Annotated in this window: 109 protein-coding genes, 2 tRNA genes, 3 rRNA genes and 1 pseudogene (1 of these 115 running past the window's edge); 89 read left to right on the forward strand and 26 right to left on the reverse strand. The window is 40.7% G+C overall.

Annotated features, from left to right (window positions below):
• The first annotated feature begins 384 nt into the window (after positions 1–384).
• From F994_RS12800 to hisC, 12 genes are all read left to right on the forward strand, one after another.
• Positions 385–1,922: ribosomal RNA gene (locus F994_RS12800) — 16S ribosomal RNA — on the forward strand.
• Between the two features lie 61 nt (positions 1,923–1,983).
• A tRNA-Ile gene (locus F994_RS12805) sits at positions 1,984–2,060 on the forward strand.
• A gap of 71 nt (positions 2,061–2,131) precedes the next feature.
• A tRNA-Ala gene (locus tag F994_RS12810) sits at positions 2,132–2,207 on the forward strand.
• Positions 2,208–2,568: 361 nt separating this feature from the next.
• Positions 2,569–5,466: ribosomal RNA gene (locus tag F994_RS12815) — 23S ribosomal RNA — on the forward strand.
• A gap of 180 nt (positions 5,467–5,646) precedes the next feature.
• Positions 5,647–5,761, forward strand: a 5S ribosomal RNA gene (gene rrf / locus F994_RS12820).
• Together the 16S, 23S and 5S rRNA genes with 2 tRNA genes alongside form the textbook arrangement of a ribosomal RNA operon.
• Positions 5,762–6,206: 445 nt before the next feature.
• The gene (locus F994_RS12825; protein ID WP_004650947.1) at positions 6,207–7,667 is read left to right on the forward strand and encodes an RNA polymerase factor sigma-54; all 1,461 of its coding nucleotides are present in this window, start codon (positions 6,207–6,209) and stop codon (positions 7,665–7,667) included.
• Positions 7,668–7,841: 174 nt separating this feature from the next.
• On the forward strand, positions 7,842–8,174 hold the full coding sequence (gene hpf / locus F994_RS12830) for a ribosome hibernation-promoting factor, HPF/YfiA family (RefSeq protein ID WP_004650948.1): 333 nt from the start codon (positions 7,842–7,844) through the stop codon (positions 8,172–8,174).
• A gap of 136 nt (positions 8,175–8,310) precedes the next feature.
• Complete coding sequence (gene ibaG, locus F994_RS12835; RefSeq protein WP_004650949.1) at positions 8,311–8,562, forward strand: BolA family iron metabolism protein IbaG; 252 nt, start codon at positions 8,311–8,313, stop codon at positions 8,560–8,562.
• A gap of 6 nt (positions 8,563–8,568) precedes the next feature.
• Positions 8,569–9,825, forward strand: a complete 1,257-nt coding sequence (gene murA, locus F994_RS12840; protein ID WP_004650950.1) for a UDP-N-acetylglucosamine 1-carboxyvinyltransferase — start codon at positions 8,569–8,571, stop codon at positions 9,823–9,825.
• Positions 9,825–10,520 (forward strand): ATP phosphoribosyltransferase, encoded by a 696-nt coding sequence (gene hisG / locus F994_RS12845; protein WP_004650951.1) that lies wholly within the window; start codon positions 9,825–9,827, stop codon positions 10,518–10,520. The genes murA and hisG overlap by 1 nt, the downstream gene beginning before the upstream one ends.
• 219 nt (positions 10,521–10,739) lie before the next feature.
• The gene (gene hisD / locus F994_RS12850) at positions 10,740–12,029 is read left to right on the forward strand and encodes a histidinol dehydrogenase (RefSeq protein WP_004650952.1); all 1,290 of its coding nucleotides are present in this window, start codon (positions 10,740–10,742) and stop codon (positions 12,027–12,029) included.
• Positions 12,030–12,104: 75 nt separating this feature from the next.
• Positions 12,105–13,193 carry a histidinol-phosphate transaminase gene (gene hisC / locus F994_RS12855; protein ID WP_004650954.1) on the forward strand — a complete coding sequence of 363 codons (1,089 nt, stop codon included), beginning with the start codon at positions 12,105–12,107 and terminating at the stop codon, positions 13,191–13,193.
• A gap of 4 nt (positions 13,194–13,197) precedes the next feature.
• On the opposite strand, the gene pabB is transcribed toward hisC, so the two are convergent.
• The gene (gene pabB / locus F994_RS12860; RefSeq protein ID WP_004650955.1) at positions 13,198–14,541 is read right to left on the reverse strand and encodes an aminodeoxychorismate synthase component I; all 1,344 of its coding nucleotides are present in this window, start codon (positions 14,539–14,541) and stop codon (positions 13,198–13,200) included.
• Between the two features lie 259 nt (positions 14,542–14,800).
• Here pabB and filA point away from each other — a divergent pair, with 259 nt between their 5' ends.
• The 6 genes from filA (at position 14,801) to filF (ending at position 22,837) form a co-directional block, all read left to right on the forward strand.
• Positions 14,801–15,817: a putative pilus system protein FilA gene (gene filA, locus F994_RS12865; protein WP_004650956.1), complete on the forward strand. Its 1,017-nt coding sequence runs from the start codon at positions 14,801–14,803 to the stop codon at positions 15,815–15,817.
• Positions 15,818–16,014: 197 nt separating this feature from the next.
• The gene (filB, locus tag F994_RS12870) at positions 16,015–16,848 is read left to right on the forward strand and encodes a putative pilus system C39 family peptidase FilB (RefSeq protein ID WP_004650957.1); all 834 of its coding nucleotides are present in this window, start codon (positions 16,015–16,017) and stop codon (positions 16,846–16,848) included.
• Between the two features lie 46 nt (positions 16,849–16,894).
• Positions 16,895–18,010, forward strand: a complete 1,116-nt coding sequence (gene filC / locus F994_RS12875) for a putative pilus system protein FilC (protein WP_004650958.1) — start codon at positions 16,895–16,897, stop codon at positions 18,008–18,010.
• A 12-nt stretch (positions 18,011–18,022) separates the two neighbouring features.
• Complete coding sequence (filD, locus tag F994_RS12880) at positions 18,023–19,687, forward strand: putative pilus system OmpP1/FadL family transporter FilD (RefSeq protein WP_004650959.1); 1,665 nt, start codon at positions 18,023–18,025, stop codon at positions 19,685–19,687.
• 14 nt (positions 19,688–19,701) lie between these two features.
• Positions 19,702–20,868: a putative pilus assembly protein FilE gene (gene filE / locus F994_RS12885; protein ID WP_004650960.1), complete on the forward strand. Its 1,167-nt coding sequence runs from the start codon at positions 19,702–19,704 to the stop codon at positions 20,866–20,868.
• 22 nt (positions 20,869–20,890) lie between these two features.
• Complete coding sequence (filF, locus tag F994_RS12890; RefSeq protein ID WP_004650961.1) at positions 20,891–22,837, forward strand: putative pilus system protein FilF; 1,947 nt, start codon at positions 20,891–20,893, stop codon at positions 22,835–22,837.
• Between the two features lie 65 nt (positions 22,838–22,902).
• Here the strand turns inward: filF and F994_RS12895 are convergent, their stop codons facing one another.
• Positions 22,903–23,451: an NUDIX hydrolase gene (locus F994_RS12895; protein WP_004650962.1), complete on the reverse strand. Its 549-nt coding sequence runs from the start codon at positions 23,449–23,451 to the stop codon at positions 22,903–22,905.
• 125 nt (positions 23,452–23,576) lie between these two features.
• On the opposite strand from F994_RS12895, the gene F994_RS12900 reads away from it, so the two are divergent.
• The 7 genes from F994_RS12900 to fghA all read left to right on the forward strand — a co-directional run bounded on the left by F994_RS12900 (position 23,577) and on the right by fghA (position 29,571).
• Complete coding sequence (locus tag F994_RS12900) at positions 23,577–24,194, forward strand: NUDIX hydrolase (protein ID WP_004650963.1); 618 nt, start codon at positions 23,577–23,579, stop codon at positions 24,192–24,194.
• Positions 24,195–24,211: 17 nt separating this feature from the next.
• On the forward strand, positions 24,212–24,742 hold the full coding sequence (locus tag F994_RS12905) for a gamma carbonic anhydrase family protein (RefSeq protein ID WP_004650965.1): 531 nt from the start codon (positions 24,212–24,214) through the stop codon (positions 24,740–24,742).
• 131 nt (positions 24,743–24,873) lie between these two features.
• Positions 24,874–25,542, forward strand: a complete 669-nt coding sequence (gene tsaB, locus F994_RS12910; RefSeq protein ID WP_004650966.1) for a tRNA (adenosine(37)-N6)-threonylcarbamoyltransferase complex dimerization subunit type 1 TsaB — start codon at positions 24,874–24,876, stop codon at positions 25,540–25,542.
• Between the two features lie 8 nt (positions 25,543–25,550).
• The gene (locus tag F994_RS12915) at positions 25,551–26,372 is read left to right on the forward strand and encodes an undecaprenyl-diphosphate phosphatase (protein ID WP_004650967.1); all 822 of its coding nucleotides are present in this window, start codon (positions 25,551–25,553) and stop codon (positions 26,370–26,372) included.
• Positions 26,372–27,178 (forward strand): class I SAM-dependent methyltransferase, encoded by an 807-nt coding sequence (locus F994_RS12920; protein ID WP_004650968.1) that lies wholly within the window; start codon positions 26,372–26,374, stop codon positions 27,176–27,178. Before F994_RS12915 ends, F994_RS12920 begins: the two co-directional genes overlap by 1 nt.
• 122 nt (positions 27,179–27,300) lie before the next feature.
• The gene (locus tag F994_RS12925) at positions 27,301–28,716 is read left to right on the forward strand and encodes a C13 family peptidase (RefSeq protein ID WP_004650969.1); all 1,416 of its coding nucleotides are present in this window, start codon (positions 27,301–27,303) and stop codon (positions 28,714–28,716) included.
• A gap of 18 nt (positions 28,717–28,734) precedes the next feature.
• Positions 28,735–29,571, forward strand: coding sequence for an S-formylglutathione hydrolase (fghA, locus tag F994_RS12930; protein WP_004650970.1), 837 nt, complete (start codon positions 28,735–28,737; stop codon positions 29,569–29,571).
• Between the two features lie 113 nt (positions 29,572–29,684).
• Here the strand turns inward: fghA and F994_RS12935 are convergent, their stop codons facing one another.
• Positions 29,685–29,960, reverse strand: a complete 276-nt coding sequence (locus tag F994_RS12935) for a DUF2218 domain-containing protein (RefSeq protein ID WP_004650971.1) — start codon at positions 29,958–29,960, stop codon at positions 29,685–29,687.
• 189 nt (positions 29,961–30,149) lie between these two features.
• On the opposite strand from F994_RS12935, the gene rpe reads away from it, so the two are divergent.
• The 7 genes from rpe (at position 30,150) to F994_RS12970 (ending at position 36,340) form a co-directional block, all read left to right on the forward strand.
• A complete protein-coding gene (gene rpe / locus F994_RS12940; RefSeq protein ID WP_004650972.1) occupies positions 30,150–30,836 on the forward strand; it encodes a ribulose-phosphate 3-epimerase in 687 nt (228 codons plus the stop codon).
• Between the two features lie 389 nt (positions 30,837–31,225).
• Entirely contained in the window at positions 31,226–31,681 is a 456-nt protein-coding gene (locus F994_RS12945; RefSeq protein WP_004650973.1) for a hypothetical protein, read from the forward strand.
• Between the two features lie 45 nt (positions 31,682–31,726).
• Positions 31,727–33,646, forward strand: a complete 1,920-nt coding sequence (locus F994_RS12950) for a copper resistance system multicopper oxidase (RefSeq protein ID WP_004650974.1) — start codon at positions 31,727–31,729, stop codon at positions 33,644–33,646.
• Positions 33,633–34,589, forward strand: a complete 957-nt coding sequence (locus tag F994_RS12955; protein ID WP_004650975.1) for a copper resistance protein B — start codon at positions 33,633–33,635, stop codon at positions 34,587–34,589. Before F994_RS12950 ends, F994_RS12955 begins: the two co-directional genes overlap by 14 nt.
• A 217-nt stretch (positions 34,590–34,806) precedes the next feature.
• The gene (sugE, locus tag F994_RS12960) at positions 34,807–35,124 is read left to right on the forward strand and encodes a quaternary ammonium compound efflux SMR transporter SugE (protein WP_004650977.1); all 318 of its coding nucleotides are present in this window, start codon (positions 34,807–34,809) and stop codon (positions 35,122–35,124) included.
• Between the two features lie 35 nt (positions 35,125–35,159).
• Positions 35,160–35,639, forward strand: a complete 480-nt coding sequence (locus F994_RS12965) for a methylated-DNA--[protein]-cysteine S-methyltransferase (protein WP_004650978.1) — start codon at positions 35,160–35,162, stop codon at positions 35,637–35,639.
• Between the two features lie 47 nt (positions 35,640–35,686).
• The gene (locus F994_RS12970; protein ID WP_004650979.1) at positions 35,687–36,340 is read left to right on the forward strand and encodes a nuclease-related domain-containing protein; all 654 of its coding nucleotides are present in this window, start codon (positions 35,687–35,689) and stop codon (positions 36,338–36,340) included.
• Positions 36,341–36,411: 71 nt separating this feature from the next.
• Here the strand turns inward: F994_RS12970 and F994_RS12975 are convergent, their stop codons facing one another.
• A complete protein-coding gene (locus F994_RS12975; RefSeq protein ID WP_034697204.1) occupies positions 36,412–37,350 on the reverse strand; it encodes a tRNA dihydrouridine synthase in 939 nt (312 codons plus the stop codon).
• 239 nt (positions 37,351–37,589) lie between these two features.
• On the opposite strand from F994_RS12975, the gene F994_RS12980 reads away from it, so the two are divergent.
• The gene (locus F994_RS12980; protein WP_004650981.1) at positions 37,590–37,961 is read left to right on the forward strand and encodes a hypothetical protein; all 372 of its coding nucleotides are present in this window, start codon (positions 37,590–37,592) and stop codon (positions 37,959–37,961) included.
• A gap of 196 nt (positions 37,962–38,157) precedes the next feature.
• Here F994_RS12980 and F994_RS12985 read toward each other — a convergent pair whose 3' ends face one another.
• Positions 38,158–38,967 (reverse strand): cytochrome C assembly family protein, encoded by an 810-nt coding sequence (locus F994_RS12985; RefSeq protein WP_004650982.1) that lies wholly within the window; start codon positions 38,965–38,967, stop codon positions 38,158–38,160.
• 138 nt (positions 38,968–39,105) lie between these two features.
• Here F994_RS12985 and ffh point away from each other — a divergent pair, with 138 nt between their 5' ends.
• Entirely contained in the window at positions 39,106–40,515 is a 1,410-nt protein-coding gene (gene ffh / locus F994_RS12990; protein WP_004650983.1) for a signal recognition particle protein, read from the forward strand.
• A 214-nt stretch (positions 40,516–40,729) separates the two neighbouring features.
• Positions 40,730–41,308: an RBBP9/YdeN family alpha/beta hydrolase gene (locus F994_RS12995; protein ID WP_227574737.1), complete on the forward strand. Its 579-nt coding sequence runs from the start codon at positions 40,730–40,732 to the stop codon at positions 41,306–41,308.
• Here F994_RS12995 and F994_RS13000 read toward each other — a convergent pair.
• Both F994_RS13000 and F994_RS13005 read right to left on the reverse strand, forming a co-directional pair.
• Positions 41,284–42,030, reverse strand: coding sequence for a type III pantothenate kinase (locus F994_RS13000; RefSeq protein WP_004650985.1), 747 nt, complete (start codon positions 42,028–42,030; stop codon positions 41,284–41,286). The two genes, F994_RS12995 and F994_RS13000, sit on opposite strands and share 25 nt — an antisense overlap.
• A 9-nt stretch (positions 42,031–42,039) precedes the next feature.
• The gene (locus F994_RS13005) at positions 42,040–42,798 is read right to left on the reverse strand and encodes a biotin--[acetyl-CoA-carboxylase] ligase (protein ID WP_004650986.1); all 759 of its coding nucleotides are present in this window, start codon (positions 42,796–42,798) and stop codon (positions 42,040–42,042) included.
• A 30-nt stretch (positions 42,799–42,828) separates the two neighbouring features.
• Between F994_RS13005 and F994_RS13010 the strand changes: the two genes are divergently transcribed.
• From F994_RS13010 to ligA, 5 genes are all read left to right on the forward strand, one after another.
• On the forward strand, positions 42,829–43,638 hold the full coding sequence (locus tag F994_RS13010) for a sulfite exporter TauE/SafE family protein (protein ID WP_004650987.1): 810 nt from the start codon (positions 42,829–42,831) through the stop codon (positions 43,636–43,638).
• 381 nt (positions 43,639–44,019) lie between these two features.
• On the forward strand, positions 44,020–44,715 hold the full coding sequence (locus tag F994_RS13015) for a GntR family transcriptional regulator (protein ID WP_004650988.1): 696 nt from the start codon (positions 44,020–44,022) through the stop codon (positions 44,713–44,715).
• Positions 44,716–44,725: 10 nt separating this feature from the next.
• Positions 44,726–48,178: a chromosome segregation protein SMC gene (gene smc / locus F994_RS13020; RefSeq protein WP_004650989.1), complete on the forward strand. Its 3,453-nt coding sequence runs from the start codon at positions 44,726–44,728 to the stop codon at positions 48,176–48,178.
• A gap of 1 nt (position 48,179) precedes the next feature.
• Complete coding sequence (locus F994_RS13025) at positions 48,180–49,109, forward strand: cell division protein ZipA C-terminal FtsZ-binding domain-containing protein (RefSeq protein ID WP_004650990.1); 930 nt, start codon at positions 48,180–48,182, stop codon at positions 49,107–49,109.
• Between the two features lie 90 nt (positions 49,110–49,199).
• Positions 49,200–51,233, forward strand: coding sequence for an NAD-dependent DNA ligase LigA (gene ligA / locus F994_RS13030; protein ID WP_004650991.1), 2,034 nt, complete (start codon positions 49,200–49,202; stop codon positions 51,231–51,233).
• Between the two features lie 407 nt (positions 51,234–51,640).
• On the opposite strand, the gene F994_RS13035 is transcribed toward ligA, so the two are convergent.
• The gene (locus F994_RS13035; protein WP_034697334.1) at positions 51,641–52,705 is read right to left on the reverse strand and encodes an SDR family oxidoreductase; all 1,065 of its coding nucleotides are present in this window, start codon (positions 52,703–52,705) and stop codon (positions 51,641–51,643) included.
• 337 nt (positions 52,706–53,042) lie between these two features.
• On the opposite strand from F994_RS13035, the gene ftn reads away from it, so the two are divergent.
• Positions 53,043–53,507, forward strand: a complete 465-nt coding sequence (gene ftn, locus F994_RS13040) for a heteropolymeric bacterioferritin subunit Ftn (RefSeq protein ID WP_004650994.1) — start codon at positions 53,043–53,045, stop codon at positions 53,505–53,507.
• A gap of 145 nt (positions 53,508–53,652) precedes the next feature.
• On the opposite strand, the gene F994_RS13045 is transcribed toward ftn, so the two are convergent.
• Positions 53,653–54,225 carry a peroxiredoxin gene (locus tag F994_RS13045; protein ID WP_004650995.1) on the reverse strand — a complete coding sequence of 191 codons (573 nt, stop codon included), beginning with the start codon at positions 54,223–54,225 and terminating at the stop codon, positions 53,653–53,655.
• Positions 54,226–54,360: 135 nt separating this feature from the next.
• On the opposite strand from F994_RS13045, the gene F994_RS13050 reads away from it, so the two are divergent.
• The 6 genes from F994_RS13050 (at position 54,361) to bioD (ending at position 59,427) form a co-directional block, all read left to right on the forward strand.
• Complete coding sequence (locus F994_RS13050) at positions 54,361–54,684, forward strand: DUF6176 family protein (RefSeq protein WP_004650996.1); 324 nt, start codon at positions 54,361–54,363, stop codon at positions 54,682–54,684.
• A 27-nt stretch (positions 54,685–54,711) separates the two neighbouring features.
• The gene (locus F994_RS13055; RefSeq protein ID WP_004650997.1) at positions 54,712–55,431 is read left to right on the forward strand and encodes an alpha/beta hydrolase family protein; all 720 of its coding nucleotides are present in this window, start codon (positions 54,712–54,714) and stop codon (positions 55,429–55,431) included.
• Between the two features lie 95 nt (positions 55,432–55,526).
• Positions 55,527–56,819 (forward strand): adenosylmethionine--8-amino-7-oxononanoate transaminase, encoded by a 1,293-nt coding sequence (gene bioA, locus F994_RS13060; RefSeq protein WP_004650998.1) that lies wholly within the window; start codon positions 55,527–55,529, stop codon positions 56,817–56,819.
• Complete coding sequence (locus F994_RS13065) at positions 56,816–57,985, forward strand: 8-amino-7-oxononanoate synthase (protein WP_004650999.1); 1,170 nt, start codon at positions 56,816–56,818, stop codon at positions 57,983–57,985. Before bioA ends, F994_RS13065 begins: the two co-directional genes overlap by 4 nt.
• A gap of 24 nt (positions 57,986–58,009) precedes the next feature.
• Complete coding sequence (bioC, locus tag F994_RS13070; RefSeq protein WP_004651000.1) at positions 58,010–58,789, forward strand: malonyl-ACP O-methyltransferase BioC; 780 nt, start codon at positions 58,010–58,012, stop codon at positions 58,787–58,789.
• The gene (gene bioD, locus F994_RS13075; protein WP_004651001.1) at positions 58,786–59,427 is read left to right on the forward strand and encodes a dethiobiotin synthase; all 642 of its coding nucleotides are present in this window, start codon (positions 58,786–58,788) and stop codon (positions 59,425–59,427) included. Before bioC ends, bioD begins: the two co-directional genes overlap by 4 nt.
• A 403-nt stretch (positions 59,428–59,830) precedes the next feature.
• On the opposite strand, the pseudogene rluB reads toward bioD, so the two are convergent.
• The 3 genes and pseudogenes from rluB to F994_RS13090 all read right to left on the reverse strand — a co-directional run.
• A pseudogene (gene rluB, locus F994_RS13080) lies at positions 59,831–60,682 on the reverse strand (23S rRNA pseudouridine(2605) synthase RluB); the annotation flags it as partial.
• Positions 60,683–60,723: 41 nt separating this feature from the next.
• Positions 60,724–61,314, reverse strand: a complete 591-nt coding sequence (scpB, locus tag F994_RS13085; protein WP_004651004.1) for an SMC-Scp complex subunit ScpB — start codon at positions 61,312–61,314, stop codon at positions 60,724–60,726.
• Positions 61,311–62,105 (reverse strand): segregation and condensation protein A, encoded by a 795-nt coding sequence (locus F994_RS13090; protein WP_004651005.1) that lies wholly within the window; start codon positions 62,103–62,105, stop codon positions 61,311–61,313. Before F994_RS13090 ends, scpB begins: the two co-directional genes overlap by 4 nt.
• A 413-nt stretch (positions 62,106–62,518) precedes the next feature.
• On the opposite strand from F994_RS13090, the gene F994_RS13095 reads away from it, so the two are divergent.
• Together F994_RS13095 and F994_RS13100 are read left to right on the forward strand one after the other, a co-directional pair.
• Entirely contained in the window at positions 62,519–63,121 is a 603-nt protein-coding gene (locus F994_RS13095) for a GNAT family N-acetyltransferase (protein ID WP_004651006.1), read from the forward strand.
• A 107-nt stretch (positions 63,122–63,228) separates the two neighbouring features.
• A complete protein-coding gene (locus tag F994_RS13100; protein ID WP_004651007.1) occupies positions 63,229–63,705 on the forward strand; it encodes a hypothetical protein in 477 nt (158 codons plus the stop codon).
• 27 nt (positions 63,706–63,732) lie between these two features.
• Here the strand turns inward: F994_RS13100 and F994_RS13105 are convergent, their stop codons facing one another.
• Both F994_RS13105 and F994_RS13110 read right to left on the reverse strand, forming a co-directional pair.
• Entirely contained in the window at positions 63,733–64,350 is a 618-nt protein-coding gene (locus F994_RS13105) for an L-threonylcarbamoyladenylate synthase (protein ID WP_004651008.1), read from the reverse strand.
• 84 nt (positions 64,351–64,434) lie between these two features.
• Complete coding sequence (locus tag F994_RS13110; RefSeq protein WP_004651009.1) at positions 64,435–65,097, reverse strand: elongation factor P hydroxylase; 663 nt, start codon at positions 65,095–65,097, stop codon at positions 64,435–64,437.
• Positions 65,098–65,194: 97 nt separating this feature from the next.
• Here F994_RS13110 and F994_RS13115 point away from each other — a divergent pair, with 97 nt between their 5' ends.
• The 13 genes from F994_RS13115 (at position 65,195) to F994_RS17250 (ending at position 75,926) form a co-directional block, all read left to right on the forward strand.
• Positions 65,195–65,752 (forward strand): YceD family protein, encoded by a 558-nt coding sequence (locus F994_RS13115; RefSeq protein ID WP_004651010.1) that lies wholly within the window; start codon positions 65,195–65,197, stop codon positions 65,750–65,752.
• Positions 65,753–65,830: 78 nt separating this feature from the next.
• Complete coding sequence (rpmF, locus tag F994_RS13120; RefSeq protein WP_004279227.1) at positions 65,831–66,013, forward strand: 50S ribosomal protein L32; 183 nt, start codon at positions 65,831–65,833, stop codon at positions 66,011–66,013.
• Between the two features lie 158 nt (positions 66,014–66,171).
• A complete protein-coding gene (gene fabD / locus F994_RS13125) occupies positions 66,172–67,158 on the forward strand; it encodes an ACP S-malonyltransferase (RefSeq protein WP_004651011.1) in 987 nt (328 codons plus the stop codon).
• Entirely contained in the window at positions 67,155–67,889 is a 735-nt protein-coding gene (gene fabG, locus F994_RS13130) for a 3-oxoacyl-ACP reductase FabG (RefSeq protein WP_004651012.1), read from the forward strand. Before fabD ends, fabG begins: the two co-directional genes overlap by 4 nt.
• A gap of 83 nt (positions 67,890–67,972) precedes the next feature.
• Entirely contained in the window at positions 67,973–68,209 is a 237-nt protein-coding gene (gene acpP / locus F994_RS13135; RefSeq protein WP_004651013.1) for an acyl carrier protein, read from the forward strand.
• Between the two features lie 666 nt (positions 68,210–68,875).
• On the forward strand, positions 68,876–69,691 hold the full coding sequence (gene rutD, locus F994_RS13140) for a pyrimidine utilization protein D (protein WP_004651014.1): 816 nt from the start codon (positions 68,876–68,878) through the stop codon (positions 69,689–69,691).
• Between the two features lie 371 nt (positions 69,692–70,062).
• On the forward strand, positions 70,063–71,178 hold the full coding sequence (gene rutA / locus F994_RS13145) for a pyrimidine utilization protein A (protein WP_004651016.1): 1,116 nt from the start codon (positions 70,063–70,065) through the stop codon (positions 71,176–71,178).
• Complete coding sequence (gene rutB / locus F994_RS13150; protein WP_004651017.1) at positions 71,175–71,936, forward strand: pyrimidine utilization protein B; 762 nt, start codon at positions 71,175–71,177, stop codon at positions 71,934–71,936. Before rutA ends, rutB begins: the two co-directional genes overlap by 4 nt.
• A 37-nt stretch (positions 71,937–71,973) precedes the next feature.
• Positions 71,974–72,354 carry a pyrimidine utilization protein C gene (gene rutC / locus F994_RS13155; RefSeq protein ID WP_004651018.1) on the forward strand — a complete coding sequence of 127 codons (381 nt, stop codon included), beginning with the start codon at positions 71,974–71,976 and terminating at the stop codon, positions 72,352–72,354.
• 107 nt (positions 72,355–72,461) lie between these two features.
• Entirely contained in the window at positions 72,462–73,037 is a 576-nt protein-coding gene (gene rutF, locus F994_RS13160; protein ID WP_004651019.1) for an NADH-dependent FMN reductase RutF, read from the forward strand.
• Positions 73,038–73,070: 33 nt separating this feature from the next.
• A complete protein-coding gene (gene rutG, locus F994_RS13165; RefSeq protein WP_004651020.1) occupies positions 73,071–74,426 on the forward strand; it encodes a pyrimidine utilization transport protein G in 1,356 nt (451 codons plus the stop codon).
• Between the two features lie 9 nt (positions 74,427–74,435).
• Positions 74,436–75,308, forward strand: coding sequence for an NAD(P)-dependent oxidoreductase (locus F994_RS13170; RefSeq protein WP_081399752.1), 873 nt, complete (start codon positions 74,436–74,438; stop codon positions 75,306–75,308).
• A gap of 204 nt (positions 75,309–75,512) precedes the next feature.
• Entirely contained in the window at positions 75,513–75,926 is a 414-nt protein-coding gene (locus F994_RS17250; protein WP_004651022.1) for a TM2 domain-containing protein, read from the forward strand.
• Positions 75,927–75,980: 54 nt separating this feature from the next.
• Here the strand turns inward: F994_RS17250 and F994_RS13180 are convergent, their stop codons facing one another.
• The 4 genes from F994_RS13180 to F994_RS13190 form a co-directional block, all read right to left on the reverse strand.
• Complete coding sequence (locus F994_RS13180; RefSeq protein ID WP_004651023.1) at positions 75,981–76,589, reverse strand: DUF805 domain-containing protein; 609 nt, start codon at positions 76,587–76,589, stop codon at positions 75,981–75,983.
• A gap of 192 nt (positions 76,590–76,781) precedes the next feature.
• A complete protein-coding gene (locus tag F994_RS13185; RefSeq protein ID WP_004651024.1) occupies positions 76,782–78,065 on the reverse strand; it encodes a ribonucleotide-diphosphate reductase subunit beta in 1,284 nt (427 codons plus the stop codon).
• A gap of 141 nt (positions 78,066–78,206) precedes the next feature.
• On the reverse strand, positions 78,207–78,335 hold the full coding sequence (locus F994_RS17255; RefSeq protein WP_004651025.1) for a preprotein translocase subunit YajC: 129 nt from the start codon (positions 78,333–78,335) through the stop codon (positions 78,207–78,209).
• A 109-nt stretch (positions 78,336–78,444) separates the two neighbouring features.
• A complete protein-coding gene (locus tag F994_RS13190; RefSeq protein WP_004651026.1) occupies positions 78,445–81,279 on the reverse strand; it encodes a ribonucleoside-diphosphate reductase subunit alpha in 2,835 nt (944 codons plus the stop codon).
• A gap of 598 nt (positions 81,280–81,877) precedes the next feature.
• On the opposite strand from F994_RS13190, the gene bfmR reads away from it, so the two are divergent.
• Positions 81,878–82,594, forward strand: coding sequence for a response regulator transcription factor BfmR (bfmR, locus tag F994_RS13195; protein WP_004651027.1), 717 nt, complete (start codon positions 81,878–81,880; stop codon positions 82,592–82,594).
• 30 nt (positions 82,595–82,624) lie between these two features.
• On the forward strand, positions 82,625–84,283 hold the full coding sequence (gene bfmS, locus F994_RS13200; RefSeq protein WP_004651029.1) for a sensor histidine kinase BfmS: 1,659 nt from the start codon (positions 82,625–82,627) through the stop codon (positions 84,281–84,283).
• A 40-nt stretch (positions 84,284–84,323) separates the two neighbouring features.
• Here the strand turns inward: bfmS and F994_RS13205 are convergent, their stop codons facing one another.
• A complete protein-coding gene (locus F994_RS13205) occupies positions 84,324–84,680 on the reverse strand; it encodes a hypothetical protein (RefSeq protein ID WP_004651030.1) in 357 nt (118 codons plus the stop codon).
• 645 nt (positions 84,681–85,325) lie between these two features.
• On the opposite strand from F994_RS13205, the gene ndhC reads away from it, so the two are divergent.
• From ndhC to F994_RS13285, 16 genes are all read left to right on the forward strand, one after another.
• Entirely contained in the window at positions 85,326–85,874 is a 549-nt protein-coding gene (gene ndhC / locus F994_RS13210; protein WP_004651031.1) for an NADH-quinone oxidoreductase subunit A, read from the forward strand.
• Positions 85,875–85,880: 6 nt separating this feature from the next.
• On the forward strand, positions 85,881–86,558 hold the full coding sequence (locus tag F994_RS13215) for a NuoB/complex I 20 kDa subunit family protein (protein WP_004651032.1): 678 nt from the start codon (positions 85,881–85,883) through the stop codon (positions 86,556–86,558).
• An 87-nt stretch (positions 86,559–86,645) separates the two neighbouring features.
• Entirely contained in the window at positions 86,646–88,433 is a 1,788-nt protein-coding gene (gene nuoC, locus F994_RS13220; protein WP_004651033.1) for an NADH-quinone oxidoreductase subunit C/D, read from the forward strand.
• 12 nt (positions 88,434–88,445) lie between these two features.
• Positions 88,446–88,955, forward strand: coding sequence for an NADH-quinone oxidoreductase subunit NuoE (gene nuoE / locus F994_RS13225; protein WP_004651034.1), 510 nt, complete (start codon positions 88,446–88,448; stop codon positions 88,953–88,955).
• On the forward strand, positions 88,952–90,280 hold the full coding sequence (nuoF, locus tag F994_RS13230) for an NADH-quinone oxidoreductase subunit NuoF (protein WP_004651035.1): 1,329 nt from the start codon (positions 88,952–88,954) through the stop codon (positions 90,278–90,280). Before nuoE ends, nuoF begins: the two co-directional genes overlap by 4 nt.
• Before the next feature lie 11 nt (positions 90,281–90,291).
• Entirely contained in the window at positions 90,292–92,976 is a 2,685-nt protein-coding gene (nuoG, locus tag F994_RS13235; RefSeq protein ID WP_004651036.1) for an NADH-quinone oxidoreductase subunit NuoG, read from the forward strand.
• A 3-nt stretch (positions 92,977–92,979) separates the two neighbouring features.
• The gene (nuoH, locus tag F994_RS13240; protein ID WP_004651037.1) at positions 92,980–93,996 is read left to right on the forward strand and encodes an NADH-quinone oxidoreductase subunit NuoH; all 1,017 of its coding nucleotides are present in this window, start codon (positions 92,980–92,982) and stop codon (positions 93,994–93,996) included.
• 18 nt (positions 93,997–94,014) lie between these two features.
• The gene (gene nuoI, locus F994_RS13245; RefSeq protein WP_004651038.1) at positions 94,015–94,557 is read left to right on the forward strand and encodes an NADH-quinone oxidoreductase subunit NuoI; all 543 of its coding nucleotides are present in this window, start codon (positions 94,015–94,017) and stop codon (positions 94,555–94,557) included.
• Entirely contained in the window at positions 94,557–95,075 is a 519-nt protein-coding gene (gene nuoJ, locus F994_RS13250) for an NADH-quinone oxidoreductase subunit J (RefSeq protein ID WP_171065356.1), read from the forward strand. Before nuoI ends, nuoJ begins: the two co-directional genes overlap by 1 nt.
• Positions 95,075–95,383, forward strand: a complete 309-nt coding sequence (nuoK, locus tag F994_RS13255) for an NADH-quinone oxidoreductase subunit NuoK (RefSeq protein WP_004651041.1) — start codon at positions 95,075–95,077, stop codon at positions 95,381–95,383. Before nuoJ ends, nuoK begins: the two co-directional genes overlap by 1 nt.
• The gene (gene nuoL, locus F994_RS13260; protein WP_004651042.1) at positions 95,380–97,275 is read left to right on the forward strand and encodes an NADH-quinone oxidoreductase subunit L; all 1,896 of its coding nucleotides are present in this window, start codon (positions 95,380–95,382) and stop codon (positions 97,273–97,275) included. Before nuoK ends, nuoL begins: the two co-directional genes overlap by 4 nt.
• Before the next feature lie 7 nt (positions 97,276–97,282).
• A complete protein-coding gene (gene nuoM, locus F994_RS13265; protein ID WP_171065357.1) occupies positions 97,283–98,890 on the forward strand; it encodes an NADH-quinone oxidoreductase subunit M in 1,608 nt (535 codons plus the stop codon).
• 2 nt (positions 98,891–98,892) lie between these two features.
• Positions 98,893–100,386, forward strand: a complete 1,494-nt coding sequence (gene nuoN, locus F994_RS13270; RefSeq protein ID WP_004651044.1) for an NADH-quinone oxidoreductase subunit NuoN — start codon at positions 98,893–98,895, stop codon at positions 100,384–100,386.
• A 123-nt stretch (positions 100,387–100,509) separates the two neighbouring features.
• Positions 100,510–101,145: a uracil phosphoribosyltransferase gene (upp, locus tag F994_RS13275; RefSeq protein WP_004651045.1), complete on the forward strand. Its 636-nt coding sequence runs from the start codon at positions 100,510–100,512 to the stop codon at positions 101,143–101,145.
• Positions 101,146–101,229: 84 nt separating this feature from the next.
• Positions 101,230–101,523 (forward strand): cold shock domain-containing protein, encoded by a 294-nt coding sequence (locus F994_RS13280; RefSeq protein ID WP_004651046.1) that lies wholly within the window; start codon positions 101,230–101,232, stop codon positions 101,521–101,523.
• 108 nt (positions 101,524–101,631) lie between these two features.
• Positions 101,632–102,237: a cold shock domain-containing protein gene (locus F994_RS13285; RefSeq protein WP_004651047.1), complete on the forward strand. Its 606-nt coding sequence runs from the start codon at positions 101,632–101,634 to the stop codon at positions 102,235–102,237.
• Positions 102,238–102,278: 41 nt separating this feature from the next.
• Here F994_RS13285 and gigC read toward each other — a convergent pair whose 3' ends face one another.
• Positions 102,279–103,163: a LysR family transcriptional regulator GigC gene (gene gigC, locus F994_RS13290; RefSeq protein ID WP_004651048.1), complete on the reverse strand. Its 885-nt coding sequence runs from the start codon at positions 103,161–103,163 to the stop codon at positions 102,279–102,281.
• An 85-nt stretch (positions 103,164–103,248) separates the two neighbouring features.
• On the opposite strand from gigC, the gene F994_RS13295 reads away from it, so the two are divergent.
• Positions 103,249–104,010 (forward strand): ferredoxin--NADP reductase, encoded by a 762-nt coding sequence (locus F994_RS13295; protein WP_034697212.1) that lies wholly within the window; start codon positions 103,249–103,251, stop codon positions 104,008–104,010.
• A 367-nt stretch (positions 104,011–104,377) separates the two neighbouring features.
• Here F994_RS13295 and F994_RS13300 read toward each other — a convergent pair whose 3' ends face one another.
• Positions 104,378–104,800 (reverse strand): hypothetical protein, encoded by a 423-nt coding sequence (locus tag F994_RS13300; protein ID WP_034697336.1) that lies wholly within the window; start codon positions 104,798–104,800, stop codon positions 104,378–104,380.
• A 307-nt stretch (positions 104,801–105,107) separates the two neighbouring features.
• Between F994_RS13300 and F994_RS13305 the strand changes: the two genes are divergently transcribed.
• The 4 genes from F994_RS13305 to F994_RS17640 all read left to right on the forward strand — a co-directional run bounded on the left by F994_RS13305 (position 105,108) and on the right by F994_RS17640 (position 107,826).
• On the forward strand, positions 105,108–105,347 hold the full coding sequence (locus F994_RS13305) for a hypothetical protein (RefSeq protein WP_004651053.1): 240 nt from the start codon (positions 105,108–105,110) through the stop codon (positions 105,345–105,347).
• Positions 105,348–105,579: 232 nt separating this feature from the next.
• Entirely contained in the window at positions 105,580–107,277 is a 1,698-nt protein-coding gene (locus tag F994_RS13310; protein ID WP_004651054.1) for a mechanosensitive ion channel, read from the forward strand.
• A gap of 75 nt (positions 107,278–107,352) precedes the next feature.
• A complete protein-coding gene (locus F994_RS17635; protein WP_004651055.1) occupies positions 107,353–107,529 on the forward strand; it encodes a hypothetical protein in 177 nt (58 codons plus the stop codon).
• A gap of 141 nt (positions 107,530–107,670) precedes the next feature.
• Positions 107,671–107,826 carry a hypothetical protein gene (locus tag F994_RS17640; RefSeq protein WP_004651056.1) on the forward strand — a complete coding sequence of 52 codons (156 nt, stop codon included), beginning with the start codon at positions 107,671–107,673 and terminating at the stop codon, positions 107,824–107,826.
• Positions 107,827–107,852: 26 nt separating this feature from the next.
• Here the strand turns inward: F994_RS17640 and F994_RS13315 are convergent, their stop codons facing one another.
• Together F994_RS13315 and F994_RS13320 are read right to left on the reverse strand one after the other, a co-directional pair.
• The gene (locus F994_RS13315; protein WP_004651057.1) at positions 107,853–109,052 is read right to left on the reverse strand and encodes a BaiN/RdsA family NAD(P)/FAD-dependent oxidoreductase; all 1,200 of its coding nucleotides are present in this window, start codon (positions 109,050–109,052) and stop codon (positions 107,853–107,855) included.
• 66 nt (positions 109,053–109,118) lie between these two features.
• The gene (locus F994_RS13320; RefSeq protein ID WP_004651059.1) at positions 109,119–109,988 is read right to left on the reverse strand and encodes a 1-aminocyclopropane-1-carboxylate deaminase/D-cysteine desulfhydrase; all 870 of its coding nucleotides are present in this window, start codon (positions 109,986–109,988) and stop codon (positions 109,119–109,121) included.
• A 248-nt stretch (positions 109,989–110,236) separates the two neighbouring features.
• Between F994_RS13320 and F994_RS13325 the strand changes: the two genes are divergently transcribed.
• A complete protein-coding gene (locus tag F994_RS13325) occupies positions 110,237–110,428 on the forward strand; it encodes an NF038215 family lipoprotein (protein WP_004651060.1) in 192 nt (63 codons plus the stop codon).
• A 242-nt stretch (positions 110,429–110,670) separates the two neighbouring features.
• On the opposite strand, the gene F994_RS13330 is transcribed toward F994_RS13325, so the two are convergent.
• Positions 110,671–111,126 (reverse strand): DIP1984 family protein, encoded by a 456-nt coding sequence (locus F994_RS13330; RefSeq protein WP_004651061.1) that lies wholly within the window; start codon positions 111,124–111,126, stop codon positions 110,671–110,673.
• 200 nt (positions 111,127–111,326) lie between these two features.
• Between F994_RS13330 and F994_RS13335 the strand changes: the two genes are divergently transcribed.
• The 3 genes from F994_RS13335 to F994_RS13345 all read left to right on the forward strand — a co-directional run bounded on the left by F994_RS13335 (position 111,327) and on the right by F994_RS13345 (position 113,767).
• Positions 111,327–111,950 (forward strand): LysE family translocator, encoded by a 624-nt coding sequence (locus F994_RS13335; protein WP_004651062.1) that lies wholly within the window; start codon positions 111,327–111,329, stop codon positions 111,948–111,950.
• 393 nt (positions 111,951–112,343) lie between these two features.
• Positions 112,344–112,790, forward strand: coding sequence for an ABZJ_00895 family protein (locus tag F994_RS13340; RefSeq protein WP_034697215.1), 447 nt, complete (start codon positions 112,344–112,346; stop codon positions 112,788–112,790).
• A gap of 68 nt (positions 112,791–112,858) precedes the next feature.
• Positions 112,859–113,767 carry a TIGR01777 family oxidoreductase gene (locus tag F994_RS13345; RefSeq protein WP_004651064.1) on the forward strand — a complete coding sequence of 303 codons (909 nt, stop codon included), beginning with the start codon at positions 112,859–112,861 and terminating at the stop codon, positions 113,765–113,767.
• On the opposite strand, the gene thiO is transcribed toward F994_RS13345, so the two are convergent.
• On the reverse strand, positions 113,764–114,882 hold the full coding sequence (gene thiO, locus F994_RS13350) for a glycine oxidase ThiO (RefSeq protein WP_004651065.1): 1,119 nt from the start codon (positions 114,880–114,882) through the stop codon (positions 113,764–113,766). The genes F994_RS13345 and thiO overlap by 4 nt on opposite strands.
• Before the next feature lie 18 nt (positions 114,883–114,900).
• Positions 114,901–115,343, reverse strand: the final stretch of a protein-coding gene (gene hemB / locus F994_RS13355; protein WP_004651066.1) for a porphobilinogen synthase. The gene runs 571 nt beyond the window's last position; 443 of the gene's 1,014 nt are visible here — the last part of the coding sequence; its start codon lies beyond the right edge, outside the window — the gene reads right to left on this strand; its stop codon occupies positions 114,901–114,903.

Here is a 115,343-nt window from a genome sequence, read left to right on the forward strand (position 1 = left end):
GATGTGAAATGCTGTAGAATGCACATCCATCGGCGGTGATGTTAAATAAAACCTCTGATAAATCAATAAGTTGGTTGGATTGTTAAGATTTCGAATGAGATTTTAAGATTGGATTTAAACTTAGGTTTGTCGGGAAATAATTTAGCAAAACCTGTTGACTTTCTCTGGAAAGAGAGTAGTATAGCCGACCTAGCTTGCTGATGACGAATCAGCAAGAAGATCATTAAGAGATTATGAAGAACAACTTGTGTGGATTTTTACTGGTTGATTGATCGAAATTATTTTCATTGATTGATGGTAGAAATTACTCGAAGTTTATTTGAGAAATATTTGTCAGAAAATTGATGAGCCAAGATTGGTAGCCTTTAAGCTACTACTGATTTTAAACTGAAGAGTTTGATCATGGCTCAGATTGAACGCTGGCGGCAGGCTTAACACATGCAAGTCGAGCGGAGATGAGGTGCTTGCACCTTATCTTAGCGGCGGACGGGTGAGTAATGCTTAGGAATCTGCCTATTAGTGGGGGACAACATTTCGAAAGGAATGCTAATACCGCATACGCCCTACGGGGGAAAGCAGGGGATCTTCGGACCTTGCGCTAATAGATGAGCCTAAGTCGGATTAGCTAGTTGGTGGGGTAAAGGCCTACCAAGGCGACGATCTGTAGCGGGTCTGAGAGGATGATCCGCCACACTGGGACTGAGACACGGCCCAGACTCCTACGGGAGGCAGCAGTGGGGAATATTGGACAATGGGGGGAACCCTGATCCAGCCATGCCGCGTGTGTGAAGAAGGCCTTTTGGTTGTAAAGCACTTTAAGCGAGGAGGAGGAGCTCTAGACTAATACTCTAGATGCTTGGACGTTACTCGCAGAATAAGCACCGGCTAACTCTGTGCCAGCAGCCGCGGTAATACAGAGGGTGCAAGCGTTAATCGGATTTACTGGGCGTAAAGCGTGCGTAGGTGGTCTTTTAAGTCGGATGTGAAATCCCTGAGCTTAACTTAGGAATTGCATTCGATACTGGGAGACTAGAGTATGGGAGAGGATGGTAGAATTCCAGGTGTAGCGGTGAAATGCGTAGAGATCTGGAGGAATACCGATGGCGAAGGCAGCCATCTGGCCTAATACTGACACTGAGGTACGAAAGCATGGGGAGCAAACAGGATTAGATACCCTGGTAGTCCATGCCGTAAACGATGTCTACTAGCCGTTGGGGCCTTTGAGGCTTTAGTGGCGCAGCTAACGCGATAAGTAGACCGCCTGGGGAGTACGGTCGCAAGACTAAAACTCAAATGAATTGACGGGGGCCCGCACAAGCGGTGGAGCATGTGGTTTAATTCGATGCAACGCGAAGAACCTTACCTGGTCTTGACATAGTAAGAACTTTCCAGAGATGGATTGGTGCCTTCGGGAGCTTACATACAGGTGCTGCATGGCTGTCGTCAGCTCGTGTCGTGAGATGTTGGGTTAAGTCCCGCAACGAGCGCAACCCTTTTCCTTATTTGCCAGCGGGTTAAGCCGGGAACTTTAAGGATACTGCCAGTGACAAACTGGAGGAAGGCGGGGACGACGTCAAGTCATCATGGCCCTTACGACCAGGGCTACACACGTGCTACAATGGTCGGTACAAAGGGTTGCTACCTAGCGATAGGATGCTAATCTCAAAAAGCCGATCGTAGTCCGGATTGGAGTCTGCAACTCGACTCCATGAAGTCGGAATCGCTAGTAATCGCGGATCAGAATGCCGCGGTGAATACGTTCCCGGGCCTTGTACACACCGCCCGTCACACCATGGGAGTTTGTTGCACCAGAAGTAGGTAGTCTAACCGTAAGGAGGACGCTTACCACGGTGTGGCCGATGACTGGGGTGAAGTCGTAACAAGGTAGCCGTAGGGGAACCTGCGGCTGGATCACCTCCTTAACGAAAGATTGACGATCGGTAAGAATCCACAACAAGTTGTTCTTCATGAAGATGTATCTGAGGGTCTGTAGCTCAGTTGGTTAGAGCACACGCTTGATAAGCGTGGGGTCACAAGTTCAAATCTTGTCAGACCCACCAATCTAACGAACGAAGATGAAGAAATTCATTGAGAGACAGAGAAGAAGATATATCGAATCTAATGATAAGCTGGGGACTTAGCTTAGTTGGTAGAGCGCCTGCTTTGCACGCAGGAGGTCAACGGTTCGACTCCGTTAGTCTCCACCATATATAAAGCTAGGTGATTACAGAATTTAGTGAATATAAAAACTTAATTAAGTTTTTAGTTTATTAAATTCTGTGATTTATCACAGTTACCTACGATCTGACGAAGACGTAGTTAATCATTAACAGATTATAAATTTGAGTTGAAATAAATTGTTTAAACTCAGAACTGAATTGACATTAATTTGTATCACGCAAGTGTTACGAAGAAATGAAAATAAAGAACTGAGCACTAGCGATTAACTGAATCAAGCGTTTTGGAAAACGAACTAGATTGAAGCTGTACTGTGGTTAAATCCACAAAACTCGAAGCAAGGTCATCAACATTAACTTGTAGTGTTGAAACGACTGTTTGGGGTTGTATAGTCAAGTAATTAAGTGCATGTGGTGGATGCCTTGGCAGTCAGAGGCGATGAAAGACGTAATAGCCTGCGAAAAGCTCCGGGGAGGCGGCAAATATCCTGTGATCCGGAGATTTCTGAATGGGGAAACCCACTTACCATAAGGTAGGTATCGCATGATGAATACATAGTCATGCGAAGCGAACGAGGGGAAGTGAAACATCTCAGTACCCTTAGGAAAAGAAATCAATTGAGATTCCCTTAGTAGCGGCGAGCGAACGGGGAAAAGCCCATTAAGTTATCTAAGTTCTAGTGGAATGCTCTGGGAAGTGCAACCATAGTGGGTGATAGTCCTGTACACGAAAGGGCTTAGATAATGATGTCGAGTAGGGCGAGGCACGTGAAACCTTGTCTGAATATGGGGGGACCATCCTCCAAGGCTAAATACTCCTGACTGACCGATAGTGAACCAGTACCGTGAGGGAAAGGCGAAAAGAACCCCTGTGAGGGGAGTGAAATAGATCCTGAAACCGCATGCATACAAGCAGTGGGAGCCGGCATTGCGTCCGGTGACTGCGTACCTTTTGTATAATGGGTCAGCGACTTATATTCAGTAGCGAGGTTAACCGAATAGGGGAGCCGTAGAGAAATCGAGTCTTAATAGGGCGAATTAGTTGCTGGGTATAGACCCGAAACCAGGTGATCTATCCATGAGCAGGTTGAAGGTTGGGTAACACTAACTGGAGGACCGAACCCACTGTCGTTGAAAAGCCAGGGGATGACTTGTGGATAGGGGTGAAAGGCTAATCAAACTTGGTGATAGCTGGTTCTCCCCGAAAGCTATTTAGGTAGCGCCTCGGACGAATACCATTGGGGGTAGAGCACTGTTTCGGCTAGGGGGTCATCCCGACTTACCAAACCGATGCAAACTCCGAATACCAATGAGTACTATCCGGGAGACAGACTGCGGGTGCTAACGTCCGTAGTCAAGAGGAAAACAATCCAGACCGCCAGCTAAGGCCCCAAAATTATAGTTAAGTGGGAAACGATGTGGGAAGGCATAGACAGCTAGGAGGTTGGCTTAGAAGCAGCCACCCTTTAAAGAAAGCGTAATAGCTCACTAGTCGAGTCGGCCTGCGCGGAAGATGTAACGGGGCTAAAACTATATGCCGAAGCTGCGGATTTGCAATTTATTGCAAGTGGTAGGGGAGCGTTCTGTAAGCCGATGAAGGTGGATTGAGAAGTCTGCTGGAGGTATCAGAAGTGCGAATGCTGACGTGAGTAACGACAATGCGAGTGAAAAACTCGCACGCTGAAAGACCAAGGGTTCCAGTCCAACGTTAATCGGGGCTGGGTGAGTCGACCCCTAAGGCGAGGCCGAGAGGCGTAGTCGATGGGAAATTGGTTAATATTCCAATACTTCTGTGTAATGCGATGAGAGGACGGAGAAGGTTAAGTCAGCCTGGCGTTGGTTGTCCAGGTGAAAGGTTGTAGGCATGTATCTTAGGCAAATCCGGGGTACTCTATGCTGAGAACTGATAGCAAGCTGTACTTGTACAGTGAAGTGGCTGATACCATGCTTCCAGGAAAAGTCTCTAAGCTTCAGTTACACAGGAATCGTACCCGAAACCGACACAGGTGGTCAGGTCGAGTAGACCAAAGCGCTTGAGAGAACTCTGCTGAAGGAACTAGGCAAAATGGTACCGTAACTTCGGGAGAAGGTACGCTGCCGACGGTGATGGGATTTACTCCCTGAGCGGTTGGCAGCCACAGAAACCAGGCCCCTGCAACTGTTTATTAAAAACATAGCACTCTGCAAACACGAAAGTGGACGTATAGGGTGTGATGCCTGCCCGGTGCTGGAAGGTTAATTGATGGGGTTAGCGTAAGCGAAGCTCTTGATCGAAGCCCCAGTAAACGGCGGCCGTAACTATAACGGTCCTAAGGTAGCGAAATTCCTTGTCGGGTAAGTTCCGACCTGCACGAATGGCATAATGATGGGGGCGCTGTCTCCAGCAGAGACTCAGTGAAATCGAATTCGCCGTGAAGATGCGGTGTACCCGCGGCTAGACGGAAAGACCCCGTGAACCTTTACTGCAGCTTGACATTGAACTTTGATCTTACTTGTGTAGGATAGGTGGGAGGCTTTGAAACTCGGACGCTAGTTCGAGTGGAGCCAATCTTGAAATACCACCCTGGTAATATTGAGGTTCTAACTCTGCTCCATTATCTGGAGCGAGGACCATGTCTGGTGGGTAGTTTGACTGGGGCGGTCTCCTCCTAAAGAGTAACGGAGGAGTACGAAGGTGCGCTCAGCGTGGTCGGAAATCACGCGTAGAGTATAAAGGCAAAAGCGCGCTTAACTGCGAGACCCACAAGTCGAGCAGGTACGAAAGTAGGTCTTAGTGATCCGGTGGTTCTGTATGGAAGGGCCATCGCTCAACGGATAAAAGGTACTCTGGGGATAACAGGCTGATACCGCCCAAGAGTTCATATCGACGGCGGTGTTTGGCACCTCGATGTCGGCTCATCTCATCCTGGGGCTGAAGCAGGTCCCAAGGGTATGGCTGTTCGCCATTTAAAGAGGTACGCGAGCTGGGTTTAGAACGTCGTGAGACAGTTCGGTCCCTATCTACCGTGGGCGTTGGAAATTTGAGAGGATCTGCTCCTAGTACGAGAGGACCAGAGTGGACGAACCTCTGGTGTACCGGTTGTGACGCCAGTCGCATCGCCGGGTAGCTATGTTCGGAAGGGATAACCGCTGAAAGCATCTAAGCGGGAAGCCTACCTCAAGATAAGATTTCCCAAGGACTTTATGTCCTCTAAAGAGCCGTTGAAGACTACGACGTTGATAGGTTGGATGTGGAAGTGCAGTGATGCATGAAGCTGACCAATACTAATTGCTCGTGAGGCTTGACTATACAACACCCAAACAGTTGTATTGCTCATCTAATTCGATACAAAATACTTGATTTAGTTTAAAAGCTAGTTACAATACCAACTCAAATTTAGCATAATCTGTTAATAACTCATTTGGTACAAAGTAAGGCATACGAAATAAACAGCGTAAATAAGACCCGAAAAAGTCCATAAACAGTTGTGCTGGCGACAATAGCAAGAGTGAACCACCTGATCCCTTCCCGAACTCAGAAGTGAAACCTCTTCGCGCTGATGGTAGTGTGGGGTTACCCATGTGAGAGTAAGTCATCGCCAGCTCATTATTACTAAAAACACCCCAACCAATCGTTGGGGTGTTTTTTTATGCGTGCGAAATTTAAAAAAATTAAAAATAGACCATGAATTCAAAATAAATGAAACTAAATAGAGCCTTATTATTTTGATACAGAGCTTTTCTCTATTTGGTGAGTTGGCTGTATTTCTGTAAAGCTTTATGTTTAAACTTATGATGATCTTTAGCTGAAAAGGCTTCCTCTTTTCTAGTACTTTCATTATCTATCGTTTTTGGAAATATAAAACAAGTCGGAAGCTAATTTATCATTGCTGTGTGTTTTTATTCATATGCGTATCTATGTGAAAACTTATTAAATTTTTCTTTTAATCTATTTGTTAATTTATATTATTTCTAATAAAACTGTGCTATAAAACCATAAAGCGGCATGAAAATTGCTTATAAGAAATATTGAAAAAGAGTAGAGGTAATATGAAGTTATCGGTTGGATTAAAAGTTGCGAACTCCTTGTCCTTGACACCGCAGTTGCAGCAGGCCATTCGTTTGCTTCAGCTCTCGAGTTTGGAACTTGAGCAAGAGATTCAAATTCAATTGGATAGTAATCCTTTATTGGAAAAAGTAGAAGAGCAGTCGAATATAGAAAGTTTATCTTCTTTGCAGGAGCAAGAAAAAGAACATGACAATAAAGATCTCACCAATGAATTGAATGCCAATACTTTACCTGATGATTTACCGGTTGATACAGATTGGGATGATGTTTATAGCCATCAACCAACGAGTCTCGGTTCACCTGAATATGAGGAGCGTGAGGACAATCGACAAGGGCATTTGGGTTTAAAAGAGCACATGCTTGAACAGATTAATTTATTACATTTTTCACAAGTTGATCGCCTGATTGCACATTGTATTGTTGATTCCTTAGATGAAAAAGGTTTTTTGGATGCGGAAGTCTCCGAAATAACAACCTCAGTTCAGCATTTGCTGGAGTCTATGGATTATGATGATGAAGTTGAAGATGATGAAGTTATTGTTGTTTTAAAGCATATTCAGCATCTTGATCCACCTGGGGTGGCATCGCGTAATTTAGCTGAATGTTTATTGGTACAATTAGAAAGTTTACCCGTACAAACAGCATGTCGTCGTGAAGCAATCATTTTATTAAACCATTATGAGTTATTAATTTCTAATGAATTACCAAAATTGGTAAAACAGACCGGTTTAAATCCAGATCAATTAAAATGTGCTGTTGATTTATTGAAGACATTAAAAGCTTATCCGGGAATGGAGTTTGAAGAAAAAGATTCGGACTATCAAATTCCAGATATTGTGGTGATGAAGAAAAATGCGCATTGGCAAGTACAATTGAATCCAGACATTATGCCGAAATTACGCATCAATTCTTTTTATGCCAATATGATTAAACGTGCAGATCAAAGCAATGATAATCAATATTTACGTAATCAAATGTTAGATGCCAAAAATTTTATTAAAAGTGTGGATGAGCGGCATAAGACCTTATTAAAAGTTGCCACATGTATTGTTGAACATCAAAAGATGTTTTTAGAAATTGGTGCGGAAGGGATGAAGCCTTTGGTGCTTCGTGATGTTGCAGAAGAAGTCGATTTACATGAATCTACGGTATCACGTGTGACAACGAATAAATTTATGCTGACGCCACGTGGTTTATTTGAGCTGAAATATTTTTTCTCCAGTCATGTCGCGACAACGTCAGGTGGAGAAGCTTCCTCAATTGCAATTCGTGCGAAGATTAAAAAACTCATTTCTGAAGAAAATCCGCGTAAACCCTTGTCGGATAATATTATTGCTACTTTATTAAAAGACGATGGGGTTGATGTTGCACGTCGAACCGTTGCTAAATATAGAGAGTCGTTACATATTCCATCATCTTCTGAACGAAAAGTGTTGATCTAAATTTTAAAGTGTGGCTATTCTAGAGATTCATTATGACAAGATAATGAATCTCTTTTTTACTTAAGGAATAGCGAGAATGATTTAATGTTGAATGTGCAGGATTTATTTTTTTGCTGTCATTAGATCGACTTGGCAATTCCTTTATTACCCTAAAAGAAGGTGAGGGATAGAACTATGCAAATAACAATCCGTGGTCATCATTTAACTATCACCCCTGCAATTGAAGAAGATATTCGGCTTAAATTTTCGCAAATGACCAAGCATCTAGATCAAATAAATAGCATGCAGGTGAAACTATCAAAAGATCATCAAATTGATAAACATTCTAAAAAAGGCAGTGACAACCATATTGCTGAAGCGATTATACGTTTACCTGGAATAGAAATGTTTGCTCAAGCCAGTGCGGATGATATGTATACTTCGATTAAGAAATTAACAGAAAAATTAAAACGACAATTGCATAAACATCGGAAAATGCAGATCGAGTATCAGCCTTTACTTGTATAGTTTACTTTTTGAAATAAAAAGAGGTTTTTAATGACCTCTTTTTTTATAGATAAAATGTTATACGTTAATGCTTTATTTTTCATATTTATAGTAAAATGGCAGGTTTACACCGTTGGTCCTATAAGAGGTCTTTGTGATGAATAGTGAACAGCTCACTGAAATTTTAAAAGCTGCTTTTCCAGAGGCTGAAGTTGCGGTTAGTGGGCAAGGCGGTAAGTTTGATCTTCGAATCGTTGATGAGCAATTTGAGGGAAAACGTCCTGTCGCACGTCAACAAACGGTTTATGCTCCGTTAAATTCATATATTGCCAGCGGTGAAGTACACGCGGTAACTATTCGTGCAATGACCAAAGAAGAATGGCGTAAAGCAAGCTTATTCGGAGCTTAGAACTAAATGGATAAATTTTTAATTCAGGGCGGTGTTAAGCTCGAAGGTGAAGTACGCATCTCGGGTGCAAAAAATGCAGCGTTGCCTTTACTTGCAGCCATGATTCTTGCAGATAGTCCGATTACCTTGACTAATGTGCCAAACCTTAAAGATGTCAATACCTTAGTTAAGTTGATTGGCGGTTTAGGTGTGCAGATTTCTTATGAAGGCGACACCGTTAAAGCGGATGTTTCTACATTAGATAATCAGTTTGCACCCTATGAATTGGTGAAAACCATGCGTGCATCAATTTTGGTGCTTGGTCCATTATTAGCGCGTTATGGTAGTGCACAAGTGTCACTTCCAGGCGGTTGCGCGATTGGTTCACGTCCAGTTGATCAGCATTTAAAAGCACTAGAAGCTTTAGGTGCGCATATTGAAGTTGAAAATGGTTATGTACATGCCAAAGTCGATGGCCGCTTAAAAGGTGGCGAAGTTGTCTTTGATATGGTGACTGTCGGTGGTACAGAAAATATTCTAACTGCTGCGGTATTGGCGGATGGTGTAACCACCATTCGTAATGCAGCACGTGAACCTGAAATTACGGATCTTGCGCAAATGTTGATTAAAATGGGCGCAAAAATTGAAGGTTTAGATACAGATACGCTGGTCGTGACGGGCGTGGAAAGTTTACATGGCTGCGAATATGCTGTGGTTGCGGATCGTATTGAAACAGGGTCATATTTAGCTGCTGCCGCAATTACTGGCGGTAAAGTGAAAACCACACATACTGATCCAAATCTTCTGGAAGCTGTGCTCGATAAATTCGAAGAAATGGGCGCAGAAGTGACGCGTGGCGAAGATTGGATTGAGCTTGATATGATGGGCAAACGTCCAAAAGCAGTCAGCTTCCAAACCTTACCTCATCCAGAATTTCCGACAGATATGCAAGCACAGATTATGGCAGTGAATGCCATTGGTCGTGGTTTTGCAACGATTTCTGAAACGATTTTTGAAAACCGTTTTATGCATGTGCCTGAGCTTTCTCGTATGGGAGCAAATATTCAGGTTGAAGGTAATGATGCTGTTGTAACGGGTGTAGACAAACTTTCTGCAGCGCCAGTAATGGCAACCGATTTACGTGCTTCATTCTCTTTAGTTCTGGCTGCCTTGGCGGCGGAAGGGGAAACATTGATTGACCGTATTTATCATATTGATCGCGGTTATGAAGATATTGAAGCAAAGTTACAGGGTTTAGGTGCCCAAATTAAGCGAGTAAGTTAATGAGTGATATGAGAAACGATGATCCAAACTTTGACGTAATGGGCAATTTTGATCATGGTTTAACTTTAGCATTAAGCAAAGGACGTATCTTAAAAGAAACTTTACCGTTGCTTGAAACAGCAGGAATTAACTTACTGGAAGATCCAGATAAATCACGTAAGTTAATTTTTCCAACCACCCATAAACACGTGCGTATTTTAATTTTACGTGCTTCAGATGTACCAACCTATGTGGAAAATGGTGCGGCTGATTTAGGGGTTGCTGGTAAAGATGTGTTGATGGAACATGGCGCACAAAATGTGTATGAGCCACTCGACTTGAAAATTGCCAACTGTAAACTCATGACAGCAGGTAAAGTCGGCATGGTTCGTCCGAAAGGCCGTTTAAAAATTGCCACTAAATATGTAAACCTGACGCGTCAATATTATGCGAGTTTGGGTGAACAGGTTGATGTGATTAAGCTTTATGGTTCGATGGAACTGGCACCATTGGTTGGTTTAGGTGATTACATTGTCGATGTCGTTGACACGGGCAATACACTTCGCGCCAATGGCCTTGAGCCACTTGAAGAAATTTGTACTGTTTCTTCTCGCCTGATTGTGAATAAAGCCAGCTTTAAACGTAAGCAAATGCTGTTAAATCCAATTTTAGCGCAACTTGAAAAAGCAGTTGCAGAGCGTCAAAGCCAAAAATAAGGTTTGATCGTGTTTGGGCTGTAAAAAACCGTCGTGATTCACGACGGTTTTTTTTATGGTTAATGCTTCATTGTTCAAAAATATCGACAAAATTATTTCCTGAATCATTTTAAAAGTTATTTTCCATGAAGCTTGAGCGATAGATGTATGATTGATACCCAAAAATGCAGCGAAACAAGGTAAACTAATCTTTTCTTCATTCACCTTGTAGGTAAATTGATGCGACGTTTATCGACTCAAGATCAAGACTTTCAACAAGTCTTTGCCGATTTATTGGCGTTCGAAACAGTCAACGATCCAGAATTGTTAAAAACAGTAGACCAAATCATTGCAGATGTTCGTGAACATGGCGATGAGCATGTTTTAAAACTAACACAACAATTCGATCGACATCCTGCGCATCAATTCTCAGATTTGGAACTGACACAAGATGCCTTAAAAGCGGCATTTGAAGGCTTAAATAGCCAAGTGCGTGAAGCTTTGGAGCTTGCAGCCAGTCGTATTCGTGAATTTCACCAAGTACAAAAGCAAGATGGCTGGACTTATGTCGATGCGTTAGGAAATACACTCGGTCAAAAAATTACACCACTTGATCGTGTCGGGATTTATGTACCGGGTGGTTTGGCCTCGTATCCGTCTTCAGTGCTGATGAACGCTGTACCTGCACATGTTGCAGGTGTGCCTGAAATTATTATGGTGGTGCCTGCGCCAAATGGTGAGTTAAATCCATTGGTGTTGGCAGCTGCCTATTTAGCAGGTGTAAGCCGTGTCTTTACCATTGGTGGAGCACAAGCAGTTGCGGCTTTGGCCTATGGCACAGAAACCATTCCATCGGTTGATAAAATTACTGGACCGGGAAACCGCTTCGTTGCTGCGGCAAAACGTGCGGTATTCGGTCAGGTTGGTATTGATATGATTGCAGGGCCATCTGAAATTTTGGTCTATGCAGAAGGCGAGAACAATGCTCAATGGTTGGCGATGGATCTGTTGTCACAAGCAGAACATGACACCGTTGCACAAGCCATTTTTATCACACCCGATGAGCAACTTCTAAATGACGTTGCACAAGCCATTGAAGAACATTTAGCGAACTTACCTAAAGCTGAAATTGCACGCACTTCAATTGCTAATCGTGGTGCTTTGGTTTTGGTGAAAGATCGTGCTGAGGCAATTGAGCTAATTAACCAAGTGGCAGCTGAGCATTTAGAGTTATGTTTAGATGAAGCCCAAGAGATGGCGGAAAATATTCGTCATGCTGGTGCGATCTTTATGGGGCGTTATACCCCTGAAGCAATTGGCGATTATTGTGCAGGGCCAAATCATGTGTTACCGACATCGGGTACGGCACGTTTTTCATCGCCATTGGGTGTGTATGATTTCCAAAAACGTTCCAGCTTGATTATGTGCTCACAAGAAGGGGTAAAAACCCTTGCGAAAACCGCTGATATTTTGGCACAAGAAGAAAACCTGGATGCACATGCACGTTCAGCACGTTATCGTTATCAGTAAGCTTTAATTGATATAAAAGGCTGATTGATCAGCCTTTTTTTAAGCCTATAACAGATTTGATTGAGATATTGAAAGATGAACATTACAACAGAACAAATGCGTTTTTGGAGTCCTGAAGTACGTGAATTAGAACCGTATGTACCGGGCGAGCAACCGAAAATCCAAAACTTACTTAAATTAAATACCAATGAAAATCCATATCCACCATCACCGAAAGTAGTTGCAGCGGTACAAGCCGTTTTAGCTGACTCTGCCGATGTATTACGTTTATATCCAGATCCAGAGGCTTCTGCATTAAAGCATGCAATTGCGGCGCAGCAGAATGTTGATGTTGCAAATGTCTTTGTCGGTAATGGTTCGGATGAGGTTTTGGCGCATATTTTTAAAGCATTTTTTGTGCAACAACAGCCTATTCTGTACCCTGATATTACCTATAGTTTCTATCCCGTTTATAGCCAATTTTTTGCAGTCAAAACCAAAGTATTGCCATTAAATGATGATTTTGAAATTGTGGTAGATGATTATAAACAAGCCAATGGCGGCATTATTATTACCAATCCCAATGCACCAACCAGTATTGCATTGGAGGTCTCTGCTATTGAAGAAGTGTTACAAGCCAACCCGAATTCAGTGGTGGTGATTGATGAAGCTTATGTTGACTTTGGTGCACAATCTGCGGTCAGTTTAGTGGAAAAATACGAAAACTTAGTGGTGTGCCAAACCACATCGAAATCGCGATCACTTGCGGGTTTGCGTGTCGGTTTTGCCATTGCACAACCGCATTTAATTGCAGCGCTTGAAGCGGTCAAAAACAGTTTTAATTCTTATCCAATGGATCGTTTTGCAATCGCAGCAGCGGTCGCTTCATTTGAGGATCAAGCTTACTTCGAAGCACAATGCCAAAAAGTGATTGCAAGTCGTGATAAGTTAGTGACTGAATTAGAAAGCATGGGTTTTAAGGTGTTACCATCGAAAGCTAATTTTATTTTTGCATCATTACCGAGTAAAGATGCGGGTGAACTGGCTGCACAATTACGTGAACAAGGTATTATTGTGCGTTATTTCAATAAACCGCGTATCAACCAATTCTTACGTATTACCATTGGTACAGATGAGCAAAATCAACGTCTGGTGGATAGCTTGAAAAATGACATCTTAGCTTAAGTCTTTAAGTTTCAGATGATTTCTGCCATGTGTTGAGTAGCTCAAGCATGGCAGAAACTTTATCAAAACATTCCTGATATTCTGCATCGCAATTTGAAGCGATCGTTACACCACCACCGGCCCATAAAGAGACATCGTCTTGATACTTTTGGATGGAGCGAATCAAAATATTCCAAGAACCTGTCCCATCAAAATTAAAATAACCAAGACTACCGCAATAAGCACCGCGTGGAGCACCCTCTAGTTCATCAATAATTTGCATGGCACGAATTTTGGGTGCACCGGTAATTGAGCCACCCGGTAGCGCAGCCATGAGGACATCAAAGGGATTGCTCTCATCTTTGAGCGTGGCTGTGACTTCGCTGACCATATGGTGAACTTGATTAAACGATTCAATTTCAAAAAGTTGCGGGGTTTTTACCGAACCTGTTTCAGCATAAACACTCAGATCATTGCGGAGTAAATCGACAATCATCACATTTTCAGCTTGATCTTTTTTAGAATCAATCAAGCGTTGTTTTGATTGTTCATCTTGCTTTGGGTCAGCATAACGAGGCATCGTGCCTTTGATGGGGCGAGTCACAATTTTTCGATTTGCTTCAAAATCAATGAAAAGCTCAGGTGAGCAGCTTAACAGTTCAAAATCATCAATTTTTAAATAGCCAGAATAGGGGGCATCGGTAAGTTTCCAGAAATCTTCAGCGATATCGAGTAAGCAACCTTGCGCTTTTGCTGTAAATTCTTGCGTTAAATTAATTTGATAGCAGTCGCCTGCTTTAATATATTCTTGCACTTGCTTAAATGCAGCTTGATATTCATTTTTACTCCAACGTGCACTGCAAGCTTGGGTCAGTTGGAAAGACGGATCTTTTTTGTTGGTTAATGCAGTTTGAATCAATTGGAAAATTTCCTCAGCTTCATCTTCATCACTAAAAAAAGTCCAACCTTGTGGCGTGAGTTTTAGATAACTGCGATAAATACCTAAAAATAAAGCAGGTTGTTTTTTTTCTTGAATAGAGACTTGCTGTTGCGCAGCAGTATCATAACTGATGAAACCAATCAAGCCCCCTTTAAAATCAGCATGATGGGTTTGAGTATTGCCTTTAAAAAAATGATTAAAATGAATAGCTGATGATTTTTCTTGGTATTGATCTAGAGCAACCCGTTTGAAACTTTGAGTGATTTGATCTTGCTTGAGCATATATTCAGAAGCAAAAAAAGCGATCACAGGCTGATTTACATTTTTCAAATAAACCAAATGTGTGAGATGTGATAAAGCAGAGAGTATTTGATCGGGACTAAGCCATTGTTCAGTCAACAATTTTTGAAAAATAACGGAATTATTCATACAGTGTTAAATTATAAAAGGCGATACATAGAAATACTATTCTATAACAATGTTTATGCATAAAAACTGTAAATACCGTTTGTCGGTAACATATAGATTGCGACCAACAGCAGTTGAACAAAAAATGACACAGATATAACTTAACTAGGGCAAACAGACTGCTCAAGGAAAAGATTCACTGTTGTCAAAAAACAAAAAACAATAGGTGATATCGAGTGGTTGACCATCAAAAAAATAATACTCTTGGGAGAGTACAAAGATGAAAAAATTTACTAAACTTGCTTTAGTTTCTTCATTGGCAATTAGTGCAAATGCGATGGCAATGCAAGCAATGGATGATGCTTCATTGGGCGCAACTACTGGTCAAGATGGTATTAACATCGGGATTGGTATTTCAAAAATCGAAATCGAAAAACTTTATATTCATGATAATGATGGTTTAACGGCAGCAGGCGTAGCAGGTGATGCTGGCTTTGGTGGTACTGGTACAGCTGGTGCAATTGTAATCAAGGGGAATGGTACTGGTGTCACAGCTACTAAAGGTATTGTGATTGGTGCAAACTATGACAACAATGGTGCATATTTATTGGCATCACGTAACTTGGCAGATTTGCAAATCGATAGTGATGCGGGTACAGGCGCTAATGGTGCATTTATCAATATTGCTGCTCAAGTGTCTGGCTTAGATATTAATATTGGTGAAATTGGTGTAACGGCATCTGGTGTAGCTGGAGCAGGAACTAATGCGGGTACAATCCGCCGTGGTGGTAAAGATGATGCAGGTGCAGGTCAGAATTACAACGCAATCTTAAGTGGTTTATCGCTTAAAACAGGCCAAATGACTGCCAATATCCAATTGGGTGCAGCGCCTCAAGGTGCAATGATTAAATTGAATACCAAAATGGTCGGTGGTCTTGAAATTAAGAACCTAGGTATTTTGGATAATTCAACTAAACAGGGTACGGGTGATGGTACTGCTACTAACCGTGCTGCTGGTGAAATCTTTGTTGAAAGCATCAAAGTTGCAGATGCAAATTCTACCGATTTAACCATCAAGCAAAGTGTTAGTGTGGTTGGTAAAGAAGGCGCGAGTAATGGTTATATTCGTATGATCAGTAGCTCAGGTCCAATTGATACCTATGTAAAAGGCGTTCATTTAGGTAGTCGTACTGCTGGTTCAATTGGTGATGTAGAGGTGCAAGGTTTGCAAACTTACTTCAGCCCAGCTATGGGTACTTATGTTCCTGGTTCTGTAATTACAATTTCTGGTCGTTAAGCTTAAATAAAAAAAAGCGCGTGATTTCACGCGCTTTTTTTTACAAAAATAATGTGAAATTTTTCAAAAAAGTAAAAAAAAGCTGTTTTTTTTTATAAAAAAAGGTATCTTCATTTTTACATGGATGTAGAGCATTTGCTCTAGAAAAATAATGAACATAGGCACGTCATGCCGATAACTAGAAAAGTTAAAAAGATATGTTAGAGATCGCATTAGGCTCGGCATTGATGTATTACTTTGCCACAGAAGCCTTTGAAATTAAGAAAAAACCAGCGGAAGCGGTTTATTACACAGAAACCTTGGATTCTCGACAAGATTCTTTTAGTCGAATGCATCGTGAGCCTGTTCTCATCAAACCTGCTTTAGAGGATCAGTTTCGTGGCATAGTCCGTCAAGCATATGACTATAGTTGTGGGTCTGCCGCATTAACGACATTGTTAAATGGTTATGTGGGTACACAGTTATCCGAACAACAAACCATGAATGGTCTGTTGAAGTTTGGTGAAACTGAAAAAATTATTGAACGTCGAAGTTTCTCTCTTTTAGATATGAAGCGCTTTGTCGGTGCATTAGGCCTAGAAAGTGGTGGCTATAAAGGTGAGTTTTCAGATTTAGTCACACAGGCTCAGCCTGCTATTGTGCCAATTTCTTATGCAGGATTTAAGCATTTCGTTGTTTTTAAGGCCTATAAGAACGGTCGTGTCTATGTAGCTGATCCAGCATTGGGGAATATCAGTTTTGATGAACAGCGTTTTAAAGATATTTGGGAAAACAATACGCTTTTTTTAATTAATGTCGCTCCTGAACACAGAAAAAAATTCTTAGCACTGCAAGATTCAGATTTACGACATGTAGAGGATGCAACAGTGAATCGCTACGCTTTTGTTGATTTGCAGTATCCACAATTTTACATGGATAAAATTGCAGATAAGGCATCAACAATTCGTTTAGATAAAAATTTAAATGAAGAATCCGAAAATTTTGGTAAACCTACATATAATTTTTTACGTCTTTATTACAAGAGTAAATAAAGTTTAAAAGTGACAGATTAAAAAAATAAAAATGGTGAGATGGAATATGAATCGTAAATGGATGAACAAAACTTTATTGGCTTTGAGTATTCAAGTGGCAATAGGGGGAGCATATGCAGCAGAAGAGCCAGCACTGGGTGGGTATGAGGCTGTCGATGAGTCAGAGGCTGTTGTATCTGCACCCTCACAGCCTTCAGCAAATACAGCAACGCAACCTGTCGATGAACAATCACAGGCTTCTTCAGCATTACAACAGCAAGAAGGTGATGCGAGTAAGGAAACAAGTTTACAAGAAGTTTTTACCTCAAATGAAAGACAGTATTCATTAATCAAAAAAGGTGATATCTCATCTTATTATGATATTGATTATACCTATTATCGTGATACGCAAATTGATGCTGAAATGGCCAAAGGTCAGCTTTATCAATTACGTGTTCAAGAAAATGCCACACATTCAATGACCAATACTTTTACTGCGCAGTATGGTGTTCTCGATAATTTAACCTTTACTGCGTCTTTGCCATTAGTTGCCAAAACAGATTTACTAAAAGATGCCTCTACAGCAGGTTTGGGGGATATTTCTTTTGGTGCACGTTGGGAACCCTTCCCACTAAAAACTGGCCGATTACCGCTGATTTTATTTGGTAATGTATCGACTAAAACAGGTGATAGCCCATATGAAGTCAATGCAGCCGATGACCTAGGAACAGGAAAGGGCTATTACTCGGCGGGTGTTGGTGCCAGTACACGTAAATATATAGACCCTGTTGTACTTTTTGCCTCTGTTTCAGCGAATTATGGCTTTAAAGAAACGGGGCTTAATCAGAAACGTGGTTCACGTATTATTGATGATTTTGAACCGGGGATTAGTGGTGGTTTTGCGTTTGGTTTTGCTTATTCGTTTAACTATGATGTTTCGATGACGATGTCATATCAGCAAAGTTTTAACACTGGATCGGAATTTACCTATAGTTCTGGTGAAAGTTATTCTCCCGCTGACCAGACCAGTTCTACTTTAGCAATTTCATTAGGTGTTCGTGTATCGCCAGAGACCATTGTGAATGGAACTGTGGGTATAGGCTTAACAGAAGATGCACCTGATGTCTCTTTAGGTTTGTCATTCCCGCTTGATATTTTAGGTTTCGGTAAGAAACTACGCTAAGAGGGTGGTCGTATGTATAAGATTCGACTTCGCCCGTTAGCAGCAGCAATTATATTATCGGGCTGTTCAAGTGCAACGTTTGCTCAATTGGGGCAAAACTTGTCTGTTGATATTCGATCACTCAGTATGGGGAATGCCGTAACGGCAGATCCTCCGGGCATTAGTGCCATTCATTTTAACCCTGCTGCTTTGACCAAAATTGAAGGTTTACAAACAGACGTACAGGGTATTCTTGCTAATTTTGATATTCAAAGAGAGTTTTCAGTTCCGGCAGGTTACAACGTATTTGGTTACTCTGATGATCCAATGGTGTGTAATGACGGTCCTGAAGTTTCTTCAGATTTGTGTACCGACTTTAAGGGTACGGTTAATGGTGATGTAGAATACGTCAGCTTATATGTGCCGATATTGAAAAAAATGGTCGATCTGGGTGAAGGAATCCCGATGGCTGCACCTACCGCAGGTATCGCCTATAAACCACCCGGTTCAAAAATGACGTTTGCCACAGCAATGTATGCACCTTTAGTTGCTGGTTTTGGTGCTGAAAATGGTAATCCGGGGAATTATATGGGGCAACAAGTTGCTCTGGAACGGATTACCTATTTATCACCATCAATTGCCTATGAAGTGAATGATGCTTTGTCGATCGGTGCTTCAGTGGGGATGTCTTATCAAGCGATTGGCTTAAAAACAGATTTGCGTTTTCCCAATGAATTGATTGGTATGCTAAGAATGATCGATGAGGTCGTTTGTACCCCTTTCAAGGAAAATCAGGACATTATTACTGATATCTTGCTCCTCGGTATGTGTAATACCGAAGAAGGCATGAATCCTTTTGGCCGTTTTGGACAAATGCAGCTTGCATTGGAGCAGTCACTCAGTCCGAGTTATAACTTGGGTGTCTTGTGGGAACCCACCGAAGACTTTAGTTTTGGGATGGTCTATCAAAGTTCTGCAAAAATGCGCCTAAAAGGTAAATATCATATTGATAATGCTAAAGCGCCACAGGAGCTGATTAAAGGGTTAATGTCTTCGCCAACAGGTCAAATTCTTGCCGCAATTCTCGGTTTCCCGAGTGTGGTGCCTGCAAGTGAGTCAGGTCTTGTTTCAATGGACTTTGAGTATCCTGCACATTTTCAAGCCGGTGTGAAATATAAGGTCTTACCTGATTTACAAGTTAATTTTGATGTTGGATGGACCGATTATAAGGCTTGGGATAAGTTTAAATTTGAATTCGATCGCCAAATTTCAGCATTAAAAATTGCCAAATTACTCTCGGCAAATATCGGAGATACGTCTTTAGCATTGCCGCTAGAATTTACTTCCCCATGGAATTTTGGCATCGGTATGGAATATTCAGCGACAGATCGTTTGAAGTTACGTGCGGGATATGAGCCTCGTACCAGTGCAATTCCTGATAATAAACGCAATACGATGGTTCCGATTAACAATGCACAATTGTTTGGTTTAGGGGTGGGCTACCGTTTTGATGCAGATACGGATGTAGATTTGTCGATTGGTTTTCTACGCAGTAAAGATAAAATTCCAGCAAATTCGAGTAGCTTAGCAAACCAAACAGGTGTCAATAATATTCTATTGAATCCTTATGCAGGTCTAAATGTTAAAACGGATACGAAAGTCACAATTCTAGGATTGAACTATAGAACCCGATGGTAGGTATATTGAAAATAATGAAAAAAAAATTATGGGTGAAATCGATACTGACATTATGCCTTTTAGATGTATCTTTTTCATATGCAGGTGAGTTTTATACCATTATTGGTCCAGATGGTCGACCAATAGTGGTGCAACAAAAAAGCCTGCCGCCGAAAAGCAATGTTGCTGAAGTTTTAATGCAACAGCAACCATCTGCTCCAGAGCAAAAACAAGTGCTTGATATTCAGCCACCAATTGCTGTAGCTGAAATAAAGTCATCAAACGGTTCCAAGTTGTCAGTTGACCATCAAGCATTGGCGAATATGACAACAAAACCTGCTCATGTTGTTGATCAAGCTATAAAACAGAGTGTTGTACAACTAGAGTCCAAACATGAAAAACAAACCAAAGATGTTTTAAAGCCAAAGCCAGAGGTTGAGAGAGTTGTACAGCAGCTGAGCCTCCCGCTTGTTGTAAAACAAGAAGAAACTGAAAATATCGACGCTTTTGTGAGTATTAATGGTGAAAAATATATTAGAAATGAATACTTAGAAGATAAGGAATTTAATCTAGAGGGTAAAAAGCGTTTTTATGCAATGCCTGAAGGGGTCATTGATATTAAGCATGGCGCAACGCGGTTGCAATTGGTAGAAAGAGAAAAAGGTGTAAGTAAATCAATCATACAGTCACTTTTTAACAAGAATCAGAAAAAAGAGAGTGGCCCCATTACACTGTCATCGACCTATTATCGAATTTCACAAGCAGATGTGGTGGATGGTTTAGGACAACAATGTATTAAAGACAAAAGAATTAAAAATGCCAAAACAGTGAGTTTGGGGAAAGAGGTTAATTTATGGCCGCGAGTACCGTTAAAAGATCAATTCGATTTTGAAATTGTCAAGGTATCCAATGCAATTCAAAATATTCAAATTAATTCTTACGCTTCACGTCAACAGGACCCTACGTTTTATTGGCCCTTTGTGGTGTTTTTAGATGCAAATGCTTGTGTCCTAGAAGGTGCTGGTGGTTTTAAAAATCATGATGCAGTGGCATCTTTTACGTCCTATGAAAAAATTGAAGGGGTGATTCATGTCCCACTTAAAAGTCAATATATATTACTCACACCTTTAGCCAGTGCCATCGATTTAGACAACAGAGCACTGACCAATCAAGGTCAATTAAAGTTAATTGCAATTCGTTAAGAATAGAACAAGAGAATTCAGGATGAAAAATAAATATTTACTCCCTTTTGCACTCACAACATTGATGGCTGCTTTGAGTGGCTGTGGGGGGGAAAGCGCCAATATTATTCCCGAGACGTATGATTCCAGTACAGCAAATGGTGCATGTACACCAAAAATGAACGGGTGTGTAGAATTTGCTTTAGATTACCCATTAGATGGACTTAATTTTACCTGTAGCAGTGATACAACCAATAGTTTTATATCAATATTGGATTTGGGGGATGGTGCTGCAACAGGGAGTTGTAGAACAGGTGATAAAGTCACGTTCTTTATTAAAGGTGAAAAAGATAAAAAAATTAATTTAGGTGTGGTCGAGTTAAATAAAGTTGCACGATTAAGTAGCGGACAAGTACCGCGTTTAACTATTTTGGATATGGCGGTTGGTATTACGCAACAAGAAGCTCAAGTCTTAAGCAAAGATGATCCCACAGTCCGTGTAGCGATGAAGTTGGCAAAAATTTTCCAAGCTTTAGCTTTGCAACAGAACAAAATTGATACGCCTACGGATATTCAAGCTTTATATATTACCGATGCAATGCGATTGAAATTAGAACTCATTTTAAGTTCGGTCACTTCTCAACAAATCATCAGTGATGAATATGTAAATATGATTAAACCGTGGGTCGATGTTTCGGTGATTGATGATGATCAAGCATTTGAAGTCGTAAGTAAATTAATGACGATTGCCACTGCGGCAGTCTATCAACCAGAATTTGCGTTATTTTCCACCAGTGGCGTATTGGGAAGTTTAATATCGGGTTCCGATGGTTTGGTTGGGTGCAATAAAGAAGTTTGTGATTTAAAAGACAGTTCAACCAAATATTTGTTTGGACACTTTATGTTAATTACGGATCGACAGGGCTACACTTTTGGTAGTGGCTTGCAATGGAAAGGTACTGCTACGAGTAATTTGGCTGCAATTAGTAGTGTAAATGCCGAATTAATTCGTAAAGTAAAACCAGTACGTATGACTGCACCCGCACAAGCGCATTGGATTAACCCGATTAATAAAAAAATTGATCAAGATTATCAGTTAGATGTCGCAGATATGAATTCGCAGCCATTGATCATTCATCAGGGTAAGCTTTTTAATGATTATATGATGGCGGGTAGAGAACAATTTTATAAAATATTGACCAATAAGACGACAGTTAGCAGTGAAGATTTAAAAGATTTCGGTCGTTGGAAACAAAGCACAACTACAGATGAATTTAAAGGCTCTTTAGATTTATATAAAATATTTCCAATCACTTATTTAGATAAACAGGTTTTTCAATCGGTTAGTAATGTGAAATCTGGAGATAAATATATTTTTCCAATGTATGCAGATTTAACCTTTAAATTTACAAATACTGCAGTCCCTGCCGTTAAGTTAGGAATTGTGATCGACCAAAATGGTGATATCCGTTCTAATATTAAATCAGGTTCTACTGAGACGGATATGTCTACATCTGATAATGCTTGTACTGAAAATTCATTTAATCAGAACACTTTTGTTGATCAGTATGGTGTACAACAATATCGTTTAGGCACAGTTGCCCGGGCGTTTACTGCCAATAAATTACTCTCTATACGTATGATTTTAGGCCATGACAAATTTGTAAAAATTAATGGTGCTTTGGTTGGCATGAACTCTACCCTTAAAACATCATCTAATTCATCGATTCCAAGTGTCGTTGTTGGTGGGGCATTGTTAGACGTAGCAAGTTTATTGGATCCAACTTTAACCAGTGGACAAGCGCGTGTGACATTTACAGATTCAGCTAAGCAACCTGTAAGATGGGGGAATAGTTTAGCGAGTTTTCAACATGTTTATAATTTAGCGAATGACAGTCTAGCAAACAATGAAGATAAAGCACTGGCTACGTTAGCGGGGGGAACACTCGATTTCACTTTAGCTCCATGTTATAGCATTGCGATTAAGTAAAAATTATAACTAGAATTAAAGAAGCCCATCTCTTGATGGGCTTCTTTAATTCTGTTCAAAAAAAATTAGCCCGTATGATCTAAACGAGAACCCAATGTTTCTAAATGCATATTGAATGAATGAGTTTTACGATCTTTAAAATAGTGCTTTAACGTATGTTCTACACTTGGAAAAGCCAACTCAGACCAAGGGATTTCATGTTCTTCAAATAAACGGGATTCAATGGTTTCTTCACCTGCACCGAACATACCATTGATTAAATGGGCTTTGAATAAAACGTAAATTTGACCGATTCGAGGAATGTTATACATACAATAGAGCTGTTCAATTTCAATTTCAGCTTCGGCTTCTTCGCGTGTTTCTCTTGCCGCACCTTGTTCCATGGTTTCAAACAACTCCATATAACCCGCTGGAAGTGTCCATAATCCATAACGTGGCTCAATGGCGCGTCGACAGAGTAAAACTTTATTTTCCCAGAGTACCAGTGCGCCACAAATAACCTTCGGATTGATGTAATGAATATTGCCACAATCTGTACAAACGCGACGTAATTGATGATCGCCGAGTGGGATTTTTTCCGCTGTTTTATGTCCACAAATTACACAGAAATTCATATTCATCGTCAATGATCAAGGTGTGATCAGCATAACTGAAAAATTTAACTTTGGCATCATTTCTATCTTTTAGAATAAAAATTCAGCTATGATGAAATGAAGAAGAAATAAAGAGAGAGTCGGCTATGGATGACCATTCGTTAATTCAATCATTACAGCAAAGATTACGGTTTTCCACACGGGTAAAATCTGCACAAGCTGCTGTATTAATTGCGATTACAAATGAGTCCAATCCCAAGGTTTTACTTACTCGCCGTTCACTTTATTTATCCAATCATGCTGGAGAGGTTTCCTTTCCGGGAGGCAAACGAGATCCACAAGACACCAGTAATATTGTGGTGGCATTACGCGAAGCCTATGAAGAGACCGCATTAAATCCATTTGATGTGCAATTGATTGGTGATTTGCCGATGCAAAAAGCACGTAATGGCATGCTGGTTAAACCTGTGGTTGGATTGATTCCGCCAGAAGTCAATTTGATTGCGCAACCGAGCGAAATTGATCGTATTTTTTTTGCATCACTCGATAGCTTAATTCATGCGCCACCGATCCCTTATGAGGTGCGTTATGCACATCAGTCTTTATATTTTCCCAGTATGCGGGTGGAAAATGAAATCGTTTGGGGGTTGACTGCACGCATGTTGGTTTCATTGTTTCAGTATGGTTTGAATTATCAGAAAGAATGGCCTTTTTTATTAAATTCCCCCGCTTTTTATAGCAATAAGATTCAACGTGGTAAATAGATCAAGGAAGACAAAACATGCTGTATAAATTTAATGGCTATGCACCGCAAGCAACGCATCAACCTTGGGATGGTTGGGTTGCTGAAACTGCAACCGTGCTTGGTCAAGTTGAAATGGGCAAGCAGGTCAGTGTTTGGTTTGGTGCCGTGATTCGTGGCGATAACAGTAAAATTAGCTTGGGTGATTTTACCAACGTGCAGGAAAATGCGGTTTTACATACCGATGCTGGCATTGAAATGTATATTGGCAGTTATGTCACGATTGGACATCAAGCCATGTTACATGGCTGTACCATTGGTGATAACACTTTAATTGGAATTAATTCCGTGATTTTAAATCATGCTGTGATTGGTAAAAACTGCATCATTGGCGCGAATGCTTTAATTCCTGAAGGCAAGATCATTCCTGATAATTCTGTAGTCATGGGTTCGCCGGGGAAAATTGTCAAAACTTTAGACCAAGCTGCTGAAGTTAAACTTAAAATGAGTGCGCTACATTACGTTGAACATTTTAAGCATTTTCAACATTTGGAAGCCGTTGAACTTTAATTGCAATCGATTGATCGAGCCAAGTTGTTACTTGGCTTTTTTGTATCCCTCAGAGGTAACATCTCGCCTAGCGTGCATGAGTGGAGTATGATAGCACTCGTTTTTTATCGCCAAATAAATTAAGGTTACGCATGAAATTGCTGGCATTGGAAACTGCCAATGAGCAGTGTTCCGTCTGTATTGTAGATGAAACCCAAGAATTATTTTTCCAATTCGATGCGCGAGCAAAAGCACAAACGCAAACCATTCTCCCCATGATAGATCAAGCATTTACTCAGCTTGCTCTATCTGCATCAGAATTAACTGCAATTGCATTTAGCCGTGGTCCGGGCTCTTTTAGTGGTGTACGAATCAATGCTGCTGTTACTCAGGCATTGGCATGGGCAAATGATCTGCCTGTTGTTCCTGTCTCTAGCTTACAAGCTTTAGCGCAGGCGGCCTATCGTATTCACGGTTTAACTGCAGTCACTGCGGTACTCGATGCACGTATGAAGGAAGTGTATATCGCGAGTTTTCAGCTGGATCAACAGGGCATTATGCAAGCTGTTGATGCAGAGCAATTGTTAAACTATAGCGATGCCACTGAAATCGTTAAATTTGAATTGGTCGGTTCGGGTTCAGTTTTAATTAAGCCAGAACAAATACAATACCAAGACTTAAATGCGACTGCGCAAGATATTGCGACCATTGCGCGCGCAGAGGTTGAGCAAAATAAATGGGTCAGTGCTGAACAGGCATTGCCCGTGTATTTACGCGATAACGCTTGGAAAAAAATTCCAGAACAAATTAAAGCAACTTAAGGTTAGATATGGATCTTTTATTATTATTTAAAGCGGCCATAATGGGCTTGGTCGAGGGGATTACTGAGTTTTTACCGATTTCCAGTACTGGGCATTTAATCTTAGCAGGTCAACTTTTAGATTTCTGGACGATTGAAAAAAGAGAAATGTTTGCAGTTGCAGTACAGATTGGTGCAATTGCGGCTGTTATTTACGAGTATTGGGGCAAACTTTGGGGCGCTTTAATCGGTGGTCTAAAAGGTCAAGAACAAGGTCGCCGTTTAAGTCTTAACTTAATTATTGCTTCAATTCCAATCGTGATTGTTGGCTTAACGTTTGGCGATATCATTAAGGCTTACTTATTTAATGCGATTACCGTCGCAATTGCGTTAATTGTGGGTGGTTTTATTATTTTGTGGGCCGAACGCCGTCCGCATAGCATTAAAACTCAAGAAGTCGATGATTTAACGTATAAACAAGCGACTTTAATTGGTTTGATTCAATGTTTAGCCTTATTTCCAGGGACTTCGCGTTCAGGCTCAACCATTATTGGGTCTTTATTTTTAGGTGTATCACGTAAAGCCGCAGCAGAATTTTCCTTCTTTTTGGGTATTCCTGTATTAATGGGTGCTGGTTTACTCGATATGTACAAAATGCGTGCTGATTTGCATAGTAATGATATGGCTGTTCTAGCTGTGGGTATTATTGTGGCATTTATTTCTGCACTTATCGTGATTCGTGCATTAATCCGCTATGTATCGAAACATGATTTCACTGCATTTGCGTACTATCGTATAGGCTTTGGTTTGTTTATTTTGGTCACTTGGTGGACAGGTTGGGTTTCTTGGTAATGCATTTGTTTACAGAACCTCAGTTTCAAGCGCAAGCACAGCATTATAAGACTGTGCTTGCGTCACGAGGCGTAGAAATACACATTGAACAAATTGAAAAACTCAATGCTCGCTTTTTACGTTTTCATCCAGAATTGGCGTTGTGTGTAGATGAATTGGGTCTTTGGCTGTGTGCCAATGGCATGAAGATGCAACCCGATTGGAAAGCTGAAGTTCCACGGCTAAAACGAGCTTCACTCAAATCTGAAATGATTGCACGGGCATGTAATTTAGGCGAAAAACCTAAATTGATCGATGCTACAGCAGGCTTGGGTCATGATAGTTTACTGATGGCACATTTAGGTGCTGAAGTCACTTTACTTGAACGACATCCTATTTTATTTACCTTGCTTGAAGACAGTAAAAACAATGCTGAACATGATCCTTTTTTAAGTTTGGTCGTGGCACGGATTGATTTGATTTTTTCTGATTCTGCTGACTATTTAATGCAACAAGCAGAACAGCATCATACGGTAGATGTGGTTTATCTGGATCCAATGTTTCCGCAACGTGATCAAAATCAGCAAGCCATTAAAAAACAAGCTCAAGTCAAAAAACAGATGCAATTGTTACATATGTTATTACCTGAAGATGGTGAAATGGATTTGGGTGATAATTTATTGATTTTGGCACAAAAACTGGCAAAACGCGTGGTGGTAAAGCGTCCACGTCTGGCGGTCTATTTGGCAAATCAAGAACCCAATCATCAATGGCAAGGTGATGCTTGTCGTTTTGATGCTTACTTTCAGTCTCATCTGATAGAGTAGATGGGTAATTGCTTCAATATTGTGCATTAATCTGTTATATAGTTAAAAACAGCATTGATAAAACTCCCATCAAGCATACACTTAGATTGTAAATCAGCGAGCTATAGCCAACCCGAAATCCTATGATCGACTTCAAACCCTCCATCAATTTTTGGCATGATTTTAAAAGTAACCAAACTGCAGGGATGTGGCTTTTTTTGGGGTCGCGCCGGTCTTTACAGATCGTTCGCCCCTCAATTTTGCAATTGATTTTTTGGGGGATTTTAGGCGGCAGTGCCAACAGTCTGTTTAGTTGGTTAAGTTCTGGTGAAGTCGGGGATTTCAATCCTCAGGGTTTGATTAGTTATGCGTTATGGCCTTTTATTGCCTTAATCGTTGGGATTTTCCTGTCACAACGGATTAATAACCCACGTTTAATGCTCGTGCCAGCATTGTTGTGGTTGGTACTCGACACGCATATCGCCTTATTACAAAGTTTCATTCAGTATTTAGGCTATATCGATGTATTGCCTTATATTTTCTATGACTATTTACCCACGATTTTCATGGTGTTGTTTGTTTGGCAAAGTTTGGCCGTGGTTTGGGTATTCTCGCGTGAATTAAAGTGGCCGTGGTGGGAGCGGGCACTGATTGTTGCTGCAACCTTGTTTACCCTTGTGGTTTGGCAAATGTCCGTTAAAAGCCAACCGATTTGGAAAGTCGAAGAAGCACCGCCGACGTTTGCTGAAGATGCCTTTTATGCTCAAAATCAGGTACTGACTAAATCTTTGGAAGCCGTTCAGTATGGTGAGTTTGCACAATCTCATTGGTATTTTTTAGGCGTGGCAGGTGCAGGCTATCAAGACGTGTTTAAGTCGGAAGTTGAACGCATTAAGGAACAGTTTGACACCCGTTTTGGAACTTTTGGGCGTTCACTGGTATTAATTAATAATCCGACAACACGGACTAAAATCCCTATCGCTTCACGCACCAGTATGGACTTGGCGCTGCGTAGAATTGGACAGCAAATGAACCGAGAAAGTGATGTATTATTTTTATACATGACCTCGCATGGTTTGCCGAATCAGTTTGAAATGGAAAATGCCCCAATCGATTTAAATGATGTTGATCCGAAATGGTTAAAAGAGACTTTAGATAAGGCTGGGATTCGCTGGCGTGTGATTGTGATTTCTGCATGTTATTCAGGAAGTTTTGTGCCTGCATTACAAGATGATAATACCTTGATTATTACTGCATCTGCCGCAGATCGTGCCTCTTTTGGTTGTTCAAATGAAGCGGATTATACGTATTTTGGACGTGCTTTTTTTGATCAGGCGATGCGCGAGCAGACTTCTGTCAGTGCCGCATTTGAACAAGCGAAAGCTACGGTGGCGCAGTGGGAGTCGGCTCAAGGTTTTGAAGCGTCTGAACCGCAATGGTCGATTGGTAAGAACATGGAATTTATGTTGCCACAATTGGAACAACGCTTATTTCCAGTTGTAAGCAAGACGGATACAAAAACAGTAGAAACACCTCAATTAAGTGTTCAAACCCAATAAAAGAAAGGAAATACGCACATGGAATTAATTCAACATAATCGATGCTTTGATGGCGAACAGCGCATTTATGCTTTTAATTCTAAAGTGCTTAATGGTGAAGGAAGATTCGGTATTTTTTTGCCACCGCAAGCGTTACTTGGACAAGCCTGTCCGACACTTTTTTATTTGGCAGGTTTAACCTGTACAGAAGACACTTTTGCCATTAAAGCCCATGCTCAACGCTTAGCCGCACAGTTGGGCTTTATTTTGATTAGTCCGGATACCTCACCAAGAGGTGAACATGTTGCGCAAGGTGATTCTTGGGATTTGGGTCAAGGGGCAGGATTTTATATCAATGCAAGCCAAGCGCCGTGGGCTGAACATTATCAAATGGAAAGTTTTATTGTTGATGAACTTTATGAGTTATTAAGCCATAATTTTCCAATTCAAGCGCATAAAATCGGCATCTTTGGGCATTCCATGGGCGGTCATGGTGCCTTGACGCTCGCATTGAAATATCCAGAAAAATTTAAATCGGTTTCTGCCTTTGCACCGATTTGTGCCCCAAGCCAATGCTCATGGGGGGGAAAAGCATTTTCTCATTATTTGGGTGCAGATCAAGCGGAATGGAAAAAACATGATGCGAGTGCTTTAGTTCTAGAAAAAGGTGCTTTATTTAAAGAGATTTTGATTGATCAAGGACGGCAAGATCAATTTTATGCACAATTGAATCCGGCATTATTTCAACAGGCTTGTGCGCAAGTGGGGCAGCATTTAACTTTGCGTGAACATGCAGGCTATGACCACGGTTATTATTTTATTCAAAGTTTTATCGATGAGCATTTACAGTTTCATGCAGTGCAACTTGACGCATAATTTTAAGCTGATATCTAACGCCGTTTAAATGGGCTGAAAATAAAGCTCTTAAACGTTAGAAAAAAGCGTTTAATTCTAAGAATAAAGGGAGAATATAATTCTCCCTTTTTGATTTATTGATGTTGCCATGTCGCAGTAAATTCTTGTTGAGCCATACGGCTTAAATGATCTAAAACCACTTGCTCTAAACGACTGAGGTCTTCGAGCGTGCTGTCAATGGAGACCAATAGCGCATCGGGCTGTGGTATCAGTTGAATGGTCGCATCGGGCATAAAAATAGTGAAATTAGCTTCAGTTTCAGCCACTTCAAATTTATGTTTCCAATGATTGAGTAAACGCTTGGCAATGCGAGCGGCTTCAGCCGTGCTGATTTGAGTATGGCTTTTCATTTGTATTTACCTTGTGATGGTCTGTCAAAGTAACAGATCCAGAAAATTGCTACAGTAAAAAAATAGAACACAATATTGCATATTTAGAACGCTGAATAAATCGAATCGCATCAGGATTGAATCACAGTATTCGGGTTCAATTTGTTATAATGTGAAAAATCAATTTGCATACATAGCCAGGTTTTCCTCATGTCCAAGCCCTATTTAATTGCACCATCAATTTTATCTGCTGATTTTGCTCGCTTAGGTGAAGAAGTCGACAATGTCCTTCTTGCAGGTGCAGATGTTGTGCATTTTGATGTGATGGATAACCATTATGTACCGAATCTGACTTTTGGTGCAGGTATCTGTAAGGCATTGAAAAAATATGGTATTCAAGCACCAATTGATGTGCATCTTATGGTTTCACCGGTCGATCGCATGATTGGTGATTTTCTGGATGCGGGTGCAGACATTATCACTTTCCACCCAGAAGCAACCCACCATATTGACCGCTCTTTGCAGTTGATTAAAGCAGGTGGTGCAAAAGCAGGTTTGGTTTTTAATCCTGCGACACCATTGCACTATCTTGATTATGTTTTGGATAAAGTCGATCAAGTGTTATTGATGAGCGTAAACCCTGGCTTTGGTGGTCAAAAATTCATTCCAATGACTTTAGATAAACTTCGTCAAGCACGTAAAATGATCGATGCCTCAGGTCGCGATATTCGCCTTGAAGTCGATGGTGGTGTTACACCTGCAAATATCCGTGAAATTGCAGAAGCCGGTGCTGATATGTTTGTTGCAGGTTCAGCTATTTTTGGTCAACCTGATTATAAAGTTGTGATTGATGAAATGCGTTCTGAACTGGCAAAAGTGGGTGCTGTGAATATTTAATGAGTTGCGATAAATTGCAGCCATACTGTTGATAGTATTGTGGATAAATGTATGGATATCTATGTAGATAACTATATGGATAACTTGCTTATTTTATAACCGATTAGCGATCAATAGGTTAATAATTAGACATTAAATGTATAAAAAGGACTCAATTGGGTCCTTTTTTACGTTGTTAAAGTACTGCTGGATATGATTGTTTATTAATCTTTACTTGGGAATAAGGCTGTTTAAAAAATAACTTTATGGTTTTAATGTGCATCAAATAGAGTGTGATGTATTATTGAGTGTAAATTTAAAAAATTGTGTATCACGGTATTGTTGGTTATGCTGTGATATAGAACTGGACAATCTCTGAATATTGATCTTTGGCTTAAAAGGAAGCATCTGTGCTGACTCAATTACGCAAACAGGCTTGGTTTGTGTTCCTGATGACTTTTGTGATCGGGTGGAGTAGTGCTGTCTTGGCTTCAGTCAAACCTATGCATCAGCAAATGATGACTGAGTTGAGTGTTCAACAGAGTCACAGCGCAGAAATGTTGGCAATGTCGAATTGTCATGAGGCACAGACTTCACCAGCATCGGTAAAACACGATTCTTCATCGCATGTTCAAATACAGGTTGATCAAGATTGTCATCCTTCAATCAAGGATCAAATGCAGCATGCAAGTTGTAATGATTGCGCGCAGTTGCATTGTCAGAGTTTAAGTACTTGGTTAGATCTACAAACGGTAAAATTATTCCGTGCAGAAGAAATCCAACAGCGACAACAACTCAATTTTGATTATTTGGCCCAGCATTTAAACGGTTTCTGGCAGCAAATTTTACGTCCTCCTAAAGCTTAATCTCGATTTAAAAAACATTTTCATTTTTAAATTACAGGTTAAGTCATGTCTATTCAATTAAGTCAAAGCCTCCTTGTCGGTGTCTGTCTATTTTCATCATCTTGGGTATATGCCGCAGTTAAAGAATATCATCTGAATATTGATGAACAGATGGTCAATATTACAGGCAAGCCATTAAAGCGTATTACCGTGAATGGTCAATTTCCTGCCCCCTTGTTAGAGTTTGAAGAAGGCGATGAAGCCGTTATTCATGTGCATAACAAGCTAAAAAATCAAGATTCTTCTATTCACTGGCACGGTTTATTACTGCCCGGTTTAATGGATGGTGTACCCGGTTTTAACCAATTTAAAGGGATCAAGCCGCAAAGCGATTTTACCTATCGTTTTAAAGTGCGTCAGAACGGCACTTATTGGTATCACGCCCATTCAAAAGGACAGGAACAGGATGGTCTGTATGGTACTTTGGTGATTTATCCGAAAGATAAAAAGCCCGTTGCAACACATGAACAAACTGATCGTGATTATGTGGTGATGCTGTCCGATTTTCATGAATCGAGCAGCGATCAGATTATGAAAAATCTGAAAAAATCAGCAGAGTACTATCAAAACGAGCGCGAAACCGTAGCCGATGTTTTAAAGCAGGTGAAACGCGATGGTTTAAAAAGCACATGGCAGGATCGTTCCATGTGGAATCAAATGCGTATGTTGAAAACGGATTTGTCTGATGTGACCGGCTATACCTTTCTAATGAACGGTAAAACACCTGAACAAAACTGGACAGGTCTGTTTAAATCGAATGAAAAAGTTCGACTGCGTTTTGTGAATGCTTCCGCGATGTCATTTTATGATGTCACTATTCCAAATTTAAAAATGACCGTGGTGAGTGCCGATGGCCAGCCGGTTAAACCCGTTGTGGTTGATGAGTTTCGTATAGGAACTGCGGAAACTTATGATGTTGTGGTGGAGCCAAAGGCCGATCATTATCAAATTGAAGCAGAGTCGATTGACCGCAGTGGATTTGCAATTGGCACATTACAGAATGAAGAAAGCGCACTGACACATGCGATTCATCTGCCCAAGGCACGTCCACGTGCCTTACTAACGATGGAAGATATGGGCCATGGTTCTTCGGGTGATCATGGCAAGATGGATCATAGCCAAATGAATCAAGAAAAAATGGATCACTCCATGATGAAACATGATTCTGCGCTAATGGATCATTCGAAAATGGACCATAGTCAGATGAATCATGAAAAAACGGATCATTCCATGATGAAACATGAGCCTGCGCTAATGGATCATACGAAAATGAACTATGCCGAAGTTACTGATCACTCACAACACCAAGCCAAGTCTGATTCTAAGCCACAGCAGCAGATGGATCATTCAGCACATGCAGCAGCGAAACCAACAGTGGATGATCAGGGACAACCAGTCTATGGCTGGGCCAATGCTTCCACACCCGCAGGTCATAAAGCACTGCAATACAGTGACTTAAAATCTTTAACTCCGCAAAAAGATACCCGTCCAGCAGAACGAGAACTTGAGGTTCGTTTGGGTGGCACGATGGAGCGTTATATTTGGACCATCAATGGTAAGAAATTCACTGAAGTAGAACCTTTGCAGGTGAAATATGGTGAACGCATCCGTTTGAAATTTATCAATGACAGTATGATGGCGCATCCGATGCATTTACATGGCATGTTTATGCAGTTGGAAAATGGGCAAAGTAGCAGTGATATGCCGAACAAACATACCCTGATTGTGCCACCGGGTAAAACCGTGACTGCGTTGTTAACCGCGGATGAGCTAGGCGAGTGGGCAATCCATTGTCATCTGCTTTACCACATGTCATCAGGCATGATGAGCAAAATGATTGTGGCGAATGTAGATGGAAATCAAGCAGCAACGACACCTTCTAGCCCAAGTCCAGCACAGCAAGGAGACACACATGCGCAGCATTAATTTATTTGCGATGAGCACACTGAGTGCATCATTACTGGTGTTGAGCGGACAGAGTTTTGCTCACGAAGACCATCATTCCATGTCGATGTCTGAACCGCAGACTCAGCCCGTAGAAGACATCCCGATGGATCATTCGCAGCATCAAAAAATGTCCACAGCACCTCAAGTTGTTGTTGAGGAAAAATCAGTGCAACCTGTCCAACAGGTGCATTCAAATTTAGATGATTTGGATCAGGATCATAAATTGGATCATCAGTTCGATCATAAAGTTGATCATGCAGCGCATTTAAAAGAACACGGTGGACAGATTTATCAACAGACAACACTGGAAAGTAAATGGTTGCGTAATGACAATGCTCAGGGGGCTTTAAAGTCAAAACTTGAGACCCGAATCGGGACGGATGAAAATAAAATTTTTATCAAAGTGCATGCCGATAAAGCCGAATCACAGCAAACTGAATATGATGCCAAACTGTTGTATAGCCGAAATGTTGCTGATTTTTGGGATGTACAGGCAGGTATCCGTTATCGACTTGATCCAAATCGTGAAATTGATCAAGATCAAGTCGATGCCGTATTGGGTCTTCATGGCATGGTAGCGTATTTTTTTGAAACCGATGCTTATGTATATATTGGGCAAGACCGTCAAGTTTCGTTTAATTTAGAAACTGAACGTGATCTGTTGCTCACGCAAAAACTGATTATTCAGCCTTATTTGGATATGAATATCGTGTTGAGTGATGATTCCAATTATGCCAAAAAGACCGGTTTAAACTCAGTACAGCTGGGTTTGGAAACACGTTATGAAATCAATAAAAAGGTCATGCCTTTTATGGATGTGGCATATGGGTATAACAAAGGCGTTCAAGAAACGGCTTGGCAGAAATCATCGTCTTCTGAAAATGCATGGGTCTATGGTGCAGGGATTCGTTTTAAATTTTAGATAAGTTTTTGGGATCAAGAAAATACGATTGGTCAATGCCAGTCGTATTTTTTAACATAAGCAGTTAAGTCAAAAGATGTAAAAATTGTCCCAATTTAAACTCATCATTTATATAATGATCCATTGTAGGAGGAACGACCTCCCTTGGCATCTTTTTTATTTAGCCAAGACAATTCGTCAGGACGACCTGACTCTAATGAACTGGAGCATAGTCGTCATGGCTTGGATTTTACTGATATTCGCGGGACTTTTTGAAATTGTGTGGGCCTATGCCATGAAACTTTCGGAAGGTTTCACACGTCTCACACCCAGTATTATTACCATCGTTTTTATGATTTTGAGTTTTGCTTTGCTGGCTTATGCAATGCGGACTTTACCGCTCGGCACTGCATACACTATTTGGACAGGCATTGGTGCAGTCGGTTCATTTCTGGTCGGAATTTTTATTTTGGGTGAGCCTGCATCTGCCATGCGTATGTTAGCTGCTGTTTTGATTATTGCTGGATTAGTGTTGATGAAACTGTCATCATCATAAAATCTGGATCATTTATTTCGCCGTAGGAGAAGACAATGAAACTCGCTTTTATGGAAATGCCTTCTCCAGTCGGTATTTTAAAATTAGTGGCAACAGAAAACGCCTTGGTTGCCGTGCTTTGGGAAAATGAAAATCCAAAACGTGTCCGCCTAGCAGAATTGATCGAACAAGTGAATCATCCTATTTTGTTAGAAACACAAAAGCAATTGCGTGAATATTTTGCTGGAACAAGGCAGCAATTTGATTTGCCTTTAGATTTTGAAGGGACTGTGTTTCAAAAGAAAGTGTGGCAAGCTTTACTGGGTATTCCTTTTGGTGAAACTCGAAGTTATCGTGATATTGCTGAGCAAGTGGGAAATATTAAAGCGGTACGTGCTGTGGGTGCAGCCAACGGAAAAAATCCAATTTCAATTATTGCACCGTGCCATCGTGTGGTGGGGGTAAATGGAAAATTGGTCGGCTTTGCCGGTGGTTTAAATAACAAAGAAATTTTACTTGGTTTAGAAAAACAATAATTTAAACAAAATGTTATGCTTCTGTATAAAAGTTAATAAGCTATAAAATGATGGAAACAATATTCGGTCAGTTATTTTCAACCTTTTGGTGGATAATTCTTATTACTGTTGGGCTAGGTATTTTCAAAGCCTTCAAGCCTGTTTTGAAAGGAAAATTTGGCGAGTTTGCTGTAAGCATCCATGCAAAGAAATACTTAACCGAAGATTATATTTTGCTCAACAATTGTACTTTGCCCGATGAACAATCCGGAACTACACAAATTGATCATATTTTACTGAGTCCGTATGGTATTTTTATTATCGAAACCAAGAATTATAAAGGCTGGATTTTTGGTGGTGAACGTCAGAAAATGTGGACACAAAAAATCTTTAAAAACAGTTATAAATTTCAAAACCCACTGCATCAAAACTATAAACATCAAAAGGTTTTAGAAGTGGTGCTGAGTGATATGGTTGCCGCTGAATATTTACATTCTGTGATTGTCTTTATGCCCGATTGCGAATTTAAAACAGCCATGCCTGTGAATGTGTTTAGAGGAAAGACGTGGACTGAATATGTCAAAGGTTTTAAAGATGAGGTGATTCCAGCAATGAAATTGAAACGGATTCAGCTGCGGATTGAAAAAGAAATTTTGGAAAAATCTTGGAAAACCGACCGCTTACATGTCGCTAATCTGCAACAACGCAACGGAAAAAATTGATTGTTGAAGCATTCATCTAGCCTATTCTGAAATCTTTAAATAGGCTTTAAATGATGGCGTCTAGGACTATGTTATTTAGTTGAAGTACTTTGAAGCTTGTTAATAATTTCATTTAGTTGCTTGATACGTTTGACTTCATTCCACAGTATTTTTGCTTCAGGATAATGCTTAGACATCATGCCAAGCCATTGTTTATAGCGTCCCACCATATTAATTTCTTTTTTATAGGGGCCGTGTAAGAAACGAATTTGTAGGGCTAAAAGTTCATCCCAAGTGATGAGCGGTTCATCTAAATTTTGGCGGATACATTGGGTTAAATCAGGGGTGGTGACTGCACCACGACCAATCATTAAATCTTCACAACCTGACTCTAAACGGCATTGTTTGGCATCGCTATTGGTCCAAATTTCACCATTGGCAATCACATTAATTTTAAGTGCTTCACGAATCGGGCTTAATTGATCCCAAAATGCAGGGGGCGTATAACCTTCGGCTTTGGTCCGAGCATGTACGGTGACCCAAGCGGCACCTGCATCTTCAATGGCATGTGCATTTTCTAAAGTAAAGTTTCTGTCCATATAGCCTAAACGCATTTTTGCAGAGACTGGAATATGGCTAGGGATAGCATCCCGAACGGCTTTGACCAGTTGATGCACCACTTCAGGCTCATCTAACAGCACGGAACCACCGCGGTGGCGGTTGACTGTTTTGGCAGGGCAACCAAAGTTCATGTCGATGGCAGGTGCGCCAAGTGCGACAGCACGGACTGCATTGGCTGCCAGCATTTCAGGATCATTACCTAAAAATTGTACATGTACGGGAGTGCCTGCTGCAGTTTTACCTTCAGTCAATAATTCAGGACAATAACTATGATAAACATGGTCTGGTAAGACCGAATTGGTGACACGAATAAACTCAGTGACACACCAGTCAAAGCTGCCGATATGCGTTAGTACATCACGCATAATAGGATCGGTTAAGCCTTCCATGGGTGCAAGAATGAGTTTCACAGCGGTGTCACCAGTCAAATTGAAAAACGGTGTTATACGTTTTTTTAGTGGGGATGTCTAGAAAAAGGTCTTTGAAATATTATAGAGTGGTAGGGGCTTGAGTACTTATATTTCGTATAAGAGTTTTATGCTAAATAAAGTAGATGTCTTAGAATCAATATTTACTTTTTATATTTTTTGTATATAAATAAACTACAGATAAAACATTAAAATTTATTGAATATTTTGGGGAAATAAAAATGCATGAACATAAAGTCTACATCTATGTTTTAGACCAGCAATATCATCCAAAACAAGAACAAAAAGATAAAGCCGTATCTTTTTTTGAGCTAATCGTACCAGAAGCAGAACATTTTCCTTGTGGTTGGGATAATGCTTCTATCACACTTGAGAATGGTTCAAATGTTGAAAGTCCTTTTGCATTAACTGCAGGCTTTTTATCTGGCTCTAATAAATATTGGCTAATTGATGAAGATGAAAGTGCAGAAGATGCTGATGAAGATGATTATGATGAATTAGATTTTGGAACTGAACTCAGACCTAAGGTAATGGAAGAATTAGAAAATATTTTAGGAGCAAAGCTAGCTTTAACTTGGGAATGGAATGATTAATTAATTCTCATAAAATTAACATAATAGAGCTTATACGAAATGCACTGCATAAGTTATTTGAAATCAATAAATTGTTGATAAACTAAAAAGCCCAGTTTATATAAACTGGGCTTTTCTATTGAATGATCACGTTCCACGCATGATATTTACGTCACGCTCCACATTTTTTAATCAGTAAAACGAAACAAAAAAGACTTTACCTACCTAAAACCATTTCCAGCACAAACTTAGAACCAATAAAACCAATGGCAAGTAGCATAAAACCAATTAAAGTAAAACGAATGGCTTTTTGACCACGCCAGCCAAATTTGTAATGACCAATTAAGAGTGAGCCATAGACAAACCATGAAATAATGCTAAAGGCCGTTTTATGGGCTAAATGTTGGGCAAAAAAGTCATCAATGGTAAAGAAGCCGAAACCTAACGCAATGGTCAGTAAAATAAAACCAGTAATGATTAAATCAAATAACAAGGATTCCATTGCTTGAAAAGAGGGCAGTAAATTGACCCAAAAGCGTTTCTTCTGTTTGTTCTTTAATTCACGATCTTGGAACCATAAAATAACCGCTTGTATGGTCGCCATGAGTAAAACAGCATAGGCAGATAAAGACAAAATAATATGTACGTCTAAACCAAACGAATGCTGTTCAATGAATTGATTTTGTTTACTTAAAGCAAAACCTAAGATTAAGCCCGTTGCGGCAACAGGAATGCCAATTAAATTCAATGCCAAAATGGGGCGAAAGGTACTAAAGATTAAGCTCAGCAATAACATAAGCCCAGATGTAAATGACATGAGGACAAATACGTCATAATTTACACCCAAAGGAGTCAACATATCGTTATATAGAACACCGGTATGTAGCAGTAATCCTAAGCCCAGTACAAGCCCGACAAACCAATGGTTTGGATCACGTTTTGACATTAAGTGGATAAACAAATACCAAAAAGATGTGGTATAAGCGATTAATGCTAAGATCGTGTAAACCAAGGGGAGACTGATCATGTCAAACCTTTTTCAGGATGATGAATATTCATTTATATAAATTCTATGCGAACTACAGTATCCTATAGCATCTTATGCATAAATTTTCTATTTTAAGAAAGATTTTTTTGCAACTAGCAATTTTAAGCGGATTTTGCAATGTTTGATACCTTAACAGAACGACTCACGCAGAGTTTAAGAAATGTTACTGGCTCAGGGCAGCTAACCGAAGATAATATTAAAGATACGTTACGTGAAGTACGTATGGCACTTCTTGAAGCCGATGTTGCGTTACCTGTAACTCGTGAATTCATCGCGAAAGTTAAGGAAGAGGCATTGGGTCAAGAAGTGATGACGCAGTTATCACCGGGCCAAGCTTTCGTAAAAATCGTCCATGACGAATTAACAAAAATGATGGGCGCAGCGAATGAAAGCCTCGACCTTGCGGCAAAGCCACCTGTAGTGGTTTTGCTGGCTGGTTTACAGGGTGCGGGTAAAACCACCACTGCGGCTAAACTGGCACGCTTTTTACAAGAACGCCAAAAGAAAAAAGTTGCGATGGTTTCTGCCGACGTTTATCGTCCAGCAGCCATTAAACAGCTAGAAACTGTGGCAGGCGAAGTTGGCGCACATTTCATTGCATCGACTGCTGATGAAAAGCCAATTACCATCGTTACACGTGCGATCGAACAAGCCAAAATTCAGTTTGCTGATGTTTTGATTGTCGATACCGCAGGTCGTTTACATGTCGATGAAGACATGATGGACGAAATTAAAGAGCTTCACGCAGCGATTAACCCAACTGAAACCTTGTTCGTGGTTGATGCCATGACGGGTCAGGATGCGGCAAACACTGCAAAAGCCTTTAATGATGCTTTACCGCTTACCGGTGTGATTTTAACCAAAACCGATGGTGATGCCCGCGGTGGTGCAGCACTTTCTGTTCGCGCAATTACGGGTAAGCCAATTAAATTCTTGGGTATGGGCGAAAAGCTCGATGCTCTAGAGCCATTCCATCCTGAGCGTATTGCACAACGTATCTTGGGTATGGGTGACGTACTTTCTTTAGTCGAAGAAGTTGAACGCAAAATCGACAAAGAAAAAGCCGAAAAAATGGCGAAAAAATTGCAAAAAGGCGGCAACTTCACTTTTGAAGATATGTTGATGCAATTTGACCAAATGAATAAAATGGGCGGCATGATGGGCTTCTTAGACAAGTTGCCGGGCATGAGTAATTCAGGTATTCAAGATGCAATTGCACAAGCGAATCCTGAAAAACAAGTGAAAAAGATGGAAGCGATTATTCAATCGATGACTGTCAAAGAGCGCCGTAACCCTGACTTGATGAATCCAAGCCGTAAAAAACGTATTGCAGCAGGCTGTGGTATGGATGTGGTTGAAGTCAATAAATTGATTAAGCAGCATGCGCAAATGGCGAAAATGATGAAGAAATTTGCCAATCCGTCAGGTATGGCAAAAATGATGAAATCACTGAGTGGTATGCAAAAACAATTCGGCGGTGGTGGCGGTATGGGACCATTGTTCGGTGGCAATGATCAGAAGAAATAATCTTTTGATTGTTGTAAAAAAGGCGCTTAATGCGCCTTTTTTTATTTAGTAGTCATTGTGGCTGAGATAAGACAGGCAGGAATTATTTGAATCACGATTTATAGATGCAGCAAGGTAAAATTACAAAATACTCATATTTTTTGTTGCTAAAAAAGTACACTATTTCAGGCTGTTATTTCCTCAATTCTAATAAGAAAAATAATGGCTTATGAATATGCAGCAAAAGAAAATTTATATTATTCATGGTTATCAAGCGTCTAGCACTGATCATTGGTTTCCATGGCTGAGCCAGAGCATACAACAGGCAGGGCATGTTTCTAAACGTATCGTATTGCCTGAACCCAATCGACCCGAATTCCAGCATTGGCAACAGGCGCTACACATGCAAATTCGTGAGTTGGATAAAAATACCATTATTGTCGCGCATGGTTTAGGTTGTATCAGTGTGCTGCATTATCTGAATCAACATTTTAAAAATAGAGGCCAGAAAATTAAGGCGGGAATTTTTATTTCTGGATTAAAGTCCAAGTTACCCAGCCGACCTGAGTTAGATGATTTTATCGCACAGGCACGTTTGGATAGTGGTTTGTTACAGACCAAAATGCCTTTGAGTTTGCAGTTGGTGTCGAGTGACGATCCTTATATTCCACCGCCATTGGCATTACAATTTGGGCATTTTATTAATGCCCAAATACATGTGGTAAAAGAAGCGGGGCATTTTATGCGTCAAGATGGATTTACCGAATTTCCGCAATTATGGACATTGCTTCAACCAATACTGGTTTCGGGATAATGTTGAATAAAAGACTGCAAGCCTTTGAGCAATAAATCTGGCTCAATATTGGGCTGATATGGTGCAAGAAACTTGGCAAATAAAGCAGCATCACCACCGGTTAAGATTAATTTTCGTGGTGCTTGTTGCAACACTTTCTCGATTGCACTGACCAAACCTAGAACAATACCGTGATGCACTGCATTAATGGTATTGCGTCCCGGTGTCAGCTCATCAAAAGCCGCATCAGGAATTTTAATGCCTTTGGTGTTTTGAATCAGTGAATCGCGTTGCAAATATAGATTCGGTAAAATATAGCCACCTAAATGCTGTAAACCATCAGCAAGGTCAATGGTTAAAGCCGTGCCACAACTAATGATGCAATAATTTTGCTCGGGGTCAGTTGCGACTGCTAAAACTTGCAGCCAACGATCAATTCCCAGTTGCGTGGTATCGTCATAACCGCAACTTAGACCTGCATATTCAGCATGAACTTTGGCAAAGACCACAGGAATGTTGAGGCTTTTTAAGATGCGCTGAATACGGTCATTATTCTTTTTGTCTTGTACCGAAGACACGCCGACATTGTGCAGTTTAAGGGCTTTAAAGTGTTGAATCAGACCTAAAAGTAAATCTGCTGGAGACTGCAAATGCATTTCTGCCGCATGCTCGATCACCTGATTGTTATCGGTAATCCAATATTTGAGCCGCGTATTGCCAATATCTAACCATAAATTCTTCATTGCATTTCTCTAAAGAGAGGTTTCTAAGCGCCGTAAGCGCCCTTGATAAAATTGTTGTACACCTGCACTGGTTTCAATGTTCACCGCACCATCATCTTGAATACCGATAAAAATACCGGAACAGAGTCCTGAATGATGTTCAAATTCAACAGCTTGATTTTTAAATGCTGCATAGTGGTTAAAACGGACAGCAAGGTTATAACAATCATGATCAAACCATTCACTGGCTTGTTGAATGGCCATATATAACTCGGCAATCAATTGGGTACGAGAAATATTGGTCAAGCCTAATTCACTTAATGATGTGGCATGTTGGTCAATGTTTTCTTTGGGGATAGGTGCAAGATTGATGCCGACCCCGACAATGACTTGATGGGGAGAAAGCGGTTCAACTAAAATGCCGCCCCATTTGCCTTGTGTACTATAGAGATCATTCGGCCATTTGACTTGCAGATCTAAGTTTTTAAGACTCGGCATTTGCAAAATATTTAATGCAATTTCAAGGGCAAGTCGCCCATCAATGGGTGTTCGTGTATTCAGCAATGTGCTTAAATAGATGTTCCCTTCAGGTGATACCCACTGTCGTTGACGTTGTCCACGACCTTGAGTTTGCTTTGTGCTACAGACTAAAACGCTGTGTACGCCTTTGAGTGCAATTTCACGGACATCATCATTGGTTGAAGCGGTGACGGGTTTCAGTATTAATACTTCTGGGCGCTGATGAGCGTCGTCGAGGATTTTTTGCAGTTGTCGAGTCTCTAAATCCATTTAAATCTAAGCAGCAGTGGAATGTGAATCATGGAGTTAATCATATATTTATTGATTGGTGCAATGGCGGGTTTTGCTGCTGGCCTATTTGGTGTCGGTGGCGGACTCATTATTGTCCCCATTTTATATATTGTGTTTACCCAGTTACATTATGATCCTTCGGTAATTATGCATTTGGCTGTTGGTACGTCTTTAGCGACCATTATTGTGACCTCGATTAGCTCTGTTTCGGCACATTACAAACGTGGTGCTGTGATGTGGGATGTATTTCGTAATTTAGCACCGGGTCTGGCTTTCGGCTCATTTTTAGGTGCGGGTGTTGCAGATTATATGTCGGGTCAGGGGTTGCAATTGCTGATCGGTTTTTTTGCGCTTTGGGTGGGATATGGCATGTTTAACGGTGCAAACAAGCCTGTTGATTCTTCTCGGCATTTACCGGCTAAAGGCATGCAAATGCTAGCCGGTGGCGGTATTGGGATTGCATCGGCAATTTTTGGTATTGGCGGTGGCAGTCTGACCGTGCCTTATTTAAATCGTCATGGTGTGGTGATTCAAAAAGCAGTGGCAACGTCGGCAGCAGGGGGATTACCGATTGCAATTGCCGGTGCATTAGGCTTTATGTGGTTTGGCTCGAATGCAACCGTTGAAATACCGCATAGCATTGGTTACGTGCATGTTTATGCCTTTATTGGGATTAGCGTGATGAGTTTTATGACCGCGAAACTTGGGGCTAAAGTGGCACATAAGTTGTCGCCAGCCATGCTCAAAAGATGTTTTGCCTGTCTGTTAACGGTCGTCGGTTTATATTTTATTTACCAAGGCTTTTCGAGCTATTTTTAAGGTTGTAAATTAAAATGCTCATCTAAGAATAAAGATAGATGGATTAAGCTGCACTAGGATGAGCTTGTTCACATTTTTTTTCTGTTGTTTTTTTCTGTCATTCGGGATGCTGTATCGCTCAGATTTTTGATCAATATACTTTTTTCGTACCATCGTCAAAAAAAGAATGAAGGACTCACAAATACAATTTAAGTCTATTTTTAGATAGGAATGGGCTTCTCATTCAAGTGAATGATTTAATTCTTTTAAAATTGACTGTATAGACTTAAAAATTGTCTGACAATGTCATTTTCTTTAGGGTTACAATTGCGTAAAAGAGAATATCAGTCAGTATTATGACCGTTTTTCGATTGCATCTTATAAAAACAAGATAGGAATAGTATGCACGAACAGGGGAAGGAGAGTTTGTCCGAACAAATTGCCAAACATATTAGTGAGCAAATTATTCGTGGTGAACTGGTAGAAGGTGAACGCATCCAAGAGTTGCGAATTTCGGCTGAACTTGATGTTAGCCGTGGTTCTGTACGCGAAGCACTATTGCTATTAGAGCGGACACAGCTGATTGAAATTTACCCACGTCGTGGTGCCGTGGTGTCCGAAATGTCTGCACAACAAGTGCGTGCTTTATTTGATATGAGTGCTTTGCTTTTGGGACAAATTGTTCAGCGTATGGCCGAAGCTTGGCGCACGCATGAAGCTGAAAGAATTCAAGCCTTATTGGCACAATTACATGAAGAAACCCGTCAGGGGCATACTGAAAAATTCTATGATTTAATCTTTCAGGGTTTAGCACGCCAACACGAGATGGTTGGTAATCCCTATTTAATCAAGTTCTATCAAGAGTTACTGCCGTCCTTGCGTCGCAGCTATTTTTTAACCTTAAACATCTCTCGCCGTGAGCTACAGGAATCATTTGAATTGTTTAAGTTGGTGACTGATGCAGTTTTGATCCGAAAATCACAACAAGCTACTTTATTTATGGATGATTTTTGTCGACACTTGCGTAACCTTGTGTTGGAATCTCTAACACGGATGAAACAAATCGAACTTGCATGGGCAAGACGTTCACGACGTTAATCAGGACATTATGCGTTTAAGCAGCTTAAAACTTTCCGGCTTTAAATCTTTTGCCGATAGTACGACTTTACACTTCAAGGCGAATCGTACCGCTGTGGTTGGGCCAAATGGCTGTGGTAAATCGAATGTGATTGATGCCATTCGTTGGGTCATGGGTGAATCAAGTGCACGGCAACTGCGTGGCGGTAGCATGCAGGATGTCATTTTTACCGGGACTGCGAAACGTAAACCTGTCGGTGTGGCAAGTGTTGAATTACGCTTTGATAATACCTATGGCAAGCTCGGTGGTACATACAACGCCTACAATGAATTGGCAGTGCGTCGTCAGGTTAACCGAGATGGTAAGTCTGAATATTTCTTAAATGGTACAAAATGCCGTCGTCGTGATATTACCGATATTTTTCTGGGTACGGGTCTAGGGCCACGTTCATATTCGATTATTGAACAAGGCATGATTAACCGTCTGGTCGATGCCAAGCCTGATGAAATGCGCGTGTTTATTGAGGAGGCTGCGGGTGTTTCACGTTATCAGGCGCGTCGTCGTGAAACTTTATTGCATCTCGATCACACCACACAAAATTTATCGCGTTTGGAAGATATTAATGCGGAACTGAAGTCGCAGCTAAAAACGCTAAAACGTCAGTCTGAAACAGCCGTGCAATACAAAGAACTTGAAACTCAGATTCGTACCATCAAAGTTGAAGTATTGTCGTTTCAATGTGAGCAAAGCAGCCGCTTGCAACAAGAATATACCTTGCAGATGAATGCCTTGGGTGAAAGCTTTAAGTTGGTTCGCTCCGAACTGAGTACCTTAGAACATGACTTAACGGCAACCAGTGAATTATTTCAACGTCTGCTTCAACAGTCCACGCCTTTGCAAAATGAATGGCAACAGGCAGAGAAAAAACGGTCTGAATTGAAAATGACACTGGAACAAAAACAGTCTTTATTGCATCAAAATACCTCGACTTTAACGCAGTTAGAACAACAAAAATTACAGACCAAAGAGCGACTACAGCTGATTGAATTGCAAATTGAAACCTTGCAAGCACAATATGAACAGCAGAGTGAACAATTACAGCAGCAAGAACAGCAAAACCAAGATCAAAGCCAAACTGTGGGTGCTTTGAAAGCACAGCAACAACAGGTGCAACAGCAATTTGAATTGATCAAAATTCAGGTGGATAAACAACAACAGCAAAAAATGCAAATGTTGGCGCAAAGTGAACAATTAGCCAAAAATATTTCCCGTATAGAACAGCAAAAACAAACTGTGCAGCTACAAGCAGCGCAAATCCAACAGCAAAATCAGCATGATGATATTGAACAGCTCGAGCAGGAAAAAGTTCAACTGAGCCAGCAGATTGAGCAGCTAGAACAAAATATTCAAACTCAGAAGCAAATTTTAGAACTTGCACAGACAGGGTACGCGCAGCAAAAAAATGATGTTGCAAGTTTGAAGTCAGCGATTCAGGTGTTGCAATCGGAACAAAAAAATCTGAATCAATTGCTGATTAAAAACAGTCCGAAAATACAGAATGACGCTGTGCAGTTGATGCAGCGATTAAAGCTAAAAGATCAAGCCAAACCGTATGCCAATTTAATTGAAAAATTTTTGGCAAAATGGCTTTCTGCACAAGTATTAGATGCAAATACTGATTTCACTGAAAATATTGCCCGTCAGCTGAAAAGCAATGTTGTGCAAAATCGGATTCAGTTAGCAGGTTTAGCGTGTTTAGCCGATTGGATTGAGTCACCACAGCATTCCATTTGGCAGCAGGTGGCCGTGGCAGACACGCTAACTCAGGCCTTGTCTTTGCAAAGCCAGTTGAGCTTAGGACAGTCCATCTTAAGTTTGGATGGCTATCATGTCGGTGTAGATTGGGTGATTGGTTTATTTTACGATGAAGCCAGCCAAGCGGGGCAAGGGGCACTCAGTCATCGCATTCGTTTAGATGAAATTGCAATAGCACTGGCCCAGCAGTTACCACAGCTTGAAGCGGCTGAACAGCAATTGCCGCAAGCTATACAGCATATTCAAACCTTGCAAAAAAACATTCACGATCAGCAAGAGACGTTAAAGCAGCAACAAAAGGCATTGCAACAGCTCGATGTCAAAATAGTGCAAATACAAAGTACCGTTCAGGCATTTTCAGTGCAAAAGCAACAATTGCAAAATCAGTTACAGCAACTGGATGAGCAATTGGAAGAAGATGCCATGCAAAAAGATGATTTGGAAATTGATTTGCATGCCTTAAATTTGAAATTGGAGCAGGCTTTACCGCATTATAAAACCATGCAATTTCAAGTGGAAGAACTCACCGAGCAGCTTGAAAATACTCAACAAGTTTGGCAGCAGGCACAACAAGAATTGGAGTTGCTGCGTCGTCAGAGCGCGCAAACTGGACAGCAAGTTGAGTTACTGGAAAAAGATGCTTCATTCTTAAAAGCGCAATATCAACAAATTATGCTGCAAATGGAACAGGCGAAAAATTTTGTTGATCCTGTGCAATTGGAATTACCCGCACTGGAGTCACAATTTAATCAACAAGCCCAAGTGACAGAGAAATTGCAAAAGACTTGGCATGAATGGCAAGTTGAACTGAATAATTTGCAAGAAAAACAGCAGTCTTTGACCGAGCAGCGTCATCAACAGCAACAACAAGATGAAAAATTACGTGGTCAATTGGAAGAAAAACGTCTGGCTTGGCAAGTGGCGAAATCTGACTTACAGCATTATTCAGAACAATTGGCGGCTTTAAATTGTGACGTCATAACAGGTTTAAGTATTGATTTACTGGCACATCAACAACAGCTAGAAAAAGCACAACAGCGCTTTGATAAGTTGGGTGCGGTGAATTTAGCTGCTTCGGAAGAATATGAAGAAGTATCGAAGCGTTTTGCCGAGCTGAGCCACCAAATTGAAGACTTGGAAAAAACGGTCGATCAATTAAAAAATGCCATGAAAAGCATTGATCAAGAAACCCGTAAATTGTTTATGACCACTTTCGATCAAGTCAATCTTGAGCTACAAGATTTGTTCCCTAAAGTATTTAATGGTGGGGAAGCGAGTTTAAGCCTTGAAGATGACTGGCAATCGGGTGTAAAACTAATGGCTCGTCCACCGGGTAAACGTAACAGTTCTTTGGCATTATTGTCTGGTGGTGAGAAAGCGCTCACGGCATTGGCATTGGTGTTTGCAATCTTCCGTTTAAATCCAGCACCGTTCTGTGTTTTAGATGAAGTGGATGCGCCTTTGGATGATGCCAATGTGGGAAGGTTTTGTAATTTGGTAAAAGAGCTTTCTGAACAAGTACAATTCATTTACATTACTCATAATAAAGTTGCAATGACGATGGCAACCGATTTGTTAGGTGTTACCATGCCAGAACCCGGTACATCAAAATTAGTCACTGTCGATTTGGAACAGGCAAAAGAATACGGTTTAGTCGCGGAGTCATAATATGGAAGTCACAACCGTCGTTGGTATTGTTATCGCCGTTATCATTATGTTATTCGGTTTAAGAATGCTGTTTAAAAAACCTGCTGATGCAGCACCTTCATTGGATTCAGAACTGCATGTCGACTCAGATAGCCAGCAGCCTGTGATTCCTCGTCATGTACGTGATCAATTGCAAAATGCCACAGAAGAAGCGTCAAGTGCTGAACCGACTCAAGATTTAACCAGTAGCGAAGCAAAAGCTGAAAATGCTGAGGTTAAGGCCGTTGAAGCCAGCAGTAATGCTGAATCAGCTGTAGATTCGCTTGAACCTGAACTGGCTAAGGCGGTCGATGTGGCAACTGAACCATCTGCTCAAGTGAAAAAAACTGAAGCAAAAGAACCCGCAGAATTTAGCCTGAATGCCAATATCGCCAAAGCTGAAATTTCAGAGTTTGAAGAAGAAAGCAGCATTTTGGATGAACACTTACATGAACAGCAACGCGTTGATGAAGAAAGTGCATTATCCACTGCGGTTGAATTCATTGCGTTAAATATTTATCCAGAGCGTCGAGTACTTTCAGGTGAAAAAACCTTAAAAGTGCTGCTTAAATATGGTTTACGTTTTGGTGAAATGGCGTGTTTCCATCGTTATAGTCAAGATGACAGCAAATTACTTTTTTCTGTTTTACAAATCACCGATGAAGGTGCGGCAGGCTTTGACCTTGAAACTTTGTCTACTGAACAAGTCAAAGGTTTAGCATTTTTCTTAGCGTTGCCACATAGTGACGTACAAAATGCCTTTGATACCATGGACAGTATTTCGCGCTTAATTGCCCGTGAAATTGATGGCACTGTTTACGATCAAAATAATCAGGAGTTTACGCCGCAGTTGCGTGAGCAATGGCGTCATCAAGCGATTGACTATCGTTCAGGACACGCAGCAGAAGTTTAGTTTGAAACAGAAGCACTCGATTTCTATAATAGCGAGTAGATAAAATTTTTTAAGGGCGGAAAATAGACCGCCCTTTTTTATGGTGAAGAAATGACTCAAGATTCAACTATCAAAGCGCAAATGCGTCAATTGATCCAAATTTTAGCCAAGCATAATCATGCTTATTATGTCATGGATCAACCGACCATTGAAGATAGTGAATATGATCAACTGTTTCATCAATTAAAAGCGTTAGAACAGCAATATCCAGAATGTATACAAGCCGATACACCGACCAATAAAGTGGGCGGTAAAGCGCTGCCTAAATTTGAAAGTATTACTCATGTTGTGCCGATGCTGTCATTGGGTAATGTCTTTAATCAAGAAGATTTATTTGCATTTGCACGTCGTATTGAAGAACGCTTGCCGAATCAAAAAATTCAATATGATGTCGAATTAAAATTTGATGGCTTGGCAATTTCACTTTGGTATGAAAACGGGATATTGGTTCGTGGTGTGACCCGTGGCGATGGTGAAACCGGTGAAGATATTACTCAAAATGTTAAAACCATCCGTAACTTACCGAAAGTTCTTTCATCCGCTCAAGTTGCTGTTCCTGCACTGTTAGAAGTACGTGGTGAAGTGCTCATGCCTAAAGCGGGCTTTGAGAAACTCAATGCGGAAAATGAAGCCAAAGGTGAAAAGACTTTTGCCAATCCACGTAATGCCGCAGCAGGCAGTTTACGTCAGTTAGATCCTGCGATTGCGGCGTCTCGTCCTTTGGCCTTTTATGCCTATGGCATTGCACAATGTGAGCCAAATCATGGTTTAACGTCAATGTCAGCAAGCTTGCAGTGGTTAACCAATTTTGGTTTTGCTGTCGGTGAGCGCCATTTTGTTTGCGATAGTATTCAAGACGTCCAAGAAAAGTATGAACAGATCAATGCAGAACGCCCAAACTTAAGTGTTGAAATTGATGGCATGGTGGTCAAAGTCGATGATTTAAAACAGCAACAACAGTTGGGTTTTCTAAGTCGTGAGCCACGTTGGGCAACTGCCTATAAGTTTCCAGCCGTTGCTGCTTTAACCACGGTTGAAAATATTGATTGGCAAGTGGGGCGGACGGGAACTTTAACGCCAGTCGCACGTTTAAATCCAGTTGCTGTGGGTGGGGTTACGGTATCCAATGTGACGCTGCACAACATTGGCGAAATCCATCGTTTAGATGTTCGTGTTGGCGATACAGTCAGTGTATACCGTAGTGGTGATGTGATTCCCAAAGTCGAAAAAGTTTGGCCTGAATTTCGTCCTGATCATGCAGTAGAAGTTCATTTACCCGAAAATTGTCCAGTCTGTGAGTCGCCTGTGGTGATGCCTGAAGGTGAAGCACTGGCACGTTGTTCGGGTGGACTCTATTGTGCAGCGCAACGTATTGAAGCAATTCGTCATTTTGTTTCACGTAAAGCACTAGATATTGAAGGTTTAGGTGATCGTTGGGTGGAATCTTTATTGCACCTTGACCTGTTAAAAAATGTCGCTGATATTTACAGCTTGCATGAGCATCGTGAGCAATTACTAACGATTGAAAAAATGGGCGAGAAGTCTGTTCAAAACCTATTTGATGCAATTGAAAATAGTAAAAAAACCACTCTTGCTGCTTTTATTTATGCTTTGGGTATTCGCGGTGTAGGTGAAACCACAGCACGCATGCTAGCCAATACGTTTCAAACTTTGGAAGCATTACAAAATGCTGATATTGAAACATTAAAGAAAACACCTGATGTGGGTGATATTACCGCAGAATGGATTATTGATTTTTTCCAAGCACCGCATAATTTGGAAGTGGTACAGCGCTTACTTGAAGCAGGTATACACTGGGATGCGCCGATTGCGCCAACACGTCAGCCGTTAAACGGCGAAAGTTGGGTGATTACAGGCACGCTCAGCCAAATGGGGCGTGATGAAGCAACACAAATGCTGCAAGCTCTAGGGGCACGGGTGAGTGGTAGTATTTCCAGTAAAACTAAATGTTTGGTTGCTGGTGAAAAGGCAGGTTCAAAACTTGAAAAAGCTGAAAAGCTAGGTGTACACGTGATGAATGAGCAAGAATTTATTGCCTTAATGGCAGACTATGGGCAAATTTAAGCTGTATTGAATTTATAAAAAAGCCACCGAATTGGTAAAACCAGTCAGTTAAGAAATTGACTGGCTTTTTTTATTTTAAACTCATGATGTTATTCGATACGCGGAAACGTCATCCGCAACTGTTCGAGGCAAGACTACTTTGGAAAAGTAAGGTTTCTGCGATTAATTGATCAATAAAAGGGATTTGACGAGTTCTGCGGTGAGGCGCACTGCGCCGCAAGATGCCTTTCTTGCGAACTCAAAATATATTTTGAGGATTCTCATTTGGGCTTATCCAAAGTAATGAATGAGCTCCAAGTGTTTGATTTAAAGATATAAGACTCCGTTGTGAATAACTAAAAAGCTAAGGAGTTAATTGTAAACCCCTTAACTGATCAGCATTACCGCGAATTGGTGGCTTTTTTAGCTCAAAGGTATTTTTTCACCACACCATCATCGAGTAGCTGTTGAAAATGTTCAACCAAACTGGTTTCAATATTATAGTATTCAATGCCAAATTCTTGCTTGCTCTTATCGGCATTGAAGTAAATTGGATAGCCCATATTCAACTCGACAAAGTCTGTAGAAAACCCGATCAATGGACCAAAAATTTTAAAGGCAGCTTTAGGTAAATGATTACGAGGGAACGGGAATTTATGCCCAAAGTTTTGACGTAAAATTTTCCCCATTTCCAATAAACTGAGTGTGCCACCGCTAATAATATAACGACCTTGAGCATCGGCTTTAAATGCGGCATGGATATGCGCATCGGCAACATCACGCACATCGACAATACCATTCCACATTGGTGGTACGCCTAAAAGCGTCATACCATTGGTAAATTGTTGCAAGACTTCGACACTACCCGATTGTGTATTGGGTGTTAGAGACGGGCCAAGAACCAAAGCAGGGTTAATACAGATTAAATCCCAACGGTTTTGTGCCTGTTGCATGTCCCAAGCTTTACGCTCTGCCATGACTTTAGAATAGGGATAAGGTTGATGGGTTTCAGAACTACTGGTATTCCAATGTGACTCATCAAAGGCATTATTTTCAGTTTTTAGAATGTCGATTGCATCGCCATAGGTAGAGGCAATGCTAGACGTTACAACCACACGTTTCACTGACTCGGTTTTATTGACACTGTTCAGGACATTTTCTGTACCCAAAACAGCAGGTTCAATAATGTCTTTTACCGCATCTTTAAAGTTGGTGACGACAAAAGGCGAAGCCATATGTAAAACGATTTCACAGCCCTGCATTGCTTCATCAAAAGAATTTTTTTCCAGTAAATTGGCTTTAAAGAGTTTAAGCGTACCCGTACTTTGCGCTGCAATTTTTTCCAAATGGGCAAAACCCGATTTTTTATTCAGATCACGGACGGTGGCATGCACCTGATGACCTTGTTGGAGTAGTTTTTGAATGACCCAACTGGCAATATAACCAGTTGCACCAGTCACTAAAATTGGAGCTGTATTTTGAGGAGATGTCATTTTTAAGCCATTGTTATTTTCAAGTATATGCATAATAGTCAGAAAAAAGTGGCTTGTCTTGGGCTAAAGGTGAAACTTGCGAGTCAGAAAAGATAAATTTGCCTAGATCGTGATTGGTTACAAAAAATTATACTTTTAAATAGAGCAAAAAATGATTCGGATTTGAGCCATAAAAACTGCAACAGCTTGTTTTATAAATAGGAATTTGATGGTTTAAAGTGCAAATGCGTATGTTTCTCATTTTTATTTTATAAAAATCATAAACTTACATAATTTTTGCTTTGCATTGAGGGGGAGTTTTGCCCATAATATTAAAAAAGAGTATGGAGTATTTGAAATGCGTGGCAATCCAGAAGTCGTAGACTATCTAAATATGTTGATCGGTGGCGAACTGGCTGCTCGTGATCAATATCTCATTCATTCTCGTATGTATGAAGATTGGGGTTTAACTAAAATTTTTGAACGTATCGATCATGAAATGCAAGAGGAAGCAGCGCATGCTGATTCGATTATTCGCCGTGTCTTATTTTTAGAAGGCACACCGAATATGAATCGTGATGATATTGAAACAGGTGAAGATGTGGTGAGCTGCTTAAAAGCAGATTTAAAACTTGAATATCATGTCCGAGATAAACTTGCGCAAGGTGTGAAACTTTGCGAAGAAAAGGGTGATTACATTACGCGTGATATGCTTCGTCAGCAAATGTCGGATACTGAAGAAGATCATACTTATTGGTTAGAAAAACAAATTCGTTTGATTGAATTGATTGGTTTACAAAACTATATTCAATCACAAATGTAAGATTTTAGTTTTACATAAAAAAAGCTCAGTGTTTACTGGGCTTTTTTTATTGCTGCTATGAATGGTTACAAGCTTGATTTAAGTGATGAGTTATCTAATCCATGACGTTGAATTTATTTGTCATTTGGGATGAGCTGGATTGAACTTATTTTTTAGAAAATTTTTGAATATCTGCTAAAACCTGAGCGGCGTGGGATTGGGTATTTACGCTATTGTAGTGATAAACAATAGTTCCTTTTGGATCAATTAAAAAGCTCTCTCGTTTTGCTATTTTAGTCACACCTAAATTTCGCACAATCCCAAATTGATTGGCCAGTTGGTGATTGTTGTCTGCCAGAATAGGGAAAGGTAAGCCTAATTTTTCAGAAAATTTTTGATGAGATTGCACATCATCTAAGCTGACCCCAAGAACAACGGCATTGCTTTTTAAAAATTGTGGATACAGTGCTTTAAATTGATTGGCTTCTTGAGTACAGCCGGGTGAATTATCTTTTGGGTAAAAATAAAGCACGACCCATTTGCCTTTATATTGGCTTAATTCATGCCACTTTTTATTTTGATCCTGTAACTTAAACATCGGTGCAGGTTTGCCAACCCATTGCTTTTGTTGAGTATCGGTTTTGGTAAAAATAGAGTTTTCCGCATGGCTTAAAGTGGAAAATCCAACGGATGTGCTGATACAAACCAAGCCAATGCCAAAGAATTTTGTATAGTTCATATCGTTTACTTTTTATTGGAAGTGAACTCAGTTTAGCAGAGTTTAGAATGGTGCAGTGCTGGAAATTGCTCAGGTTTTTTGCATACAGCAGGTATGTTATAAAGATGAATCAAAATTATAAAATAAGAGCAATGTATGGATGTCGGTGCGGTATTAATCAAATTAAAGCCTGCTACTTTGGATCATGTTGAAGCATGGAAAAAAGAACTGAATGAGCGTAAAGATGAAGCGATAGAAACACTTCGGGCAGAAGGTGTGCATGTGGAATCGTGGTTTCACTTGGAATTAGACGGTCAAGATTATTTGTTAGCTTATATGCGGGCGGATGATATTGCACAAGCTCAGCAAATCGGTCGAAATAGTCATTTCCGGATTGATCAGGTGCATAAGCAATTTAAAAATAATTGGGCCAAGGTTTTTCCCGCAAAGTTATTGCTAGATTTGGAAAATAATGCTTAGTTTATATTTTTTAATTTGGGGCTGATTGTGAAACAACGTATTTTACTGATTACAGGCTGGGGCGGGGGCACGAATCTCCTGCATTCATTACAACAAGCTTTGCAACAGCAAGGTCATCAAGTTGAGCTGATCAATATCTTTAATGCTTTTGATCAAGATGTTTTGCAACATAAGACTGAATGGGCGCGTCAATTTGATGTAATTATCGGTTGGTCTTTAGGTGGGCAGCTTGCCAGTCTTTTGGTGGATGAAATTGAACAACATTATGCTGAACAAAAGATTTTAATCACTCTGGCATCCAATCCTTGTTTTGTCGCCAATAACACATGGCAAACGGCTATGCCACCACAGACCTTTCAGGTTTTTAAACAATCCTTTGAACAGGATGCAGTTGCAACACTGAAAAAATTTGGCTATATGGTTTGTCAGGGTGTAGAAAGTAGCAAAAAAGACTTCATTACCTTACAAAATTTAATTCAGCCACAACAAACGCAGTTGCTTAAACAGGGTTTAGAATTACTGGAAAATTTAAATATTGTCGATATATTAAAAAATTATCAGGGCAAGCAGTATCATATTTTTGCAGAGCAGGATGTTTTAGTTGATTGCAAAGTTATCCAAAATTTCCAACAATTCGACGCAAAATTTTTGCAGGTAGAGCTTATTCAAGGTTCACATGGTTGTCCTATCTTTAAAGTTGAACTGATAACTGACAAAATCTGCCAATATTTACAGAAAATGAATTAAACATGCTGATAAGTGGCAAATATCGCAATTTATTTTTTATCTGTGCAGGTTTAAGATCGACAAAATAGATTTTTGCTGTAGCTGTGGAGTTAAGGATGACTGAATTAAATGATCTGCAATTTGATCTTGAACACATCTGGCATCCCTATACCTCCATGACCAAGCCTTTACCGACCTTTAAGGTAAAGCAGGCCTATGGTGCAACCATTGAATTAGATGATGGTCGTCAGTTGATTGATGGAATGTCATCTTGGTGGTGTGCTATTCACGGTTATAACCATCCAGAATTGAATCAGGCGGTAACCGATCAATTACAGAAGATGTCGCATATCATGTTTGGTGGTTTCACCCATGAACCTGCCATTGAACTGGGTAAACTTCTGCTCCAAATTACTCCGCCTAGTTTAGATAAGATTTTCTATGCCGATTCAGGCTCTGTGGCAGTAGAAGTTGCCTTGAAAATGGCAGTGCAATACTGGGCTTCGCAAGGGAAAAAAGAAAAAAGCAACTTTGTCACACCCCGTTCGGGCTACCACGGCGATACATGGAATGCCATGTCCGTCTGTGACCCTGTGACAGGCATGCATCAAATTTTTGGTTCAAGTTTACCGAATCGTATTTTTGTCCCTGCACCGCAAGTTGGTTTTTATGATGAGTGGGATCAGGCTGATATTGCTGAACTGGAACAGACTTTGGCTGAGCATCACCAAAGCATTGCGGGACTCATTTTAGAGCCGATTGTGCAAGGTGCAGGCGGCATGCGTTTTTACCATCCTGAATATTTGCGTCAAGCCAAATTACTCTGTGAAAAATATAATATCTTGCTGATTTTTGATGAAATTGCCACGGGTTTTGGGCGCACAGGTAAAATGTTTGCATGGGAACATGCTCAAGTTGAACCTGACATTATGTGTATTGGTAAGGGTTTAACGGGCGGTTATATGACGTTGTCTGCGACCTTAACCAGTAAAAAAGTCGCGGAAACCATTAGTCAGGGTGAAGCAGGCGTGTTTATGCATGGTCCTACGTTTATGGCGAATCCTTTGGCATGTGCTGTAGCAGTCAAAAGTACCCAAGTGTTATTGGCGCAAGACTGGCAAGCCAATATTCAGCGCATCAAACAACAATTATCCACGTATTTACAGCCCTTATCACAGCTAGAATATGTACGGGATGTGCGTATTTTGGGCGCAATTGGCGTGGTGGAACTGACGTTTAATGTCGATATGAAAATCTTGCAACAAGAATTCGTGCGTCGTGGCATTTGGATCCGTCCATTCGGAAAATTGGTCTATGTGATGCCGCCGTACATCATCACGGAAAATGAACTTAAAACTTTATTAGAGCAACTGGTTGAAGTGGTTGAACAGATGGAGCATTCGGCATGAGTCAACTTGAGCAACATCTTGATCATTATTCAGCGCAACTTGAGCAATTAAAACAACAAGGGAATTTACGTCAATTTACTTCGAATATTCAGCATGGTCGCACGATCCAAATTAACGGTCAAAGCATGCTGAATCTTAGCTCGAATGATTATTTGGGTTTAGCTTCAAATCTTCATTTACGTGAACAGTTTTTCGATCAAACACCGAATGATTTACGTATTATGAGTTCATCTTCATCTCGTTTATTAACAGGGAATTCTCCTGCATATGAACAGCTTGAAGCAAGTTTAAGTCAGGCATTTTATGGACGATCAGCGCTGTTATTTAACAGTGGTTATCACATGAATATTGGCATTTTACCTGCATTGAGTGATGCAAAAACCTTAATTCTTGCAGATAAACTGATTCATGCCAGCATGATTGATGGCATCCGTTTGTCGTCGGCTAAATATGTGCGTTATCGTCATAATGACTTGAATCATCTAAGTCAACTTTTACAAAAATATCATGCCGATGAAAGCTTTGATCGCATTATTGTGGTGACTGAATCCATTTTTAGTATGGATGGCGATGAGACTGATTTAGGTGAATTGGTGCGGATTAAACAGCAATTTAGCAAAGTGATGCTCTATGTGGATGAAGCGCATGCGATCGGTGTCCGTGGCGAGCAAGGTCTGGGCTGTGCGCAACAATATGGCGTGATCAATGAGATTGATTTTTTGGTTGGTACTTTTGGTAAAGCTTTAGCATCTGTCGGTGGCTATTTGATTTGTCATGCCATCATTCGTGATTATTTGATTAATAGCATGCGCCCCCTTATTTTTAGTACGGCACAACCCCCCATTTGTATGGCGTGGACAAATTTTATTTTCCAAAAAGTTTTAGAATTGAATCAGCAGCGTCAGCATTTACAACAGATTAGTCAGTATTTACAACAAGCAATACAAGCTAAAGGTTTTGATTGCCCATCGACCTCGCATATTGTGCCTGTCATTATGGGGGAGTCGCAAAAAACGGTAAATAAAGCCAAAGCCTTACAACAGCAAGGTTTTTATGTTATGCCTGTACGTCCACCGACGGTGCCGCAGCATGGTTCACGGTTGCGAATTTGCTTAACTTCGCAACTGAATCAGGCTGATTTGGATCAGTTGGTTGCGTTGTTGTGAGTACTTTGCTGTGAGTGATGTATTGTGAAAAACCTCAATATTGATAAAGCCCAAGTCGCTCAGCGTTTTGAAAAGGCGGGACAAAGCTATACGCAGCATGCCGTGGTGCAAAAGCAGATTTGTCAGCATTTATTGGAATTGATGCAGAATGATTTGCCCAAAACAAAGCTTGATCGTGTCTTTGAAATTGGTTGTGGCTCGGGTAATTTAAGTCATTTGTTGATGCAAAATTTTCAGTTCAATCAATTGATCTTGAATGATTTATACCCTGAAGTTCAGCAGCATTTTTCTGAATCAAAGCCACTGGAATGGTTAATCGGTGATATTGAGCAGTTGCAATTTCCCCAAGATTTAGAGGTGATCGTTTCTAGTTCTGCATTGCAGTGGATATTTGATTTAGATGCGATTTTTAACCAATGTTCAGATGCTTTAATCGATGAAGGTTATTTATGTTTTTCCACGTTTGGACAGCAAAACCTGAAAGAAATTAAAGCATTAACGGGACAAGGTTTAGACTATCTTGATCTTGCAACGATTGAGGAAAAACTGATTGCTCAGGGCTTTGATATTGTTCATCTATCTGAAAATATCGAAACTTTAGCTTTTGAGCATCCCAAACAAGTGTTACAGCATTTAAAAGCCACCGGCGTCACGGCAACCGCGTCCAAGCATCGTTGGAGCAAACAGTCGTTACAACAGTTTTATTTAGATTATCAACAATTTTCAAATCTGGATTCGTTGGGTCAAGCAAGTTATCGCCTGAGCTATCATCCTATTTATTGTATTGCACGGAGAAAGCCATGAGCGCACCTGTATATTTTATCAGTGGTATTGATACAGGGATTGGCAAGACCTACACGACAGGTTATTTGGCAAAATTATGGAATGAGCAGGGGCAAAAAACCATTACCCAAAAGCTGATTCAAACGGGTAATGTTGATATTTCTGAAGATATTGAACAGCACCGTGAAATTATGGGCATGGGCTGGTTTCCTGAAGATCAAAGTAAACTGACCATGCCTGAAATTTTTACTTATCCTGCATCGCCCCATTTAGCCACGCAGATTGATGGTCGTGAAATTGATTTTCAGAAAATTGCTGATGCAACCCAGCAGCTCACTGAAAAATATGATTTGGTGTTGCTTGAAGGTGCCGGTGGTTTAATGGTGCCTTTAACCTCAGAATTACTGACCATTGATTATATTGCGGAAAAAAGATTCCCTGTGATTTTAGTCAGTTCAGGGCGTTTAGGCAGTATTAATCATACGCTTTTAAGTCTAGAAGCTTTAAAAATCCGTGGTTTAGAACTGTATGCTTTGGCCTACAACTTAAATGATGAATCGCAAGATGCCTTGATTTCTCAAGATACTGCAGCTTATTTAAAGGCGTATTTGGCACAGCATTTTCCAAAAGCACTGTGGATTGATATTCCAGTCCTTTAAATTTTTTCTTCTTTTTTTGAGTTGAAAAAAGTGGAAGGTATAAAAAAGCCACTCATTTGAGTGGCTTTTATTTAAAGCAATTTAAGTATTAAAACTTCTTAAAGCCTTTATTGATACCAAAAGGTTTGCGTGGAGCAAATTTGTTTTCACCACGGTTTTCGTTAGCCATGGTGTTACCGTTACGATCATTGTTAAAACGATTGCCACGGTTGTCGTTACGTTGTTCTGAACGATCAGTGCGCTGCTCTGAACGATCATTGCGGCTGTTAAAGCGGTTATCGCTATTGCCTTCTGTACGAACAGGACGATTATTGAAACGGTTGTCACTGCGGTTATCAGGACGTGCATTTTCAGTACCAGTTTGGCGGTGGTCACGACGCTGTTCAGGTTGCTGTACGTCACCTTCAGTATCGCGGCGTTGTTGGCGTAAGTAGCCACCACGACGTGCAGCCAGTGGTTTGTCTTGCATACGTTCGTTACGGCGTTTTGCCATACCGAAAAGACCGGTGCCTTGACGTGGTTTTAACTCAACAGATTTGGTGAGGTTGTCGATATCGTTTTTATCCAGTTCCATCCAACGACCCGTACGAAGTTCGCGAGGAAGAATTACCGTGCCGTAACGAGTACGAAGCAAACGACTGACTTTTAAACCTTGAGATTCGAAAATACGACGAACTTCGCGGTTACGACCTTCTTTAACCACCACTTGATACCAACGGTTAATCCCTTCGCCGCCAATTTCAGAGAATGACTCAAATTTAGCTGGACCATCATCCAGAACAACGCCTTCAGTCATGTTCTTTTTGAGTTGAGGTGTGACTTCACCCATCACACGTACAGCATATTCACGTTCAATTTCATTTGATGGGTGCATCAAACGATTCGCCAATTCACCATCATTTGTGAAGAGTAAAAGACCAGTTGAGTTAATATCGAGACGACCGACCATCACCCAGCGATCACCAGGAATAGATGGAAGTTGTTCGAATACAGTCGGACGAGACTCAGGGTCATTGCGCGAACAAATTTCACCTTCTGGTTTGTAGTAAATTAGCACACGACGACGAATTTCGTCTTCAATTTGGAATTGGACTTTACGACCATCGATGCGAAGCTCATCAGTTGGTTCAATGCGTTCACCGACTTGGGCAACACGTCCGTTGATACTGACACGACCTGCGGCAATGACTTCTTCCATATAACGGCGAGAACCCAAACCAACACGTGCAAGCACCTTTTGTAATTTTTCACTCATGACAGCATAACCTTAGAAATTATCATCAACAGTTCACCTATTTATGACTTCGGTGCGTGAACATCGAGAACCATAAAAGCTTCCTTGGCATCCTGTAGGGGAGGCAGCTGACCTAAAGATGCTAGGCCAAATGCATTTAAAAATTGTGGCGTTGTAACTAACAACGCAGGTCTTCCCGGGAGCTCTCTGCAACCAGATTCTTTAATCCAGTTCCAATCAAACAATGATCTTAATATTTGACTATTGTTTGAAACTCCACGAATTTGTTCAATATCTGCTCGGGTTACAGGTTGGTGATAAGCAATCACAGCCATGGTTTCGAGCATTGTTGGCGATAAGCGCGTTGGTCGCTCTGGCCAAACTTGAGTAATGATATTACGATATTTGGCACGAACCTGAAAACGGAAACCTTCAGCGGTTTCAATAAGTTCGATCGATCTACCATGTTGTAGCATAGCCAGTTGTTGTAAGAGTTGACGCAATTCGGCTTTGCTATATTGATTTTGTAGTGCTTCTTTTAAGCGTGCGAGCGAAACAGCGGCTTCACTGGCAAAAATAATCGCTTCGAGTTGCATTAAAATTTCATGTTGATTGTCAGCAACAGATAGTGGCGCAGTTTGATGATCAGTCATGCTTGCACTCCTTGAATCGCCAAAGGGGCTTCAATACCTGTTGCAATAATATTAACTTTTTGTTGTCGTGTCAGTTCAAGAATGGCCATAAATGTCACGACCATGCCCATACGACCTTGGCTTGGTTTGAGTAAAGCATCAAAATGTAAAACTTCACCAGAGCGTAATTTATATTCAATAAAAGCGATGCGTTCTTCTAGCAGCACAGGTTCTTGTTGAATTTGGTGAATGATCGGTTCTGGTCGATTAAACACACAAAATAAAGCATCACGTAACAGACCAATATCATAGCCTTCGTTGTTTTGTGCCACTTGACCAAGACTTACATGCGCTGGGAACGTATCACGTTCTAGAATTGGCAATTGACCCAGACGTTCAGCTGCTTGTTTAACACGTAAATAGGTTTCAAGGCGGTCAATCAGTTGTTGTTTTGGATCTTTCTCAATCACCATAGATGACGTTGCTTTAGGCAGCAAAAGCCGAGATTTAAGATCGGCCAATAATGCTGCCATCACCATATAATCCGCAGTCAGTTCAATATTGAGTGACTTCATTGCATCCATGTAAGACAAATACTGTGCTGCAATGGGAGCAATATCAAGTTGTAATAGGTCGAAACCGCTTTTTTGAATGAGATAAATTAAAAAGTCGAGTGGTCCTTCGAAATGTTCTAAAAGAATTTCAAATGCAGCTGGAGGAATGTATAAATCCTCAGGAATCGATTCTTGCCACTCATCCAGAACACGGATGTGTGAAGTTTGCTCCATAGGATCATGGATGGGTTGATTCATTACAGTTATAGGCCACGCGAATTTTCAAAGGCATGAAGATGCTATTTCGGATCAGCTTTCAGGATGGATAAGTATGATGAGAAAAAGCACAGAATTAATTTGCGTAGTCTAAAGGAAAACACGCTTCAAATAAATTACCAAATCGAACAAAAGACAAAAAAACCTGAAAATAAATAGGGAATATTTATTGAAATGACAATCACCAATACGATGTCATTGTTAGATATGTGTTTTTTACTGGCGTAAAAGAATTTTTTTGCGCAATATAAAATCAAGAAAATACGTTGTGATTACATATGAAAAATTATCTAAAAGCACAAGAAAATGAATATGGGTAAATTATTGGAATTCCTGTATCCAATCCTTTTCCCGTCCATCTTTTAGTAGAAAATCTATATGGAAAAAGTGTCACATTGCATTATTTATCTGCAACGACGCTGAGCGAAGAGCGTGTTAAACAAATTTGGCAGTGTGTAAAAATGGAAGTGGATCGTAGTTGTTGGACATATTTGCCTTATTCAGGTTTTAAGACCGTAGATGAATTACAAATCGCTTTAGAAAGTTGTTTTGGCTTTAAGGGAACCACGCATTATTTAATTGAAGTGAATCACACGATTGTGGGATGGGTAGGCTTAATGAATCAACGTCCTATGGATCATGCCATAGAAATTGGTAATGTTTATTTCTCACATCAAATGAAGCAGTCTACGGCATCGACAGAAGTGATCTATTTATTATTACAGGCTTGTTTTAAGCAGGGTTTTCGCCGTGTGGAGTGGAAGTGTGATGAATTGAATCAGCCTTCAAAACGAGCCGCTTTACGTTTTGGCTTTCAATATGAAGGAACTTTTCGCCAAGATCGTATAGCGAAAGGGCGAAACCGTAATACGGCATGGTTTTCAATGTTAGATGAAGAATGGCTAAGCTTAACAACAGCATATCAACAGTGGCTAAGCCCTGAAAATTTTGATACGGAGGGTAAGCAGAAGAAGCGATTAAGTGATTTAACAGCTTAATGAGAAAAATAATTTAAATTTTTCCCCTGAGCATCTGAAAAAAAATTAAAAAAAGTGATATTTTTTGCACAGTAATAATTTATTGATAAATATAAATAAGGGTGGGTATGAATATTAAATTTGTGGTTATTGGATTGTTGATTATTGGAGGACTTATCTTCTTCAATGACAGACATTATAAAAGTGAACTAGAAGATCAATTTCGACAAGCGGGGCAAAGTGCTAAAGTAGGAACTAGAGTCGAGGTTTCCTCTTTAAGTCCCTATAATGATCGGGCGGAATTATTAAAAAATGAATATCCGCATATGACAGTCAGTATAACTCTTGAGGATTTTGGTCAATCGGTAATTCCTGATAAAGTTAAAGATGAAATAAAACAAACTGTCCAAAAACTAGCCTGTAACAATCTTACTACAGGTACAAAAGATGATGCTGATTTGATTAAATCAAGATTAAATGTGCTTGAAGAAGATGGAATTACATGGACATATATTGTCTATAATCATCAAGGGGAAAAATTTTATGAACATACTCAAGTGGTTAAAGATTGTTCTGAATTTATGAAATTAAGAGAAATATATTAAAATCACAATATTATAATATATAAGCGCTTATTCAAAAGCGCTTACATCACCAACACCGCGACGAATCACTTCAGGATGATCACCAGATAAATCAATAATACTGGTGGTGTTTAAAATACCTAAACCGCCATCAATAAACACATCAATACGATTACTCAATGCCATTTCAATATCATAAGGATCATCTAAAGGGTCTTCATGATTGGGGAGGATGAGTGTACTGGTTAAAAGCGGTTCACCTAGTTCTTTTAATAACATCTGGCAAATCGGATTGCTTGGAATACGCAGACCAATGGTTTTCTTTTTAGGATGCATTAAGCGGCGTGGAACTTCACTGGTCGCAGGTAAAATAAAGGTGGTGACAGCAGGGGTATTGTTTTTCAGTAAGCGATACATGGCATTGTCCACTTTTGCATAAGTGGCAATATCGGATAAATCAGCACAAAGAATTGCGTACTGGTGTTTTGAACCTAAACCACGAATTTGAGAAATACGCTCCATGGCATTTTTGTTACCAATTTGGCAACCAATGGCATAAGCAGCATCAGTGGGGTAAACCACGACATCGCCGGCACGAATACGTTCTACCGCTTGGCTGATCAAACGTGGTTGAGGATTATCAGGATGTACTCTTAAATGCAGCATATTTATTTTCCCCCGATTTGTTTCTAGACATTATCTGTTGAATTTACAAAGTCTTGCAATCAAGCTTTGATGGGTTTGTGTAATTTAGTCTAACATTTCTCGTTGAAACTCATCACTTTGTAATGTTTTGCCACTTCGCGTATAGGTGCAGATGCAGTCAATAAAGTGTGCTGCATCGCGTGGCAATTTAGCTTCACCGGTAAAATATTGTTGCAGCTGAGCATAAACATGATCTTTAAATGTTGCGCCATCGCCACTATCGCCCGTTAAATTATCTAAAGACACCCGAAATTTACGTCCAAATGCCTTTGAAAATAACCATTCAATCGCTTGCGGTTTAATTTCGACCTGTTCAAATAAGGCTTGTTGTTCGGCTGTTCGACCATCGGGTGCATACCAGTATCCGAGGTCAGGCAATAAGCGTCTTTGCTCGCCTGCAATGCTCCAATGGCTGATTTCATGCAATGCACTATTAAAGAAACCATGGGCAAATTCAATCCGCGCAGCTTCAGTTTCAGTTGCAGGGAAATATTCTGGTTCAAAATCTCCACGTACAAGCGTCACATTTAGGTGGGAAAACCAATGATTAAAGTGTAAGATAAGCCAATCGACCTGTTGAACTTCTGTATGTAAATTCACCCACTGTAAACGTTGCGCAGGGATTGAATTTTCAGCAAAAGCTGAAGTTGAATGTGTGTTGAACTGTAATGAAGTTGTGACTTCAGGTTGCGGCTGCAACTGATGCATGACTTGTATTACCCAAATGATCTGTCTAAATAAGTACAAAATTGTATCTTAATCTTTGACAGAGTACCCATGAATTTGTAGAATTGCCGCCTTAATTATGTCAGCAAATACCTTTCCGGCACAGATTGAGCCGTTTAAATGGGCTGAACAAGGTTATGCATGGTCAGGTACCCTGCCATTGTCTCGCTTTGTTCGAATTTCCCGTGAAGCTGTTGGATCAATTGAACATCAATTGATTAACATAGACTGTAAGCTATCAATGGATGCGTATCATCGTATCGTATGGCTAAATGGTCATGTTGAAACGAAAGTCCCAATGGAATGTCAGCGTTGTCTGAATACTGTTGAACTTGATCTCGTTTCAGATTTTCATTTAGCGCTTGTGGATGATGAATCACTGATAGAGCGCTTGGATGAGGATGCTGATTTCATCGTTTTAGGTGAAAGTGAAGCAACGACAAAAGGGAGCATTGATGCACCTGCGTTGGTTGATTTACTCGCACTCATAGAAGATGAATTGTTATTGTTGATGCCTTTGTCTCCTAAACATGATGTTTGTGAGCATAAGCATCAACCCGCCAATGATGACATTGTCGAAGAAAAGCGGGACAACCCGTTTGATGTTTTGGCAGGTTTGAAGGGTAAACTTAACTAATTTTTTGTGTTATACTGTCAAGTATAAGACAACTGAATTTGTTCTGATCCATTTTTTCGATCTTTGTAAGGAGCCATCATGGCCGTTCAGCAAAACCGTAAAAGTCGCTCTCGCCGTGACATGCGCCGTTCACATGACGCTTTAACCGAGAATGCATTAACTGTAGACCAAGCTACTGGCGAGACTCACCGTCGTCACCATGTATCTAAAGATGGTATCTACCGTGGTCGTCAATTATTCGCTAAAGCATCTGCTGAATAATTAACGAAGCATTGAGCTTAAAGCTTAGTGGAAAAAATGGGAGCGAAAGCTCCCTTTTTTTGTTGCTGTTTTTTGTTGTATTTGGCAATTACCAAAACAAAAATTAAGTGCTAAATTTCGCAGCATAAACGAGCTTAGGTTCATGAAAGGATTTTTATATGTCGTCTAAACGACTCGAGCAAGCAGCTCAAGCAACAAAAACTGCATTTGTTTTTCCTGGTCAGGGTTCACAAAAAGTTGGCATGTTAGCTGAACTCGCTGAACAGTTTAGTGGGATAACGGATACTTTTGCTGAAGCGTCAGAAGCCATTGGTTTTGATTTGTGGCATATTGCGCAAAGTGGTGAAGGGTTAAACCAAACAGAATTTACACAGCCTGTATTGCTGACTGCAAGTATCGCCTTATGGCGCGTGTGGTTGGAATTAGGTGGTGTTGCACCAAAATATCTTGCAGGTCATTCACTTGGTGAATACAGTGCATTGGTTGCTGCTGGGGCAATGAGCCTTGGTGATGCAGTTAAACTGGTCAATTTGCGCGGTAAACTGATGCAAGATGCTGTCCCTCAAGGGCAGGGTGCAATGGCCGCAATCTTAGGATTAGATGATGCCCAAGTGCTTGAGTTGTGTGCTCAAGTCAATGCGCAACAGATTGGTTCGGTCGAAGCCGCCAATTACAATGCACAAGGTCAGGTTGTAATTGCGGGCGATAAAGCAGCCGTAGAAGCGGTAATGCTTGCTGCAAAAGAACAATCGGGTAAAGCTATTGCACTTCCAGTTTCAGTGCCGTCACATTGTTCACTCATGAAACCTGCTGCTGAAAAGTTTGCAGAAGCTTTGGAACAAACTGCCATTGAGCTACCTAGCCTTCCTGTAATACAAAATGTCAACGCAGAAATTGCGACAGACGTGACGCAATTACGTCAGGCATTAACCGCTCAATTGTACCAATCTGTGCAATGGACCAAGACTATGCAGTACCTTCAAGATCAAGGTGTGCAATATGTGGTGGAGTGTGGTCCAGGGAATGTGCTTGCCAATCTTGCGAAGCGTTTACCAAATATTGAAAAAGCGTTCCCACTCGACAGTAATAGTCGTTTGGAGGATGCATTAAATGCCATTTTAGTGGCTGAAGGGAAAATCGCATGACACAACAACGCAAAGTCGCATTGGTAACAGGTGCGAGCAGAGGAATTGGTGCAGCCATTGCTCAGCAATTAATTTTAGACGGTTATTTTGTCGTGGGTACGGCAACATCTGAAGCAGGCGCAGAAAAATTATCTGCAAGTTTTGCTGAAAATGGTGCAGGTAAAGTGCTGGATGTACGCGATGCGACAGCCATTGATGCCTTGGTTACAGATATTGAACAAAAATATGGTCCGGTTCTTGCACTGGTAAATAATGCAGGAATCACCAAAGATAATTTGTTATTACGCATGTCTGAAGATGATTGGGATGACATTCTTAATATTCATTTGAAAGCTGTTTACCGTCTATCGAAGCGTGTTTTAAAAGGCATGACCAAAGCACGTTTTGGACGCATTATTAATATTAGTTCTGTGGTTGCACACTTTGCAAATCCGGGACAAGCCAACTATTCTGCTGCTAAGGCAGGTATAGAAGCGTTCGGTCGTAGTCTTGCAAAAGAAATGGGTAGTCGCCAAATTACGGTGAATGCTGTTGCCCCTGGCTTTATTGCAACAGAAATGACTGAGCAATTAAGTGAAGAAATTCGTAAGAAAATGATTGATCAAGTGGCATTAAACCGTTTAGGTGATCCACAAGATATCGCGAATGCAGTGAGCTTTTTAGCTAGCGAGAAAGCAAGTTATATCACTGGTACTGTTTTACATGTGAACGGTGGTCTATACATGAGCTAAGCTCAAGTATAAACTTTCCAAAAATCAGATATTCAATTAAACTAACGGCATTAAAAACGCCACAAGCAATGAGGAGAATTCCTGTGAGCGATATCGAACTACGTATCAAACAAGCGGTTGCAGAACAACTTGGTCTTAAAGCTGAAGAGATTAAAAACGAAGCATCTTTTATGGATGACTTAGGTGCTGACTCTTTGGACTTAGTTGAGCTTGTTATGTCTTTCGAAAATGATTTTGACATCACTATCCCTGATGAAGATTCTAACGAAATCACAACTGTTCAATCTGCAATTGACTATGTTTCTAAGAAACTAGGTTAATTGTTGTTTCAGCCTAGCTGAAAATGAAAGCCACCTTTTAGGTGGCTTTTTTAATGGGAAATTAAAACGGTCGTTAGGCAATTTTTATTAGCTATCGTTCGGTTTGGTTCACCAGAGCTGACTTTTGCATAAAAATTTTAAAAAATAGCAGACGATTTATTTAGCAGAATAAATCGCAATTGTGGCTACGGAAAAAGATACAGGATCTTTTGATGTTGTAATTAGGCTGTTATTAAAAGAATGCAGCACCAAAACGCAGCAATAGGTGGCTTCAATCATCTTACTAGAACCATTTATATAAGAAATTGCCAATAAATTAGGTCATATTAAAGCTTGCAATTGAGCTGTACATGGTTGGAATAGACTCTAATCCAAACAGCTTTTGGGTAGGTTTTGAGGGCATCTTGCCGTATTTTGATGCTTAAGTTTTTATATTTAATTTTTTATATTTAATTTGGTTTATCTGTTTTATATCTGATGAAAAGCATAGATAAGCTCTTTTAAGCCAGCTTTTATTCTACCCAATCAGTTCTATTCTTCTGAACATGATAGGTTGCACATGATTATTCATAGAGCAACTATGTGTATAACATCAATGGTCATGCACTCATTTTTAGGCACAAATTTTGCTGCTGATCATTCAATCTATTTTAATGAATGGTCAAAATGACTTATCAAATTAATCGTTGTACAAAAAACTTAAATGCTGAGTTTTTGATTTTAGCTTCAGGCTTGGGCGGTCATGCCAGTTTTTGGCAGCCTCAGATTGCAGCACTCACCCAGTATTTCCATGTTTTAAGTTATGACCAAGAAGGTTGCCATGCAGATTCCATGGCTTTGTCAGAACAATATTCAATCACTGATTTAGCCAAGCAATTGGTGCAAATTTTAGCGCAAGAGAAAATTCAGCATTTTCATTTTATTGGGCATGCGATTGGTGGATTTATTGGCGCAGAACTGGCTGTCTTGCTTAGCTCATCTGAAAATACATGCTTAAGTTTAACCTGTATTAATGCGTGGAATGAGTTAGATCCGCATACAAAAAAGTGCTTTGAAGCTCGAATTCATTTATTAAAATCGGCAGGTTCAGAGGCTTATGTCAGAGCACAGGGATTGTTTCTATATCCGCCTGCATGGATTTCAAAAAATCATCAACATTTAAATACACTAGAAAATATTCAACTGGAAGATTTTCCACCGACTCAAAATGTTCTTAGGCGCATTGATGCTGCACAAAAATTTAGGATCAATGAACAGCACAGACAGGCATTACAGCATAGTCAACTTCATTTCATTGCAAATCAGGATGACTTTTTGGTGCCTGTACAAAAATCTAGTGATTTACAGCAGCAGTTTGGACATGGGCAACTGACGGTTCTTGAAACAGGCGCACATGCTTCAACAGTGATCAAAGCAGAGCTATTGAATAAAACCATCCTGCAATTTTTTCAGCCACATTTTATGCAAATGACGGGTTCATAGTCTTTCGTCAGTGAATCTACAGAGAGCGCCTGTATTGTTAGACCTGTGAATACGTGGATTTTTTAGTGTGTTTGATTAAACCGTGATTTTAAGATCACGGTTTTTTTATTTATGCTGTGAAAGATGTTTATGCTTTATAAAAAATAGTGACTGTTTTAAAAGTTGTGCATTTTTTTGGAGCGATTGCAACTATAACGGTGCATTGAGTTAATTGATTATTTTACTATTTGATAAAATAAATAAATTATAAACATTTGATTAATATTAATAAATAATATTTGGCATGCCATTTGCTAAATACTTTGTATAAGGAATTAAATGAAATGCCTAAAGGGTATTTTTAAACGAATGGTAAAAATAGGTACTTAAAAATGAAAATCGGTGTCTTCTGTCCAATTGGAAATAATGGCTGGTTGCTGTCTGAAAATGCACCACAATATAAACCTAGCTTTGAAATGAACAAACAGATTGTGCAACGTGCGGAACATTACGGATTCGATTTTGCATTATCGATGATCAAGTTACGTGGCTTCGGCGGCAAAACAGAATTCTGGGATCATAATCTTGAAACCTTTACTTTAATGGCTGGGCTGGCAGCAGTCACAAGCAAAATCCAAATTTATGCCACTGCGGCAACACTGGTCATGCCACCTGCAATTGTGGCACGCATGGCATCGACCATTGATTCTATTTCAAATGGGCGTTTTGGTTTAAATGTGGTCACTGGCTGGCAAGCGCCAGAATATAAACAAATGGGCATGTGGCCAGGGGATGAATATTTCGCCAAACGTTATGACTATTTGTCGGAATATGTGGAAATTTTACGTGAGTTGTGGGCGACAGGAAAATCAGATTTTAAAGGCGAACATTTCCAAATGGATGATTGTCGGGTCAGTCCTCGTCCACAAGCAGACATGAAAATTATTTGTGCAGGACAATCCGATACAGGTTTAGAGTTCTCGGCTAAATATGCCGACTATAATTTTGTCTTTGGTAAAGGTTTAAATACACCGACAGCCTATGCCGATATTAATGACCGTTTAAAAGCGCAAACGGATAAAACAGGACGTGATGTTTCTACCTATGTTTTATTCATGTTAATTGCTGCTGAAACGGATGACGAAGCTTTTGCGAAATGGCAAAACTATAACGATGGGGCCGATGTAGAAGCGATTAACTGGTTATTAAATCAGGGCGGTAAAGACACTAAATCGGGTGCAGATACCAATATTCGTCAAATGGCTTCGAGTGTATCTCCAGTAAATATCAATATGGGAACGCTTGTTGGTTCTTATGAAAATGTTGCCAAAATGCTGGATGAAATTGGTGAAATTAAAGGTACTGAAGGCATTCTTTTAACCTTTGATGATTTTATTCAGGGGGTGGAGGACTTTGGTCAGAAAATTCAACCGCTGATGAAATGTCGTGAACATATTGTGGTTGAGGGTGACGCGACTCAAATCCCTGTTTTGGAGAAATCAGCATGAATAGCAATGCATCATTTGAAAATGTGGTTTGTGCAGGATTTACCCAAGCCGCAGGAACTGGAAAAATTTTAAAAGCAGAACCAGAAGCGATTCAACTGGCACCCGAGCAAACGGCGTTAATCGTGATTGATATGCAAAATGCCTATACCTCAAAAGGTGGTTATTTGGATTTAGCTGGGTTTGATGTTTCAACTACCCAGCCTGTGGTGGAGAACATTAAAAAAGCGGTGGCTGCTGCACATGCTGCGGGTATTCAAGTGATTTATTTCAAAAATGGCTGGGATGATCAGTATGTCGAAGCAGGTGGTGTAAATTCACCGAATTTTCATAAATCCAATGCCTTAAAAACCATGCGTAAGCAACCTGAACTGCAAGGAAAATTGCTGGCAAAAGGTGGCTGGGATTTTGAACTGATTGATGAGTTACAACCTTTAGCACAAGACATTGTGATTGAAAAACCACGTTATAGCGGTTTTTTTAATACCGCACTGGATAGCATGTTACGCAGTAAAGGCATTCGTAACTTGGTTTTTGTCGGTATTGCGACCAATGTGTGTGTGGAGTCGACGTTAAGAGATGGTTTTTTTCTTGAGTATTTTGGCGTAGCACTGGGTGATGCATGTCATCAGGCAGGGCCAGCAGAAGCACAGCAAGCCAGCCTGTATAACATTAAAACATTTTTTGGTTGGGTGTCGGATACGCAGGAATTTACGAAAACTTTTCAGTTAAATCCGCAACATTTTGACAAAACAGCTTAAGTAAACCCGTTGAATAAAATGATTAGAGAATAAATATATGCCTAAAAAGATCATCCTTCCAGAAGGAACAGGAAAACCACTCGCGCCTTATGTTCCAGCGACACAAGCTGACAATATTGTTTATGTTTCTGGCACTTTAGCCTTTGATGAAAATAACAATGTCGTACATGTTGGCGATGCTGCGGCACAGACTCGGCATATTTTAGAAACCATTAAAAAAGTGATTGTAACCGCAGGTGGCAGCATGGATGACGTGACATTTAACCATGTCTTTGTCAAAGACTGGGCCGATTATGTTGCGATCAATACGGTCTATGCAGAATATTTTCCGGGAGATAAACCTGCACGCTATTGCGTACAAACTGGATTGGTCAAACCTGATGCTTTGGTTGAAATTGCTTCTATCGCGCATGTTTAAGTTGCCACAGTTTTTAACAACAAGCCTATTTAGCTTTGATATTAATAAAGGATAGCGCTGAAATTTAGATGAGATATTAAGCACTGAATTTCAGTGAGGAGATCGCGATGAACAGCAAAATAATGTCAGTTCAGTCGAGTCATGCTGTAGCGCAACTGGCTCAAAGTTTTCAAATCACTGCGGATGAGAAGCAGATAGAAATGGATCAGGCCACTTTTCGACAAGGGATGTCTAATTTGGGTGCAGCAGTCAATGTGATTACCACTCATGGTGAGGCAGGACAGGCTGGTTTTACCGCTTCTGCTGTGTGTAGTGTGACGGATTCACCGCCAACCTTATTGGTTTGTTTAAATCGTTCTGCATCGGTATTTGAAACCTTTAAAACCAACAAAGTCCTTTGTGTAAATACTTTGGCGGCACATCAAACTGAATTATCAAATATTTTTGGTGGAAAAACACCCATGTCGGAACGATTTTCGCGTGGAACATGGTCAACCTTAAGCACACAGGCACCTGTGCTGGAAGATGCTTTGGTTTCTTTTGACTGCGAAGTGGTGCAAAGCATGTCTGTGGGGAGCCATGATGTACTGATTTGTCAGGTTAAAGCGATGAAAAAGAATGAAGGTCAGAATGCACTGATGTACTTCAACCGCACCTATTGCGAGCCACAACCGATGTACTAATCCAATATTCCTAATTTGATGGAGGGGAAACCCATGCCAGCTAAAGAACCGTGGTTTCCGAAATTTAAGCCTTATCAAGGCGACTTAGATGTAACACCTGTACAAGTGGATGAGTATTTACCTGCGGGTAAAAGTATTGTTTTAGGTTTACAACATGCTTTTGCAATGTTTGGGGCAACGGTACTTGCACCCTTGTTGATGGGATTTGATCCAAACCTCACCATCTTTATTACAGGCATAGGCACGATTTTATTTTTCCTTATGACTGGCGGGCGAATGCCCAGTTATTTGGGCTCAAGTTTTGCATTTATTGGTGCAATTGCCGCAGCAACGGGCTATGCAGGTGTAGGGTCAAATCCGAATATTGGTCTTGCATTGGGGGGAACCATGGCTTGCGGTCTGGTTTATGCGGCTATTGGTTTAATTGTCATGAAAACGGGCACTGGCTGGATTGAGAAACTCATGCCACCGCTTGTGACTGGTGTCATTGTCATGATTATTGGTCTGAATTTAGCACCGATTACCATTAAAGGTGTCTCGGCAAATAGTTTTGATACATGGATGGCCGTGGTCACAATTTTATGTATCAGTGTTGTAGCGGTCTTTACTCGTGGCATGCTGCGTCGTTTGTTGTTGCTGGTGGGGTTGTGTAGTGCCTATTTTGTCTATTTTTTGCTGGCCAATGTCATGGGCTTTGGCAAGCCGATTGATTTTTCTTTCATCTCAAATGCCGCTTGGTTTGGTCTGCCAACATTCCATAGTCCAGTTTTTAATGCCAATGCCATGTTATTGATTGCACCTGTAGCCATTATTTTGGTGGCAGAAAATTTGGGGCACTTTAAAGCGGTTTCTGCCATGACGGGTAAAAATTTATCCCCTTATATGGGGCGTGCATTTTTTGCCGACGGTATCTGTACCACAATGTCAGCATCGGTAGGGGGTACAGGGATGACCACGTATGCTGAAAATATTGGGGTGATGGCCGTGACAAAAGTTTATTCAACCACGATCTTTGTGGTGGCGGGTTTATTTGCCATTTTATTGGGTTTATCACCAAAATTTGGCGCAGTGATTAGCACCATTCCAGTGGCTTTATTGGGCGGGGCGTCAATTGTGGTTTTTGGTTTGATTACTGTAGCAGGCGCTAAAATTTGGGTAGATAACAAAATTGATTTTACCAAAAACAGTACTTTAATTATTGCCGCGGTCAGCCTGATTATGGGTGCAGGTAACTTTAGTTTGCATATCGGTGCATTTGATTTGGGTGGAATTGGTACGGCAACTTTAGCCGCCATTGTACTGAATCTATTTTTAAATCGGGGTGAAGATGCAATCAGTTCGGTAAGTGCAAATGCCGAAAACTCTGTAACATCTGTAGTGCATCATTAGGAGCTTATTTTGAGTCATACAATTTCATTTATCGGACTTGGTGCAATGGGCTGGCATATGGCCTCCCATCTGCCTAAACTTGGACATGAAGTTTGGGTGTGGAACAGAACGCAGGCAAAGGCAGATCACCACGCGATCTGCTTCGAAACGCAATCGGTTTCATTGCAGAAAGCATTACAGGCAGATTTTGTTTTTAGCTGTTTACCCACCAGTGCCGATGTTGAACAGTTGATCGTTGCGCATCTGCCAAAACAGGGTAGTATCTGGATTGATTGCACCAGTGGTGTGCCTGAGTCAGCAAAAAAACTCAGTCAACGTCTGAATAAATTAGGCGTTGAATATCTAGATGCACCCGTTTCAGGGCAAACCATCGGTGCTGAACGTGGCACCTTAACGGTGATGATTGGCGGAAATGCTCATGCTTTTGCCAAAGCTAAACCCATTATTTCAGCATTTTCAGCTTTAATTGAATATGTTGGAGAAAGTGGATCGGGCTTTGCGGTAAAAGCCATTAATAATACTTTAATGGCAACACATTTATGGGCTTTAGCGGAAGGACTGACTGTGCTGAAATCTAAAGGTGTAAATTTAACCGCTGCTTTGAATTGTATTAATCATTCCAGTGGTAAAAGTAGCATCTCTGAAAATATTATGGCGCAGCGGGTACTGAATCGTAGTTTTGATAAAACCTTTGCACTGGATTTATTGCAAAAAGATATTGGTATTGCCGTCGATTTGATTCAGCAAGAGTCATTAATGCTGCCCAGTATGCATCTCATTCAGCAACAGTTTGCCCGTATTGAGAAAAAACAGGCGAGTCAGTTGGATTTTTCTGCTGCGGTACAAAGTTTAGAGCAGATGAATCAAATTGAATTGCGATAGTGATGCAGGATTGCTAAACGACGTGTTGGCTTAAATATTCGAACTAAAACATTTTAGACAGGCAATTTTCAAGTTAGTTTTATCTTTATTTTTGGGATTTTAAAAGGCGCTTCATGCGCCTTGTCTGTTTAAAAAAAGCATATATAAAAAATACTGGAGCATATAAACTGAATAAGTCGTTGATAAAAAATAATTAGGTTAAAAATGAAAGGACAAATATTAGACTATTCTGTTCAGAATAATGCGGGTGTGATTAGTGGTGATGACCAGAGACGTTATTCCTTTACAGGTGCAGAGTGGAGAGGGCAAACCGTTCCGAGCCGTGGTCAGATTGTTGATTTTGAAATAGATCCATCAGGGCAGGCACTGAATGTTTATGTCCTGAGTCATCCGTCAGCATTTTCGGGGCAAGTGGGTTCAAAAAATCGAATTGTTGCCGCAATTTTGGCATTCTTTGTGGGTAGTTTTGGCGTACATAAATTTTATTTAGGCCAAATTGGCTGGGGGATTGTTTATTTACTTTTCTGCTGGACCTTTATTCCCGCATTGGTCGCTTTTATTGAATTTATTATTTATTTATGTACTTCAGATGAAGATTTTGCACGTAAATATGGTTAGTTTATTTTAAATAGAGGGTTTTGAAAGCCCTCTATTTTTATACTTGAACAAGGCTTATTTTGCAGGTTGTCCCCATTGATTATTTTCTGGTTTGGTCTCTGTTGCGAGCCATATAATTAATAAGATGGTGCCAATCAAAGGAATCAGTGCAATTAAAAACCACCAGCCTGAGCGTCCTGTATCATGTAAGCGTCGAACTGCCGCTGAAAGACTTGGAATAAAGAGTGCCAATGCGGCAATTGCATAAAATACAAAGTCAGTACTGAGTATTGCATCGATGATTTGAGTAATGACCAAAATAATGAATTGAACTAAAGTAAAGAACCAATATTCTTTACGACGGGCACGTCCAGAAAAGTTTGCATAATTTTTTAAACATTTCACAAACCAATCAAGCATGTTGAATTGTTCTTCAGCTTTATTCTGATCGGACAGTTTGTCTAATTGACTAGATAGATTCTGTACAGGGTTGCTGTGACCGAGTGCTGTAAAAATTTGAATCGCGTTACCGGTATTGTCGACATCAAAATCGACCCGATCGCCACGAGTAGGTGGGCGTTGTCCACGCCATTCTGCACCGGTAAAATTGTAGCGGTTTTGATCATCGCCACTGATAATGCCTGTATTGGTTTGGATTGAAAAATCTAAAATATTTCCTTTCATTTTTAACCTCTGTGATTTTATGTTTATTTAGTTATAAATTTAGTGTTGTTATTCAACTTTATAATAGCAGAACAGTTTAAAATTTAAACTAAATATTTATTCTTAAGTTGCTGTATTTCTATTGTTTTTTATCATGTTTTTATTTTTAAATTAAAAAATCCCGCAGGGTGCGGGATTTTTTTAATCTTTAAATTACCAGCTTAACGCACCACCCGTTTGGTAGTCGGTTACGCGAGTTTCAAAGAAGTTTTTCTCTTTACGCAAGTCCATCATTTCAGACATCCACTGGAATGGGTTATTCACACCAGCAAATTGTTCAGGCAGACCCAGTTGTGCTAAACGACGGTTGGCAATGAACTTCAAGTATTCTTCCATCATTGCTGCATTCATACCCAATACACCGCGTGGCATGGTGTCACGTGCGTATTCAATTTCTAGCATGGTTCCTTCAAGAATCATTTGAATGATTTCTTCTTGGAATTCTGCTGTCCAAAGAGCAGGGTTTTCATTCTTGATTTGGTTAATCATGTCGATACCAAAGTTCAAGTGCATCGATTCATCACGTAAGATGTACTGGAATTGCTCAGCAACACCGTTCATTTTATTACGACGACCCATCGACAAGATTTGGCTGAAACCGCAGTAGAAGAAGATTCCTTCAAGAACACAGTAGAATGCGATCAAGTTGCGAAGCAAAATTTGGTCGTTTTCAGGTGTGCCTGTTTGGAAAGTCGGGTCACATAAAGATTGGGTGTATTTTAAGCCCCAAGCTGCTTTACGTGCGACTGATGGTACTTCACGGTACATATTGAAGACTTCGCCTTCATCCATACCTAAAGATTCGATACAGTATTGGTAAGCGTGCGTATGAATCGCTTCTTCAAATGCTTGACGTAAAATATATTGACGGCATTCAGGGTTGGTAATGTGACGGTAAATCGCCAAGACCAAGTTGTTTGCAACCAATGAATCGGCAGTCGAGAAGAAACCAAGTGAACGCATCACAATGGTACGTTCGTCTTCGGTTAAGCCATTTTCAGACTTCCAAAGCGCGATGTCATGGTTCATGTTCACTTCTTGCGGCATCCAGTGGTTTGCACAACCGTCTAGATATTTCTGCCAAGCCCATTCGTATTTGAATGGCACAAGTTGGTTCAAATCCGCACGACAGTTGATCATGGCTTTATCATCAACTTGTACACGCTGAGCACCCATTTCAAGCTCTTCTAAGCCGGGTGCAACATCTAATGTTTCTAAGGCAGCAGATGCTCTTGCCAGTGAATCGGTTGAATGTTTTGTTCCACCTTGACGGGCTGTAGCGGGTTGTGCAGTTGCCACACTCGACGATGTGTTGTGTGCATCAGATACCATCTGCGTATTAACCGCTTTTTGCGGGTCGATGGACGCAGACTTGTGTTCAGGTGCAGCCGGTTTTTGCGAATCATCTTCGAAATCGTCCCAACTTAGGATAGACATATTAATTCTCTCTTCGTTGCTTATATCTGTTTTCTGACATCTCATAAGCGAGGATGTCTTACTATACGCTCATTATGAATAAGCAAAATTAAGTTTTGCCAATGAAAGCACTAAACTTGTTCGATAGAGCAGATATCCACACTACTTATTTTGCTTACGCTGTTGCCGCCGAATGGCTAAAAATGCATAGCCCATCGGTACATAAAAGACAATAAAGGCAAAGACCAGCACTGCGAGTCCTAACATGTAGTTATGAGTCATATGTTGCATGGTCTTTTCCTTTATTTATATTTTAATCTCCCTAAATCCCTCTTTGAGAAAGAGGGACTTTTCCCTCCTTTATAAAGGAGGGCTAGGGAGGATTTTTCAACTCACCAACTTATTGACAAGCTTCACAATCAGGATTGTCGATTGAACATGCCATTGGCACTGGTGCTGCTTGAGCAAAATCATCTTCAACGATTGCTTCAGGTTTTTTCGCAACTTCGGCAACAGGTGCGCTAGTCACGACAGGAGCGCCCATGTTTGACTTAACTGCGTTCAATGCACCGGTATTAATGGTTGATTTTTCAGCAGAAGTCGCGCCTAAAGCTCGGAGGTAATACGTAGTTTTAAGACCGCGTAACCATGCCATTTTATAGGTCATGTCCAATTTCTTACCGTTAGCACCCGAGATGTAAAGGTTAAGAGACTGTGCTTGATCAATCCATTTTTGACGACGTGATGCAGCATCCACAATCCAACGTGGCTCAACTTCAAACGCAGTCGCGAAGATGGCTTTAAGCTCTTCAGGAATACGCGCAATTTTCTGCACAGAACCTTCGAAGTGTTTCAGGTCGTTGACCATCACAGAATCCCAAAGACCACGATCTTTTAACGCACGGACTAAGTACGGGTTAATCACTGTGAATTCGCCAGAAAGGTTAGATTTCACATAAAGGTTTTGGAATGTTGGTTCGATTGATTGTGAAACGCCACAAATGTTCGAAATGGTTGCTGTTGGTGCAATTGCCATCACATTCGAGTTACGCATACCGTCTTTTTGAACTTTGTTGCGTAAAGTGTCCCAATCTAAACGTTGTGTACGATCTACTTCAAACATACGTTCTGGACGTGATTTCGCAACCAAGTCTAAAGAATCGATTGGCAAGATACCCTGATCCCAAAGTGAACCTTTGAATGTTTCATACGTACCACGTTCAACCGCTAAATCACTTGAAGTTGAAATCGCGTAGTAGCTAATCACTTCCATTGATTCATCGGCAAACTCAACCGCAGCATCAGAACCATAGGCCAAGTTCATTTCATACAGTGCATCTTGGAAGCCCATGATGCCCATACCGACTGGACGGTGTTTTAAGTTTGAAGTACGTGCTTGAGGAACAGCGTAGTAGTTGATGTCAATCACGTTGTCGAGCATACGAACAGCAGTTTTTACTGTGCGAGCAAGTTTCTCACGGTCAAGTACACCACCTTTAACGTGTTGTACAAGGTTGATTGAACCTAAGTTACACACCGCAATTTCATCTTCATTGGTGTTTAAGGTAATTTCTGTACACAAGTTAGATGAATGCACGACACCTACGTGTTGTTGTGGTGAACGTAAGTTACATACGTCTTTGAATGTGATCCACGGATGACCCGTTTCAAACAACATCGACAGCATTTTGCGCCACAAATCTTTCGCACGAATGACTTTGTGCAACATGTTGGTTTCTTTCGCAATGCCTTCATAGTAAGCATAGCGTTCAGCGAATTCTACGCCCATCAAATCATGCAGATCTGGTGTTTCAGAAGGTGTGAATAACGTCCATTCAGCATCTTCAAAGACACGTTGCATGAACAAGTCTGGAACCCAGTTTGCAGTGTTCATGTCATGGGTACGACGACGGTCATCACCTGTGTTTTTACGCAGCTCTAGGAATTCTTCAATGTCCAAGTGCCAAGTTTCAAGGTAAGCACAGACGGCACCTTTACGTTTACCACCTTGGTTGACCGCAACAGCGGTATCGTTGGCCACTTTAAGGAACGGTACAACACCTTGTGATTTACCGTTTGTGCCTTTGATGTATGAGTTCAAGGCACGAACTGGTGTCCAGTCATTGCCCAAACCGCCTGCCCATTTAGACAACATTGCGTTATCACGCATTGCGCCATAAATGTTGTACAGGTCATCACCAATAGTCGTTAAGTAGCAGCTAGACAACTGCGGACGAAGCGTCCCTGAGTTGAATAGGGTCGGTGTAGATGCCATGTAGTCGAAGCTAGACAACAAGTTATAAAACTCAATCGCACGATCTTCACGGTTTTCTTCATTCAGCGTTAAACCCATCGATACGCGCATGAAGAACAATTGTGGTAGTTCAAAACGCACGCCATCTGAATGGATAAAGTAACGGTCAAATAAAGTTTGTAGACCTAAGTAAGTGAATTGGTTTGAGCGTTCTGGTTGAATCGCTGCGGCCAATTTCACAAGGTCAAAGTTTAGAAGTTCAGGCGATAAAAGATCAAGCTCAATCCCTTTCTTTAAGAAGGTTTCTAAAGCCGCATTTTCTAAAGTATCGTTAGATAGACCTAAAAACTCTAAACCTGTTGCAACTAAGTTGTCACGCAATAAACGTGCAGTCACATAAGTATAGTTGGGTTCTTGTTCAATACGGGTACGTGTTGCCATCATCATGGTGGTTGAGATGTCAGACTCTTTTACGCCGTTATATAGGTTCTTAATGGTTTCATCGATGATCGCTTGAACATCAATGCCTTCTAAACCTTCAGCCGCTTTTTCTATATGTGCTTGTAGCGCACCTAGGTCAAGGGGTTGAAGTTGACCATTTGCAGCAGTCACTTGTAACGTCGGGTGATGATGTGCACCAGTTTGTTTACGCGCTTCAGAACGCTGTTCACGGTAGATGACATAGGCACGGGCAACTTTCTGTTCGCCAGTACGCATAAGCGCCAGTTCAACTTGATCCTGAACTTCTTCAATATGAATGGTGCCGCCTGATGGTAAACGACGGTTAAACGTATTCATGACCATTTCAGTCAATTGTTCTATACGATCATGAATGCGGCTTGAATCAGCGCTTTGTTGACCTTCTACAGCCAAAAACGCTTTACCGATCGCGACAGAAATTTTTTCTGCATCAAAAGCGGCAACATCACCGGTGCGTTTAATCACCTGAAGTTGACCAGGGATTGAAGTGATTATGCTCATGTTGGCATAGCTCCATTGTCATCTATTGTTATGTGTGTGGACCATTTGAACTGGACGATAAATCGTCTCAGTGTTTGAGGGTTAAACACAAGAACTAGTGGTTTAAATTTGAATTGAGCACAAGATACGGGAAAATTTAGGGTAGATCAATATTGACATTTTAGTAAAAATTTTTCTAATGCCTTGCAATATTCCTTTGCAAAAAAATCCCTGTTTTTATGTTTCTGGTATAAGTCTTATGAGACAAGGGTATAGCATAGCAAAGCTCGGATTAACTGCTTATAGATAACATTGTGGATAAGTTTAAAAGGGCGAGATTAATTCGTTTAATCAGTCATATTCTGAACAAGAGGTGAAACCGTGCACAAAAAGATCATTTTGTAACAAAATATATTATCAATTAAGCTGTATGAGTAACATATTTTTAAAAGTTTAATAAATTCAACACTTAATAAAAATATAACAAAAAACTACTTTGATGTATCAGTTTGGTGAATGCTATCTTGTTTACAATGTAAACGTGTGTATATTGCTGGATATGTTGAAGCGTATCCTTTGGATTTTTAAGGATACCTTAATCCATATAAAGGGGCATTTTATGAGCCAAGAAGAAAAGTTACCAAAAATTTTAATCGTTGAAGACGATGAGCGTCTTGCGCGTTTGACTCAAGAATACCTTATCCGTAATGGATTGGAAGTTGGGGTAGAACCTGATGGTAATCGCGCAATCCGTCGTATCATTGCAGAGCAACCCGATATGGTGGTGCTTGATGTGATGCTGCCTGGTGCTGATGGTTTGACCATTTGTCGCGAAGTTCGTCCACATTATCATCAACCTATTTTGATGTTGACTGCACGTACTGAAGATATGGACCAAGTTTTAGGTCTAGAAATGGGTGCAGATGACTATGTGGCAAAACCTGTTCAACCGCGTGTTCTTTTAGCCCGTATTCGTGCCTTACTGCGTCGTACAGATAAAACACCTGAAGATGAAGTGGCACAACGCATTGAGTTTGATGACCTTGTGATTGACAATGGTGGTCGTTCAGTCACTTTAAATGGTGAGTTGGTTGACTTCACCAGTGCTGAATATGATTTGTTGTGGTTGCTGGCTTCAAATGCGGGGCGTATTTTGTCTCGTGAAGATATTTTTGAGCGTCTACGCGGTATTGAATATGATGGTCAAGACCGTTCAATTGATGTGCGTATTTCACGTATTCGTCCAAAAATTGGTGATGATCCTGAAAATCCAAAACGTATTAAAACAGTACGTAGTAAAGGTTATTTATTCGTTAAAGAGACCAATGGTCTTTAATGTTTGCCCTTAATTTTATAGGACAGCCGCGTGTTTAAACACAGTATATTCTTGCGTATTTATGCAGGATTAGTGATTTTAGTGGCATTGGTTGCTGTATTTGGCTACCTATTGGTACAAATTATCAACTATCAGCGCGCACAAGAATATCGTGAATCTTTGACCGATGGTGTGTCTTATATCATTAGTGAGGGAATCTCAAGACAGCCCAATGAGCAGCAGAAACGCGATTGGATTTCTGATGCATCCGACTTACTTGAACTTCCCATTTATTATGTGGATTCAAGTAAAGTCGATTTGTCGCGTACCGAGCAAAAAAGAATTGATAACCGTAAAGCTGCGGTGCGTTATGATGCAGAAAATTCGATTGCTTATATTATTATTGGCTTGCGAGATGATCCCAAACATTTGCTTTATATTAAAGTAGATAAAATAGGGGAGCGCCAAATGAAGGCGTTGCCTATTTTTATTTTAGATTATCTGGTGTATTACCCAGGGCAAGAAAAAGAATATCTTGCAAAAATTCAGTCGAATTTCTCCTATCCGATTCAAATTGAAAAAGTTCAAAACCTTCCCCTTGACTCTGAGCAAATAGGTCGACTTCGATTAGATCACAGTATTATTTTGTACCGTGATAATGCCACCGTGCGCGGCACTACAATTTCTATTGTTTCCCCAATGCCAAGCTCACCCTCTGAGGTGCTGGTTTTAGGTCCTGTGCCACTGTTTAACTGGATGCCTTTCCAGCTCGCCGCAGGCATTACCTTGCTGAGTTTATTTGTATTAAGTTTAGGTGTGTATGGGTTGTTGGTGCCTATGCAGCGCCGTTTACGTGAAGTGAATTATGCGTTACATCGGATGAAATCGGGTGACATGACATTGCGTTTACCGGTCGATGGTACGGATGAAATGGCAAGTTTGGCGACCAATTACAATAGTATGTCTGATCATATTCAGCGTTTGATTGAGGCACAGCGTGAATTGATGCGCGCAGTTTCGCATGAGCTTAGAACACCTGTGGCGCGTATCCGGTTTGGCATGGAAATGTTGGCGGAAGAGGATGATTATGACTACCGTTTACAGCAAGTTGATATGATTGATAAGGATATTGAAGCACTCAATACTTTGATTGATGAAATCATGACCTATGCAAAATTAGAACAGGGTACACCTTCTTTAGATTTTGAAAAAATTGTTTTGTTTGAAGTATTAGATCAAGTAATTGTTGAAACTGAGGCACTCAAAACGCAAAAAGAAATTGAACTGTTAGCCCCTCCAATTAATTTGGTGGTGGATGCAGAACGTCGTTACCTTCATCGTGTGGTGCAAAACTTGGTGGGGAATGCGGTTCGCTACTGCGATCATAAAGTGATTGTGAGTGGTGGAATAGATGATGCGGGAATGGCTTATGTTCAAGTTGAGGATGATGGTGCGGGTGTACCAGAAGAAGAGCGTCAGCGAATTTTTGAGGCTTTTGCCCGTTTAGATGATAGCCGAACTCGAGCATCGGGTGGTTATGGTTTGGGTTTATCTATTGTGAGTCGGATTGCGTATTGGTTTGGCGGTAAAATAGCTGTCGATCAAAGTCCTATTTTGGGCGGAGCACGTTTTACCATGTCATGGCCTGCACGACGGTTTAATCGAGCTAAAAATAAAATTAATATGGCAAAAAACGATATAGAGCCTTAAATACGATAAAAGCACCGATTTCGGTGCTTTTTATATCGTGTTATTCATGGCTGGTGGGATCGGGTTCAATCAGTTTTTTGCCTTGTTTCAGGTTTTCTAGAGCCTCAGCATTGAAGTCGAGAAGCAAAGAGTTGTTTTTGGGATCTATGGCGTAACGGCTAATCAGTTTTTGATCACCATTTAAGGTTTCTACTTTGTATTCGTCGGCAATATGCAAAATGGCATCCAGATTGGTGGTTGCAGAAGCAAAGTCTTGGCGGAAAAGTTCATAAATATCACGAAGGTCAAAAATGGCATTTTGGGCATCTGGATGTTTTTCAATATAGCCTTCCACATGATGCACCAATAATTGTGCAAAGAAAAAATAATCAGGTTGGTGTGTGTATTCTAAGCTCATGTGTTTGTTCCTTATTCTTTGTTCTAGAGTTGTCTATAGGAATAGCATAAATAGGGGCAGGAGAGCATTAGGAGATGCATATGAGTTGCAAAAAAACACACAAAAGATGTATTCGATAATTTATGTATTGGGTGTCGGGCAATTAGGGTTATGTCTTTTTATATCAGTCACAGATTTTAAAAATCACCCTAAACGCCTTTTTATGTTTTTTAGCATAACGAGCAAAATTTTGCCGTGATGAAAGTGGCTCATAAAAATGATTTGGACTGGCGTGGGCTACTCTTGAGCACAGGGCATAAATATTTGATCATTTGCACTTGGTGATAAAGCCTGTGGTATGAACGAATGCTGCGGCAATTTAAATTTTACTTAAAAAAGATAAAGCTCGATTTAATAGATTTGAAAAATATAATCACTTTTCTTTTTTTGATTTGATAAAGCGATTGCTTGGGAAGTAATAGGGCTTAAGCTTTGAAAAAAATGCAAAATGATTAAAATATCATCCGAAAGACTAAGGCTTATAAGCTAGCAAGTGAAATCATAAATCAGGTACAATTGGCGGGATTAATTTTGTGTTTGGTGTATTTGAAGGCCAATACATACATTCTTTGTTAATAAATTAGGCCTGCCAGGAGTTATCCCCGCATGAGTGCCATTACTCCATACGATTGGGCAATTATTGCCTTCGTGATCGGCGTTACATTTCTTTGCGTCTTTATGCTCACAGTTCCTTTACTCCTTGGGGGTAAGTCATGGGGCCGTGCGAAGCAAGAGCAATTTGAGTCAGGTGTGGTAGGTGCTGGTGGAGCACGCATCCGCTTGTCTGCTAAATTCTATTTAGTTGCAATTTTCTTTGTAGTCTTCGACCTAGAAGCACTTTATCTTTACGCATGGGCAACATCGGTTCGTGAAGTCGGTTGGTTTGGTTTTACCACTGTGGTGATTTTTGTTGTCGACTTATTGATTGCTTTGATTTACGCAATTTCTGTCGGTGCTTTAAATTGGGCACCCGTAGATCGTCGCAAATCAGCCGGTATACCACTGAAAATTGGTTCGCCAAATATGAATCTTGCGGATATTACTCGCTTTAATTCTATCGAAGAGTTGGTTATCGATCCTACAGGTCAAATTCCAGCTCAATCTTCTGGTCGTGTGAAAGCAAAAGCACCGGCTACATCATCTATTAAGGAGTAACTCGGGATGAAATACACATTAACCCGTGCGAATCCGGATGCTGATCAATATCCACTTCAAGAGCGTCAGGTTGTTGCCGATCCGCTTGAAGAAGAAGTGAATAAAAATGTATTCATGACTCGTTTAGAGGACGTGGTGCATACAGCTGTAAACTGGGGCCGTAAAAACTCGGTATGGCCTTTTAATTTTGGTACATCGTGCTGTTACGTAGAATATGCAACGACCTTAACGGGTGTGCATGATATGTCACGTTTCGGTGCCGAAGTTATTCGTGCTTCACCGCGTCAGGCGGACTTAATGATCGTTGCAGGAACTTGCTTCGTGAAAATGGCACCTGTAATTCAGCGTTTATATGAGCAAATGTTAGAGCCTAAATGGGTGATTTCAATGGGTGCTTGTGCAAACTCTGGTGGTATGTATGACATCTATTCAGTTGTACAAGGTGTGGATAAAATCATTCCTGTCGATGTGTACATCCCAGGTTGTCCACCGCGTCCTGAAGCATTGTTGCAAGCATTAATGTTGTTGCAAGACCAAATTCAACTTGAGCGCCGTCCACTTTCAGCGGTGATTGGTGATGATCTTCAGCCAGTATATAAGCCAAAGATGCAGCCAGAACGTGACCGTAAGAATGCTGAACGCATTGCAGTGAAAAACTTACGCTCTATGGATGAAATTAAATAATTTTAACGATGAAATATTGATGCACCCGATCTGGGTGTAATTGTCGTTAAAGTTGACTGAATTTGTATTAAATAGGAAGCCAAGCCAATGGCTGAAACTGACATTGCTATGCCAGAATCAACGCCTGTTGATTCACGCCCAGCATTTGCAATTGTAGAAGAGCTCAAAGCCAAATTTGGTGAGAACTTCTATGTGCAAGCGACTTTTGAAGATTTTCCAACGGTCTGGGTTGAGCGCGCGCGCGTACAAGATGTTTTAATGTTCTTGCGTAAAGTATCACGTCCATACGTGATGCTGTTCGACTTGTCTGCGGTAGATGAGCGTTTACGTACCCACCGTGACGGTTTACCTGCATCAGACTTCACTGTGTTTTATCATTTGTTGTCGCTAGAGCGCAACAGTGATATTCGTATTAAAGTTGCGTTGAGTGAGAGTGATCTCAATCTTCCAACCGCAACCAACATTTGGCCAAATGCCAACTGGTACGAACGTGAAGCTTACGATATGTTCGGGATCAATTTCGAAGGGCATCCAATGCTCCGTCGTATTTTGTTGCCAACCTATTGGGAAGGTCATCCACTGCGTAAAGAATATTCTGCACGTGCCACTGAATATACACCGTATATGCAGAACCAAGCGAAGCAGGATTTCGAGCAAGAACATTTACGTTTTGTTCCTGAAGATTGGGGTCTATCACGCGGTAATGCCGATGAAGATTTCATGTTCTTGAACTTAGGTCCAAACCATCCATCTGCGCACGGTGCATTCCGTATCATTTTGCAGTTGGACGGTGAAGAAGTGAAAGACTGTGTGCCTGATATTGGCTATCACCACCGTGGTGTGGAAAAGATGGCTGAACGTCAAACTTGGCATTCATTCATTCCATATACCGACCGTGTTGACTACTTGGGTGGTTGTGCGCAAAACATGCCTTATGTGATGGGTGTGGAGCAAATGGCGGGAATTACTGTTCCTGACCGTGCACAATGTATCCGTGTCATGATGTCTGAATTATTCCGTATCAATAACCATTTGTTGTTTATTGGTACTGCAATTCAAGATGCTGGTGGTATGACGCCAGTATTCTATATGTTTGCCGATCGTCAAAAGATCTATGATGCGATTGAAGCGATTACAGGCTACCGTATGCATCCAGCATGGTTCCGTATTGGCGGGACTGCGCACGACCTTCCAAACAATTGGCAACATCTGATTCGTGAAATTCTCGAATGGATGCCGAAGCGTATGAATGAATACTATACAGCTGCACTACGCAACTCCGTATTTATTGGTCGTACCCGTAATGTTGCGCAATACGATGCAAAATCTGCATTGGCTTGGGGTGTAACAGGTACAGGTCTACGCGCGACAGGGATCGATTTCGACGTGCGTAAATACCGTCCTTATAGCGGTTATGAAAACTACGACTTCGACGTGCCTTTAGAATACGAAGGCGATGCTTACGCTCGTGTGATGGTTCACTTCCGTGAAATTGAAGAATCACTGAAAATTGTGAAGCAGTGCTTGGATAACATGCCATCTGGTCCATATAAAGCGGATCATCCTTTGGCTGTTCCACCACCAAAAGACAAGACATTACAAGATATTGAAACTTTGATTACGCACTTCTTGAGCGTGTCATGGGGTCCTGTGATGCCTGCGGGTGAAGCGTCTGTAATGGCTGAAGTGGTAAAAGGTGCATCGAACTACTACTTGACTTCAGACAAGTCAACCATGAGTTATCGTACCCGTATTCGTACACCAACTTTCACGCACTTACAGCAAATGCCTTCTGTGATTAATGGCAGTCTTGTATCTGACTTGATCATTTATTTAGCGACCATTGACGTCGTAATGGCTGACGTGGATCGCTAGGGAAAACGCATTATGATGATTTTGACTGATAAAAAGCCACGTGTGAATGTTGAAGGGATTTTGACTGCGGATGAAATCCACGAAATCGAACATCACATTGGTCACTATCCATACCCACGTGCTGCATCACTGGATGCTTTAAAGTGTGTACAACGCCGTAATGGTTGGGTAGATGATGCACAGATGAATGCAATTGCTCAGCTTTTGACAATCAGTGTTGCTGATTTAGAAGGCGTGGCGACGTTCTATAACCGTATTTACCGCCAACCTGTTGGTCGTCACGTGATTTTACTCTGTGACTCAATTGCTTGCTTCTTGATGGGTGCGGAAACTTTGGCAGAAGCATTCCAGCGCGAACTTGGAATTCAGTTTGGTCAAACGACTGCGGATGGTCGTTTCACTTTATTGCCAATTTGCTGTCTAGGGAACTGTGACAAAGGTCCAACCTTGATGATTGATGAAGACACTCACGGATTGGTTGAAGTGACTTCAATTAAACAGTTATTGGAGAAGTATGTATGAATACTGAACCAAAACCAATTTATGGTGACGGTAACCCAGAAACTCATCCATTGACTTGGCGTTTGAGTCAGCGTGACGAAGTTCGTAATGCTGATGACTACGAAGCACTTGAAGGTTATGCAGGGTTTAAAAAGGCGATTGAGTTGAAACCTGCTGAAGTGCTTGATGTGATTAAAGCTGCGACGGTAAAAGGTCGTGGTGGTGCAGGTTTCCCAGCAGGGATCAAATGGTCATTGATGGCGCCAAATGATGGCGGTCCTCGTTACCTCATTTGTAATGCTGATGAAATGGAACCGGGTACCTTTAAAGACCGTTTGTTGATGGAAAAACTTCCACATCAATTGATCGAAGGCATGTTGATTGCGGCTTATACCTTAGAAGCAACACAAGGTTATATCTTCATCCGTGGTGAGTACATCGAAGCTGCTGGTTTCTTGAATGAAGCTTTAGAGCAAATTCGTGCTAAAGGGTACTTGGGTGAAAACATCTTAGGTACTGGTTGGAACTTTGATTTACACGTGCATACGGGTGCGGGTCGTTATATTTGTGGTGAAGAAACTGCATTGATTAACTCGCTTGAAGGTCGCCGTGCAAATCCACGTACTAAACCACCGTTTCCACAAGTTGCAGGTGCTTGGGGTCGTCCTACGATTGTCAACAACGTAGAGACTTTCAATAACTTGCCAGCGATTATTTTACGTGGTCCTGAATGGTATGTCGGTTTATCTGCGGGTAAATCGAAAGATCCGGGCACTAAAATTTATGGTGCATCAGGTAAAGTAAAATTCCCAGGTTTATGGGAGCTTCCATTTGGTACCACAGCACGTGAAGTGATTGAAGACCATGCCGGCGGTATGCGCGATGGCTTAACACTGAAAGCTTGGTTACCGGGCGGTGCATCGACTGACTTCTTGGCGGCTGAACACATTGATTTGCCTATGGATGCAGAAAGCATCATGAAGGCAGGTTCACGTTTAGGCACCTGTTTGTTAATGGTCGTGGATGAAACGCAATGTATGGTTTCAGCAACCCGTAACTTAGAAGAATTCTTTGCACGTGAGTCATGTGGTTTCTGTACGCCTTGTCGTGATGGTTTACCTTGGGCGGTAAAAGCACTGAAAGCATTGGAAGATGGCACAGGTAAGAAAGAAGATATCGATCACTTACAAGAACTTACTCGTAAGCTTTGGATTGGTAAAACTTTCTGTGCCCACGCACCAGGTGCAATGGAACCACTCATGGGTGCACTCAAATATTTCCGCGGCGAATTTGAAGCAAAAGTAGTGAATGCTGCTGCTCAAGTTAGTCACGTAGAACCAGCTTAAGGAATTCGACTATGGCTACAATTCATGTCGATGGAAAATCGTATGAAGTCAACGGCTCGGAAAACTTGCTGCAAGCATGTTTGAGTCTGGGCATCGACATCCCATATTTTTGTTGGCATCCATCCTTAGGTTCTGTCGGTTCTTGCCGTCAATGTGCCGTCACACAATATGCAAACGCTGATGATACGCGTGGACGTTTGGTGATGTCATGTATGACGCCTGCATCTGACAATACCTATATCTCGATTGAAGACAAAGAAGCGAAAGATTTTCGTGCCTCTATTGTTGAATTCTTGATGACCAATCACCCACACGACTGTCCAGTGTGTGAGGAAGGTGGTCACTGTCATTTACAAGATATGACTGTGATGACACAGCATGACCGTCGTCGTTACCGTTTTACCAAACGTACGCATTACAACCAAGAGCTAGGCTCATTCATTTCACATGAAATGAACCGTTGTATCGCATGTTACCGTTGTGTTCGTTATTACAACGACTATGCGGGCGGTACGGACTTTGGCGTATATGCAAGTGCGTCACGTGTTTACTTCGGTCGTCCAGAATCAGGTACTTTAGAATCTGAATTCTCGGGTAACTTGACTGAAGTCTGTCCAACAGGTGTATTTACCGACAAAACCCATTCTGAACGTTATAACCGTAAATGGGACATGCAGTATGCGCCAAGCGTATGCCAAGGCTGTTCGTCAGGTTGTAATATTTCTCCGGGTGAACGTTATGGTGAACTGCGTCGTGTCGAAAACCGTTTCAATGGTGACGTGAACCAATACTTCCTTTGCGATAAAGGTCGTTTCGGTACAGGTTATGTGAACCGTGAAGATCGTCCGCGTCAACCACAATTCCGTGATGGTGCAAACGTAACAACTGTTTCAGTTGACCAAGCACTTGATCAAGTTATTGCAAATATCCAAGACAAAAAAGTATTGGGTATTGGTTCACCACGTGCAAGTTTGGAATCAAACTTCGCACTACGTGAATTGGTGGGTCAAGAGAACTTCTCTACAGGTCTTTCTCAGAAAGAACAAAACTTAGTTGAGTTGGCTGCATCGATCATGCAAACCGAGGGTGTTTACAACCCAAGTATGCGTGAAATTGAAAGTTATGATGCCGTGCTCATCTTAGGTGAAGACTTAACCCAAACTGCACCACGTATGGCATTGTCTGTTCGCCAAGCTGCGAAAAACAAAGCCAAAGAAATGGCGGCAGAACGTCGTACGCAAGAGTGGTTAGCGGAACCTGTGCAACGTATTGCTCAAGATGAAAAATCTCCGATTTACATTTTGGCGGCAACGCAAACGCGTCTTTCTGATGTTGCAACGGGTGAAGTGGTTGCTTCTCCAAATGATATCGCACGTTTAGGTTTTGCGGTTGCTGCGGCACTGCAAGGCGAAACGGTGAATGGTTTAGATGACGATGCCAAAGCATTTGCGCAAACCATTGCAGATACCTTAAAAGCTGCGAAAAAACCACTGATCATTTCAGGTACAAGTTTGCAAGATGCTTCTATTATGGAAGCGGCCGCGCAAGTTGCACAAAACTTGGGTGCAAATGCAGGTTTGACATTGACTGTTCCTGAAGTGAACTCAATGGGCTTAGCGATTTTTGGTGGTCAAAGTTTAGAGCAAGCATTTGCGCAAGATTATGATGCCATCATCGTGGTTGAAAATGACTTATACCGTCGTTTACCAACCGCTCAAGTCGATGCAGCACTTGCAAAAGCGAACGATGTGATCGTGCTTGATCATTCTGAAACTGAAACCGTGAAGAAAGCCACTGTGGTGCTTTCTGCGGCAAGTTTTGCCGAAGGTGACGGTACTGTAGTGAGCCAAGAAGGCCGTGCACAACGTTTCTATCAAGTGTATGACCCAAGTTACTACAAACCAGAATTGGCGATTAAAGAATCATGGCGCTGGTTGCATGCCCTTGAAACAGGTCTGAAAGGTAAGGCGATTTCTTGGACATTACTAGACGACGTGATTGAATCTGTTGCTAAGAATGTTCCAGCATTAGAAGGCATTCAAGATGTTGCACCAGATGCAGGCTACCGTGTTCATGGTCTGAAAATTGCGCGTGAGCCACGTCGTTATTCAGGTCGTACTTCTATGCGTGCGCCGTTATCTGTGCATGAGCCTAAACAACCGATTGATATCGATTCTGCATTAACCTTCTCTATGGAAGGTTATGTAGGGAATGAAACGCCAGCGGCACTGGTGCCATTTGCATGGTCTGCGGGTTGGAACTCGCCACAAGCTTGGAATAAATTCCAAGACAATGTCGGTGGTCACTTAAAAGGTGGTGATTCAGGCATTCGTTTATTCGACCGTCTGAAAAAACGTCCTGTACGTACTTTTGTTGCACCAACGCCTGTTGTTGCCAATGCAGAAAGCTTCCGTTTAGTGCCGATGCATCACATCTTTGCTTCAGGTGAATTTACGGTGAAAACACCAGCGATGGAATCTCGTATTCCAAACGCGATGTTTGCTGTAGGTGAACAAGATGCTGCACGTTTAAATGTGCAAGATGGTCAAAAAATTACTGTGCAAGCAGGTGAAGCAAGCATTAGTCTTCCAGTTCAAGTGATTGAATATTTACCGACAGGTTATATTGGTTATCCAATTGGTCTTGCACCAACGGTTTCACTTGCAGAGCCTGTGTCCGTCGCGGTAGGAGTGTAATTCATGAATCAAGAAATTATACGTCAAACACCGCTTTGGGCTGAGAACTGGCCAATCGCTTACTCGGTTATTCAAGCGATTGTGATCTTGCTTGTGGTGGTGCTTGTCGCTGCGTTGATGTCATTCGTCGAACGTCGTTTACTTGCATTATGGCAAGACCGTTACGGTCCAAACCGTGTTGGTCCTGGGGGGATGTTCCAAATCGTTGCTGACATGCTGAAAATCATGTTCAAAGAGGATTGGACACCGAAGTTTGCGGACAAATTGACTTTCCGTTTAGCACCAGCAGTTGCCATGGCAACTGCGGTACTGTCATTCATGGTGATTCCTGTAAGCCCAACGCTTGGCGTTGCGGACATGAGCATTGGCTTATTGTTCTTTATGGCAATGGCAGGGATTGCAGTCTATGCGGTATTGTTCGGTGGTTGGGCGTCTAATAACAAATATGCGTTATTGGGTGGTCTACGTTCTGCAGCACAAACCATTTCTTATGAAGTGTTCTTGGGTATTTCATTGATGGGTGTGGTCGCAATTGCGGGTTCATTCAACATGCGTGAAATTGTAGAAGCACAACGTGATGTGTGGTTTGTGATTCCTCAATTCTTAGGTTTCTTAATCTTTGTGGTTGCAGGTGTTGCGGTAACGCATCGTCACCCATTTGACCAACCAGAAGCTGAACAAGAATTAGCCGAAGGTTATCACGTTGAATACGGTGGTATGAAGTGGGGGATGTTCTTCGTTGCAGAATATGTCAACGTGGTTCTTATTTCAGCACTGATCGTTACTTTATTCTTCGGTGGATGGCTCGCACCATTCAACTTAGAAATTCCATTTATTCCACCCGTATTCTGGTTCATTATTAAAACAGCATTCTTTGTAATGATGTTTGTCTTGGCTCGTGGCTCGTTAATGCGTCCACGTTATGACCAAGTGATGAACTTTGGTTGGAAGATTTGTTTGCCATTGGCGTTGGTCAACTTGTTGGTGACTGGTGCTGTGATTCTGATGAATCAGGCCTAGGACAGCAAGGAGTACAAAATGTATAAAATTCTAGCTGGATTCGGGTCAATTGTACGTTCATTGTGGATGGTTTTTAGCCACGTGACACGTAAACGTGACACCATTTTATATCCAGAAGTGCCAGCTGAACAAATTGTTCCGCCGCGTTTCCGTGGTCGTATTGTATTGACTCGTGATCCAGATGGTGAAGAGCGCTGCGTTGCATGTAACCTATGTGCGGTTGCATGTCCTGTCGGTTGTATCTCTTTACAAAAAGCTGAAAAAGAAGATGGTCGTTGGTATCCGGAGTTTTTCCGTATCAACTTCTCGCGTTGTATTTTCTGCGGTATGTGCGAAGAAGCATGTCCAACGACTGCAATTCAGATGACACCTGACTTCGAGTTAGGTGAATACGTTCGTCAAGATTTGGTTTATGAGAAAGAAAACTTACTCATTTCAGGTCCTGGTAAATATCCTGACTATAACTTCTACCGTGTAACGGGTATGGCTGTTACAGGTAAAGATAAAGGTCAAGCACAACGTGAAAGTGCGCCTGTTGACGTACGGAGCTTATTACCATGATGTGGCCATTTTATTTGATGGCACTTGTGGCCATTATCTCTACGGTTCGTGTTGTTACCAATGCGAATCCTGTACATGCATTGCTGAGCTTGATCGTATCACTTCTTGCCGTGGCAGGAATGTTTATGATCGTGGGTGCACCATTTGCTGGTGCGCTTGAAATTATTGTTTATGCAGGTGCGATCATGGTGTTGTTCGTGTTTGTGGTGATGATGCTGAATCTGGGTCAACATACTGTTGAGCAAGAACGTAAGTGGCTCACTTCATCTGCATGGGCGTATCCAGCGTTAATGAGTTTCCTGATGGGCCTCGTGCTTGTATGGATGCTTGGTTCAGATTACACCACGGCTGGTCCTGTGATGGGCACAGAAGTGATTGGACCTAAAGCAGTTGGTCAAGCGCTCTTTACTCACTATTTACTATTGGTAGAAGTTGCCGCGATGTTATTGCTTGCAGCCCTTGTTGCAGCATTCCATTTAGGCAAACGTGAACCAAGTGCAGAAAAGGAAAAAGAATAATGGGCAACATCCCTTTAGAACATGGTTTGATCGTTGCGACCATTCTTTTTGCACTTGGTTTTTACGGTGTAATGGTGCGACGCAACCTCTTATTTATGTTAATGAGCCTTGAAATTATGATGAACGCAGCTGCACTTGCGTTTGTTTTAGCGGGTAGTGCTTGGTTACAACCAGATGGACAAATTATGTTTATCTTGATTTTAACCCTTGCTGCTGCTGAGGCATGTATTGGTCTTGCGATCGTCCTTCAGTTCTACCATCGCTTCCATCATTTGGATGTGGATGCTGCTAGTGAGATGCGCGGATGAGTTATTTATATTTAACAGTATTATTTCCGCTCATTGGTTTTATCCTTTTAGCGGCAGGGCGTAACAAGCTTCCTGAAAATGTTGCAGCCATGATTGGGGTCGGTTCAGTCGGTTTATCTGCTTTATTTGCATTGATAGCTGGCATGGGCTTTGTTGCAAATGGCTCAGTGGCACAAGTCCAACATCTGTGGACTTGGTTCAATGTCGGTGGTTTTGCACCGGGCATGAGCTTACATTTAGATGGTTTATCATTACTCATGATGGGTATGGTGACGGGTGTGGGTTTCCTTATCCACATCTTTGCATCATGGTACATGCGTGGTGAAGAAGACTTCGCGCGTTTCTTCTCTTATTTCAACCTGTTTGTAGCAAGCATGTTGTTATTGGTCTTGGGCGATAACTTAGCGTTATTGTTCTTGGGTTGGGAAGGCGTAGGTCTGTGTTCATACTTGTTGATTGGTTACTACTACCAAAACCCTGAAAATGGTTTTGCAGCAATCAAAGCATTTACTGTAACGCGTGTCGGTGACGTATTCTTGCTGATCGCATTGTTTTTGCTTTATCAACAATTTGGTACTTTGCATATTGGCACAATCGTTGCCAATGCACCTCAAGTATTAGCGGGTGATCATTCACTGGCAATCTGGACATCTTTAATGTTGTTCTTAGGTGCGGCAGGTAAATCTGCACAAATTCCATTACAAACATGGCTGGCTGATGCGATGGCAGGTCCTACACCTGTTTCTGCATTAATCCATGCTGCAACAATGGTAACAGCAGGTATTTATCTGTGCTGCCGTATGTTCTCTGTGTTTGAAATGACCCCTGAAGTGATGATGTTTATCTCAATCACGGGTGCGGTAACATTGATTGTGGCTGGTTTTGCTGCATTGGTTCAAACAGACATCAAACGTATTTTGGCTTACTCAACCATGAGTCAGCTGGGTTATATGTTTATGGCTGTTGGTGCTGAAGCTTACCAAGCAGGTTTGTTCCACATGCTTGCTCACGCATTCTTTAAAGCGTTATTATTCCTTTCTTCAGGTGCGGTGATTCTGGCTTACCATCACGAACAAAACATCTTCAAAATGGGTGGCTTGTTTAAACATAACAAATTCTTGTTTGCCTGCTTCGCCATTGGTGGCGGTGCATTGGCAGCGATTCCATTCTTAACCGTTGGTTTCTTCTCAAAAGATGCCATTCTTGGCGCAGTTTGGGCGCAAAGTCACATTGCAAATCTTCCTGTATATAACTGCTTATACTGGACTGGTGTTGCAGGTGCATTCTTAACCTCAATTTATACATTCCGTTTAATTTGGGTTGTATTCTTTGGTAAAGAAAATACGCCATATCATGCAATCAAAGGCGCAACCTATTGGGCTCCTTTGGCGATTTTGGCGGTACTTTCAACAGGTTTAGCGTACTTCTTAAAAGCACCCGTTGAAGCGATTCTCAACGCTGCAAAAATTCCAGCGTTTATTATTCCAGAAGCGCTTGAAGCAGGGGTACATGGTGCAGAGCATACAGCAGTCGGGATTGCACTAGCCGGTCTTGTGGTTGGCATCATCTTATTTGTATTTGCTTATAATGCAGTGAAAGGTTTTGCTCAAACTTCATTTGGCGCTGGTCTGGTCAATATCTGCCGTAATGCACTTGGTTTCGATGCCTTGTATAACATCGTATTTGTGAAACCATATTTGCTGATTGCGAAAATTCTAGGTCGTGATCCGATTGATGGTTTGTGGTTAGTGCTTCCTGCCATTGTTAAAAGTGGTCATAGCTTCACAAGCTCGCGTCAAACAGGTTCATTGCGTGAATACGCATCAAGTATGTCACTTGGTGTCGTAGTATTACTGATGATCTTGATCGTGATTCAGGTCGTGGGGAAATAAGATGGAAATCACAAACAATTGGATTTTACCCGCGCTGATCCTCGTACCGTTCATTGCAGGTTTTATTTGCTGGTTGGTTGATAAATTTGACCAGTATTTACCACGCTATATCGCATTATTCGGTATGCTCATTACTTTGGGCTTAACGATCGCGCTTTGGCAAACAGGTACATTTACATATGAATTAGGCGCTAAAGTTCCGACTTGGTCTGCCGAATTCATGGTGCCTTGGATTCAAACTCTTGGCATTAACATTCACTTAGCGGTGGATGGTCTTTCACTGCTTATGGTTGGCTTGACTGCATTACTGGGTGTACTTGCAGTGGGCTGTTCATGGGGTGAAATTCAAAAGAATGTTGGCTTCTTCCACCTAAACCTTTTATGGTCGTTAGGTGGGGTGATCGGTGTATTCTTAGCGATTGATTTGTTCTTGTTCTTCTTCTTCTGGGAGATGATGCTGGTTCCAATCTATTTCTTGATTGCACTTTGGGGTCATAAAGGCGCAGATGGTAAATCTCGTGTTTATGCTGCAACCAAATTCTTTATCTATACCCAAGTCGCTGGTTTAATCATGCTGATCGGTATCCTAGGCCTTGTGGTTTATGGTTACATGATGACAGGCATGATTGGATTCGATTACAACTACTTGTTAGGTGTAGCGAATACGCTTGATGCGCAATTACCATCAGTGGCCTATGCCTTGATGATTTGTATGTTCATTGGTTTCGCTGTGAAACTTCCAGTGTTTCCATTGCATGGCTGGTTACCAGATGCACATGCTCAAGCACCAACAGCCGGTTCTGTTGACTTAGCGGGTATCTTGATTAAGACTGCTGCATACGGTTTACTGCGTTTTGTTATTCCGTTCTTCCCAGCGGCTTCTGCACAATTTGCAGACATCGCGATCATCTTAGGTTTAATTGGTGTGTTCTACGGTGCTTGGTGTGCTTTCCAACAAACCGATATGAAACGCTTACTTGCTTACACTTCTATTTCGCACATGGGCTTTGTTTTACTTGCGCTTTACGCAGGTAATATTCTGACGTTCCAAGGCTTAATGATTATGATGTTGGCACATGGTTTATCCTCTGCTGCATTGTTCATTATGTGTGGTCAAGTGTACGAACGTTTACATACACGTGACTTACGTCAAATGGGCGGTATTCGTGGTCAATTCCAATACCTTTCATTCTTCCTCATGTTCTTTGTCGCTGCGCTTGTGGGTATTCCAGGTTTAGGTAACTTTATTGGTGAATTCCTCATTTTGATGGGTTCATTCGGTAAATTCCCAATCTTTACCATTTTGGCTGCAATCAGTTTGGTTATGGCAGGTCTTTACGGCTTAATCCTGATTCATAAAGCCTTGTTTGGTACGCCAAATGAAGAGCAAAAACAGCATTATACAAACCCATTGAAAGACTTAAATGCACGTGAAATTGTTATTTTGCTCATTTGTGCGTTTGGTCTACTTTGGCTTGGTATTTTCCCACAAAGCTTCCTTGATATTTCAAATTCAAGCATGGCGTGGTTGGCAAATAGCTATATCCCAGTTCAAGAGACGGTTGAGGTTGTGCAACACGCAACCACTCAACTCGAAAATGTGGAGATCCAATAAGCATGAACTTCACAATGTCATTTTCTGAACTTATGCCATTAGCTCCTGTGATGATCGTAGCTTTAACTGCGGTCATTGTGATGATTCTCACTTCAATTAAACGTAACCACGATTTAATTGCAACAGCATCTGTGGTGGGTTTAAACCTTGCTGCGGCTTATATTCTGTTGGCCATGTTCGGTGGTGCTTTTGCACCGGCGAACGTGATGGGCATGTTTATGGTTGATCCATTTAGCTTGCTTTATCAATTGGTCATTTTAGTTGCGGCACTTGCTTGCTGTACCTTGTCGCATGCTTATATTGAAAGCTATAACGATAACCGTGAAGAACTTTACATCTTAATGTTGTGTTCGGTTGCGGGTGCGATGTTAATGGTTTCAAGCTCTCACTATGCATCGTTCTTCATTAGCCTTGAGTTAATGTCGATTCCTGTATACGGTTTGTTGGCATATACGCATCAACGTTCGCAATCTTTAGAAGCGGGTATTAAATACCTTGTGCTTTCAGCCACTGCTTCGGCAATGTTGTTGATGGGCATGGCATATATCTATGCTTATACTGGTTCATTGTCTTTCTATGACAACGTTCAAGCGTTAATGCAAGCGATTCACCAACCAATGGTGGTTTTAGGTTTAGGCTTAATCATCTTTGCCGTAGCATTTAAATTGTCTCTTGCGCCATTTCATAAATGGACGCCAGACGTTTATGCCGGTGCACCAGCGCCAATCGCAACATTCCTTGCGACTGCGGCTAAAGTGGCAACCATTGGTTTGTTTGTACGTTATTTATTAACGTCAGGTGCAATCTTGGTCGATTCCATCGTAACCATCATCACGATTCTTGCGGTGCTTTCAATCTTGGTGGGTAACTTCCTTGCAGTACGTCAAGTCAACTTGAAACGTATTTTGGGTTACTCTTCAATTGCACATTTTGGTTATTTGTTGATTGGTTTAATCAGCATGACTTATGCAAGCCTTGGTAACGTAACGGTGTATGTGATTACTTATGTACTTACAACCATCGGTGCTTTCGGTGCTGTAGCCTTAATGTCGAGTCCGTATAATAATGCGGATGAAGCACAAAGTTTAGCGGATTACCGTGGTTTGTTCTGGCGTCGTCCAGTATTGACTGCAACGTTGACAGTGATGATGCTGTCTCTTGCGGGTATTCCATTGACTGCGGGCTTCATTGGTAAGTTCTTGGTAGTAATGGCTGCGGTTACAACGCAACATTGGTTCCTTGCGGCAATGATCGTGGTGGGTTCAGGTATTGGTTTGTACTATTACCTTCGTGTCATGATTGTGATGTATATGACTGCACCAGAAATACCACGTATTGATGCTGATAAACATTGGGGTCAAAAAGTGGGCGGTATTATGGTGCTTGCTGCTGCATTGGCGGTATTGGTGATCGGTATTTATCCAGATCCAATCATTAAATTAGCGCTTCAAGCAGAAATTTTATCTCCATTACATTTTATGCTCTCGCAACAGTAATCTAAAAAAAAGATTATTTTTTATTAAAAAGCCTCCTTACTTAGGGGGCTTTTTAGTTTATAAGCACTATAAAAAACATTTATACTAGGAGTAATTTTTATTTCATCTTTTAGGTGTTCTCCCGTGGCTATTCATGAAATCCGACATCCGCTTATTCGACATAAACTTGGTTTGCTACGCCGTGCAGACATTAGTACAAAAAATTTCCGCGAATTAGCACAAGAAGTCACCATGCTTCTGACTTATGAAGCCACTAAAGATTTACCCGTATGTGACCATGAAATTGATGGTTGGAATGGTAAAGTGACTGTCGACCGTATTGTGGGTAAAAAGATTACTGTTGTACCCATTTTACGTGCCGGTATTGGCATGTTAGATGGTTTCTTAAACTTGATTCCAAGTGCAAAAGTATCTGTTTTGGGCTTAGAGCGTGACGAAAAAACATTAGAAGCACGTACATACTATAAAAAATTGGTTCCAGATGTACAAAACCGTCTTGCGATGATTATCGATCCAATGTTAGCAACAGGTTCATCACTGGTTGCCGCGATTGATGTATTAAAAGCGAGCGGCTGTAAAGATATTCGTGTAATGGTATTGGTTGCTGCACCTGAAGGCATTAAACGTGTCGAAACTGCGCATCCTGATGTCATTATCTTTACTGCATCAATTGATGATGGCTTGAATGAACATGGTTATATCGTTCCGGGTTTGGGTGACGCTGGCGATAAAATTTTCGGTTCTGTACAAAAAGATTAATTTTTGAATTTGATCAGAAAGGAGGCTTTAAAAGCCTCTTTTTTATATACTGTATATATGGCATTTTTAGAATAGGGCAGCAGCATGAAAGATGAATTACAACAGGGCAAGATCAAACAGTACGACCCTGAAAAAGGCTTTGGTTTTATTGGTACACCTGAAGGGGATGTATTCTTCCACATTTCAGATTTCCCTGCGGCAGAAGGTGAGCCTAAACGTAATGAACGTGTGAAATTCGTGGCTGTTGAAAATGGCGAAAAGTTTAAAGCGGTTCGTATAGAACGTGTTGAAGACACATCTGCGAAAGCAAAAAAATCAAAAGTATCTACACATAATAAGTCGATTACATCAGCATTATTGTCCAATTTAAGACGCTGATTGCTTTGATTTTCATTCTTGCAATTTGCTTTTGAATTTGATCATAAAAGAGGCTTTTTAGCCTCTTTTTTATTACAATATAGTCCATATAAAAATGAAGAGTTTATTATGTTTCAAGAGGGGAAAATCAAAACTTATAATGAGGAACGCGGTTTTGGTTTTATTGAGATTGAAGGGCAGAGAAAAGATTTATTTTTTCATATTAAAGATTTTCCAAATAAAAATCTGCCACCTAAAATTGGTGAACAGTTAAAGTTTAGAGTTGTGGAAGAGCGTGGAAAACTCAAAGCCGATAATATCGTTCGTTTAGAGATCAAAATTGAGTCGGTTACGCATACGCCGCAAAGTCGAGCAAGAGTCAATCAAAAGCAGCATGAGCAACGTTTTAATCGAAAAGAAAAAAAGAATCGTGGATTTAATTTTATAAATCTTATCGTAGGATTTGTAATCGTCGGAATATTTAGTGCTATTTTCATTCCTTTAATCTCAGGAATATATCAAAGAGAAACTTTACGTAAACAACCTGCTCATGCTACGAAAACAATGAAAGTTATGGATAATGCTCAGATATTTACTTGTGATGGTCGAAAGCACTGCTCCGAAATGCATTCTTATGATGAGGCTGTATATTTTATCAATCACTGTCCTGGTACATTAATGGATGGAGATGGTGATGGGGAACCATGTGAAGAGCAATTTAAAAAGCGATGGTAAAAAAAGCGCCCTCTAGGCGCTTTTTTTATAATCAAAAATTTTTATTTTTCGCAGAATTTCATAAAAGCTTTTAAACCCGGCCCTTGGTATTTTTGGCGATGAACTAACATAAATAAAGGACGAGTAAGTTGCCAGAACGGTGTTTCTAAAATGACCAACTGACCTTTTTCAAGTAAAGGCTCAATGGCAAGTTTAGAAATACAAGACATCCCAATACCCCCTGCGACAATTTTCAGAATCGCTTCATTATGACCTAGGGTTAAACGGATATTGGCATCGGGTAAATCTTTCAGAATCGCATTATCAAAAACTTCACGCGTACCTGAACCTTCTTCACGTAAAATCCACTGTATAGCCACAGATTCAAAGTCAGCAGGGGTCAGTGGACGTCCGAGTTGTGCCAGTGGATGATTAGGCGAACAACACACCGCAAGTTCATCATCGCGCCAGTGAATACATTGCAATTGCGGTAAATGGCATGAACCTTCAATCAGTGCTAAATCCAACTGAAATTGATTCACCGCTTCAATCATTTGGCGGGTATTGCCGACTTGAAGTTGCAAATGTGCTTGCGGTTGAACCTGTAAGAAGTCTGCCATCAGATCAGGCATCAGGTAATCACTGATGGTCAGTGTTGCACCTAGTCTTAAGTCGATGCTTTGTAACTCGCCTTTAGCGGCTTGTTCAAAAGCATCACAACGCCCTAGAATCTCTAAAGCCTGTGGCAGTAAAAAACGCCCTAAGTCATTGAGTTGTAGGCGCTTACCCAAGCGGTCAAACAGTGGAGCACCTAAGCCATCTTCTAAGTCTGCTAAAGCCATACTTGCAGCACTTTGAGTGAGTTTTACGGCATCACTGGCTTTGGTTACTGTGCCTTCTTGAGCGACCGCTACAAAAACAGCCAACTGGCGTAAAGTCATGCGCATGAATAGAGCCTTAACATTTAAAAAATATTAATAAATTATGTTGGCATGCTACCATGAGCGCAGTCTTTCATGCCACGTTGAAATCATGTCAATTGAAAAATTTAGCTTAGAAAAAGTCTTATCTATACATCGTTGGACCAATACCTTATTCAGTTTTACCATGACACGACCTGCACATTTTAAATTTACCGCAGGGCAGTTTGCGCGTATTGGTTTAAAAGTGGGAGATGAACTGGTGGTTCGGGCTTATTCCGTGGTGTCATCACCTTTCGATGAAACCTTGGAATTCTTTTCAATTGTCGTGCCTGAAGGTGCATTCACCTCGAATTTACAGCACTTACAGGTTGGCGATGAACTGTACTTAGAAAAAATTCCATATGGATTTTTAACACTGGCACGTTATCAATTGCCTTTACCGCATGATTTATGGTTATTGGCGACAGGTACAGGTTTAGCCCCTTTTATTTCCATGCTGCAAGATTTTGACACGTGGTCAAAATATAAAAAAATCAATTTGGTTTATAGTGTCCGTACCGCGTCCGAACTGGCTTATGCCACACGTATTGAGGAAATTGCAGCAACTTTTGGTGAAGGGCATAGCGGTTTTAAATTTGTGCCGATTATCACCCGTGATCCGAATGCAGCATTACATGATCGTCTACCTGTGCTGATTGAAAATGGTGAGTTAGAAAAAGCAGTTGGATTAGCGTTAAATGCAGAAACCAGCCATATAATGCTGTGTGGTAATCCACAAATGGTGGAAGACACCAAAGAAGCCTTGAAAGCACGTGGTTTAATAATGAATCGACGTGGTGAAGGCAATATTGCTGTTGAAAATTATTGGTAAAAGCTTGATCAAAAAAAATCCCTCTACTTATGAGTAATGCCATTCAGTTAAGGGTTTTAGAAATAAAGTCCTTAGTTTTTAGTTATTCATGACGGAGTCTTACCGTTTTGGATCAGGTATTTGGAGCTCGTTCGTTCTTTTGTTACGCCAAAAGAACCAAAAACATTTGTCATCCGCAAAACTCGTCAAATCCCTTTTATTGATTAATAAATCGCAGAAACCTTACTTTTTAAAATAGTTTTGCCTCAAACAGTTGCGGATGACGTTTCCGTGTATCGAATAACATTATGAATTTAAAAATAAAATGCCAGTCAATTTCTTAACTGACTGGCATTTTCTACTTATGAGGGATTTTTTTATTCATTTTTTAATGCACGAACATATCGATATATTCACGGATTTCTTGAATAGCCGTTTCGACATCGGCTGTGAGCCATGTCGGTTCAAATAATCCTGAATAATGTTCAAGACGATCTTGTGGAACAACCAAACGAATTGGACATTCTTCTTCTAATAAGCGCCAAGGGATGATCGGGACTTCATTGTCTAAAAAAGGGGCAATATTACGAATATCAATCACCATTGCATTGATGCATTCGGGAAAAGGCATCACTGAAAATTCTTCAGTACGGCGGCGAAAATATTCCAAGTCACCCCATTTAAGCACGTAGCTTGGTTTGTTAAATTCAATAATACCAATTAGATGTTCATCACGAGTGTAATGCAAGCAACATTGATGAGTGACATCAGTGTCCAAATCAAGCGTTACAGATTGTTGACGATACGCCATAAAGTTAAGCAGCATGAAAAACAAGGTGCATAATTATAGCTCATTTTCGCTTTTTCAGCAGCAAAAGCATTGTTCATTTTTATTCCTTATAAAAGATCAGCCTTTGCTTGATTTATTTTTCTTAGAGTACAAGCTGAAAGTATTTTTTAAATCCGTTTCTTAAACGCGATGAGGGTTTCTGTTTTTGCATCCCTTTACAAATTTACATGTATTCACCATCTCACTATGCTTTTATACACAACAGCGCAATAATTGTTGTTAGCATAAAATTACGAGGGAGAATATTTAAAAATAGAGGGGAAAATTTATGACACATGATTTTAATAAACCACCTCATGTCATTAGTGCAGAAGAAAAAACGCACAAGAAAAGAGTACCTGTATATATTTTAATTCTTATTGGTATTTTCTTTATTGCATTACTTGCCTATATGTTTGCAGATAGAGCGCCATCGGCCACTGATGCAGCTCCTAATGCTTCTACTCAGCCTGCAACTCCAAACAATACAACCACAGGTAGCGATAAGGATAGCGCAAAAGGCTATTAACTGACTGACCATTTAATTTATCTTTTTATTCAAGCCCTAATCTGCAAAGACTGGGGCTTTTTGCAATCTAATGTGCCATTTTGTTGTATTTGTGATGGTTAGTGTTGATTAAAAAACGATCAAAACCTAATGTGTTTTGAATGGCATTATTTTAGGTGGAGTTCACTCAAGAGAACCGCATGCTTTTTACACAGTAAGACTTCAATAAGTAATAACAAGAGGAAATGACAACATGAATGAATATTTTTCTGGAGGTCCTAGAGGTGCAGAGTTTGATGCCATGTATTATTGGAATCAATTTCATCCCATTTTAGCGGCTGTTGCTATTTTATTGATTGGTTGGATTGTTGCATTGGTTATTGCAGCAGGTGTAAAGAAAGTTTTAGAAAAATTGGGAACAAATCAAAAACTTTCCACTGCGACTGGACATCGTTCCAATATAGAAAGTATTGTCTCACGTGTGGTGTTTTGGCTGGTGATGATCATTGCTGTGATTGGTGCATTAAATGTGCTGAATCTCACCAGTGTTAGTGGTCCATTTAGTAATATGATTCAACAGTTCCTGCTCTTTATTCCTCAACTTTTAGCGGCTTTGGCTGTTGGGTTTATTGGTTGGATTGTGGCGAATTTGGTTAAAGTCGGCTTGCAAAAGTTACTTGATCGAACACAACTGGATGAAAAACTCAGTGCGGATGTGGGTGTTAGTCCAATTAGCCAAAATATTAGCAATATTGTGTATTGGCTGATTTTGTTGTTATTCCTGCCAATTGTTTTATCTATTTTAGGTTTAAATGGATTGTTGTTCCCCATCCAAAATATGCTGGGTGAAATGGTTTCATTCTTACCCAATATTTTTATTGCTGCTGTTATTATTTTTGTCGGTTATATCTTGGCAAAAATTGTACGCGGTATTATTGAAGGTTTGGTGAATAGTTTAAATTTACAACAACAAGCACAGAAAATTGGTCTATTTAAAAACTCCAATTTGCCGCAAGTGCTCGGTTCATTTGTCTTTGCAATGGTCATTATTACCGCATTGATTATTGCATTTGAAGCTTTAGGCATAGAAGCCATTTCTCAACCCGCTACAGCGATGTTGTATGAAATTATGAATGCAATACCGCATATTATTGCGGCAGGGCTGATTTTAATTTTGGCTTATGTGGTTTCACGCTTTGTTGCCAATTTGGTGGTCGAAGTGATTGCTGGAACAGGTGTCGATGAAATACCCGCTAAGTTAGATGTACAGCGCTTTTTGGGCACCACCAAAGTGTCTTGCATTGTTGGTTACTTGATTGTCTTCTTTACCATGCTGTTTGCTGTTTCCGAAGCGGCAAATCGACTGGGCTTTGGACAAGTCAGTGGACTGATTTCCATGTTTATCCAATTCGGTGCCGATATTTTATTGGGTGCTGTCATTTTATTGGTCGGCTTTTGGCTTGCCAATTTGGTGGCGAAAGTCATTGGGCGTGGTGAATATAATAGTTCACGCTGGTTAGCCAATTTAGTGCGTATATTGATTATGGGCTTAGTGGTGGCGATGGGCTTACGTGCCATGGGTATTGCCGATTCGATTGTTAATTTGGCATTTGGTTTAACGCTAGGCGCAGTTGCAGTCGCGTTTGCTCTGGCTTTTGGTTTAGGCGGTCGTCAACCTGCGGAGCGTTTACTTTCAGATTTAATGGATAAAGCGAAAAAACAAGCCTGCAAACCTAACCCATTACATGATGCATCGGTACAAGAGGAGCACATTGCACCTTTGACAGAACAAGTCGATTCAAGTGTGGTGGCAGATGAATACCAAAGAGCAGATGTTCCACCGACACAAGCAGATGTAGATCCAGCACAAAAACCCTTAAACAAACCTTTTGGCTCTACAGGAGAGGCAGAAGCAGATATTGATCTTCATCCCAAAGATGATCCGAAATAAGACTTAAATTTTGCTCAAGATCGATCACCTTGTTGTGGTCGATCCTTGATTTTATGCTCAATTGAGGAAATGGTGATGTCAAAAAAACAACCGAATAAATTTATAGCGCCAATTGTCATTGCAGGAATTACCGTAGGATTCTTTATCAGTGCATATAAATTTGTCTTTGCTCAACCTAAGCAAACAACGGATCAGATAGAACACGATGATGCAGTAAATAAATCACTAGATACTAAAGATGAAAGAAAATAGTGAATAAATGATTGTTTTTTTAATTTTTTATGCTATTTATAAATGACTATTTCATAAAAAATAAACATTTAGATTAATGTGAATGAAATATTTATAAATCATACTTGGATGAATGATTAGCAATAATAAAGGGGAAATATTATGTTATTGAATAAAGTTTTAAAGTCATTTTCGATGATGCTAGATACCAATAAATCTTCTAATGCAGCAGAAGCAATGGTAAAAATGGAGATCACCATTGCTCGCTTACAGCAGGCTAAACAGGTCGATTTATTGCGTACTGATTATTTAGAATAATTTAGTTTGGAATAATTTCGTATTAATTAAACATATTGCGATGCGGCATGTGCAGATGACCATGCCCATTGAAAATTAAACCCGCCTAAATGTCCTGAAACATCTAAAATCTCACCGACAAAGTACAAGCCTTTTTGCTTTTTACTTTCCATGGTTTTAGAAGATACTTCTGTGGTATCCACACCGCCCAAAGTCACTTCCGCAGTGCGATAACCTTCAGTTCCTGATGGTTTGACGTCAAAAGCATGTAAACGATTGGCGATCTGTTCTAATTTATCATCGCTTAAATTACCAATCGCCATATCGGCTGATTCAGCCCAAATCAGGGTTTGTAATTCTAAAACGACACTTTTCGGTAAATGTTCAATCAATAAAGTACGCAACAAAACTTTTGGTTGGCTTTGTTTTTTCGCTTTCAAGAAGTCGATTAAATCCAGATAAGGCAGGAAGTTAATTTTAAAGCTTTGACCGACATCCCAATAGTTCGAAAGTTGCAAAGAACTTGGCCCACTTAAACCACGATGGGTAAATAACAAGGCTTCGGTAAAGCTGTTTAGGTCATTGGATAAAGTTGCATCGACAGCATTGCCACTTAAACGTGTGGTGACTTCTTTAAACTGATCGGAAAAGGTAAAAGGAACTAAGCCAGCACGCGTTTGGTGTATATGATGTCCAAACTGTTTGGCGATGTCATAACCAATGCCTGAACCGCCTAAGGTCGGAACAGATAAACCGCCTGATGCAACCACCACTGATTCAGCTTGGAAATGACCGAGCGTGGTTGCGACTTGAAAACCTTGATCGGCAATTGAGGTCACCGCTTTGACTTCACAATTGGTTTTAATTTCGACTAAGCCTGTTTTATCGCATTCAGCTAACAGCATGGCTAAAATTTCTTTGGCACCATTAAGAGTAAAAAGCTGCCCATGCTTGCGTTCTTCATATGCAATACCATGTTGGCAGACCAAAGCAATAAAGTCCCAATTGGTATAGCGGGTGAGGGCAGAAATCACAAAATGTGGATTATGTGAAATAAAATTTTCAGGTTCGACATACAGGTTGGTGAAGTTACATTTACCCCCACCAGACATCAGAATTTTTTTGCCCACTTTATTGGCTTTTTCAAGCACCAGAACTTTACGACCGCGTTCGGCAGCCATATAAGCAGTCATCAAACCTGACGCACCTGCACCTAAAACAATGACATCATATTGATTTGAAGACATGAAAAACTCACGGGAGATAAAAGCAGGGCATTATAGACAATTTTGCGCTCAATTTCAGGTTTGATCTTATTTGAGCGTTTTGCCTTGTAAACCACCACTATGAATGATCAGAATTCTTGTATTTGGGGGAAAATATTTTTTTTGAATTAAATCAAAAATACCGTAGAGCATTTTTCCGGTATAGACCTGTTCCAAAGGAATGGTAAAATCCTGTTCAAATTTTTCGATAAATTGCATAAGTTCTGTTGGTGCTTTGGCATAACCACCAAAACAATAATCATCAGTGATGTTCCAGTTTTTTTTGACCGTATATTGGGCAACATCAGAAGATAGAAAATCACCTTTTAATGCAGAAAAACCTAAAATAGTTTGATGTGCTGCACTTGCTTCAATCAGTCCTGAAATCGTGCCACCTGTTCCAACTGCACAGCAAATCAGATCATAATTTTGTCGATCATGTTCGCTTAATATTTCCCGACAGCCTTGGATCGCAAGCGCATTGCTTCCACCTTCAGGAATGATGTAATGCTCAGGAAATTGTTGTTTTAATTCTGATTGATATTCAGGCTGATCTTTTTGTCGATACTGCTGGCGTGAAACAAAATGCAGTTGCATGCCGAAGTGTTGCGCCGTGCTTAATGTTGGATTAAGTGCTTTATGACTCAGTTCTTCACCGCGAATGATTCCAACACTTTTTAGACCAAATAGATGTGCTGCATAGGCGGTGGCAGCAATATGATTGGAATAAGCTCCACCAAAGGTTAGCACTTTATCAAAGCCTTGTTTTTGTACTTCTAGAAAGTTGTATTTCAGTTTAAAAAATTTATTGCCCGAAATTTGCGGATGAATTTGATCCAGCCGTTTAATGCTTAGACTGACGGAGGCATCCAGCGGTAATTTTTGATAAGCAATGGTTTGGGCAATACTGTCGAACATGGCTGAATCTAAATCAATAAGTTCAACAGTATTGTACCCGTAGTTTTAGAAGGTAATAAAATTAAAGCTGTAAAATTAGCGAGTTCAATGTTCATCTTGTGCGGGCGAATACGGTTGTAAAGATTTTAAATCATCTTTATTTGTAAGAATATCTTAAGTGTTTGAATATAAATTATAAAAAAAAGATCACAAAATGTGCATTAGTGCTAAGCTAACGATATAACAATTATGAAAAAAGAGGATATGTAATGAAAAAGCTATCCATTGTGTTATCTATTTGCTTGTTGGCTTTAGTCACGGCTTGTGATGCAAAAAATGATTATAACAAGCCAAAAACCGAGGTACGTACCATGATTATTGGTGGTATGCCGATTCATGATCAGGATTATCGCCTTACTCAGCTGAATGCTCGCGAAATGAAACCTGTCGCTCAGCAGTGATGTAATAAAGAAAAATAAGGGGGCATATTGTCAGTACATGGTAGTGCAGGGTGATGTGTAAGAAGTAAAAGATGCAGTGTGCTACGCCAGATGTGTGAAAATTTGAAGTAGACGTTTTACTTCTTGCAAACAGTTTGTCTTATTTAAAACCTTACAAACTGTATAAAAAGGTCTTGTACTCGCCCAATATGCCCGAACTGTGGTGTAAATCGTGATTGAACCAATCACCATTTACAAAGCGGTTAAATGAGATCAATTTGCCAATTCGACGCTTGAATCTCTAAATTATTTTGACGAAGTTTAGCGCTGATCTCATCGGCTTGCTTTTGTAATTCGCTCACCGATATAACTTTAACCCAGCGTATTTCGCTTGAACTATAACGCGCATTTTCACGACGTGAATTATCAATCGCTTGTTGCACAATACGATGTTGGCTAATCAATCGATCACGTGCATTTAAAACCTCAAGCAAAGAGCTTCCATTGATGCTTTTTGCTTGAGCATTGGTACTATGAATCCGTTTAATCAGATCATGTAATTCAATATTGACAGCAAATGTATTGGATAATAAGACATTCGGTTCTTCGCTGGGTTGATCGCCTTCTTGTACCAAAACATTATTATTAATCCGTTGTTGTAATGATGCGAGTTTGGTCTGTAAGTCATTTCGAAGAAGAAGAGCTTCTGCAAGTTTCATAATTGATATACTTTTTAGCGCTAAATTTACAAGATGTCGCTCATGTTGCAATGAATAAAAGCAGGGAGCAATTTTATTTTGTATCCAGATAAAGTTTCATTGCTCAATTAATCTGAAATATAAAATTATTAGGGTAATAAGCATCTAAAACACGTAGAATTGGCGAACATATTTTTCCTCATTATTTAAGGTCAAAAGCATTGGAATCATTATTGATATTAGGCTCGATTACTTTGGCGCTGGTGCTGGGTGCAATCAGCCCCGGGCCAACGTTTATTTATGTAGCAAAAAATTCAATTGCGATTTCACGTAAACATGGATTATTTACGGCTTTAGGCACAGGTACGGGTGCAGCTTTATTTGGCTTTTTAGCGGTCATGGGGCTGCAAGCTGTTTTACTGGCCGTGCCTTCGGCTTATTTGGCCTTAAAAATTTGTGGTGGTTTATATTTGCTTTGGCTGGCATATAAAATTATTAAACATGCCAAAGAACCGATGCAAACCGCAGAAGGCGATGTAAAGCCTATGACCCATGCGCAGGCATATCGTTTAGGTTTAATTACGCAGTTAAGTAATCCGAAAATTGCCATTATTTTAGCCAGTGTTTTTACTGCGCTGTTACCGAAAGAAATTCCTACTTATTTTTATCTGGTTTTACCGATTTTATGTTTCTTTATCGATGCAGGTTGGTATTCATTGGTGGCAGTGGCATTATCGGCTGAAGGTCCAAGAAAAGTTTATTTAAAGTCTAAAGCTATTTTTGACCGAATTGCAGGCGGGGTCATGACCTTACTGGGCTTAAAACTCATTTTTGGTATGAAGTAGTTTTCTGCTTCATCCGCATATCGCGTTATTTTATCATTTTTAGAGCGAAGCAATACATCAGGTATTGCTTTAAGTCTTTGGAAATGAATATGAAAATTAAAAAAATAAGCTGTAGAAAATAAAAGACCGACGATTCGAGTGATGTGAAATCGTCGGTCAAAAAATCTGTTGCAAATTTTAGCTCGGGCTGCTGTTCCATACTAAAACTTGAAACTTAAACTTTATTGCTTTAGGAAAAGTTCACCGAAAATTTTGTAGATGCCGGTACAAATTAACGGGTTTATGAACTTCTTACCTTATATAACGCAAGGGTTTACAGATTGGTTGACAATAAAATGAAAAAAAACTCATTTTTTTTTATAATGGTGATCTAAACGTTGTTTACGTAGGTACATAGTGTCACTAAATCGATATTTTTTATGGTTTTTTTTATTCTGCTTTATTTTTACCTGTATCTGCGGTGTTTTAGCCGCTTTATTGCCTACTGGTATGGGCGGTATTTTGACCGTAATACCATATTTAACCGCAATGATTTTAGTACTTTATAAGTTTTTAAAACAACAGCAACGTGCACCAAGCAATCAAGAGCGGAAAAAAATAAGCTTAGGATTTAGTCTGATTTTCTGGGGTTATAACCTTGCCTTTTTGCTCATTGGAATTTTAATTTTTTCCAAAGGTGATCCTGATATTTGGCAAAATTTCCTGTTATATCTCAAAAATCCACAATTTATGGGTGTAGTGCTGGTGATGATTTTGCTGATTGCGATACCGCTATATCTCTTAACCTATTGGTTTTATGGTAAACAAGCACAACGTATGGCGAAAAAAATGTTTGGTTGATCAATGCTGCATGCTTGAATTTTCACCGCTCTTGATCTATAGATAGAAGAAACAAGAGAGATCATGAAATGCAAAAAGCATGTGTATTGATCACAGGTGCAAGTGGTTTTATTGGTTCGCATCTCATTGCTTATTTATTGGCGCGTGATTATGCGGTGGTTGGCCTGACTCGACAGAAAAATAAGCTGTCTCGTCATCCGAGTCTGATTTGGATTCAGCAACTAGATGAACTGAAAACCGATCGTATCGACTACGTGATTAATCTTGCGGGTGAAAATATTGGCAAGGCACGTTGGACAGCCAAAAGAAAACAACAGTTAATTCAGAGTCGGGTTGAAACCACACAACAACTCTATCGTTACTTAGAAAAAAGACAGATTTTCCCTAAGCGTATTATTTCAGGCTCTGCCGTGGGCTATTACGGCATTGATCCGACTGAGCAATGGACAGAAGTCTGTACTGAACAGTCTGCGCCACAATCTATTTTTATGTCGGAACTGTGTCAGTTATGGGAACATGCCGCTTTAAGTTTTAAATTACAGAACACTAAAATCGTACGTTTCGGGATTGTCTTTGCAAACAACGCTGGCATTCTTCCGCAAATGTTATTGCCGATTAAACTGAATATGGTGGGGCGTATTGGGCATGGTCGGCAACCTGTGGTTTGGGTGCATATTCAAGATGTGCTACGCGCAATTGAATTTTTAATGACTAAAGAAACCACGGCTCAGACTTTTAATGTGGTCTGTCCAGAAAAAATGACCCAAGCGCAGTTTGCGCAAATTGCCGCGCAGCAACTCAAACGTAAACCTCTATTTTGTTTACCGGCTTTTATTTTGCAATCGCTGCTTGGTGAGCAATCGCAATTGGTTTTAAATGGTCAATATGTGCAACCCAAAGCATTGCAAGAGGTCGGGTTTGAGTTTAAATATCCGACTTTAAAGCTGGCTTTGGAGGATATTTTAGGGTCGAGTTAAGTCGTTAAAGTGTTGGCGGTCAGTCTTGTTGGACAAAAAGCGGTTGGGTCAAGCAAGGTCGGTTGTTTTAGTATGAGCTGTCTTAATAGACGTGCGGATGCAGGTCCCATACATAAACCATTACGGAAATGCCCAAAGTTTGCCCATACATTATCAAGCTCGGGCATTTTTCCAATATAAGGCACACCTGTCGGTGAACTCGGTCTTAAGCCGGCCCATTGTTTGACGATTGGAAACGCTGCCAGTTCAGGCACCATCTCGAAACATGCCTCTAAAATCGTTTGTTTGGTCGCGGCAGTGGGCGTGGTGTCGAAACCACAATTTGCCATGCTCGAACCGCACACCACATGACCATCTAAACGTGGAATTAAATACATCACTTTATTCATACACATGGTGGGCAACCAGTTTTCAGGGGTTTTAAACAGCACCATTTGCCCTTGTACAGGCTGTACAGGAATGTCTAAGTCGAGTTGTTCAGACCAATGTTTGGACCAAGCGCCCGTCGTGATGACAAACTGGTCTGCGAAATAGATTTGCTTATTTTGACTACGAATGGATTGAACTTTGCCATTTACAATATTGAACTGTTCAATTGGACAATGTTCAATAAATTCAACTTGAGGATGTTGTTTTAAATAAGCGGTAATCGATTGTAGTAAGCGTGGATTACGTACATTGGCAATCTGTGGGAAATACATGGCATGCCGAAATTTTGGATCAATGCAAGGATTCACTTGTGCTAATTGTTCTGCTTGTAAATATTCAGCGTGCTGCATCGGTTGTTGAAATTGATGGGCGTAATTTAAACCTGTTTCAAAATCAGCTTCATCAAAAATCAGTAAACCTGTTTCATGAATTTCAAAATCAATGCCTGAAATGGGTTTTAATTTTTCATTCCATTCTAAATACAATGGCTTTCCGTATTGTGCCAATTGATTCACCGCGTGCGGATAGCGCCACGGATACATCGGGGAGAGAATTCCACCACCAGCCCATGAAGCGGCTTGACCTGCATGTTGCTGATCGAAAATAATGACGGAACATCCTTGTTCCACAAGCTCTAAAGCAGACATTAGACCGCTAATACCTGCTCCAATAATGGCGATTTTCATAGCTTGCGCCACTTATCCTTAGTTCATGTCTTTGAGTTTAAGCGCAGCTTGTTCTGCAAAATAGGTCCAGATCCCGTCTGCACCTGCGCGGCGGCAGCTCATCAGTGATTCAATAATCACGTCATCCGATAACCAGCCATTTTGAATCGCACCCGCCAGCATTGCGTATTCACCGCTGACTTGATAAACAAAGGTCGGAATAGCAAAATTGTCTTTCACTTCACGCACGATGTCCAGATAAGGCATACCCGGTTTCACAATCACCATGTCTGCACCTTCTTGAATATCCAGTGCAATTTCATGTAAGGCTTCAGCGCGGTTGCCAATGTCCATCTGGTAGTTATATTTGTTGCCACCTTTGAGGTTGCTGGATGAACCGACGGCATCACGGAAAGGGCCGTAGAAGCTTGAAGCATATTTGGCTGAATAAGCCATGATATTGGTATAGATATGACCATTGG

This window comes from Acinetobacter bohemicus ANC 3994 (assembly GCF_000367925.1).
Lineage (GTDB): Bacteria > Pseudomonadota > Gammaproteobacteria > Pseudomonadales > Moraxellaceae > Acinetobacter > Acinetobacter bohemicus.

Coding starts and splice junctions, on each gene's coding strand:
- F994_RS12825 (WP_004650947.1), top strand. CDS start 6,207: ATGAAGTTATCGGTTGGATTAAAAGTTGCGAACTCCTTGTCCTTGACA.
- hpf (WP_004650948.1), top strand. CDS start 7,842: ATGCAAATAACAATCCGTGGTCATCATTTAACTATCACCCCTGCAATT.
- ibaG (WP_004650949.1), top strand. CDS start 8,311: ATGAATAGTGAACAGCTCACTGAAATTTTAAAAGCTGCTTTTCCAGAG.
- murA (WP_004650950.1), top strand. CDS start 8,569: ATGGATAAATTTTTAATTCAGGGCGGTGTTAAGCTCGAAGGTGAAGTA.
- hisG (WP_004650951.1), top strand. CDS start 9,825: ATGAGTGATATGAGAAACGATGATCCAAACTTTGACGTAATGGGCAAT.
- hisD (WP_004650952.1), top strand. CDS start 10,740: ATGCGACGTTTATCGACTCAAGATCAAGACTTTCAACAAGTCTTTGCC.
- hisC (WP_004650954.1), top strand. CDS start 12,105: ATGAACATTACAACAGAACAAATGCGTTTTTGGAGTCCTGAAGTACGT.
- pabB (WP_004650955.1), bottom strand. CDS start 14,541: ATGAATAATTCCGTTATTTTTCAAAAATTGTTGACTGAACAATGGCTT.
- filA (WP_004650956.1), top strand. CDS start 14,801: ATGAAAAAATTTACTAAACTTGCTTTAGTTTCTTCATTGGCAATTAGT.
- filB (WP_004650957.1), top strand. CDS start 16,015: ATGTTAGAGATCGCATTAGGCTCGGCATTGATGTATTACTTTGCCACA.
- filC (WP_004650958.1), top strand. CDS start 16,895: ATGAATCGTAAATGGATGAACAAAACTTTATTGGCTTTGAGTATTCAA.
- filD (WP_004650959.1), top strand. CDS start 18,023: ATGTATAAGATTCGACTTCGCCCGTTAGCAGCAGCAATTATATTATCG.
- filE (WP_004650960.1), top strand. CDS start 19,702: ATGAAAAAAAAATTATGGGTGAAATCGATACTGACATTATGCCTTTTA.
- filF (WP_004650961.1), top strand. CDS start 20,891: ATGAAAAATAAATATTTACTCCCTTTTGCACTCACAACATTGATGGCT.
- F994_RS12895 (WP_004650962.1), bottom strand. CDS start 23,451: ATGAATTTCTGTGTAATTTGTGGACATAAAACAGCGGAAAAAATCCCA.
- F994_RS12900 (WP_004650963.1), top strand. CDS start 23,577: ATGGATGACCATTCGTTAATTCAATCATTACAGCAAAGATTACGGTTT.
- F994_RS12905 (WP_004650965.1), top strand. CDS start 24,212: ATGCTGTATAAATTTAATGGCTATGCACCGCAAGCAACGCATCAACCT.
- tsaB (WP_004650966.1), top strand. CDS start 24,874: ATGAAATTGCTGGCATTGGAAACTGCCAATGAGCAGTGTTCCGTCTGT.
- F994_RS12915 (WP_004650967.1), top strand. CDS start 25,551: ATGGATCTTTTATTATTATTTAAAGCGGCCATAATGGGCTTGGTCGAG.
- F994_RS12920 (WP_004650968.1), top strand. CDS start 26,372: ATGCATTTGTTTACAGAACCTCAGTTTCAAGCGCAAGCACAGCATTAT.
- F994_RS12925 (WP_004650969.1), top strand. CDS start 27,301: ATGATCGACTTCAAACCCTCCATCAATTTTTGGCATGATTTTAAAAGT.
- fghA (WP_004650970.1), top strand. CDS start 28,735: ATGGAATTAATTCAACATAATCGATGCTTTGATGGCGAACAGCGCATT.
- F994_RS12935 (WP_004650971.1), bottom strand. CDS start 29,960: ATGAAAAGCCATACTCAAATCAGCACGGCTGAAGCCGCTCGCATTGCC.
- rpe (WP_004650972.1), top strand. CDS start 30,150: ATGTCCAAGCCCTATTTAATTGCACCATCAATTTTATCTGCTGATTTT.
- F994_RS12950 (WP_004650974.1), top strand. CDS start 31,727: ATGTCTATTCAATTAAGTCAAAGCCTCCTTGTCGGTGTCTGTCTATTT.
- F994_RS12955 (WP_004650975.1), top strand. CDS start 33,633: ATGCGCAGCATTAATTTATTTGCGATGAGCACACTGAGTGCATCATTA.
- sugE (WP_004650977.1), top strand. CDS start 34,807: ATGGCTTGGATTTTACTGATATTCGCGGGACTTTTTGAAATTGTGTGG.
- F994_RS12965 (WP_004650978.1), top strand. CDS start 35,160: ATGAAACTCGCTTTTATGGAAATGCCTTCTCCAGTCGGTATTTTAAAA.
- F994_RS12970 (WP_004650979.1), top strand. CDS start 35,687: ATGATGGAAACAATATTCGGTCAGTTATTTTCAACCTTTTGGTGGATA.
- F994_RS12980 (WP_004650981.1), top strand. CDS start 37,590: ATGCATGAACATAAAGTCTACATCTATGTTTTAGACCAGCAATATCAT.
- F994_RS12985 (WP_004650982.1), bottom strand. CDS start 38,967: ATGATCAGTCTCCCCTTGGTTTACACGATCTTAGCATTAATCGCTTAT.
- ffh (WP_004650983.1), top strand. CDS start 39,106: ATGTTTGATACCTTAACAGAACGACTCACGCAGAGTTTAAGAAATGTT.
- F994_RS12995 (WP_227574737.1), top strand. CDS start 40,730: ATGCAGCAAAAGAAAATTTATATTATTCATGGTTATCAAGCGTCTAGC.
- F994_RS13000 (WP_004650985.1), bottom strand. CDS start 42,030: ATGAAGAATTTATGGTTAGATATTGGCAATACGCGGCTCAAATATTGG.
- F994_RS13005 (WP_004650986.1), bottom strand. CDS start 42,798: ATGGATTTAGAGACTCGACAACTGCAAAAAATCCTCGACGACGCTCAT.
- F994_RS13010 (WP_004650987.1), top strand. CDS start 42,829: ATGGAGTTAATCATATATTTATTGATTGGTGCAATGGCGGGTTTTGCT.
- F994_RS13015 (WP_004650988.1), top strand. CDS start 44,020: ATGCACGAACAGGGGAAGGAGAGTTTGTCCGAACAAATTGCCAAACAT.
- smc (WP_004650989.1), top strand. CDS start 44,726: ATGCGTTTAAGCAGCTTAAAACTTTCCGGCTTTAAATCTTTTGCCGAT.
- F994_RS13025 (WP_004650990.1), top strand. CDS start 48,180: ATGGAAGTCACAACCGTCGTTGGTATTGTTATCGCCGTTATCATTATG.
- ligA (WP_004650991.1), top strand. CDS start 49,200: ATGACTCAAGATTCAACTATCAAAGCGCAAATGCGTCAATTGATCCAA.
- F994_RS13035 (WP_034697334.1), bottom strand. CDS start 52,705: ATGACATCTCCTCAAAATACAGCTCCAATTTTAGTGACTGGTGCAACT.
- ftn (WP_004650994.1), top strand. CDS start 53,043: ATGCGTGGCAATCCAGAAGTCGTAGACTATCTAAATATGTTGATCGGT.
- F994_RS13045 (WP_004650995.1), bottom strand. CDS start 54,225: ATGAACTATACAAAATTCTTTGGCATTGGCTTGGTTTGTATCAGCACA.
- F994_RS13050 (WP_004650996.1), top strand. CDS start 54,361: ATGGATGTCGGTGCGGTATTAATCAAATTAAAGCCTGCTACTTTGGAT.
- bioA (WP_004650998.1), top strand. CDS start 55,527: ATGACTGAATTAAATGATCTGCAATTTGATCTTGAACACATCTGGCAT.
- F994_RS13065 (WP_004650999.1), top strand. CDS start 56,816: ATGAGTCAACTTGAGCAACATCTTGATCATTATTCAGCGCAACTTGAG.
- bioD (WP_004651001.1), top strand. CDS start 58,786: ATGAGCGCACCTGTATATTTTATCAGTGGTATTGATACAGGGATTGGC.
- scpB (WP_004651004.1), bottom strand. CDS start 61,314: ATGACTGATCATCAAACTGCGCCACTATCTGTTGCTGACAATCAACAT.
- F994_RS13090 (WP_004651005.1), bottom strand. CDS start 62,105: ATGAATCAACCCATCCATGATCCTATGGAGCAAACTTCACACATCCGT.
- F994_RS13100 (WP_004651007.1), top strand. CDS start 63,229: ATGAATATTAAATTTGTGGTTATTGGATTGTTGATTATTGGAGGACTT.
- F994_RS13105 (WP_004651008.1), bottom strand. CDS start 64,350: ATGCTGCATTTAAGAGTACATCCTGATAATCCTCAACCACGTTTGATC.
- F994_RS13110 (WP_004651009.1), bottom strand. CDS start 65,097: ATGCATCAGTTGCAGCCGCAACCTGAAGTCACAACTTCATTACAGTTC.
- F994_RS13115 (WP_004651010.1), top strand. CDS start 65,195: ATGTCAGCAAATACCTTTCCGGCACAGATTGAGCCGTTTAAATGGGCT.
- rpmF (WP_004279227.1), top strand. CDS start 65,831: ATGGCCGTTCAGCAAAACCGTAAAAGTCGCTCTCGCCGTGACATGCGC.
- fabD (WP_004651011.1), top strand. CDS start 66,172: ATGTCGTCTAAACGACTCGAGCAAGCAGCTCAAGCAACAAAAACTGCA.
- fabG (WP_004651012.1), top strand. CDS start 67,155: ATGACACAACAACGCAAAGTCGCATTGGTAACAGGTGCGAGCAGAGGA.
- rutD (WP_004651014.1), top strand. CDS start 68,876: ATGACTTATCAAATTAATCGTTGTACAAAAAACTTAAATGCTGAGTTT.
- rutA (WP_004651016.1), top strand. CDS start 70,063: ATGAAAATCGGTGTCTTCTGTCCAATTGGAAATAATGGCTGGTTGCTG.
- rutB (WP_004651017.1), top strand. CDS start 71,175: ATGAATAGCAATGCATCATTTGAAAATGTGGTTTGTGCAGGATTTACC.
- rutC (WP_004651018.1), top strand. CDS start 71,974: ATGCCTAAAAAGATCATCCTTCCAGAAGGAACAGGAAAACCACTCGCG.
- rutF (WP_004651019.1), top strand. CDS start 72,462: ATGAACAGCAAAATAATGTCAGTTCAGTCGAGTCATGCTGTAGCGCAA.
- rutG (WP_004651020.1), top strand. CDS start 73,071: ATGCCAGCTAAAGAACCGTGGTTTCCGAAATTTAAGCCTTATCAAGGC.
- F994_RS17250 (WP_004651022.1), top strand. CDS start 75,513: ATGAAAGGACAAATATTAGACTATTCTGTTCAGAATAATGCGGGTGTG.
- F994_RS13180 (WP_004651023.1), bottom strand. CDS start 76,589: ATGAAAGGAAATATTTTAGATTTTTCAATCCAAACCAATACAGGCATT.
- F994_RS13185 (WP_004651024.1), bottom strand. CDS start 78,065: ATGTCTATCCTAAGTTGGGACGATTTCGAAGATGATTCGCAAAAACCG.
- F994_RS17255 (WP_004651025.1), bottom strand. CDS start 78,335: ATGCAACATATGACTCATAACTACATGTTAGGACTCGCAGTGCTGGTC.
- F994_RS13190 (WP_004651026.1), bottom strand. CDS start 81,279: ATGAGCATAATCACTTCAATCCCTGGTCAACTTCAGGTGATTAAACGC.
- bfmR (WP_004651027.1), top strand. CDS start 81,878: ATGAGCCAAGAAGAAAAGTTACCAAAAATTTTAATCGTTGAAGACGAT.
- F994_RS13205 (WP_004651030.1), bottom strand. CDS start 84,680: ATGAGCTTAGAATACACACACCAACCTGATTATTTTTTCTTTGCACAA.
- ndhC (WP_004651031.1), top strand. CDS start 85,326: ATGAGTGCCATTACTCCATACGATTGGGCAATTATTGCCTTCGTGATC.
- F994_RS13215 (WP_004651032.1), top strand. CDS start 85,881: ATGAAATACACATTAACCCGTGCGAATCCGGATGCTGATCAATATCCA.
- nuoC (WP_004651033.1), top strand. CDS start 86,646: ATGGCTGAAACTGACATTGCTATGCCAGAATCAACGCCTGTTGATTCA.
- nuoE (WP_004651034.1), top strand. CDS start 88,446: ATGATGATTTTGACTGATAAAAAGCCACGTGTGAATGTTGAAGGGATT.
- nuoF (WP_004651035.1), top strand. CDS start 88,952: ATGAATACTGAACCAAAACCAATTTATGGTGACGGTAACCCAGAAACT.
- nuoG (WP_004651036.1), top strand. CDS start 90,292: ATGGCTACAATTCATGTCGATGGAAAATCGTATGAAGTCAACGGCTCG.
- nuoH (WP_004651037.1), top strand. CDS start 92,980: ATGAATCAAGAAATTATACGTCAAACACCGCTTTGGGCTGAGAACTGG.
- nuoI (WP_004651038.1), top strand. CDS start 94,015: ATGTATAAAATTCTAGCTGGATTCGGGTCAATTGTACGTTCATTGTGG.
- nuoJ (WP_171065356.1), top strand. CDS start 94,557: ATGTGGCCATTTTATTTGATGGCACTTGTGGCCATTATCTCTACGGTT.
- nuoK (WP_004651041.1), top strand. CDS start 95,075: ATGGGCAACATCCCTTTAGAACATGGTTTGATCGTTGCGACCATTCTT.
- nuoL (WP_004651042.1), top strand. CDS start 95,380: ATGAGTTATTTATATTTAACAGTATTATTTCCGCTCATTGGTTTTATC.
- nuoN (WP_004651044.1), top strand. CDS start 98,893: ATGAACTTCACAATGTCATTTTCTGAACTTATGCCATTAGCTCCTGTG.
- F994_RS13280 (WP_004651046.1), top strand. CDS start 101,230: ATGAAAGATGAATTACAACAGGGCAAGATCAAACAGTACGACCCTGAA.
- F994_RS13285 (WP_004651047.1), top strand. CDS start 101,632: ATGTTTCAAGAGGGGAAAATCAAAACTTATAATGAGGAACGCGGTTTT.
- gigC (WP_004651048.1), bottom strand. CDS start 103,163: ATGCGCATGACTTTACGCCAGTTGGCTGTTTTTGTAGCGGTCGCTCAA.
- F994_RS13295 (WP_034697212.1), top strand. CDS start 103,249: ATGTCAATTGAAAAATTTAGCTTAGAAAAAGTCTTATCTATACATCGT.
- F994_RS13300 (WP_034697336.1), bottom strand. CDS start 104,800: ATGGCGTATCGTCAACAATCTGTAACGCTTGATTTGGACACTGATGTC.
- F994_RS13305 (WP_004651053.1), top strand. CDS start 105,108: ATGACACATGATTTTAATAAACCACCTCATGTCATTAGTGCAGAAGAA.
- F994_RS13310 (WP_004651054.1), top strand. CDS start 105,580: ATGAATGAATATTTTTCTGGAGGTCCTAGAGGTGCAGAGTTTGATGCC.
- F994_RS17635 (WP_004651055.1), top strand. CDS start 107,353: ATGTCAAAAAAACAACCGAATAAATTTATAGCGCCAATTGTCATTGCA.
- F994_RS17640 (WP_004651056.1), top strand. CDS start 107,671: ATGTTATTGAATAAAGTTTTAAAGTCATTTTCGATGATGCTAGATACC.
- F994_RS13315 (WP_004651057.1), bottom strand. CDS start 109,052: ATGTCTTCAAATCAATATGATGTCATTGTTTTAGGTGCAGGTGCGTCA.
- F994_RS13320 (WP_004651059.1), bottom strand. CDS start 109,988: ATGTTCGACAGTATTGCCCAAACCATTGCTTATCAAAAATTACCGCTG.
- F994_RS13325 (WP_004651060.1), top strand. CDS start 110,237: ATGAAAAAGCTATCCATTGTGTTATCTATTTGCTTGTTGGCTTTAGTC.
- F994_RS13330 (WP_004651061.1), bottom strand. CDS start 111,126: ATGAAACTTGCAGAAGCTCTTCTTCTTCGAAATGACTTACAGACCAAA.
- F994_RS13345 (WP_004651064.1), top strand. CDS start 112,859: ATGCAAAAAGCATGTGTATTGATCACAGGTGCAAGTGGTTTTATTGGT.
- thiO (WP_004651065.1), bottom strand. CDS start 114,882: ATGAAAATCGCCATTATTGGAGCAGGTATTAGCGGTCTAATGTCTGCT.